Origin of the sequence: Klebsiella sp. JN_Kp127 (assembly GCF_040062505.1) — a bacterium.
GTDB classification, from domain to species: domain Bacteria; phylum Pseudomonadota; class Gammaproteobacteria; order Enterobacterales; family Enterobacteriaceae; genus Klebsiella; species Klebsiella quasipneumoniae.
Window position 1 is genome coordinate 1 of record NZ_JBEAHS010000052.1, and the last position, 115,343, is coordinate 115,343.

Below are 115,343 nucleotides of genomic sequence, written 5' to 3' on the forward strand. Positions count from 1 at the left end.
TCCATGTCACTTTGAGTGCCCACACAGATTGTCTGATAAATTGTTAAAGAGCAGTTGCGACGCGCTTTAGCGCTCTGTCGCGAGGTGGCGTATATTACGCTTTCCTCTTTCAGAGTCAACCCGTTTTTCAGGATTTTTCTCTTCAACCGAACTGGCTGTTTGTGTGAAGTGATTCACATCCGCCGTGTCGATGGAGGCGCATTATAGGGAGCCCGCCGGGAATGACAAGCGGAAAAATACAATTTTATTTCAACCGCTCATCTTTTATACGCAACGCTTATTTTTGCTGCTTTTTAATCGCCGCCGGCAGCTCGGTCAGGCTATTTAGCACCCAATCCGCGGCTTTTTCCGCTTCTTCAGTAACAGGCTTACCGGTACGCACCAGCACTTTAGTACCGACATCAGCGGCCGCTGCAGCCTGCATATCTTCCAGTTTGTCCCCTACCATATAGGAAGCGGCCATATCGATATGCAGATAATCGCGGGCGGAGATCAGCATCCCCGGATGCGGTTTACGGCAATCACAGGTCTGACGGTACTCCTCAACCGCACCCTGCGGGTGATGCGGGCAATAATAGATACCGTCCAGATCGACGCCACGGTCTGCCAGAGACCAGTCCATCCATTCGGTCAGCGTTTCGAACTGGGCTTCGGTAAATTTACCGCGAGCAATACCGGACTGGTTAGTGACCAGCACCAGCGCGTAGCCCATCTCTTTGAGCTCGCGCATTGCGTCAATGACGCCATCGATAAATTCAAAATTGTCGATTTCGTGGACGTAGCCATGATCGACATTAATGGTGCCGTCACGGTCGAGAAAAATTGCGGGTACTGACTTTGCCACCGGTTTGCTCCTGAAAAAGGCTAGTGCCGTTAGTATCGCATGTTTCCGCATGCAAGAAAGTGCTCATTATAAAGAGTCAGATTGATTTAGACGTCTGGATGCCTTAACATCCATTTCATTGCCAGGCATCGCCTGGATACGGCAGAAGAAAATGCCACGGCAAACGGCTAAACGATAATAAATAACTGATGATTAAACTTTCCAATATCACCAAAGTGTTCCAGCAGGGGAATCGCAGCATTCAGGCGCTGAACAATGTCAGCCTGCATGTCCCTGCCGGACAAATTTACGGCGTCATCGGTGCCTCAGGCGCCGGTAAAAGTACGCTGATTCGCTGCGTTAACCTGCTGGAGCGCCCGACCGAGGGCAGCGTACAGGTTGACGGTCAGGAACTGACTGCGCTGTCGGAAAAAGAGCTAACCCGCGCTCGCCGTCAGATTGGCATGATTTTCCAGCATTTTAACCTGCTGGCATCCCGCACCGTTTTCGGCAACGTAGCGTTACCCCTGGAGCTGGATAACACGCCGCAGGCAGAAATCAAACGCCGTGTGACGGAGCTGCTGGATCTTGTCGGCCTGGGCGATAAGCACGACAGCTATCCGGCTAATCTCTCCGGCGGCCAGAAACAGCGTGTCGCCATTGCCCGCGCGCTGGCCAGTAACCCCAAGGTGCTGCTGTGCGATGAAGCCACCAGCGCCCTGGATCCGGCCACCACCCGTTCCATTCTCGAACTGCTGAAAGACATTAACCGTCGTCTGGGGCTGACCATCCTGCTGATCACCCACGAAATGGATGTAGTGAAACGCATCTGCGACTGCGTGGCGGTGATTAGCAACGGCCAGTTGATTGAACAGGACACGGTGAGCGAAGTCTTCTCCCATCCGAAGACGCCGCTGGCCCAGCAGTTTATTCAGTCGACGCTGCACCTGGATATTCCTGATGACTACCAGGCGCGCCTGAAACCTACCGCCACAGCGGATAGCGTACCGATGCTGCGCATGGAATTTACCGGCCACTCCGTCGATGCGCCGCTGCTTTCTGAAACCGCGCGTCGCTTCAACGTGAATAACAACATTATTAGCGCGCAGATGGATTATGCCGGCGGGGTGAAGTTCGGCATCATGCTGACCGAAATGCACGGTACACAGGAAGACACTCAGGCGGCTATCGCCTGGCTGCAGGAACATCATGTAAAAGTAGAGGTATTGGGTTATGTCTGAGGCAATGATGTGGCTGCTGTTGCGCGGCGTATGGGAAACGCTGGCAATGACCTTTGTCTCCGGCTTCTTCGGTTTTGTCCTTGGTCTGCCGGTGGGCGTGCTGCTGTACGTGACCCGTCCGGGGCAAATCGTCGCCAATGCTAAACTGTACCGGACGCTGTCGGCGCTGGTGAACATTTTCCGCTCCATCCCGTTCATTATCCTGCTGGTCTGGATGATCCCGTTTACCCGCGTGATCGTCGGCACCTCAATCGGCCTGCAGGCGGCGATCGTGCCGTTGACGGTGGGCGCCGCGCCGTTTATCGCTCGCATGGTGGAGAACGCCCTGCTGGAGATCCCGACCGGCCTTATCGAAGCCTCCCGGGCGATGGGCGCCACGCCGCTGCAGATCGTGCGTAAGGTTCTGCTGCCTGAAGCGCTGCCGGGTCTGGTCAACGCCGCCACCATCACCCTGATCACCCTGGTGGGCTATTCCGCCATGGGCGGCGCGGTGGGCGCCGGTGGTCTGGGGCAGATTGGTTACCAGTATGGCTATATCGGTTACAACGCCACCGTAATGAATACCGTACTGGTATTGCTGGTTATTCTGGTTTATTTAATTCAATTCTCTGGCGATCGCATCGTCCGGGCTGTGACTCATAAATAACGTTATTGGCAGACAACACTCATTCTTACAGGAAGGAAATAACATGGCCTTTAATTTCAAAACCTTTGCGGCAGTTGGTGCGTTAATCGGTTCTCTGGCGCTGGTGGGTTGCGGTCAGGATGAAAAAGATCCAAATCATATTAAAGTCGGCGTTATCGTCGGGGCGGAGCAGCAGGTCGCTGAAGTCGCGCAGAAAGTGGCAAAAGAGAAGTATGGCCTTGACGTTGAGCTGGTGACCTTCAACGATTACGTTCTGCCGAACGAAGCGCTGAGCAAAGGCGATATCGACGTCAACGCCTTCCAGCATAAACCGTATCTCGACCAGCAGATTAAAGACCGCGGCTACAAGCTGGTGGCTGTCGGCAACACCTTCGTCTACCCGATCGCGGGTTACTCGAAGAAAATCAAATCGCTGGACGAACTGCAGCCGGGCTCGCAGATCGCCGTCCCTAACGATCCGACCAACCTCGGTCGTTCTCTGCTGCTGCTGCAGCAGGTGGGCCTGATCAAACTGAAGGACGGCGTAGGCCTGCTGCCGACCTCGCTGGATATCGTCGAGAACCCGAAAAACCTGAAGATTGTTGAACTGGAAGCGCCGCAGCTGCCGCGTTCTCTTGACGACGCGCAGATTGCGCTGGCCGTTATCAACACCACTTACGCCAGCCAGATTGGCCTGACCCCGGCGAAAGACGGCATCTTTGTCGAAGGGAAAGAGTCGCCGTACGTGAACCTGATCGTGGCGCGTGAAGACAATAAAGATGCTGAGAATGTGAAAAAATTCGTTCAGGCTTACCAGAGCGATGAAGTTTACGAAGCAGCAAACAAGATCTTTAACGGCGGCGCAGTGAAAGGCTGGTAATCTTTTCTCACCGTAATATCATTCAGGACGGGCTTCACGCCCGTCTTGTCATTTATGCAAGCACCTGATTCAATAACGCCCTGTTTTTTATTCATTGAGGAAATACTATGCGTGCTTTACCGGTCTGTTTGTTAGCACTCATGTTAAGCGGTTGTTCCATGCTAAGCAGATCTCCCGTTGAACCTGTTCAAAGCACTGCAACTCCCCCGGTTAAATCGGAGCCGAGCAAACCACGCGCAACCCGTCCGGCGCCGGTACGTATTTATACCGATGCGTCAGAGCTGGTAGGTAAACCATTCCGCGATCTGGGGGAAGTGTCTGGCGAGTCCTGCCAGGCCTCGAATCAGGATTCTCCGCCGAATATCCCTACCGCCCGCAAGCGCCTGCAGATTAATGCCGCACGTATGAAAGCCAATGCTGTCCTGCTGCACCGCTGCGAAGTGACCAGCGGCACCCCAGGCTGCTACCGTCAGGCGGTTTGTCTGGGCTCGGCGCTTAACGTCTCGGCGCAATGAGTGCATTTCAGTTCGCGCAGATAGGCGTGATCCGCTCGCCGTATAAAGAGAAGTTTGCCGTACCTCGCCAGCCGGGTCTGGTCAAGCACGGCGGCGGAGAACTCCATCTGATCGCGCCCTACAACCAGGCTGACGCCGTGCGTGGTCTGGAAAGCTTCAGCCATCTGTGGATCCTGTTTGTGTTTCATCAGACCATGGAAGGCGGCTGGCGTCCGACGGTGCGCCCTCCCCGTCTCGGGGGCAACGCGCGTATGGGCGTCTTCGCCACCCGCTCCACCTTTCGCCCCAATCCCATTGGCATGTCTCTGGTTGAGCTGAAGGGCGTTCGCTGTCAGAAAGAGCAGGTGATACTGGAACTCGGCAGCCTCGATCTCGTCGACGGTACGCCGGTGGTCGACATCAAACCCTATCTGCCGTTTGCCGAAGCGCTGCCCAACGCGCGCGCCAGCTACGCGCAACAGGCGCCGCAGGCGGATCAGGTCGTCAGTTTTACCGCCGACGTCGAAACGCAGCTTTTGCATCTGGAGAAGCGTTATCCGCACCTGAAGGCGTTTATCCGAGAGGTGCTGGCGCAGGATCCGCGTCCGGCCTACCGTAAGGAGGAAGAGGCAGGCAAAAATTACGCCGTCTGGCTGCTGGATTTCAACGTCCGCTGGCGAGTGACTGCCTCCGGTTTTGAAGTCTTTGCCCTCGAAGCGCGCTAATTTTATTTTCCTCTCTTTTGGCATCTTTGCCACACTGGTAAACTAAACCACTTTTTTTGTTTCAGGCTGGGCAACCAGCCTGTTCCGCTCGTTTAACTGGAACCGTTACAACATGCGTACTAGCCAATATCTGCTCTCCACTCTGAAGGAGACACCTGCCGACGCCGAGGTAATCAGCCACCAGCTGATGCTGCGCGCCGGGATGATCCGCAAGCTGGCCTCCGGGTTATACACCTGGCTGCCGACCGGCGTGCGCGTCCTGAAAAAAGTCGAAAACATCGTGCGTGAAGAGATGAACAACGCCGGTGCGATCGAGGTGTTAATGCCGATCGTTCAGCCATCTGAACTGTGGCAGGAGAGCGGTCGCTGGGAGCAGTACGGCCCGGAACTGCTGCGCATTGCCGATCGTGGCGATCGTCCGTTCGTCCTCGGTCCAACCCACGAAGAGGTCATCACCGATCTGATCCGCAACGAGCTGAACTCCTATAAGCAGCTGCCGCTGAACTTCTATCAGATCCAGACCAAATTCCGCGACGAAGTGCGCCCGCGTTTCGGCGTGATGCGCTCCCGCGAATTCCTGATGAAAGATGCGTACTCTTTCCACACTTCGCAGGAATCGCTGCAGGAAACCTACGATGCGATGTACGCCGCTTACAGCAAAATCTTCAGCCGTATGGGGCTGGATTTCCGTGCGGTACAGGCTGATACCGGCTCCATCGGCGGCAGCGCCTCTCATGAATTCCAGGTGCTGGCGCAGAGCGGCGAAGACGATGTGATCTTCTCCGACAGCTCCGACTACGCGGCAAACATCGAGTTTGCGGAAGCCGTTGCGCCGAAAACGCCGCGCGCGGACGCCACCCAGGAGTTGACCCTGGTCGACACGCCGAACGCCAAAACCATCGCCGAGCTGGTGGAGCAGTTCAACCTGCCGATCGAAAAAACCGTGAAAACCCTGCTGGTGAAAGCGGTTGAAGATAGCGCTTCCCCGCTGGTTGCCCTGCTGGTGCGCGGCGATCACGAGCTGAACGAAGTGAAAGCGGAAAAACTGCCGCAGGTCGCCAGCCCGCTGACCTTCGCCACCGAAGAAGAGATCCGCGCCCTGGTGAAAGCCGGTCCGGGCTCCCTGGGCCCGGTGAACCTGCCGGTGCCGGTGATTATCGACCGTACTGTGGCGGTGATGAGCGATTTCGCCGCCGGCGCCAACATCGACGGCAAACACTATTTCGGCATCAACTGGGACCGCGATGTCGCCACGCCGGAAGTCGCTGACATCCGTAACGTCGTTGCCGGCGATCCGAGCCCGGACGGCAAAGGTACCCTGCTTATCAAGCGCGGTATCGAAGTGGGTCATATCTTCCAGCTGGGGACGAAGTACTCCGAGGCGATGAAAGCCGCGGTCCAGGGTGAAGATGGCCGCAACCAGATCCTGACCATGGGTTGCTATGGTATCGGGGTCACTCGCGTAGTGGCGGCGGCGATTGAGCAGAACTTTGACGATCGCGGTATTGTCTGGCCGGATGCGATTGCGCCGTTCCAGGTGGCGATCCTGCCGATGAACATGCATAAATCTTACCGTGTGCAGGAGCTGGCGGAGAAACTGTACGCCGAGCTGAGCGCCCAGGGTATTGAAGTGCTGATGGACGATCGTAAAGAGCGTCCGGGCGTGATGTTCGCCGATATGGAGCTGATCGGTATCCCGCACACCATCGTGCTGGGCGATCGTAACCTCGACAACGACGATATCGAATACAAGTATCGTCGCAACGGTGAGAAGCAGCTGATCAAGACCGGGGATATTGTGGAATATCTGGTTAAAGCGATAAAAGGCTAATCACCCAACTCAGGGCCCTGAACGGATGTCAGGGCCTTTTTTTTACAAGGACTGTACCCATGACTGCACCTCTCCTCAGCAGCTGGCTGCTTACCTCCGCCCTGCTCCTGCTTACCGCCTGCACTGTAGACGTCGGCCGCAGCGTCCCTTCCGCATCCGCTACCGATGGCCGCTCACCGCCATGGGCTGTCACCCTCCAGCGTCAAAGCTCGATTGCCGGCAGCGGACTGCGCGAAATCGCCGAAAGCGACCTTCATTCCGGCGACCTGCTCTTCTCCTCCAGCCTTGGCGTCACTTCGCTTGGGATCCGCGCCTTCAGCGCCTCTTCCGTGAGCCACGTCGCGCTGTATCTCGGCGAGGGTCAAATTGCGGAAGCTACCGGCGCCGGCGTGCAGGTGATATCGCTACAGCAAGCGATGGCGCACAGCGATAAACTCTTTGCCCTCAGGGTGCCCGATCTGACGCCGGACCAGGCGATGGCGATGAGAAGTTTTGCCTGGCAGGTCAAAGACAGCGGGTATAACTATCGCGGCATTATTCAGTTTATCCCTTATATGGTCACCAAACCGCTCTGCTCGCTCAACCCTTTCTCGCGTAACTTTCGCCAGCAGTGCGTAAGCGGCCTGGCCAAAGCGCAACTGGGCGATGGGGCCAGCCCCGACAAGAAAGCGTGGTTTTGCTCGGAGTTTGTCAGCGAGGCCTTTGTCAGAGCCGGGCATCCGCTGACCCTGGCGCAGGCGGCGTGGATCAGCCCTTCCGATCTGCTGCACATGCGGGAAGGAGATGTCGCCACCTTTAAACCCGAGACGCAGCTGCAGTATGTCGGGCATCTGAAACCAGGGGTTTATCTTCAGGCCGGTAAACTGGTGGGGTTGAGCAAACCGAAGGCCGGTGCGGAGTAAAAGAACGATTTGCCCTTTACCCCCCGTCATGAGGCTCATGCTTCGTGCGCTATGGTTAGTGGAAAAGGGGGGACGGTAAAACCACAATGACCCAATTCCGCTGGCCGGCTACCGCTGAGGCGTATCCCCTGCCCGTTTCCCGGGCAGGAGCCGGACAATCAGTGTCCGCAGTCCTTCCCAGGAATAAATTTGCCAGCCTGATCCGTCATCAGCGTTTTCATCATTTCGCCGGTATCCGGGTTCGCCTCGAGGGTAAAGTGCCCCTCCACCACCAGCAGCACCGGACGTGAATCATTGCCGCGGGCAGCGGCATAATCCCGCTCAAGCTGGGCATTATTCGCCACCGCGATGCGTTTACCGGTCGCGCAATCAGTAAAGGTTGCCGCATCGGCCATATAGAAGTACATACCACGCATCGCCATCGGGGTGGTCGGCAGGCTGGCCTTCACCGGCTCCAGGGTATAGTTGAGGGGAGACTGAATGGGGCTCCCGTTGCGGTCGAGCATCTCCAGCTTGTCGCCCTTCGCGCGAAAGTACGATTTTTCGCCCTTGCTGTTGGTCAGTACCAGCTTATCCGCCGTACGCGCCCAGGTGCCGTAAGAGGCAAAGGAGGATGGTTCACGACGCGCGCCCTGGTAGTGCTCATTCATCACCCAGGTGCCGTCTTTTTCCAGGAACAGCGAGGTGTCGATGCCTTCGCAATCCGCGCAAGGCAGCACCCCGCGCCAGCTTTGCTGCATCGGCTTGAGCTCTTCCATCGCCGCCGGCTGGACCGTGTCAGTTTCGGCGCGATGGTTACAACCAAACAGCGCGAACAGCGAACAGGCCGCTATCACGGAGAATATGATTTTCTTCACTCTACTTTCCTTATGATCCATTCCACCCGTTCGCCGACGCCTTCACTGGCGAACTTTCCCACGCAGCGCCTTGACTGAGGACTTTTGCGCCTTGGAAGCAAGGCGTCGCTCTTTGGATGCCCGAGTCGGTCGCGTCTCCCGGCGACTTTTTTGCACTACGGTCAATTCTTTGATAAGGGCCACCAGCCGGGCGATCGCCGCTTCGCGGTTCATCTCCTGACTGCGATATTCCTGAGCCTTAATGATAACCACACCGTCAGCAGAAATTAAGTGGTGGCTGGCGGCGAGCAGGCGCTCTTTGTAAAACGCCGGCAGGCTCGAGGCTTTAATATCGAAGCGCAGATGGATCGCGGTCGACGCTTTGTTCACGTGCTGGCCCCCGGCCCCCTGGGCGCGAATACCTTCCAGCGTGATCTCGTTATCGGCAATGGCCACGCTGCGGCTGATAGTAATCATGCCGGCCCTTGCCAGGCGGTAAGCTGAATTTCCAGATTATTCTGAGCGTCGGACAACCAGATGCTCCCCTCCTGCAAAGTGGCCTGCAGCGTCATCGTGCGGTCGGCAAAAGCGCTAAGCTGCGCCAGCTGGGCATCATCAAGATACCAGATAGTCAGCTTCGGGTATGCCGCAAGCTTGTTCTGATTCTGCTGCCACCAGATTTCAGCCGCCCGGCTGTTATAGGCAAACAACGCCACCGCCTGCGCCCGCGAGCAGGCTTTCTTGAGACGTTTCTCGTCCGGCAGCCCCAGCTCGATCCACAGATCAACCCCGAGATGATCGTTAAGCAGCCACAGCTCCGGCTCGTCGTCTGACGAGAGGCCGCGCGTAAACTGCAGCCGCTCATCGGCATATTTGATCCACGCCAGCAGGCGCAGCATCATGCGCTCCTGGGTTTCCGACGGGTGCTGCGCCAGCGTCAGGTTAGCATCCAGAAACTGGTTGCGATCCAGATCGGCTACATTCACCGCGGCTTTATATATCGTCGCTTTCAGCGCCATGAACAAACTCCTGAAAAAAATGGCGTACATTGTAGCGAAACTGGCGACAAAAGGCTGTCAGCAATCGCAGCAACCTGTTTCATCCTGCTGAAATTGCTTAAATGACTATGATATAGTTCCCTTGCTAAACAGAGTTTATCTTCGTAGGCTTAAACTTGCATCCCACGGTTGAGTCAGAACGCTGACAGGAGGGCATGTGGACCACTATTGTGAGTTAATACGCAAGCGGTATGCGGAAATAGCCAGCGGAGACTTAGGGTATATCCCGGATGCGCTGGGTTGCGTGTTGAAAGTATTGAATGAGATTGCGGCGGATGAGGCCCTTTCGGAGTCAGTCAGGGAAAAGGCCGCTTATGCGGCAGCAAACTTACTGGTGAGCGATTATGTCAATGAATGATACTTATCAACCCATTAACTGCGATGATTACGACAACCTGGAGCTGGCCTGCCAGCATCACCTGGTGCTGACGCTGGCGCTGAAGGATGGCGAACAGCTGCAGGCGAAGGCCAGCGATCTAATCTCGCGTAAAAATATCGAGTATCTTGTGGTCGAACTCGCCGGCAACGTCCGCGAGCTGCGCCTGGATAAAATCGCCAGCTTCAGTCACCCGGAAATCGGCACCGTGGTGGTGAGCGAATCCTGAATCAAAACGGGCTTAACCGCCCGTTTTCCTCCACGCCAGACTGACCCCTTCCCCGTCTTTGACTTCACCTTCGTTGGTCACAAACAGATCGTCCGCTGCGGCAATCGGCGTTTCGCCGTAAAACAGCAGCGGCGTGGTGTCTCGTCGCCACGGAGCAACGCCCAGCTCCTGCCAGATCTTCTTCAGCTTACGGCCGCCATGACGCCCGACGATATGCAGATGGCCGTTGGCGCGAAAGCGGACGGTGACTGGCTCATCCGCCGGGGGCGGGCGCAGCCTGCCGCCCGGCTGCAGCACCAGCTCACCAAGACCGTCCGCCAGCCGCAGCGGTTGGCGCCAGTCTGTCCAGCGCTGGACGCTGTCCGTCTGCCCGGGTACATATCTCACCCAGTACAAGCGCTGCTGAAAACGGCGGACGGTAAATTCCCCCAACCGCAGGCAGGGGCTGGCATCTTCCCGCGCCAGCGCCACCTCGTGCCAGAGGCGCTCAGGCACCTCGCGGGCCGGCATCGGCGCCTGCTGCCCGGCGAGCCAGCGACGCAGCAACGCCGCGCGGCGGGGAGAACTCATCGACGTCAGCGGCGCGATAGCCAGCGACCCGTCTTCGGCCACCAGCGACGCCAGCTCCGCCGCCAGCATCTCGTCCAGCAGCTGCTCCTGCTCGGCGCACAGGCTGGCGCTGCGGGCGACGGCCTCGCTAAAGTGTGGCCAGCGCTCGCGCAGCACCGGGATCACCCGCAGGCGCAGGAAGTTGCGGTCATAGGTATCGTCCTGATTACTCTCATCTTCAATCCACGACAGCTGGTGGGCGAGCGCCCACTGGCGCAGCGATTCCCGGGTTTCATTGAGGAGAGGACGCAGCAGTCGACTGCCGGCAAAGGGAGACGATGGCGCCATCGCCGACAGGCCGGTCGGACCGCTGCCGCGTTTTAACGCCAGCAGCAGCGTTTCACACTGATCGTCCTGGTGCTGAGCGGTCACTAACACTTCACCGGCGCGGAGCGTCTCCTGAAAGGCCTGATAGCGCGCCGCGCGGGCATGGGCCTCGACGCCCAGGCCGCCCCGGGCTAACGTCACGCGATGCACCGCCAGCGGCACCTGCCACTGCTGGCAAATTTGCCGACAATGCGCCACCCAGTCGTCTGCGTGGGCGCTAAGGCCGTGGTGAACATGCACCGCCCGCAGCGTCAGAGAGGGATCCTGTTCCCGCAGCAGCACCAGCTGATGCAGAAGAACCGTCGAGTCCAGACCGCCGCTGAAGGCCACCAGCAGCTGGCGATGGGGATGAAGCGTATGCGCAATGTTAGCCGTCATAATCACAAACATACCGAGAAGTGATGGCCCGGCACGTTACCGGGTCAGGGTCGCGCTGGCAAGGTTTACTGCTGATATATTTCCAGCGGCAGGTCGTCCGGATCGCTAAAGAAGGTAAAGCGTTTACCGGTAAAGGGATCGACGCGAATCGCTTCGCACTCCACGCCATGCGCCGTCAGGTGCGCCACCGCAGCGTCGATATCATCCACGCTAAAGGCCAGATGACGCAGCCCGCAGGCTTCCGGACGACTGGGTCGGGCCGGCGGAAACGGGAACGAGAACAGCTCAATCACATACTCGCCGTTGAGCGCCAGATCGCCCTTCCAGGAGTCACGTTCGGCGCGATAAAACTCGCTTTGCAGCGTAAAGCCCAGAATATCGCAATAGAACGCTTTACTGCGGGCGTAGTCAGTCGCAATGATGGCAATATGGTGAACCCGTTTCAAACCCAGCATGGTCAAACTCCTTCTGTTAAGCCAGCCACGTTACTCGTGCGCGCCGTTAACGCGCAAGCCTTTCGTCATTTTTTAAGACTCGTACCCGATACACGCCGTCCTCATCGCGCTTCGCGCCGTGAATATCGGTCTCAAACCCCGGGTAATGACGTCCTATTGAGCAGAGCATCAGCAGGAAGTCGAGCACCGCCCGGCTCTCCTCCGTGATCATCTCTCCCGGCATCAGCAGCGGTACGCCCGGCGGATAAGGGAGGATCATGTTGGCCGAAATCCGGCCCACCAGGTTCTCCAGTTCAATGGTTTCCACCTCACCCTTGATCTGGCGCTGCCAGGCATGATGCGGCGTCATTTTCATTTCCGGCAGGACGTCAAAGGCGCTGAGCATCAGCTGCGGCAGCTGGTGCTGACGGATCAAGCGGTGGATCCCCTGTGCCAGATCCTGGATCCGCATGTTGCGGTAGAAGTCGGGATCTTCCGCGTACAGATCCGGCAACATATTTTTCACCCGCAGATTGAGATCGTAGGCGCGCTTAAATTCGGTCAGGCCGCGCAGCAGACCCATCGCCCGGGTTTTATCGATACCGATGCTAAAGAGGAACAGCAGGTTGTAGGGGCCCGTTTTCTCCACCACCACGCCCCGCTCGTCGAGGAACTTCGCCACCAGCGCCGCCGGGATCCCCTCTTCATCCATATTCCCCTGCTCGTCCATACCCGGCGTCAGAATGGTGACTTTCACCGGATCGAGGTACATATGATCCGCATCGGCATCTTTGAAACCGTGCCAGTCATCGCCCGGCGCCACCGGCCAGCACTCGGCTTTATCCACCGCTTCCGGCTGCCAGATATCAAAGAACCAGCCGTCCGACTCCTCGCGCAGTCGCTGCACCTCTTTGCGGAAATCCAGCGCCCGCTCAATGGAGCGCTGGATCAGGCGCTTACCGGAGTTACCGCGCAGCATCGCCGCCGCGGTCTCAATCGACGCGACGATGGGATAGCTCGGCGACGTAGAGGTATGCATCATAAAGGCTTCATTAAAGGTCTCTTCATCATAGTTGCCCTTAATGTGGATCAGCGAGGCCTGCGACAGCGCGGCCAGCATCTTATGCGTCGACTGCGTCTCGAAGATGACTTTTCCGGGGATCCGCTCACCGCTCATGCCGCTTTTCCCCTGATATATCGGATGGAAATGGGTATACGGCACCCAGGCGGAATCGAAATGGATCGACGGAACGTCGAGCGTCTCTTTAAGCCAGGTGGTGTTGTAGAGCAGCCCATCGTAGGTGGAGTTGGTGATCACCGCATGCACGGGCCACTGCGCCCCGCCCGTGTCGCGCACTTTCTGCTGAATACTGTCGCGGGTAAACTCGCGCCGGGGGATACCGCCGAGGATCCCTAACGCATTGCGGGTCGGCTTCAGCCACAGGGGAACCACATCGCTCATCATCAGCAGGTGGGCCAGCGATTTGTGACAGTTACGGTCAATCAGCAGGGTACTGCCGGCGGGCGCCGAGTACATACCGACAATTTTATTGGACGTCGAGGTACCGTTGGTCACCATATAGCTTTGCTCGGCGCCAAAGGCGCGAGCGATATACTCCTCCGCCTCCAGATGAGGGCCGGTATGATCCAGCAGGGAGCCCAGCTCGGTGACCGAAATCGAGACATCCGCCTTCAGCGTATTCCCGCCAAAGAAATCATAGAACAGGCAGCCCACCGGGCTTTTCTGATAGGCGCTACCGCCCATATGACCCGGCGTACAGAAGGTATATTTCCCCTCCTGCACATAGTTAAACAGCGCGCGGGTAAATGGCGGGGTGATATTGTCCAGGTACTCGCGGGTATACTGCCCGATGCGGGTGGCGATCTCTTCGGAGAGTCCCAGCGCATATTCGAAGAACCACAGCGTCATGCGCAGATCCTGACTGCTGACGTCCATCGTCGAGTGGGCGTTAATAAAGGCGTACAGAGGCAGATATTCATTGAGCTGGTTAATATCGCTGCACAGATCGACGCTGTACTCATCCCAGTCGAAGATCACGCCGCAGATGCGCGGGTTGTGCTCGATAAACTGCAGCAGGTCGGCGCTATTTTGCGGCCAGATGGTCTGAAAGCCCTGGCGCTGCAGCGCCGCTTCCAGTTCTTTGATCGGCTCGTCTTTGTGGTAGACGCCGTGAGGCCCCATGATGGCGATGATATTCACGCTTTCCTCCTGGTATTCACCTAAGTCCAGCATCATAGCAATCCCCTGGGCGCATCGCACATAAAAAAAGGGCCGGAAAATCCGGCCCTTAGTGTTTTGCGCTAGCGGAAAACTTAGGCGTAACCGTAGCTCATCAGACGTTGATAGCGGCGGTTCAGCAGCTCTTCTTCGCTGAGAAGATCGAGATCGGCCAGGTCCGCCAGCAGCTGCGCTTTCAGGCTTGCCGCCATCGCTTCCGGGTTGCGGTGGGCGCCGCCCAGCGGTTCCGGAACGATAGAATCGATCAGCTTCAGCTCTTTCAGACGCGGGGCGATAATGCCCATCGCTTCCGCAGCCAGCGGCGCTTTATCCGCGCTCTTCCACAGAATGGAGGCGCAGCCTTCCGGCGAAATCACCGAATAGGTGCTGTACTGCAGCATATTGACCTTGTCGCCCACGCCAATCGCCAGCGCGCCGCCGGAGCCGCCTTCGCCGATCACGGTGCAGATAACCGGCACGCTCAGACGCGACATCTCACGCAGGTTGCGGGCAATCGCTTCCGACTGGCCGCGCTCTTCCGCGCCGACGCCCGGGTAGGCGCCCGGGGTGTCGATAAAGGTGATGATCGGCATTTTAAACCGCTCAGCCATCTCCATCAGGCGCAGCGCTTTGCGGTAGCCTTCCGGGGCCGGCATACCAAAGTTGCGACGAATTTTTTCTTTGGTTTCGCGACCTTTCTGGTGGCCGATGATCATCACCGGACGACCGTCAAGACGCGCGATACCGCCGACAATCGCTTTATCGTCAGCGAAGGCGCGGTCACCGGCCAGTTCGTCAAATTCGTCGAACGCCAGGCGGACATAATCCAGGGTGTAAGGACGGCGCGGGTGGCGCGCCAGTTGCGCAACCTGCCATGCACCGAGATCGGCGAAGATTTTGCGCGTCAGCTCTACGCTTTTCTCGCGCAGACGATGCACCTCTTCGTCGATGTTAATATCCAGTTTCTCATCCTGACGGCTTACCGCAGTCAGGGAATCGATTTTCGCTTCCAGCTCTGCAATCGGCTGTTCAAAATCTAGGAAATTCAGACTCATAGTATTCCTGTATTAGTCAAACTCCAGTTCCACCTGCTCCGAGCCGATAAGGCCACGCAGATCGTTGAGTAAACGATCGCTCGGAGAGACGCGCCATGTTGCGCCGAAACGCAACCGCGCGCGTGCATCCGCCCTCTGATAGTAGAGGTGCACTGGAATGGTTCCCGAACGGTGGGGTTCCAGAGACTGACGGAGTCGGTTTAAAAGCTGGTCATCAATTTGCCTGTCCGTCAGCGAGATAGCAAGCCCGCGAGCATATTTTTCCCGGGCTTCGTCAATGTCCATGACTTCACGGGCGGTCATTTTAAGCCCCCCGCTAAAGTCATCAAAGCTGACCTGTCCGCTGACGATAAGTATGCGGTCTTTTTCCAGCAACTGCTGATATTTATCCAGCGCGTCGGTGAATAACATCACCTCCAGCCGCCCGGAACGGTCATCCAGGGTACAGATGCCGATACGATTGCCGCGCTTGGTGACCATTACCCGCGCCGCAATCACCAGCCCCGCCGCCGTGGTCACTTTTCCACGATCGGTCGGATGCATGTCTTTGAGCCTCACGCCGCCGACGTAGCGCTCAATCTCTTTCAGATACTGGTTAATCGGGTGCCCGGTCAGGTACAGCCCCAGGGTCTCCCTTTCACCATCCAGCACCACCTGCTCAGGCCACGGCTGGCAGCTGGCGTAGGACTGTTCAATCTGCTCAGGCTCTTCCGCCAGCACGCCGAACATATCGGCCTGGCCGATGGCCTCGGCTTTGGCGTGCTGATCGGCGGCTTTCAGCGCATCGCCCAGTGAATTCATCAGCGCCGCGCGATGCGGACCGAGACGATCGAACGCCCCGGACATAATCAGTTTTTCCAGCACCCGACGGTTGAGCTTTTTAATATCGGTTCGCGCGCAGAGGTCGAACAGCTCGCGGAAATAACCGCCGTTGTTGCGCGCCTCAATGATCGCTTCGATCGGCCCTTCGCCGACGCCCTTGATGGCGCCGATACCGTAGACGATCTCGCCGTCGTCGTTGACGTGGAAATGGTACAGGCCGGAGTTAATATCCGGGGGCAAAATTTTCAGCCCCATACGCCAGCATTCGTCCACCAGGCCAACGACCTTTTCGGTGTTGTCCATATCGGCGGTCATTACCGCCGCCATAAACTCAGCCGGATAGTGCGCCTTAAGCCACAGCGTCTGGTAAGAAACCAGCGCGTATGCGGCGGAGTGCGATTTGTTAAACCCGTAACCGGCGAATTTCTCCACCAGGTCGAAGATTTTCATCGCCAGCTCGCCATCAACGCCGTTTTTCTTCGCCCCATCCTCAAAGATAGAACGCTGCTTGGCCATCTCCTCCGGCTTTTTCTTACCCATCGCACGACGCAGCATATCCGCGCCGCCGAGGGTATATCCGGACAGCACCTGGGCAATCTGCATGACCTGTTCCTGGTACAGGATGATGCCGTAGGTCGGCTCCAGCACCGGTTTCAGGCTTTCATGCTGCCACTGTACGTCCGGATACGAGATCTCTTCGCGGCCGTGCTTACGGTCGATAAAGTTATCTACCATCCCCGACTGCAGCGGGCCCGGGCGGAACAGGGCCACCAGCGCGATCATATCTTCGAAGCAGTCCGGCTGCAGGCGTTTAATCAGATCTTTCATGCCGCGCGATTCAAGCTGGAAGACCGCGGTGGTTTCCGAGCGCTGCAGCATGTCGAAGCTTTTCTTGTCATCCAGCGGGATGGCGGCGATATCCAGCGGCCCTTCGCCGTTCTTCTCACGGCGCTTGTTAATCATCTCCAGCGCCCAGTTAATGATAGTGAGCGTACGCAGACCGAGGAAGTCGAATTTCACCAGCCCGGCGTATTCCACGTCGTTCTTGTCAAACTGGGTAACCGGATGCAGCCCCTGCTCATCGCAATACAGCGGGGCGAAGTCGGTGATTTTGGTCGGCGCGATAACCACGCCGCCCGCATGCTTACCGGCGTTTCGCGTCACCCCTTCCAGCTTACGCGCCATGTCGATCAGCGCTTTCACTTCTTCGTCCGCCTCGTAGATCTCCGGCAGCTGCGGCTCGGCCTCGAAGGCTTTCGCCAGCGTCATGCCCGGATCGGGCGGCACCAGCTTGGAGATGCGGTCGACAAAGCCGTACGGGTGACCCAGCACGCGACCCACGTCGCGGATGACCGCCTTCGCCGCCATGGTACCGAAGGTGATGATCTGCGATACCGCGTCGCGGCCATACATATCCGCCACGTGCTCGATAACCTGGTCGCGTTTCTCCATGCAGAAGTCGACGTCGAAGTCGGGCATCGAAACACGTTCCGGGTTGAGGAAACGTTCGAACAGCAGGTCGAATTCCAGCGGGTCAAGATCGGTGATCTTCAGCGCGTAGGCCACCAGCGAGCCGGCGCCGGAACCGCGGCCCGGGCCGACCGGCACGCCGTTATCCTTCGACCACTGGATAAACTCCATCACGATCAGGAAGTAGCCGGGGAAACCCATCTGGTTGATCACCTGCAGCTCGATATCCAGACGCTCGTCGTATTCCGGCCGGCGCTTCGCGCGCACTTCCGGATCCGGGAAGAGGAATTCCAGCCGCTCTTCCAGACCCTCTTTCGATTTCATCACCAGGAAATCTTCCGTGGTCATATCGCCGGTCGGGAACTGCGGCAGGAAATATTCGCCAAGCCGCACGGTGACGTTGCAGCGTTTGGCGATCTCGACGCTGTTTGCCAGCGCTTCCGGAATATCGGCGAACAGCTCGCACATCTCCTCCTCGCTGCGCATATATTGCTGTGGCGAGTAGTTGCGCGGCCGTTTCGGGTCGTCGAGGGTGAAGCCGTCGTGAATAGCGACGCGGATTTCATGGGCGTCAAAGTCGCCAGTGTCGAGGAAGCGGACATCGTTGGTCGCCACCACCGGCAGACCACGCGCTTCCGCCAGCGCCACGGCGGCATGGAGATAACTCTCTTCATCCTGACGACCGGTGCGGATCAGCTCCAGAAAATAGCGATCCGGGAAATGCTCTTCATAGAAGGAGACGCACTGCTCAACCAGCGGCATGTTGCCGCGGATCAGGCTGACGCCGACGTCGCCTTTACGGCCGCCGGAGAGCAGAATCAGCCCTTCCTGATGTTCCACCAGCCAGTCGCGATCGATCCACGGCCCCAGGGCGCCGTAGCCGCGCTGATAGGCGCGGGAAATCAGCAGAGTCAGGTTCTGGTAGCCGGTGTTGTTCGCCGCCAGCACGGTCAGCTCGGTAAATTCGTCGCCGAGCAGGTCGCACTGCACGTGGAAATCGGCGCCGACGATCGGCTTAATCCCCGCGCCGTGTCCCGTCCCGTAGAACTTCACCAGCCCGCAGAGGTTGGTGAAATCGGTGATCGCCAGCGCTGGCATGCCAAGCGAGGCCGCCTTCTTGACCAGCGGCCCGGTCTTTGCCAGCCCATCGATCATGGAATAGTCGCTGTGCACCCGCAGGTGTACGAAACGTGGTTCAGCCATCTTTAGATCCCGGTGACTTAGTTGGACGCCAGGCCCAGGGCACGCTTCACCGGGCCGAAACTGCGCCGGTGATGCTCTGTTGCGCCGTGTTCCTGCAGCTTCTGCAGGTGAACAGCGGTGGGATAGCCTTTATGCTGGGCAAATCCGTAGTGGGGAAATGCGAGGTCCAGCGTGGCCATTTCGGCGTCACGAGTGACTTTTGCCAGAATAGACGCTGCGCTGATTTCTGCCACCCGGCTGTCGCCTTTCACCACCGCCAGGGAGGGCATCGGTAGCGACGGACAGCGGTTGCCATCGATCAGAACAAACTCGGGCACAATGCTCAGGCCGGCGACGGCGCGCTGCATCGCCAGCATAGTGGCATGCAGGATATTCAGCTCATCGATCTCATGCGGCTCGGCGCGCCCAAGGCTCCAGCACAGCGCTTTCTCTTTAATCTCATCGAAGAGCGCCAGTCGACGCTTCTCGCTGAGTTTTTTGGAATCATTCAGACCCACAATCGGCTTCGCCGGATCGAGGATCACCGCCGCGGTCACCACCGCGCCAACCAGGGGGCCACGCCCGACCTCATCGACGCCGGCAACCAGATGGGTATGCGGATAGACGAACTCCATCATTGTTTTGCTAACTCCAGTACGGCGTCCGCCGCCTGCTCATCGGCGTTGCAGCGGATCTGCTGATGCAGCGCGCGGAATGTCTCATGCATCTCATGGCTGGTTTTGCCATCGGCCAGCAGCGGCTGCAGGGCGGCAGCCAGCGCCTGCGGCTCGCACTCATCCTGCAGCAGCTCTTTAACCAGCTCGCGCCCGGCCAGCAGGTTCGGCAACGAGACGTAGTCGGTTTTAACCAACCGCTTCGCCAGCCAGAAGGTGAACGGCTTCATGCGATAGCCAACCACCATCGGGCATTTCGCCAGCATACACTCCAGCGCCGCCGTCCCGGAGGCCAGCAGCGCGGCGTCGCTGGCGATCATCGCATCGCGCGCCTGGCCGTCCAGCATATGCACGATCATATCCGGCGCCGTCTCAGCTTTAATTCGCTCAAACTGCTCCCGCCGTTTAGCATTAACCAGCGGCACCACCACCTGCAGATCGGGATAGGTAGCCCGCAGAAGCTGCGCGGTTTTCAGGAAGTCCGCACTGAGCATTTCGACTTCCGCGCCGCGGCTACCGGGCAACAGCGCCAGGCAACGCACGTCGTGCGGGATCCCTAACCGGTCGCGCGCGGCGCCTTTGTCAGGATCCAGCGCCATCGCATCCGCCATGGTATGGCCGATAAAGCGGCAGGGAACGTTAAATTTGTCATAAAACGCTTTTTCGAAAGGCAGAAAGGCCAGCACCAGATCGGTGGATCTGCCGATTTTGAAAACGCGTTTTTGTCGCCAGGCCCAGACCGATGGGCTGACGTAGTGAATGGTTTTGATGCCCTGCTTTTTCAGATTCCCTTCGAGGGTAATATTGAAGTCAGGGGCGTCGATACCGACGAAAACATCAGGACGCAGCTCGCCGAAGCGGCGGGTCAAATCGGCGCGAATATGGAGTAAGCGACGCAGGCGACCGAGCACTTCAACAATACCCATCACCGCCAGCTCTTCCATTTCGTACCAGGCTTCACACCCTTCCGCCTGCATCAGCGGTCCCGCCACGCCGACAAAGCGCGCATTCGGGATGCGTGCTTTGAGGGCGCGGATGAGGCCGGCGCCAAGAATATCGCCGGAGGTTTCTCCGGCGACCAGGGCAATCGTCAGGGGACGCTGTTCAGCCATTAACGAATCAAGCCGCGGGTAGAGCGGGCGAAGAAATCGACAAACGGCTGAACTTCAGGATGCTGAGTCGCCAGTTCGGCGATCTCCGGCTTGGCTTCTTCCAGCGTCTTGCCGCTGCGGTACAGCAGTTTATACGCGTTGCGGATCGCGGTAATCGCTTCCCGGCTGAAGCCGCGGCGTTTCAGGCCTTCGATGTTGACGCCGAACGGAGTCGCGTGGTTGCCCTGGGCAATCACGAACGGCGGAACGTCCTGCGCTACGCCGGAGCAGCCGCCAACCATAACGTGTGAGCCAATGACGCAGAACTGGTGCACCGCAGTCATGCCGCCGATAATGACATAATCATCCAGCGAAACATGGCCCGCGAGCGTCGCGTTATTGGCCAGGATGCAGCGATCGCCAAGCGTACAATCGTGCGCCACGTGGGCGTTGATCATCAGCAGGTTATCGTTGCCCACCTTTGTTAATCCACCGCCCTGTACTGTGCCGCGATGAATGGTGACGCTTTCGCGAATGCGGTTGCGATCGCCAATTTCCACCCGGGTTGGTTCGCCAGCATATTTCAGATCCTGGTTAACTTCGCCGATGGAAGCGAACTGATAGATCTCGTTGTCACGGCCGATTTTGGTGTGGCCGTTAACGACAACGTGAGACTTCAGTACGGTGCCCTCGCCGATTTCGACGTTGGCGCCAACAATACAAAACGGACCAATGTGGACGTTAGCGCCAATCACGGCGCCTTCTTCAACAATGGCGGTAGGATGAACAAAAGCGGTTTTATCAATCACGTATCAGGCCTCCCGGCTACGCGCACACATCATCGTCGCTTCGCAAACCACTTTACCGTCAACCAGCGCAACGCCTTTGAAACGGGTCAGGCCGCGGCGGGTTTTCTCGAAAGTGACTTCCATAATCATCTGATCGCCTGGTACTACCGGGCGTTTGAAACGTGCTTCATCGATACCCGCGAAGTAATACAGCTCGCCTGGTTCCAGTTTTCCAACGCTTTTGAATGCCAGAATCCCGGTGGCCTGCGCCATTGCTTCCAGAATCAGGACGCCCGGCAAAATCGGCTTACCAGGGAAATGCCCCTGGAAAAACGGCTCGTTTACAGAAACATTTTTTACTGCGCGCAGAAAACGACCTTCTTCAAAATCCAGCACGCGGTCTACCAGCAGGAACGGGTAACGGTGAGGCAGAAGTTCCAGAATCTCTTCAATGTGCAGAGTATGAGTGTCAGTAGTCAAAATACTCTTCCTGTCTAAATGTACTAAAAGGCAATAATAACACGGCCTGCGGCAATCTTTTAGCGAATGCAACAGGCCGGAAATGTCATGTGACCAAATGATGAATTAGTCTTGTTGATTAACCTTGCGCTCAATCGCTTTCAGGCGCTTGCTCATCTCGTCAATATTCATCACCAGCGCAGCGGTTTTACGCCACGCCTTGTTCGGCTGCAGCGGAATACCGGAGGAGTATACGCCAGGTTCGCTGATAGGACGCATCACCATCCCCATCCCCGTGACGGTGACCTTATCGCAGATTTCCATATGGCCGTTAATCACGCTGGCGCCGCCAATCATGCAGTAGCGGCCGATTTTCAGGCTGCCTGCCATGATGACACCGCCGGCAACCGCGGTATTGTCGCCAATCACCACGTTATGCGCAATCTGGCACTGGTTATCAATGATAACCCCGTTGCCAATCACGGTATCGTCCAGCGCGCCGCGGTCAATTGTGGTGCAGGCGCCGATCTCCACGCGATCGCCAATAATGACGCGACCCAGCTGCGGGATCTTCACCCAGTTGCCGCGATCGTTGGCGTAGCCGAAGCCATCCGCGCCGATCACCGTGCTGGACTGGATCAGGCAATTCTCGCCGATCTCAATCTCATGGTAAACGGTCACATTGGCCCACAAACGCGAGCCGGCGCCTATTTTCGTATTTTTCCCAACGAAGCAGCCTGCGCCGATGACCACGTTATCGCCCAGCTCTACCCCGGATTCGATAACGGCGTTGGCGCCGATGGCAACGTTGCTACCCAGCTTCGCCGTCGGATCGATAACCGCGCTCGGCGCGATATCCTGTGCCGGCTGCGGCGTGGTATCCAGAATTTGAGCCATGCGCGCGTAGGTCAGGTAGGGATTACGCACTACCAGCGCGGCGCTATGGGCAAAAGGCAAATCATCCTGCGTCATCACAACGGCAGAAGCCTGGCAAGCGGCCAGGTGTTCACGGTACTTAGGGTTGACCATGAAAGTGATTTGGCCCGTTTTCGCGCTCTGCATGGACGCAACGCCGGTGATGACGATATCGCCATCACCGTGTAATTCTGCATCCAACTGCTGCGCAAGATCAGCCAGTCGAATTGAAGGCATTACTTATTTAACCTGTTTCAGCACATCAGCGGTGATGTCTTTTACATCGCTGCTGTTGTATGCAACGGCATTCGCGTCAACCACCAGATCGATGCTCTGATCTTTCGCTACGCTCTGTACGGCAGTCTGGATACGGGTCACCAGTTTGCCACGCTCTTCGTTGGAACGACGAGCGCGATCCTGTTCAAACGCCTGCGCTTTCTGGGAGAAGGTCTGGCGCTGAGCCATCACGTCTTTTTCCAGTTTGGTACGATCGGCGCCCGGCTTCATGGACTGCAGACGCTGCATTTTAGACTGCAGGTCGCCTTCCATACGCTGCAGTTCGCTAGCGCGGCCTTTGAACTCGTTTTCCAGCGTGTTGGAAACGCCAGTTTTCTGGGCAACCTGTTGGAACAGGCTGTTCATGTTCACCAGGGCAATTTTATCTGCCGCCTGAGCGGAAGTTACCATTGCCAAACCCAGACCTGCAGCTAATAACCACTTTTTCACAATAAACTCCTTACCATCCCATGAGTACCCAGGGGTACCGTTATTTGCGTGGCGAGGCGATAAACGCGTTATCGCCTACGGTCAGCGCTATACTGCACTTGCATTCCATTGCCGCCAACAATTACCAGGTTTTACCAATGTTAAACTGGAACTGTTCGGCTTTGTCTCCATCGTACTTTTTGAACGGTTGGGCGTAGGAGAAGACCAACGGCCCCAACGGCGACATCCACTGCACGGCAATACCCGCAGACATACGGATGTTGCTCGGATCGCTGTAATCCGGATAACCGCCATACGCGCTCGAATCCCAGTGAGTATCCCATACGGTACCCATATCCCAGAAGAAGGAAGTCCGGACCGAGTTCGCATATTTGTCACTAATGAACGGCGTCGGGGTAATCAGCTCCAGGCTGGCCACCGCCATCGCGTTACCGCCCACCGCATCATCGGATTTACACGGTGCGGATTCGGTGCTCTTACATTCATTATCGTAGCTGTCATCATCGTCATGACGGCTGCTTGCCGGGAAATACACTGCCTTCGGACCAATGGTGTTCGACTGGAAGCCACGCACGGTGCTGGAGCCACCGGCATAGAAGTTCTCATAGAACGGCATCTCTTTGCCGCCGATACCATCGCCATAGCCAAAGCGGGTACGACCCAGCACCACCCATTCATGATCGTTGTCGATCGGCACATAGGTGGCGGTATCCAACGTCGCTTTGTAGTATTCGTTGTCCGAACCCGGAATGGTCACTTTACCGTTCAGGTTGACGCGCGAACCTTCCGTTGGGAAGAAGCCGCGGTCAAGCTTGTTATAGGTCCAACCGTAGTTGAAGGTGAAGTCATTCGCACTGAACGAGTTCCGGTCGTTGGTGTTGTCCGGATACTGGCCCATCGAGTTCAGGTAACGCCACATCGCCACCTGCGGCTGCATATTGGACAGGGAGTTATGCACATACCCGACGCCGGCGCGCAGCGTATTGTATTCGTTGACCGGGAAGCCCAGCGTGATGTCTGTACCATAGCTTTTGTTGGTATAGTCAGACAGATCCGCATCGTTCGCATCAAAGTCATTATAGAAGACACGGCCGCCGAGGCTTACACCGTCTACGGTGAAGTACGGGTTGGTCACCGACAGCTCGGTATAGGTTTGGTAGTCGTTTTTGGTGCCGTTGATCCCGACAGCATAGCCAGTACCTAACCAGTTATCCTGCTGAACGCCCGCCTGGAAGCTGACGCCGCTCTCGGTACCGTAACCGATACCGAAGTTGAAGCTACCGGTGTTACGCTCTTTCACCTTGTAGACTACGTCGACCTGGTCCGGGCTGCCCGGGACGCGCTGGGTATCGGTATCGACCGTTTCGAAGAAGCCTAAACGGTTGAGACGGTCTTTACCCTGATCGACGAGGTCGCTGCCCAGCCACGCGCCTTCCATCTGGCGCATTTCGCGGCGCAGAACGGCATCTTTGGAGGTGTCGTTGCCTTCGAAGCGAATTTTACGCACGTAATAGCGGTTGCCCGCATCGACGTTGACGTGCAGCTTAACGGTTTTATCGCTGTCGTTGATCTCCGGCTGCGACTGCACGCGCGGGTAGGCGTAACCATAACGACCCAACAGTTTCTTGATGTCGTTTTCCATCTTGGTCACTTTCGCGCCGTTATACAGTTCACCCGGCTCGACTTTGGTCAGCGCTTCGATTTCCGCGGAATGGCCGGCGAGGTTGCCCGTCACCTGCACCCCGGAAAACTTGTACTGATCGCCTTCGGTGATGTTGACGGTGATGTAGATCCCTTTCTTATCCGGCGTCAGGCTGACCTGGGTAGAATCGATGTTGAAACGGGCATAGCCGCGATCCAGGTAGTAGCTGCGCAGGGTTTCAAGGTCGCCCGCCAGCTTCTGCTTCTGGTATTTACGGTCGCCGACCACGTTCCACCACGGCACTTCATCGCGCAGCTGGAAGTGGGAGATCAGCTCATCAGTCGAAAACGCATGGTTGCCGACGATGTTGATCTGCTGAATTTTAGCGGAGACGCCTTCCTGGAAGACCAGTTTCAGGTCGACACGGTTTCGCGGCAGCGGGGTAACCACCGCTTTGACGCTGGCGCTGTATTTACCGACGCTGTAGTAGAAATCCTCGAGACCCTTCTCGATGTCCGCGATGGTCGTGCGGTCAAGCGACTCGCCCACCCGAACGCCAGAGGCCTCAAGGTTCTGCTTGAGCATGTCATCTTTCACCGACTTGTTGCCGGAGAAAGTGATGCTGGCGATCGTCGGACGCTCTTTCACCTGCACCAGCAGGGTATCACCATCGCGCAGGACGCGGACGTCCTCGAAGTTGCCAGTGGCAAACAGCGCGCGAATAGTGTTACTGATATCATCGTCGGTCACCGTATCGCCAGGACGCACTGGCATACTGAGGAGGGCCGCACCAACAGCGACACGCTGCAAGCCTTCGAAATGAATGTCCTTCACCACGAACCCTTCAGCACCGTATACAGTCGCGCTGCTAAACAGCAGCGACGCTATGAGCAACTTTTTCATCGCCATCGTTATTATGCGTTCTTCCTAACAAACTCTCTTATAACCGAGAGAAATCATTGAAAAGTGCAAGCCCCATTAACAGCACCAGCAGTATTGAGCCAATGCGATAACTAAAGTCTTGAACTCGCTCGGATACCGGCCCGCCCTTCAGCTTTTCAATCGCCAAAAACAGCAGATGTCCCCCATCCAGTACGGGTAGTGGGAACAGGTTGATGATTCCGAGGTTCACGCTAATCAGCGCAAGGAACATCAGATAATAAATCAACCCAAACTCCGCTGACATTCCAGCCCCCTGAGCGATAGAGATCGGCCCACTGAGGTTGTTCAGTTTGACATCACCGGTTATCAATTTACCCAGCATCCTGACCGTCAGCGACATCAGCTGCCAGGTTTTATCCGTGGCTTCAGCGATGGCGGCAAACGGTCCGTACTGACGTACTGTCTTGTATTCTTCAGGCAGCGGGATGACCTTTGGCACCACCCCTGCGAACCCTTCTGCCTTACCTTTCACCGTTTTTGCATCCGGCGTCAGGGTTAACGGCAGCGCACTCCCCTGCCGTTCAATCTCCAGCGCCAGCGCTTTGCCCGGATTATCGCGCACCAGATTAACAAACGTCATCCACTGCGTTAACGGTTGTCCATCGACTTTAACGATCCGGTCGCCCGCTTGCAAACCTGCTTTCTGAGCTGCCGAGCCCGCCTGGACTTCCGCCAGCACCGTATCAATCTGCGCGCTGCGCGGCTGGATCCCTAGCGACGTCACGGGATCTTGCTTGTCTGGCTCAAACGCCCAGTGCCGCAGATCGACGATTTTATCCTGGCGCTGATTGGTCCCGAAAGGGGCGACGGTAAGTATTGTTTGCGGGTTGCCGATTTTGGCCACCAGCTGCAGACGCACCGCATCCCAATCAGGCGTTTCGATACCATCTATCGCTTTAAGTTCCGTGCCTTTTGCAATTTGTGCTTGCGCGGCAACCGAATTGGGGGTTATTTCACCCACTACCGGGCGAACTCCAGGAACGCCGATGATGAAGACCAACCAGTAGGCAAAGATAGCGAAAAGGAAGTTAGCGATGGGACCGGCGGCAATCACCGCCGCACGCTGGCCGACGGTTTTATTATTGAAAGCGTAGTGGCGCATCTCCGGCGCCACCGCTTCAACACGCTCATCCAGCATCTTGACATAGCCGCCCAGCGGGATCAGGGCAATGACGAACTCCGTACCCTGCTTATCCATCCGCCGCCATAGCGCTTTGCCGAAGCCGATAGAAAAACGCTCAACCCGGATACCGCAGCGGCGCGCTACCCAAAAATGGCCAAACTCATGCACCGTAATCAGTACGCCAAGCGCAATGATAAAAGCTGCCAGATTCCAGAGCACGCTCAGCATATAACCTTCCGTCAAATCGTCCTGAAGACCAACAGTAGCAGACAGGCGAAGACCGGCACCGCCGCCGTCAGGCTGTCGATACGATCGAGAATACCGCCATGTCCGGGAATCAAGTGCCCGCTATCCTTAATGCCGGCCTCGCGCTTAAACATACTTTCCGTCAGATCGCCCAGCACCGAAGCCAGGGCTGCCACCACCGAACAGACCAGCAGCACCGTTGGCGTAACGTCAAGATGGGCCCACACCCCGTAGGCCCAGGAGATCACCGCCGCGGTCAGCAAACCACCAAAAAAGCCCTGCCAGGTTTTCCCCGGCGAGACCTTCGGCGCCAGCTTGTGCTTGCCAAACATTTTGCCAAACATATAGGCGCCGGAGTCCGCGCCCCAGACCAGAATCATCACATACAGGAGCCACAGCGCGCCGCTGTAATGGTTATCGGTATAGTGCCAGGCGCGCAGCGCCAGCATGCCCCAGAAAAACGGGACGATGGTCAGGATACCGAAGATAAGGCGCAGCACTTTCGAGTGCCGCCAGAATGCCGCCGACGCCGGATAAGAGAGCACCAGCAGCAGCGCGACGATCCACCAGGCGAAAGAGGCCCACAGCGAGCCTTCAACCATCGGTTGATGAACGTCATAATGGTATTCCGGCAGCAAAAACAGCATCGCCGCCAGCAGAAGGCCGCACAACACCGCCAGCCAGACCCGCTGCGACGTCGAGGTGAAACCGCTCAGTTGCCCCCACTCCCACGCGGCGAGCATACAGACCACCAGGGTCACGATAGCAAACCCCATCGGCGGCAATAAAAACAGCGCCGCAATGACGACGGGGATTAAGACGAAAGCAGATATCAGGCGATACTTCAGCAAAAGTGACCCCCATCAGGCATGACTGCCACCCGGCTCAGTGCCGCCGAAACGACGCTCTCGATTAACAAAGGCATGGAGTGCACCTTCAAAGTCCTGTTCAGCAAAATCGGGCCAAAGAACATCCGTAAAGTAAAGTTCGGCATAGGCAATTTGCCAAATCAGAAAATTACTTATTCGGTGCTCTCCCCCGGTCCTAATAACTAAATCTACGGGAGCCAGTTCATGCATGCAGACCTGCTGACTCAGCATGTCTTCCGTGATCTGCTCAGGCAGCAGCGTCCCGTCCTGTACCTGTTTCGCCAGAAAACGAACGCCCTGGGTAATATCCCAGCGACCGCCGTAATTGGCCGCAATATTCAGCGTTAAGCCGGTATTGTTCGCGGTCAGCGCTTCCGCTTTGCGGATACGCTCCTGCAGGCGCGCATTGAAGCGCGTGGTGTCGCCAATAATCCGCAAACGCACATTGTGTCGGTGCAGGCTTTTGACTTCGCTATCCAGCGCCCAGACGAACAGCTCCATCAGCGCACTGACTTCCTGAGCCGGACGGTTCCAGTTTTCGCTGCTGAACGCGTATAACGTTAACGCCTCAATTCCATTATTCGCCGCGAAAGAGACCGCGCGACGCACGGATTTCGCACCGGCCTTGTGCCCGAAAGCGCGAATTTTACCTTGCCGTTTCGCCCAACGGCCGTTGCCATCCATAATAATGGCGACATGACGGCAGCCATGTGTAGGCGATATTTCGCTGACAGTTTGATTAGCAGACAACATCACGCGTTTTAAGTCCATAATAAGGATTAACTAGCCACCAAACAGAGGCCACCGGGCCGCGCTGGATACGCATTTTTATCCGGTGCCGGGGCTGCAGCCAATCGCAGAGAACAACCAAAAGCTTTACGCAAAAAAGCCGTGTTTTGCCACGGCCACCGTAATCTTCAACAACAAAATGCAACGATCGGGTGGCGCAGACTATATCACTGAAGCTTTGCGCCCACAAATATCACCGCGTTACGCCTGGGTGACCAACCGCTTCAGCTGTTGATGAGCAACCGCGCGGGCCTCAGCGTCGATAACCAGAACGTCATCAATGCTTTGCGGCTCCAGCAGGTTCATCTTATCCAGCACCGCCAGGTTAACCGCCGCAATATCGGTAAAGCGGATATCGCCCTGCAGAAACGCGGCAACCGACTCTTCATTGGCCGCATTCAGCGTGGTGGTCGCCGCCTGGCCGACGTCAAACGCCTCCATCGCCAGCTTCAGGCACGGATACCGCGTATAGTCTGGCGCGGAGAAGCTCAGATTGCTCAGCTGACAGAAGTCCAGCGGCTTAGCGCCGGAGTTCAGCCGCTGCGGCCAGCCCATGGTATGGGCGATCGGGGTGCGCATATCCGGTTCCCCAAGCTGCGCCAGCACGCTGCCGTCCTGATAGCGAACCATCGAGTGGATCACCGACTGCGGATGGATAAGGACCTCCATCTGCCGGGCCGAGGCGTTAAACAGCCAGCGCGCTTCAATATATTCCAGACCTTTGTTCATCATCGTGGCGGAGTCGACGGAGATCTTGCGTCCCATCGACCAGTTGGGATGACGGCAGGCCTGATCCGGCGTCATCGCCGCCAGTTCAGCTACCGCTGTCTCGCGGAAAGGCCCGCCCGAGCCGGTCAGCAGAATGGACGAAACGCCATTCTGCGCCAGGTCAGCGTATCCCAGATGCTGCTGAATTGTCTCCGGCATACTCTGAAAAATCGCGTTATGTTCGCTGTCGACCGGCAGCAATCGCGCCCCCGACCGTTGAACCGCCTCCATGAACAAGCGACCGCAGGTCACCAGCGACTCTTTATTTGCTAACAACACCGTTTTTCCGGCGCGGATCGCCGCCAGCGTCGGCACCAGACCCGCCGCGCCGACGATAGCCGCCATCACCTGATCGACCTCCTCCAGCGCCGCGACCTCTGCCGCCGCCTGCTGGCCGCTCAGCACCTCGGTACGGCAGCCATGTTCCTGCAGACGGGTGCGCAACCGCTCAGCGCTTTGCGCATCGTCCATCACGGCGTAACGGGGGGTAAATTCAAGGCATTGTTCAACCATACGGTCAACGTTTTTCCCCGCGACCAGCGCGGCGACGGAAAAGCGACCGGGATTATGGCGTACCACGTCCAGCGTGCTACAGCCAATGGAGCCGGTCGAACCGAGAACGGTTAATTGCTTCATGAGACGTCCAGAAGAGTGGAAACAGAATAAAAAGCAAAACGCCGCCAGCAAGCCCCTACGCAGCAATTATCAGGGATAAGACGGCGGCATCAGGCCTTCAACTTAGCGCTAAAGGCTACAAGGCCAGCGGTCGCAACGCAATCCCGAGAATTGAGCGTACAGTCTTCTGTACGGCGTTTCGGATTTTACTCAGGCCAGACGCTGTCAGGCCCGAGTAAGGGCAGAGCATCAGAACTGCATCAGTTCCGCTTCTTTGTCTGCCAGCGCCGCGTCAACTTTCTTGATGGCGGCGTCAGTCATTTTCTGCACGTCGTCCTGAGAACGGCGATCGTCATCCTCGCTGATCTCTTTCTCTTTCAGCAGCGCTTTGACTTTGTCGTTGGCGTCGCGGCGAACGTTACGTACGGCAACGCGCGCCTGTTCAGCTTCACCACGCACGATCTTGGTCAGATCTTTACGACGCTCTTCGGTCAGCGGCGGCAGCGGAACACGAATATCGCTACCGGCAGAGCTTGGGTTCAGACCGAGGTCGGACGCCATGATCGCTTTTTCAACAGCCGCGGACATAGAACGGTCAAAGACGTTGATTTTCAGGGTACGGGAGTCTTCGACGGTGACGCTGGCCAGCTGGCGCAGCGGGGTCGGCGTACCGTAGTATTCAACAACAATCCCGTCCAGCAGGCTCGGAGAAGCACGACCCGTGCGAATTTTGCTGATTTGGTTTTTGAATGCTTCGACGCATTTTTCCATGCGGATTTCAGCATCTTTTCTGATATCGCTAATCACGTTACGAATCCTTGAAAGCTTGTCTCAGTCAGACCAGACGGGGCACCCGTCGGAAAATGAGCTAAGTATAGTCAGATTTAATGAAAATCACCGGGTAATATCCCCGCGAAAGTAAAGCGGAATCTTACCCGGATTTGGCGCTGACGGGAATTATTCCGTGATCAATGTGCCTTCTTTTTCGCCCATCACCACGCGACGCAGCGCGCCAGGTTTGTTCATATTGAAGACGCGAATCGGTAATTTATGGTCACGCGCCAGGGTGAAGGCCGCCAGATCCATCACTTTCAGCTCTTTTTCCAGCACTTCGCTGTAGGTCAGCTGATCGTACATCGTGGCGGAAGGATCTTTGGCCGGATCGGCGGTGAATACGCCGTCAACCTTGGTGGCTTTCAGCACCACATCGGCTTCAATTTCAATCCCGCGCAGGCAGGCTGCGGAATCGGTGGTAAAGAACGGGTTGCCGGTACCCGCGGAAAGGATCACCACGCGGTTGTTGCGCAGCAAGCTGATCGCCTCTGCCCAGCTGTAGTTGTCGCACACGCCGTTCAGCGGAATGGCGGACATCAAACGAGCGTTCACATAGGCGCGGTGGAGCGCATCGCGCATCGCGAGGCCATTCATAACCGTAGCCAGCATGCCCATGTGGTCGCCCACAACGCGGTTCATACCCGCTTTCGCCAGACCAGCACCACGGAACAGGTTACCGCCACCAATTACTACGCCAACCTGAATACCCAGCTCAACCAGCTCTTTGATCTCTTGAGCCATGCGGTCAAGTATGCTTGCATCAATACCGAAGCCTTCTGAGCCCTGCAGCGCTTCGCCACTTAATTTCAGCAGAATACGTTTGTAGACGGGTTTTGCATTGGTAGCCATGTTTCTTTCCTGAGACTGTCAACGAATGAGATGTGAGAATTCCGGCGACATTGTATGTCGCATTTCAGCGCGGTCACTATAAGCAGTTGGCTGAATTTACAAAATGGGCGCAAAAAGAAGCCGCCCTCAGGCGGCTCCTTGTAAAAATTAAGACTGCTTGGACATCGCAGCAACTTCTGCTGCAAAGTCAGTCTCAACTTTCTCGATGCCTTCGCCCACTTCAAAGCGGATGAAGCCAGTCACGTCAGCGTTGTGCTCTTTCAGCAGCTGACCAACAGATTTGCTCGGCTCCATGACGAAAGGCTGACCAGTCAGAGAAACTTCGCCGGTGAATTTCTTCATGCGGCCTTCAACCATTTTCTCTGCGATTTCTTTCGGCTTACCGGACTGCATCGCGATGTCCAGCTGAACCTGGTACTCTTTCTCTACCACTTCAGCAGACACGTCTTCCGGCTTAACGAATTCCGGCTTGCTTGCGGCAACGTGCATTGCCAGCTGCTTAACCAGCTCTTCGTCAGCGCCTTTAGCGGCAACCAGAACGCCGATGCGCGCACCGTGCTGGTAGCTGCCCAGAACGTCGCCTTCCAGAACAGCGATACGACGGATGTTGATGTTCTCACCGATTTTAGCAACCAGGGCAACACGTTCTTCTTCGAACTGCGCTTTCAGAACTTCAACGTCGGAGATTTTACCCGCAACAGCGGCGTCCAGTACTTTGTCAGCAAATGCCTGGAAACCACCATCTTTAGCAACGAAGTCAGTCTGGCAGTTAACTTCCAGAATGTAACCGTAGTTGCCTTCGATTTTGGTTTTGATCACGCCGTCAGCAGCCACGTTGCCTGCTTTCTTCGCCGCTTTGATCGCGCCGGATTTACGCATGTTTTCGATTGCCAGCTCGATGTCGCCATTCGCTTCAGTCAGCGCTTTTTTGCAATCCATCATGCCTGCGCCAGTACGTTCGCGCAGCTCTTTTACCAGGGAAGCGGTAATTTCAGCCATTCTAAAATCCTCGGGAGATGTGGATACTGCCCGGCCAACGGCCAAACAGCGTAAATTGAAAAAAGGGGCCGATAATGGGCCCCTATTCATACACGGTACTAATAAGGGCTTAAACCTTATTATTCAGCTTCTACGAAGCTTTCTTCCGCCTGAGAAGCCAGGTCCTGAGAGCGACCTTCACGAACGGTAGCAGCAACAGCGCCCAGGTACAGGCTTACTGCGCGGATTGCATCGTCGTTACCCGGGATAACGAAGTCTACGCCGTCCGGATCAGAGTTGGTATCAACGATAGCAAATACCGGGATGCCCAGGTTGTTTGCTTCTTTGATAGCGATGTGCTCGTGGTCAGCGTCGATAACGAACAGTGCGTCCGGCAGGCCGCCCATGTCTTTGATACCGCCCAGGCTGTTTTCCAGCTTGTCCAGCTCACGAGTACGCATCAGCGCTTCTTTTTTGGTCAGCTTGTCGAAAGTACCGTCCTGGGACTGAGTTTCCAGGTCTTTCAGACGTTTGATGGACTGACGAACGGTTTTCCAGTTAGTCAGCATACCGCCCAGCCAGCGATGGTTCACGAAGAACTGGTCGCAGCTCAGAGCAGCGTCTTTTACCGCTTCGCTTGCAGCGCGCTTAGTACCAACGAAAAGGATTTTACCTTTACGAGCAGCGATCTTGTTCAGTTCAGCCAGAGCGTCGTTGAACATCGGTACGGTTTTCTCAAGGTTGATGATGTGAACTTTGTTACGCGCACCGAAGATGAACGGCTTCATTTTCGGGTTCCAGTAACGGGTCTGGTGACCGAAGTGAACACCAGCCTTGAGCATGTCGCGCATGGAAACAGTTGCCATGTTTAAAACCTCTATAGATTAAATTGGGGTTATGCCTCCACGTATCCCATATTACCGACCCCGAAGGGCACCCCGGAATATGTGCCGATACGTGTGTGTTATTACACAAAGTGAGCGATGTCGCTTACGTCCCATCCTTGTGTATCTGAGATGGAACGGAAGTCCGGCGCGCTTTATATCACAAAATCCATCCAGACACCAACTCTTGTTGACGTCACGTGCTGTTAATGATTCTCAGTTTGGCACCAGCCTACCCGGACTGTTACCATTGACAGGACTTACTCTATTATTGTCGAAAATATCGACACTGCTGGACATACTCCATGGCTATCTCTATTAAGACATCTGAAGATATTGAAAAAATGCGCGTTGCCGGTCGCCTGGCCGCTGAAGTGCTGGAAATGATCGAACCCTGGGTTAAGCCGGGCGTCAGCACTGGCGAACTGGACCGTATCTGTAACGACTATATCGTTAACGAGCAGAAGGCCATTTCCGCCTGTCTCGGCTATCACGGCTATCCGAAATCCGTCTGCATTTCGGTCAACGAAGTGGTCTGTCACGGTATCCCTGACGACGGCAAGCTGCTGAAAGATGGCGATATCGTGAATATCGACGTGACCGTCATTAAAGATGATTTCCATGGCGATACCTCCAAAATGTTTATCGTCGGCAAACCGACGATTCTCGGCGAACGCCTGTGCCGCATCACTCAGGAAAGCCTGTACCTGGCGCTGAAGATGGTGAAGCCGGGCATCAACCTGCGCACCATCGGCGCGGCGATCCAGAAATATGTGGAAGCGGAAGGGTTCTCCGTGGTTCGCGAATACTGTGGTCACGGCATCGGCCGCGGCTTCCATGAAGAGCCGCAGGTGCTGCACTACGACTCGCCGGAAACCAACGTCGTGCTCAAACCAGGCATGACCTTCACCATCGAGCCGATGGTCAACGCCGGTAAAAAAGAGATCCGCAGCATGAAAGACGGCTGGACGGTGAAAACCAAAGACCGGAGCTTGTCTGCGCAGTACGAGCATACTATTGTGGTGACAGACAACGGCTGCGAAATTCTGACGCTACGTAAGGATGACACCATCCCGGCGATAATCTCGCACGATGAATGATGAAAAGCCGGCGCCCGCCGGCTTTTTTATTAGATAGTTTTTTCTTATGGTGACGCGATGAGCAACTCATTACCTGACACAGCCTCCCCCCTTCTGCCCATCCCGCCGGAACATCCGGTGAGCTGGCCGCAGGGCGATCTGAACTGTGCTGCAATTAAGGCGCACATCGATACCTTTCAGCACTGGCTGGGCGAGGCGTTTGACGCCGGTATCGCCGCGGAGCAGCTCATTGCGGCGCGCACCGAATTTATCGACCAGCTGCTGCAGCGGTTGTGGATCGCCTGCGGCTTTGAATCCGTCTGCGACCTGGCGCTGGTGGCCGTCGGCGGCTATGGCCGCGGCGAGCTGCATCCGCTCTCTGACGTCGATCTGCTGATCCTCAGCCGCAAAAAGCTGCCGGACGACCAGGCGCAAAAGGTCGGCGAACTGCTGACGCTGCTGTGGGACGTCAAACTGGAGGTAGGCCACAGCGTGCGCACTCTCGAAGAGTGTCTGCTGGAAGGGCTTTCGGATCTCACCGTCGCCACCAACTTAATCGAATCGCGCCTGCTGATCGGCGACGTCGCGCTGTTCCTTGAACTGCAAAAACATATTTTTAGCGACGGCTTCTGGCCATCAGAAAAGTTCTTCGCCGCGAAAGTCGAAGAGCAGAACGTCCGTCATCAACGCTATCACGGCACCAGCTATAACCTCGAGCCGGACGTGAAAAGCAGCCCCGGCGGCCTGCGCGATATCCATACGCTACAGTGGGTGGCTCGCCGCCATTTCGGCGCCACCTCGATGGATGAGATGGTCGGCTTCGGCTTTCTGACCGAGGCCGAGCGCAATGAGCTCAACGAGTGTCTGCACCAGCTGTGGCGTATCCGCTTCGCGCTGCATCTCGAACTCACTCGCTATGACAACCGCCTGCTTTTCGACCGCCAGCTCAGCGTCGCCCGCCGGCTCGGCTATGAAGGCGACGGCAACCAGCCGATTGAGCATATGATGAAGGACTTCTTCCGCGTCACCCGCCGGGTGAGCGAGCTGAACCAGATGCTGCTGCAGCTGTTTGAAGAGGCCATCCTCGCCCTGACCGAGGATGAAAAACCGCGCCCGATCGATGATGACTTCCAGCTGCGCGGCACGCTGATCGATCTGCGTGACGATACGCTGTTTATTCGCGAGCCGCAGGCCATTCTGCGCATGTTTTATATCATGGTGCGCAACAGCACCATCACCGGCATCTACTCCACGACGTTGCGCCATCTGCGCCACGCCCGCCGTCATCTGACCCAGCCGCTGTGCTATATCCCGGAGGCGCGCACGCTCTTTCTCAGCATGCTGCGCCATCAGGGGGCAGTGAGTCGCGGACTGCTGCCGATGCATCGTCACAGCGTGCTGTGGGCCTATATGCCGCAGTGGTCCCATATCGTCGGCCAGATGCAGTTCGACCTGTTTCACGCCTACACCGTCGATGAACACACCATCCGCGTGATGCTCAAGCTGGAGAGCTTTGCTAAAGAAGAGACCCGTAGCCGTCACCCGCTGTGCGTGGAACTGTGGCCGCGCTTAACGCACCCGGAGCTGATTTTAATCGCCGCCCTGTTCCACGACATCGCCAAAGGGCGCGGCGGCGACCACTCGATCCTCGGCGCGCAGGATGTGCTGAAATTTGCCGAACTGCACGGGCTGAACTCCCGTGAAACGCAGCTGGTCGCCTGGCTGGTGCGTCACCACCTGCTGATGTCGGTCACCGCCCAGCGGCGCGATATTCAGGATCCGGAAGTGATTAAGCAGTTCGCCGAGGAGGTGCAAACGGAAAATCGCCTGCGCTATCTGGTGTGCCTGACCGTGGCCGATATCTGCGCCACCAACGAAACCCTGTGGAACAGCTGGAAGCAGAGCCTGCTGCGCGAACTCTATTTCGCCACTGAAAAACAGCTGCGTCGCGGCATGCAAAGCACCCCGGACATGCGCGAACGGGTGCGTCACCATCAGCTGCAGGCGCTGGCCCTGCTGCGGATGGACAATATTAATGAAGAGGCGCTGCATCAAATCTGGAACCGCTGCCGCGCCAACTATTTCGTGCGACATACGCCGACGCAGCTCGCCTGGCACGCCCGCAACCTGCTGCGCCACGATCTGAATAAGCCGATGATCCTCCTGAGCTCGCAGGCCACTCGCGGCGGAACGGAGATTTTTATCTGGAGCCCGGATCGCCCTTACCTGTTCGCCGCGGTGTGCGGCGAACTGGACCGTCGCAACCTCAGCGTCCACGACGCGCAGATCTTCACCACCCGCGACGGCATGGCGATGGATACCTTTATCGTCCTTGAGCCTGACGGCAGTCCGCTGTCCGCCGACCGCCACGAGGCGATCCGCCAGGGTCTGGAACAGACCATCACCCAGCGCAGTTGGGAGCCCCCGGCGCCCCGTCGTCAGGCGGCAAAGCTGCGTCATTTTTCGGTGGACACCGAGGTGAATTTCCTGCCGACCCATACCGATCGCAAATCGTTTCTCGAGCTGATTGCCCTTGACCAGCCCGGGCTGCTCGCCCGCGTCGGTCAGGTGTTCGCCGACCTCGGAATTTCGCTTCACGGGGCGCGAATTACGACAATTGGTGAGCGAGTAGAAGATTTATTTATAATCGCTACCGCCGACCGGCGTGCCCTTAATAATGAGCTGCAACAAGAAGTGCAACAACGGTTGACAGCGGCCCTCAATCCAAACGATAAAGGGTGACGTATTTTTTTTAGTGAATGGAAAGAAACAATGCAGCAGTTACAGAACGTTATTGAGTCCGCCTTCGAGCGTCGCGCCGACATCACGCCGGCCAATGTGGATACCGTGACCCGCGAAGCGGTTAACCAGGCTATTGCCCTTCTGGATTCGGGCGCGCTGCGCGTCGCTGAGAAGATCGACGGTCAGTGGGTGACGCATCAGTGGCTGAAGAAGGCGGTACTGCTCTCTTTCCGTATTAACGATAACCAGGTTATCGATGGTGCGGAAAGCCGCTACTTCGATAAAGTACCGATGAAATTCGCTGACTATGACGAAGCGCGTTTCCAGAAAGAAGGTTTCCGCGTGGTGCCCCCGGCAGCGGTGCGCCAGGGCGCGTTCATCGCCCGCAACACCGTGCTGATGCCGTCCTACGTTAACATCGGCGCCTACGTTGACGAAGGCACCATGGTTGACACCTGGGCCACCGTCGGCTCCTGCGCGCAGATCGGTAAAAACGTTCACCTGTCCGGCGGCGTCGGCATCGGTGGCGTACTGGAGCCGCTGCAGGCGAACCCGACCATCATCGAAGATAACTGCTTCATCGGCGCGCGCTCTGAAGTAGTTGAAGGGGTGATTGTCGAAGAAGGCTCCGTGATCTCCATGGGCGTTTACCTGGGTCAGAGCACCAAAATCTACGATCGTGAAACCGGCGAAGTCTTCTACGGCCGCGTGCCGGCTGGCTCGGTAGTGGTGTCAGGCAACCTGCCGTCGAAAGATGGTAAATACAGTCTGTACTGCGCAGTGATCGTGAAGAAAGTCGATGCTAAAACTCGCGGCAAGGTCGGCATTAACGAACTGCTGCGTACCATCGACTAAAGCAAATAAAAAGCGGGAGATATCCCGCTTTTTTGATATTTGATGCTGGCGAGAATGGATTTTTTCGTTAATTATTCAATGGTTATGATGCTATCAAAGGTACCGTTATGTACGATAATCTGAAAAGTCTTGGCATTACCAACCCTGATGAGATCGATCGCTATAGCCTGCGGCAGGAAGCTAACAACGACATTCTGAAAATCTATTTTCAGAAAGACAAAGGCGAATTCTTCGCCAAGAGCGTGAAGTTCAAATATCCGCGTCAGCGCAAAACCGTCGTCGCCGACGGCGTCGGCCAGGGCTACAAAGAGGTCCAGGAGATCAGCCCCAATCTGCGTTACGTCATCGATGAGCTGGATCAGATCTGCCAGCGCGATCGCACTGAAATCGATCTCAAGCGTAAAATCCTCGACGATTTACGCCATCTGGAAAGCGTGGTCACCAATAAGATCAGCGAAATCGAAGCCGATCTGGAAAAGCTCACCCGTAAGTAAGCGCATCCCCCGGCGGCGCGTCGCCTGACCGGGCTGGCGGTATCAAACCGCTACCGACAGCATGCATCGTCCAGGCCGGGTATGGCGAGTCGCTACCCGGCATTTTTTACCTCCACGCCTTAGCGTTGTTCATCCAGCTGCAGCGCGATATACAGCAGCAGCCGGTCGTCAAAGCTGCCAAGATCCAGCCCCGTCAGCTCCGAGATACGATTCAACCGGTACTCCAGCGTATTGCGATGAATAAACAGGGCCTTCGACGTCGCCAGCGGCTGCACGTTATGGCGAAACCACGCCTGCAGCGTTCGCCGCAGCAGCCCGTTGTTATCCATCGCCTTGAGACGCGCCAGCGGACGAGCCAGCTCATTGGCCTGCCAGCCGCCGCGCAGGCTGTCAAGCAGCACCGGCAGCATCAGATCCTGATAGAAATAGCAGCGGCTCTCCGGCATCCGCTGCTTGCCCACCATCATCGTCGTGCGAGCGGTACGGTAAGAGCGGGCGATACTCCCGGGACCGGTGAAGAAGTTGCCCAACGCCACGCGGAAACGGAGCTGGCCATTCTCTTTCATCCTGGCGATAAGCTGCTCGACGCGCCGGACGTGATCGTCGGCGTCCCAGCGGCCAAAGCTGTTCAGCGCCGGTTTCAGCACCACCATTTCCGTGAGCGAGACAATGGCCACGAGATTATGGCGATCGGGCGTGGTCAGCGCGTTCTGCAGCTGCTGTAGTTCCGCCATCGCGCTGTCTACGCCGAGCTGGCCGCTGTCCACCTCAATCATCGCCACCACGCGCGGCTGATTCAGGTCGATGCCTAATCGCTGAGCCCATTCGTTCAGCGCCGGGGTATGCTCTTCCGCCTGAATCAGGTTCATCACCAGCTCTTCGCGCAGACGGCTGTCCTGCGCCAGGAGATGCATCAGTCGCGACTGCTCCAGCATCATCTCTGCCGTCATGCACACCAGCTCGCCATATTTTCGCAGCGACTCCGGCTCGCCGGTCAGGCCGATCACCCCGACGATCTCCCCCTCCAGGCGCAGCGGCAGGTTAATGCCCTGGCGCACCCCGTGCAGATGGCGAGCCACCGCGTCGTCGATATCCACCACCCGCCCCTGAGAAAGCACCAGCAGCGCGCCTTCGTGCAATTCACCAATCCTTTCCCGATCGCCGCTGCCAATAATCCGCCCGCGGGCATCCATCACGTTGATGTTGGTATCGATGATGCGCATCGTCCGCGCCACAATATCCTGCGCCATTTTGGTATCGAGATGCCAGCCAGCCATGTAATCCTCCCCTTTGCAGGGCACCAGCATAAAAGAGTCGTCGCCCTGCTGCATTGTGCATATGCCCGAAGCCCGGATGAGATATGTGGAGTTGTGGAAGCGGTCACAGAACGAAAAAAAGCCCCTGCCCTCGGCGAGGGAAGGGGCTGGGATCAAGCGCTGACGATTACTGCAGCAGCAGGTAGATAGAGGCGTCGCCGCGCTGAATGTTCAGCGCCAGCACGGACGGTTTGGCGTCGAAGATTTTCCGCAGATCGGCGATGTTTTTCACCGGCTGCTGGTTGGCCCCGACAATGATGTCGCCTTTCTTGAGGCCAATCTGCGCCGCCGGGGTGCCGGCTTTCACATTATTGACCACCACGCCTTTGTCCTGACCCTTGTTGCTCATTTCCGCCCCTTCAATCCCGTTGAAGATGGTGCTGGAGTCAACCTGGGTCTGGTTGCTCTGCTGCAGTTCGACGGTGACGGTCACCGGTTTGCCATCGCGCAGCAGGCCAAGCTCAACCTTGCTGCCGATAGGCATGGTGCCGACCTGAGCACGCAGCGCGGCGAAGCTGCTGATCGCCTTCCCGTTGAGGGAGGTGATCACGTCGCCGGCTTTAATGCCCGCTTTCGCGGCCGCCGATCCCGGCATCACCTGGCTGACGAAGGCGCCGCGCTGGGCGTCGACTTTCATCGCTTTCGCCAGCTCAGAGTTCAGTTCGGTGCCCATGATGCCGAGCTCGCCGCGTTTCACCTGGCCATATTTCACCATCTGCTCGGTCAGGTTTTTCACCATGTTGCTCGGGATAGCAAAACCGATACCGATGTTGCCGCCGTCCGGCGCCAGAATGGCGGTGTTGATGCCGATCAGCTCGCCGTTGAGATTCACCAGCGCGCCGCCGGAGTTCCCGCGGTTAATCGCCGCATCGGTCTGGATAAAGTTTTCGTAGTTTTCCACGTTCAGGCCGCTACGACCCAGCGCGGAAACAATCCCGGAGGTCACGGTTTCGCCCAGACCGAACGGGTTACCGATAGCCACGGTGTAGTCGCCGACGCGCAGCGCGTCAGAGTCGGCAAGCTTAATTGCCGTCAGGTTTTTCGGATCCTGAATCTGAATCAGCGCGATATCAGAGCGCGGGTCTTTACCCACGACTTTGGCATCAAACTTACGACCATCGCTCAGCTGGACCTTAATCGTGGTGGCGTTGTCCACGACGTGGTTGTTGGTCACCACATACCCTTTGGCCGCATCAATAATCACGCCGGAGCCCAGCGCCATGAATTTCTGCTGCTGGCCGCCGTCAGGCTGACCGCCCTGTCCGCCGCCCTGGCAAAACGGCGAACTCTGGAATGGAGAACCATCCTGGCAGAACGGCGAGTTATCGCCAAAGAACTGCTGGAAGTTACGCGGCATCCGTGGGGTATTAACGGTGGTGCTACCTTCAACGTTAATGCTCACCACCGACGGCATCACTTTCTCCAGCATCGGGGCCAGGCTTGGCATCTGCTGCGCGTTAGTGGCCGAAGATGCCGTTTCCGCCGCGCTCGCAGAGAGCGGGGACAATGCCAGACCTAAACTCAGAGCCAGTGCACTCATTGCTAACGTGGTTTTTTTCATCAGTTTCAATCTCAATATCAGAAAACGAAAGTTGCTGTGTACGTGACTATCAGAGTCATTTTATAGCGCTAAGTTCCGGAATTAAGTTTCTGGAAAAAGTAAAAATTTATTGTCCATCTTTACAAAACTCCAGCCTATTCCACCGCCATCAGTCGTCGATATTCATCCCACGCATATAAATCCGTCATCCCGCTGATATAATCCTGAATCAGACGGCAGCGATAATAGTATTCCATCAGCGTAAATTCAGGCGCTGTGCGCGCGAGCTTATTTACCGCTTCCACATAGGCCAGCCGGTGGCGGGTTGAAAGTTTCTGATACAGTCGGGAGGAAATGGGTAAACGCCGTACCCGCTCCTGCGCCACTAATTCGCTGAAATCCTCCAGTGATAATTTCAGCAGCGGCTGATAGATATCCAGCAGGCCGCTGATCACCCGGTAGCCCTGCAATTCCAGCTGCTCGACATCCGGATGGCTAAACACCTGTTTAATCGCTACATTTTTATAAAGCTCCAGCAGCTGACTGCAATCGCTGTCGTCCTCGAGCAGCGCATGATTAAAGTCGCCCGTAAAGATGGCCGGCAGGTTGTCAATAAATCGGCGCGCCGCGTAGGGCACCAGCTTATTCAGCGTGTTCACCCGCAAATACATAAAAAACTGGTCTTCCGCGCTCTGCTTCAGGGAATTGGCTCGTGATTTCTCCCAGGCATTTTCCACCACCTGCGAGAATAACGATCCTTTTTCATGGCTGCCCCAGGCGTCGTAAAGATGCTGATAAAGCTGCTCAGCGCTGAAAATACGTTTTTCCACCGCGTCCTCGAGATCCGCGACGCAATATGAGATGTCATCCGCGGCTTCCATAATCCAGGTTAATGGGAACCGATTGTAAGGCGCCAGATCCAGTTCTTTACGCAGGCGCGCCACATACTCCTCTTCGGCTAAATAGTAGCCAGGCTTCTTCATTAAATAACTGTGGCTGGCTGGCGTCGCCTCGGACCACCACGCCGGACGAGTATATTTCAGAATACAGCCGACCTGCGCCCAGGTCAGATTCATGCGCATCAGCGTATGGACCAGACGAATGCCCTGGGCGTTGCCCTCAAAGCAGCAGAGATCCTGGCGCACTTTGCGGCGCAGCGCGTTAAGCGACGTTTCCCCCTCCTGCAGGCGTAATGCCTGCACTTCACAGCGATCGTCGGTCAGCGGCTGCCCGAGCGCATCGCCGGGCGCCAGACGCTGGCGGAACCAGTCGTTAATCGCCGCCTCGCCAAAATGGCCAAACGGCGGGTTGCCGATATCGTGCATCAGGCATGCCATCTCCACGACGCTCTCGAATGGCCCGGTCAGCTCTTCCAGGCCATACTCTTCCAGCAGCCTCTGCTCTTTCAGCCGGCTCAGTACTTCTTTGGCGATATAACGCCCCACCTGCTGCACCTCCAGCGAGTGGGTCAGACGGGTACGCACCGCTGCGTTGCGCTCCAGCGGGAAGACCTGAGTTTTTTGCTGTAAGCGACGGATGGCCGGCGAGTTGACGATCCGTCCCCGATCGCTTTCGAAGATCCGCAGGATGTCGCGCTCCGTCTCGACACGCGGCGGCGAACGGAAGCGTCGACGCCAGTTTATCTTGTTGCGAAAATCAATCTTTGCCATAGCCTCTCCCGCGCGAGCAATACGCTTCCCCTTAAGCGCATGATAGACTATGCAACTAAACCTGACACATCGCGAGTAAATCTATGAAAATTGGCATTATTGGCGCTATGGAAGAGGAAGTTACCCTTCTGCGCGACAAAATCGAAAACCGCCAGACTATCACTATTGGCGGGAGCGAAATCTATACCGGCCAACTTCACGGCGTTGACGTCGCGCTGCTGAAGTCTGGTATCGGCAAAGTGGCGGCGGCGATGGGCGCGACCCTGCTGCTGGAGCGTTGCCAGCCTGACGTGATCATTAATACCGGCTCAGCCGGCGGCCTGGCGTCGACGCTGAAGGTCGGCGATATCGTCGTCTCCGATGAAGCGCGCTACCACGACGCCGACGTCACCGCCTTCGGTTATGAGTACGGCCAGCTGCCTGGCTGCCCGGCGGGCTTTAAAGCGGACGAAAAACTGGTGGCCGCCGCGGAGAGCTGCATTAACGCGTTAGATCTCAATGCCGTTCGCGGCCTGATCGTCAGCGGCGATGCCTTCATTAACGGCTCTGTCGGTCTGGCGAAGATCCGCCATAATTTCCCGCAGGCGATCGCTGTGGAAATGGAAGCGACCGCTATCGCTCACGTTTGCCATAACTTTAAGGTTCCCTTCGTGGTGGTTCGCGCCATCTCCGATGTGGCCGACCAGCAGTCTCACCTCAGCTTTGAGGAGTTCCTTGCGGTCGCCGCCCGACAGTCCACCCTGATGGTGGAGAATCTGGTCCAGAACCTGGCACGTGGCTAAGTCGCTCTCCTTCGCGCTTGCCGCGCTGCTGTTACTCGCCCCGGCGTGGCTGCTGGCCGCGCCGCGGGTGATCGCCCTCTCCCCCGCCAATACCGAACTGGCCTTTGCCGCCGGAATCACGCCGGTCGGCGTCAGTAGCTATTCCGATTATCCGCCGCAGGCCAAAACGATTGAGCAGGTTGCCAGCTGGCAGGGGATGAACCTGGAGCGCATCGTAGCGTTAAAGCCAGACCTGGTGCTGGCCTGGCGGGGCGGTAATGCCGAACGTCAGGTTAACCAGCTGCAGTCCCTGGGGATCCACGTCCTCTGGGTGCAGACTTCGACCATCGAAGAGATCATCGCCACCCTGCGTCAGCTGGCGCAGTGGAGCCCGCAGCCGGAAAAAGCGCAGCAGGCGGCGCAGGCGATGCAGCAGGAATACGATGCGCTGAAAGCGCGCTATGCCAGCGCGCCGAAGAAACGCGTCTTCCTGCAGTTCGGTTCCGCCCCGCTGTTCACCAGCGGCCCCGGCTCGATTCAGGATCAGGTGCTGAGGCTGTGCGGCGGCGAGAATATCTTTGCCGCCAGCCGTGTTCCCTGGCCGCAGGTGAGCCGCGAACAGGTGCTGGCCCGTCAGCCGCAGGCGATTGTGGTGACCGGCAACGCCAGCCGCATCGCCGAGGCGCAGCGCTTTTGGCAACATCAGCTCACCATTTCGTTGATTGCGTTACACAGCGACTGGTTTGAACGCGCAAGCCCACGTATTATCCTCGCCGCCAAGCAACTTTGTGCGGCGCTCGACCAGGTAAAATAACCATCCGGTAAAGCGGATGTTCAGTGGGAATCAACGATGCTTGTCTATTGGCTGGATATTATTGGCACGGCCGTTTTCGCGATCTCCGGCGTTCTGCTGGCCGGAAAATTACGCATGGACCCGTTTGGCGTGCTGGTGTTAGGCGTGGTGACGGCGGTGGGCGGCGGAACCATCCGCGACATGGCGCTGGCGAATGGCCCGGTATTCTGGGTCAAAGATCCCACCGATCTGGTGGTGGCGATGGTCACCAGCATGCTGACCATCCTGCTGGTCCGCCAGCCGCGCCGGCTGCCGAAATGGATCCTGCCGGTGCTCGACGCCGTCGGTTTAGCGGTGTTTGTCGGCATCGGCGTGAATAAAGCCTTTCTCGCCGGCAGCGGCCCGCTGGTAGCGGTATGCATGGGCGTGGTGACCGGCGTTGGCGGCGGGATAATCCGCGACGTGCTGGCGCGCGAAATTCCTATGATTCTGCGCACCGAGATCTACGCCACCGCCTGTATTGTCGGCGGCATTGTCCACGCCACCGCGCACGACACCTTCCATCTCCCGCTGGAGAATTCGGCAATGATGGGGATGGTGGTGACCCTGGCGATCCGGCTGGCGGCGATCCGCTGGCACCTGAAGCTGCCGACGTTTGCCCTGGACGATAACGGACGGCCATAAAAGCAAAACGGTAACCCTGAGGTTACCGTTTTTAGCGTTGGCGCCCTCTCGCTGCGAGAAAAAGCCCCTGCCGCGCTCGCTTTAAACGCTGAACGAGGACCCGCAGCCGCAGGTGCTTTTCGCGTTCGGGTTGGTCACGATAAAGCGTGAACCTTCCAGCCCTTCGGTATAGTCGACAGAGCCGCCGACCAGGTACTGCAGGCTCATCGGGTCAACCACCAGGCCGACACCCTGTTTCTCAATGGTCATATCCCCTTCGTTCACCTGATCGTCGAAGGTGAAGCCATACTGGAAACCGCTGCAACCGCCGCCGGTGATATACACGCGCAGTTTCAGGTTCGGATTATCTTCATCCGCAATCAGGTGTTTTACTTTATTGGCTGCGGCTTCGGTAAACTCCAGCGGCAACGCTACGTCATCACTCATTTTTTGCTCCCATTGATACTTCCGGCCGGTTAAAGAATAACCGGACCTTTTGAGCCATTATCTAATACCCTGGTAAATCGTTCAAGTATTCTCCCGGGGTGCCTGCTGCGCTTTTGCCGCCTGCTCGGCCTCCTGCTTCGCCAGAGTACGTTGCAGAATGGTCGAATACAAAGGCTTACCGCCGAGGAATTGCGCCAGTAGTGTTGCGCCAAGGCAGGTAATAATCATTGGCAAAATGAGCTGATAGTTATCGGTCATCTCCAGCACCAGCACAATCCCGGTCAGCGGCGCGCGCACCGAGGCGGCGAGCAGCGCCCCCATGCCGGCGATGGCGAAGGTGCCGGCATCGAGATGGTAGGACGGAAACAGCGGAATAGCCGCCATGCCGAACGCCGTGCCCAGCAGCGTGCCGAGCGCCAGCATCGGGGCGAAAATGCCGCCCGGCGCGCCGGAAGAGAAGCAGATCAGCGTGGTCACCACGCGGGCAATAAAGATGAACAGCAGCAAACCGACGGAGAAGTTACCGGCGGCGGCGATGGGGATCAGGTTAAAGCCGCCCCCCACCGCGGAGGGCTGCATCAGCCCCAGCAGGCCGCAAAGCCCGCCGATGACCCCGCCAATTAACACCCATTTTTTGATGTGGCCGCCGTGAATGCGCTGGAACAGATCCTGGGTGCGTAGCACCAGAAAATTAAACAGCGGACCAAAGCAGCCAAACAGCATCCCCAGCACCAGGTACAGCCACAGGGTATTCACCGGGGCATTGCTCAGCTTGCCCACCTCTATAATTGCCGCCTCGCCGTTGAAAATGCGAAACACAATGCTCGACATGATCACGCCGGTAAATACCGCTTTAATGGAGATCAGGTTGTAGCGGAACTGCGGGCGCATCTCTTCGATGATAAACAGGATACCGGCCAGCGGCGCGTTAAAGGCCGCTGAGAGCCCCGACGCCGCACCGGTCGCCAGCAGCGTGTGCCGCGCTTCCGGACTGCGCATGCGGAAAATATCCAGCACCATGCGTCCAATGTTGCCGCCAAGCTGCACCATCGGCCCCTCGCGTCCCAGCACCATTCCGGCGCCCAGGGTCCCCATGCCGCCGATGAATTTCACCGGCAGCACGCGCCACCAGCGCACCGGCCGCAGCTCCTCCAGCGCCCCTTCGATTTCCGGGATCCCCGATCCGCCAGCCTCAGGCGCAAAGCGGCGCACGAGGAAATAGCCGACCATCGCCAGCAGCGCCGACAAGATAAACGCCAGCGGCCAGACCAGATACCAGTGGTCCGCCACCTGCGCCAGCGCGCCGATCCGCTGGTTCTGCACCCAGTTCACGCTCTTTTCAAACGCCACGCCCACCAGCCCGGCCAGCGTGCCGACCACCGCCGCCATAAACAGCACCGCCAGCGGCGTTTTATCGCGCTGAATCAACCGGCGCACCGCATCGCCGCGACGCACCCGCACGAACTGATGTGCTTCAAAAGAGGGAGTTTCTGCTTTCATGCCATTATCAATTATTGGTAATACAAATGAAGAGAGAGGCATTTTAGCCGCCCCGGCGCGCTGCGTCGTCAAAAAAATGCCCTTGCGGCACATTGTTTCAATTGGGCAAAACTTTCATAACCATCCTGGAATAACTTAGAATAGCCGATAAAACATTTTTCACGAACCAGGACCCTGGCCATGAGCAAATCTGAAAATCTGTACCACGCTGCGCGTGAACTGATCCCCGGCGGCGTTAACTCGCCGGTCCGCGCCTTCACCGGCGTCGGCGGCACCCCGCTGTTTATCGAACGCGCGGATGGCGCTTACCTTTATGACGTGGATGGGAAAGCCTATATCGATTATGTCGGCTCCTGGGGTCCGATGGTGCTGGGCCACAACCATCCGGCGATCCGCAACGCGGTGATCGAGGCGGCGTCCCGCGGCCTGAGCTTTGGCGCGCCGACCGAAATGGAAGTAAAAATGGCGGCGCTGGTGACCGAGCTGGTGCCGACCATGGATATGGTGCGCATGGTGAACTCCGGTACCGAAGCCACCATGAGCGCGATTCGCCTGGCGCGCGGTTTCACCGGCCGCGACAAGATCATCAAGTTCGAAGGCTGCTACCACGGCCATGCCGACTGCCTGCTGGTGAAAGCCGGTTCCGGCGCACTGACTCTCGGCCAGCCGAACTCGCCGGGCGTGCCGGCTGATTTCGCCAAACATACCCTGACCTGCACGTATAACGACCTCGCCTCCGTGCGCGCGGCGTTCGAGCAGTATCCGCAGGATATCGCCTGCATCATCGTCGAGCCGGTCGCCGGGAATATGAACTGCATACCGCCGCAGCCGGAGTTCCTGCCGGGCCTGCGCGCGCTGTGCGACGAATTTGGCGCCCTGCTGATCATCGACGAAGTGATGACCGGCTTCCGCGTGGCGCTGGCGGGCGCGCAGGCTTATTACGGCGTGGAGCCGGATCTGACCTGTCTCGGGAAAATCATCGGCGGCGGGATGCCGGTAGGCGCCTTCGGCGGCCGTCGCGAGGTGATGGACGCGCTGGCGCCCACCGGTCCGGTCTACCAGGCCGGAACCCTCTCCGGTAACCCGATCGCCATGGCCGCCGGCTTCGCCTGCTTAAGCGAAGTGGCGCAGCCGGGCGTGCATGAAACCCTCACCGAGCTGACCAACCAGCTGGCGCAAGGCCTGCTGGATGCGGCGCGTGACGCCGGGATCCCGCTGGTGGTCAATAACGTCGGCGGCATGTTCGGCATCTTCTTTACCGATGCCGAAACCGTCACCTGCTATCAGGACGTGGTGAAGTGCGATGTCGAACGCTTCAAGCGCTTCTTCCATCTGATGCTGGAGGAAGGCGTGTACCTGGCGCCGTCAGCGTTTGAGGCTGGCTTTATGTCCGTCGCCCACAGCGAAGAAGATATCGACAATACCATCGACGCCGCGCGTCGGGTATTTGCCAAACTGTAAGGTGCTTGAATGCCTGGTGACGCAGGGATTTTCCCGGATGCGGCGCATTGCGCCTTATCCGGGCTACCAAATCGCACAGCGCTGTAGCCCCGGTAAGCGATAGCGCCACCGGGCAGTTTCCCGGATGCGGCGCATTGCGCCTTATCCGGGCTACCAAATCGCACAGCACTGTAGCCCCGGTAAGCACTAGCGCCACCGGGGATGTTGAGGCCATCCGGGATCGTTAGCGGCTCTGCTTCCTCAGCAAATAGATAAAGTACGGCGCGCCGATAAAGGTCGACAGCAGCCCCGCCGGGATCTGGTACGGGAACATGATCATCCGTCCGCACCAGTCGGCGAAGACCAGCAGCAGCCCGCCAGTCAGTCCGGAGATCACCATATGCGGCAGCGTTCGGCGGAAGCCCATCATGCGCGCAATATGCGGCGCCATCAGCCCGACGAAGCTCAGCGGGCCGATGGTCAGCGTCGCCGCCGCCGTCAGGCAGGCCGCCAGCAGCAGCAGAACAATCCGCGATGACGTCAGCGCCATGCCCACCGCCCGCGCCGCCTCCCCGCCCAGCGGCAGGATGGTTAACCAGCGGCGACAGAGCGGCGCCAGCGCCAGCAGGACCAGCATCACCGCGCCGCTGCGTACCACCCTCTCCGGCGTCGCGCTGTAGGTCGACCCCGAGATCCACGTCAGGATCTGCGCCATGCGCGGATCGCCGCTGGCCTGCAGCATCATCAGCAGCATGGTGAAGGCGGTACTGAGCGCCATCCCCGCCAGCAGCATCCGATGCGGCGAGAAACCGCCCCGCCCGGCGGCCAGCATAATGATCAGCAAAGTGGCCGCCGCGCCAAGGCTCCCGGCCGGCAGCAGCCAGCCAAAGGCGTCGCCAGGCACGAAGAACAGCATCAGCACCACGCCAAAGGCGGCGCCGGAGCTGATGCCCAGCACTTCCGGGCTGGCCATCGGGTTGCCGGTCAGGCGCTGGATAATACAGCCGGCGACAGCCAGCATCACCCCGGCGAACAGCGCCGACAGCACTCGCGGCCAGCGCCAGGGCAGCAGTTGCTCCAGCAGATCGCCGTGAGCCCACAGCCAACCGTGGGCATCGCGACCAAAGGCCAGCGCCACGCTCATCGCCAGCAGCAGCAACGCGACGCCCCCGAGAACAAACCATTGCACGTGATAGCGCTCAGGCTGCACATTATCGCCGCCGTTCATCACCGGGGCGCTGATGCTGCGCAGCCGCGGCAGCAGCCACAGCAGCAGGGGCGCGCCAATCAGGGCGGTGACCGAGCCGGTGGAGACTTCCCGCCATACCCGGCTCAGCCAGAGGATCACCTGATCGGAAAGCCACAGGAGCAGCGCGCCGATCAGCGCCGCCAGCAGCAGCCGGGCCAGCAGTCGACGGGCGCCGAGCATTTTCGCCAGCAGCGGCGCGAACAGGCCGATAAAGCCGATAATCCCGACCGCGTTGACCAGCAGCGCGCTCATCACGATCGCCAGCGTCAGGGCGCCGAGGCGCGCCAGAGACAGCGCCAGCCCCAGGTTGCGCGCCACCCCGTCATCGAGCCCCATCAGAGTCAGCGGACGCAGCAGCAGCAGGGTGAGTATCGCCCCGCCCAGCAGCTGCGGCCACAGGCGCTGCGCCACGCTCCAGTCGGTTTGCGTCAGCGTCCCGGTGCTCCACAGGAACATGCTCTGCAGCTGGTCGTGATGGAAAATCACCATCAGCTGGTTAAGCGCCCCGCAGTAGAGGCTGACCACCAGGCCCGCCAGGATCAGCGTTACCGGCGACAGACGCTTGCCCCAGGAGACGCCAAACACCAGCGCACCCACCAGACAGGCCCCGGCCAGCGCGGCAAACTGCGACGCCAGCACGCCGGGGATGGCCCACAGCGTGGTGACCGTTATCCCCAGCTGCGCGCCGGTGGCGACGCCAAGGGTGGTCGGCTCCGCCAGCGGATTGCGCAGCACCTGCTGGAACAGTACGCCGACCAGTCCCAGCCCGGCCCCCACCAGCAGTGAAACGGCCACCCGCGGCAGCAGGCTGTAATGAAACAGCATCTGGGCAATCTGATCGCTATCCGGCTGCCGCAGCGCCTGCCGCCATTGCGCATAGGGCAAGGCGACATTGAGATTGACGATACTCAACGCGAAGGCGGCAACCAGCAGCGCGGCCAGCAGGATACAGGCTAACGGTGAAATACGCATATTCATGCCGGACTCCCCTGGGCCTCGGCCAGCACGCGGGCAAAATGCATCGCCGACAGCGTCGCGCCATAGAACCATACCGCCGGAACGCGCTGGAAGCGCCCCGCGCGCACGAACGGCATCGCCTGCCACAGCGGGGTCGCCAGCAGCTGGGTCATCTCCCGCTCGTTACCATGATCAAAACAGATCACATCGGCCTCGTTAAACGCCGCCAGCCGGTCGATGCCAACGCTAACGCTGCCCCAGAACGCCGCTTCGCCGCGCCAGGCGTTTTTAATACCAAAGCGGTCAAGCACCTCCTGGAACAGGCAGTTTTCGCCAAACACCAGAACGTGGCGCGGATCGAGCAGGGAGATCATCAGCAGCGGACGGTCGCCGCGCCCGGCAAAACGCGGCTTCAGGCTCGCCATCAGCGCCTCAAACTCCGCCAGGTGGCGCTGAGCCTGCTGCGGTTTGCCCAGCAGGTCAGCCATCTCCAGCAGCGAGCGCTGAGCCATCGCCAGCGGGCGTTTGCCGTCGCTAAAGGTGAATCCGCGGCCGGGGGCGATACGCGCCAGCTTCTCCGGCGACGGGCCGTAGCCTGCTGACCAGACGATAAACGACGGTTTCATCTGCGTCAGCAGCTCAAGATTGGGTTCAGTGCGCAGACCGACATCGATCACCGAGTCGGGCAGCGCGGGCTCGTTCACCCACAGGCGATAGTTAGGGATATCGGCCACGCCGTAAGGCGTGACGCCCAGCGCCAGCAGGAGCTCCGCCGGCAGCCACTCCAGGGCGACCACACGCTGCGGGTCAACGTTCGCCGCCTGCGCGCCGCGCATCTGCCACAGCAGCGGCGAGAGCGCCATCGCGGTCAGCAGGCGACGTCGGGTTATCTGAGTCGGGGTCATCATTAATAGACAAAGCTTACCGGCGCCGCGCCGGCCGGGTGCGGCAGGATCCCCATCGGGATGCCGTAGATTTGTTCCAGGGTGTCGCTGCGCATCAGTTCCGCCGGCGTCCCCTGGGCGATCATTTCCCCGCCGCGCAGGGCCACCAGATAGTCGCAGTAGCGGGCCGCCATATTAACGTCGTGCAGGACGGCAATCACCGTCAGGCCGCGCTGCTGGCTGAGACGATGCACCAGCGCGAGGACATCAACCTGATGGGCGATATCCAGCGCCGAGGTGGGTTCATCGAGCAGCAGACAGCGGCTATCCTGCGCCACCAGCATGGCGATCCACGCCCGCTGGCGTTCGCCGCCGGAGAGGCTGTCCACCAGACGATGGGCGAGCGGCTTCAGCCCTACCAGCGCAATCGCCTCTTCCACTTTCTCGCGGTCCGCCGCGCCAAAGCGACCCAGCGCGCCGTGCCACGGATAGCGGCCGATCGCCACCAGCTCGCGCACCGTCATACCTTCGGCCGGCGGCAGCTGCTGCGGCAGATAGGCCACTTTGCGGGCAAAGGCTTTGCTGCCCCAGCTCTCCAGCGGCTGGCCGTCCAGCAGCACATCGCCTGCGGAAGGCGGCTGATGGCGGCCAAGCATTTTCAGTAACGTCGACTTGCCGGAGCCATTATGGCCGATCAGGCCTGTGACTTTTCCGGCCGGGAAGGTGAGCGAGAGCGGATGGAGCAACGTGCGGCCAGGCACACGGAAAGTGACGCGATCCAGCGCAAAGGTGGTTTCTGCGTGCGGAGTCTGTTCCTGCATAGCGATAACCTGATAAAGGGCGCGGCGAACCGCGCCCGTAGGTGGTTAGAAACGGAAGGTGGCAGTGGCGACGACCTGACGTCCGGCCCCCCAGTAGCAGGCGTATTCGCTGTAGCAACTGGAGACATATTCGCGGTCGAACAGGTTGTTGACGTTGACGCCGACCGACGAGCCCGGCAGGCCAAAGCGCGCCAGATCGTATTTCACCGTCGCATCCATCAGCGCATAACCGGCCACACTAAAGGCATCATTTTTCTTACCGGTGCTGGTGTCATTTTTGTAGTAGCTGACCGTTGAACCGATATAGCGCGCCCCGGCCCCAATCGTCAGACCGCTCAGCGCGGTTTCGTGGAAGGTATAATCCGCCCACAGGGAGGCCATGTTACGCGGCACTTCCGCCGGACGTTTGCCGTTGAACACCGTATCGTGAGTGTACTCCGCATCGGTGTAGCTGTAGGCTGCGGTGACGTTAATATTGGCGTTCACCGCCGCCTTCGCCTCCAGCTCAAGGCCGCGGGAGCGGATTTCGCCGGTCTGGATGCTGAACGCCTGGTTAGCCGGATCCGCCGTCAGGTTCTTGTCTTTGGTCAGCTGATAGACCGCCGCGGTGACCACCACCGGCATATCTTTCGGCACATATTTCACGCCGGCTTCATACTGCTTACCGCGCGACGGATCGAACGGCTTACCGCTGCTGCTGGATCCCGATACCGGTTCAAACGATTCGCTGTAGCTGAAGTACGGAGAGATACCGTTATCGAACAGGTAGTTGATGCCGCCGCGCCAGCTGAACTGCTGGTCGTGGTTCTCCGCCAGGCTGTTGGTGGCGCGGGTTAACGTTGAGGTCGTGGCGTAATCGTAACGGCCGCCCAGGGTCATCACCCATTTATCCCACTCCATCTGATCCTGCGCGTACAGGCCAGTCTGCTCCATCCGGTTGAGCACCGCGTACGGGAAGGTGACCTGAATATTCGGGTCGCCGTACTGCGGATTGTTCATGCTGATGGGATCCGCCGTCCCGTAGTCGGCATCCACATCGTTACGCATCCGCGAGTAGTCCACGCCGGTCAGCAGGGTATGGCTAACCGCGCCGGTGGCGAAATCAGACTGCAGCTGAGTATCGACGGTGAAGGTGTTCAGGTGCTCGTCGGAGCGCACATAGGCGCGATTCATGTAGCCCGGCGCGACATAGCCGTTGCCGTACACCGAACGATAGAGCGTATGCACATCGGCATAGCGCAGGTTCTGCCGCACGGTAAAGGTGTCATCGAACTGATGGGAGAAGCTGTAGCCCACCATCTTCTGGCGGCGGGAGATTTTATTATCCGCCTCGCCTTCGTTGAAATCGGTCGGCAGCTTATGCGCCTTACCGTTGGCGTCGTAATACGGCACCACGGTGCCTTCGCGCGGCAGCCAGCCGTAGTAGCCCGCATCCGGATCATTCTGGAAGTTGCTCAGGAAGGTGAAGTCGGTTTTATCGTCAGGACGCCAGCTAAAGGAGGGCGCCACCGCGTAGCGGGTCGATTTCGCCATCTGCTGCTGGGCATCCTGGCTGCGGCCCAGACCGGTCAGGCGGTAGGACCAGACGCCGGCATCATCAATGGCGTCGCTGAAGTCAAACCCGGTCTGCCACAGATTGTCGGTGCCCATCTTAAACTGCACTTCTTTCAGCGGCTCGGTGGTCGGGCGTTTGCTGACCATGCTGACGATACCGCCCGGGTTGCTGTTGCCGTACAGCACCGAGGTTGGCCCGCGCATCACTTCCACGCGCTCCAGGAAGTAAGGATCCATGGAGACTTCAGAGTAGTTATTCCCCTGCAGCTTCATGCCGTCCAGATACTGGTTGGTGTTGACGGTCGTCGAGGTGGTGAAGCCGCGAATGGTGACCACGTCATAGGTGGTCGAACTGCCGCGAGTGGAGAAGACGCTTGGCGTATAGGAGAGCGCCTCTTTTACCGTCGTCGGCTGGCGCATCTCCATCTCCTGGCGCGTCACCACCGACACAGACTGCGGCGTTTTTTCAATCGGGGTATCGGTTTTCGTCGCCGTGGCGGAACGTTTCGCCGCGATGGTCGGCGCCGGTCCCCAGGCGCTTTCCTGGGCGGTCGGGGCGGCAACGACGGTAATGGTTTCTTCTTGCTTCGGTTGTTCTGCTGCCTGTGCGTAGACAGACATGCCGCTAACCGCCGTGGCTACTACAGCTGCGACTTTACGCAGCGAGTGGTTTGGCTGAGCAGTTTTTGGACGCGCCATGGGTATATCTCTGATGAAAGTGAATGATAACGTAAACGAGAATTATTATTATGACGGGCGATATAATAGGCGAAACGTTGAAGGCAAGGCAAGCGATATGCCTGTCGCTGCGGGTTGAAGGCTGAATTAATAACCAGATAGTTATTATGGAGTTAAAGAGCCGTTAACTTTTTTACAGGCATAAAAAAACCCCTTAATACTTTCGTCTTAAGGGGTCTGGTCTTAGGGCTTAAATCAGTTACTGCCGAACATATCCTTGATCCAGCCCGCGACGCCGTCGCTCTTCTCCTGCTGCTTCGGCGGCTGCTGCTGCTGTTGCTGCTGTTGCTGCTGAGGCTGCTGCTGCCCGGACTGATTGAACGGGTTGTTCGCTTCCTGCTGCTGCAACTGCTGCTGCTGCATCATCTCGCCCTGGCGGCACAGCGCATCCGGCTGCGTCGTCCACACCGGCAGCGAACGCATACCGCCGCTGCAGACGAAGTTGCCGTTGCTGTCCACGCCCATGTCGACCACGTCTTCAGGCGCCGTCAGCACCAGCGGCGTTGGCGTCTGGTTCGCCAGATAACGCTGGTAAATCGACATCGCACCGCTGGCGCCGTACAGTTTGGTTGGCTGGTTATTATCGCGACCCACCCAGGTGATGGTCACCTGGCTACCGTCGATCCCGGCAAACCAGGTATCGACGTTATTGTTGGTGGTCCCTGTTTTCCCCGCCAGATGGAGGCCCGGATACTTCGCGCCCAGCTGACGCCCCGTCCCGCGCTGCACCACCTGCTGCATGGTCCACAGCGTCATGTAGGCCGCCTGGGCAGGCACCGCGCGCTCCGCCTGCGGGTAGCTCTGATACAGCACCGTACCATCTTCCGCAATCACTGACCGCAGGGCGGAGAGTGGCGCACGGTTGCCGCCGCTGGCGATGGTCTGGAAGGCCTGGGCCACTTCAATTGGCGTCAGGTTCAGCGCGCCAAGCAGCATCGCCGGCACGGCGTTGAGCTGATTCTTCGGCGCCCCCAGTTTGGTCCAGGTATCGACCACCGCCGGCAAGCCCAGCGCCATCCCGAGGTTAACCGTCGGCACGTTCATCGAACGGGTCAGGGCATCCACCAGCATCACCTGGCCGCTGAAGCGACGATCGTCGTTCTGCGGCGACCAGGTCTGGCCATTGGACAGGCGAATAGTCACTGGCGCATCGGCGATCCACGTATTCAGGCGATACTGGTTCGGCTGGCTCAGCGCGGTCAGATAGGTCGCCGGCTTGGCCAGAGAACCAATCGACCGGCGGGCCTGCATCGCACGGTTGTAGCCGGCGAACTGCGGCTCCGCGCCGCCGACCATCGCCCGCACTTCACCGGTAAAGCGGTCCACCACCACCATGGCGGTTTCCAGATCTGCCAGCTTGCGCTGTTTCTTCAGTACCGGGATCCCTTCGGTGGCCGCTTTTTCCGCGGCATCCTGCGCCACCGAGTCGAAGGTCGTGAAGATCTTCACGCCGGAGAGATCTTTCACTTTATCGCCCAGCTTCGCCTGCAGCTCCTGACGCACCATCTGCATAAACGCCGGCTGTGGTGAAATCACCCCGCCGCGCGGCTGCACGCCCAGCGGACGCGCGCTCAGCATGTCGTACAGCTCCTGGTCGATGACCTGCTGCTGCTGCAGCAGACGCAGCACCAGATTGCGTCGCTCAAGGGCCAGTTTCGGGTTGCGCCACGGGTTATAGACCGAGGCCCCTTTCACCATTCCCACCAGCAGCGCCTGCTGGTCGAGGCTCAGCTCTTCCACCGGACGGCCAAAGTAGTACAGGCTGGCCAGCGGGAAGCCGCGAATTTCGTTATCGCCGCTCTGACCGAGGTACACCTCGTTCATATACAGCTCAAGGATGCGATCCTTGCTGTAGCGGGCGTCGACGATCAGCGCCATGTACGCTTCGTTGGCTTTACGCCAGTAGGAGCGTTCGCTGGAGAGGAACAGGTTTTTCACCAGCTGCTGGGTCAGGGTACTTGCCCCCTGCACCGTCCGGCCTGCCGTCAGGTTCGCCAGCACCGCACGGCCGATGGAATAGAGGCTGATACCATCGTGCTCGTAGAAGTGGCGGTCTTCGGTCGCCAGCAGCGTATCCACCAGCAGGTCGGGGAAGCCGCTGCGCTTCACGAACAGACGCTGCTCGCCGTTCGGCGACTGCAGCATGGTGATAAGCCGCGGATCGAGGCGGAAGAAACCGAACTGGCGGTTGTTATCCATATTCTCGATGGTTTCCAGATGGTCGCCATCGAAGGTCAGACGCGCGCGCACCTGCCCTTCTTTACTGTCCGGGAAATCGAACGGACGGCGGATCATCTCGATGCTGTTGGCCTGCACCGTATATTCGCCGGGACGCGTCATCGCGCTGACCTGACGATACTGGGTGGCGTTCAGCAGACGCACCATCTCGTTTTTGCTGATCTGCATGTCCGGCTCAAGGTTCACCATTCGGCCATAGACCGCGGCCGGCAGCTCCCAGACTTTACCGTCAATGCGGCTGCGGATTTTCTGGTCGAGGTAGACGCCATAGGCGGCAATCAGCACTGCGAAGACAATCCCCAGCTTGACCAGCAGCCACAGCCAGCTGCGCTTACGACGAGGCTTACCACCTTTGCCTTTGCCTTTTCTCGGCACCGGTTTCTCATCCTCATAATCATCGTCATCATACTCGTCGTCGTAGTCCTCTTCCCGGACCCGGCGACGGGTGACTTTTTGTTTTGTCGGACGTGAGGGTCTTCCCTTACGTCCGATAGGCTCGCGGTCATCTCCCGCCATGCTTTTTCTCCGCAACGTTCAGGCGCAAAGGCCTGATTCTCAATACTTCCCCTGTTCAGAGGAAGAAGAAATCTCTCAAATTAACGTCCTGGCTGCTTACCCTCGGGACGACAACCTGCTGGCGGGCAGAACGCGCCGCCCACCTTTCAAAGGGTTGGTTTGCTTCGTTTCACATGATACTAACAATAAAAATTCACCATAAAATCATTGTGTTAAACGCATCACTGGCAGAATGAGTCAGAACATAGCACGTAATGTTCAGGGCATACAGGATAGCACTAAAATGCGACATTCTTAACCAGCATTTTACCTCGTACTCACGTAACAAGATGGGAAAGAGTATGTTTTTTAATAACATAAAAAATGACGCTCGCCCTGACGCCAAATGCGGCGACATCATCTGCCGCAGAAAATATATTTTCCGGCCGCCAATGTTTATTATTGAAAGAAGTAAAGGGGATTAATCGAGTTTCTGCCAATAAAAATGAGAGCCTGTTAACATTTATGCAGAATCATATTTTATGATGACACCAGGGAAATATTTGTTAAACTAGCGGCCAGTGATTCATTATTTTGATTACTCTACTATGCGCATTCCGCTTATATTTCCGCTTTGCGTGGTGGCCGTGCTCTCTGGCTGCCAACAGAAACCCGCCTCAACGCTCAGTCCGGCCATCAGTAGCCAGGCGCAGCTCGAGCAGCTCTCGTCCGTGGCGGCAGGAACGCGCTATCTCAAGAATAAATGTAATCGTAGCGATCTGCCCGCCGATGAAGCTATTTATCGCGCGGCGGTGAATGTCGGCAAAGCGCGCGGCTGGGGAAATATTGATCCGGCAACGTTAAGCCAAAATAGCGACCGGCTTTACCAACAGCTTTTACAGGACAGCACCCCGGAAGCCGCCCAGTGCAGTCAATTTAATCGCCAGCTTGCACCCTTTATTGCCAGCCTGCGCGGCGACTAAGCAAAATATCTTCAACGCGCATTTTATTGCGCGTGCCCCTTATTCGCCTTTCGGCTCCTCGTCAATTTTCCCGCCGGGCCAGTCCTCCAGCGCCGCGAGGGTAAAGGTCGTGCCGTTGAAGCTAAAGATCGTCACATCCTGCTGGATCTGCTCCACCACCAGATTGGGCAGCGGAGAGTCGCCCTCCGTCCACGCTTTGCCATTTAACACAATGCTGCGCTTTTCCGCTAACGAGGCGTAGACATGCGCGCTATAGCGCAGAGGCGGCAGCGTATCGCTGTCCACCACCGGCGCGGCGGGCGCACTGGGTTTTGTCGCCGGCGGCGGCGTCTTTGGCGCGGCCTCTCCGGCAGCGGTTAACGGCAGAAGCGCCGCATGCGCCACCGGCAAGGGCAGCGTTTGCGGCGGTGCCGGATGACGCCACTGCTCGCCGCCAAACCAGCCGAGCGCGAATAATAATCCGGCGTACAGCGGGATAATCCAGCCTGGGATCTGCACCATCCGGCCGCGGATCACCGGCGCGTCCGCCTGCGCGGAAGGCGGCTGATGCGCCACCAGCGGGGGGATCCCTCTTTCACTGTCATCACGAACAATCACCACGATCTCCTGTTCCCTCACGATAACGAGAAGGCGCCCTTACGGGCGCCCCAAACGGCTGACAAAGCGCAATCTTCAGGGATTGCCCGGCGGCGCTGCGCTTGCGCGGGCCTACAGCTAACTGCATAACGGTTTGATATTGCAGTCCTTCACAGGCCGGGTAAGGCGAAAGCCGCCACCCGGCAGAAAGGCGGCACAATATCAAACCAGGTTTGTCATCAGCCAGAGGCGCCCTTACGGGCGCCCCACGTCACGTTATTTACTGCTCACCGGCAGGCCGGCGCCCTGCGATTCGCCCTGCGGCAATTCGAGAACAGCAACCGACCAGGCCGGCAGCGTGACCGAGCCGTCAGCGGCAATCTGCACGCCGCTGGCCAGCGAACGGTCGCCCGCCGCCTGCTGAATGGCGCTCAGCTGGAGCGATGCGCCGGCGAAATCCTGCAGCGTCCGGCTTTCCGGAGCGGCGTTAATCGCCACCACGATGCCGTCGACGCGGCTGTCCAGACTGGCGCCAGCCTGCATCCCGTCATCGATGGTCATCACCAGCAGACCGGTCTGCTGATCGGCGCCGGTATTGCGGAAGTCCACACGCTGCATCACCGTCGCGCCGTCGCCGAGGGTAAACAGCGGAGATGACTTACGCAGCGCGGTCAGCTCCTGATAAAACGCGGTCATCTGCTTGAGCTCGGCTTCACCCGGGGTGGCCACCCAGTCCTTCACGCGGGCGATGATGTCATAGTTGCTGCCATCATCGCTGCTGCGCGGCATACCGACGTTGTAGTTGTTGTCCTGCAGGGAGTAATCCACGCGGTTAAACCAGTCGCCGGAATCATACGAGTCGCGGGTAAAGGATTTGGAGCGCAGCAGCTCCGAGCCCTGCTGGTCAAAGGCGATCCCCTGGCCGAGCATGACCGTGGCCAGCGACACCGCCTGCATCCGGACGCGGGTGTCGAGATCCGCCTCCTGAGCGGCTTTGTAGCTGATCATGTCCCACAGCGTCTGGTTGTCGTGTTTTGACACATAGTTCACGACTTCCGTCGGATCAGCCGCGTAGCCGCCAGGCGCGCCGTTATAATCAATCTCGCTGCCTCTCTTCACCGCGCCGTCTTTGTCGATCAGCACGAAGTCCGCAAGGTTACCGGCCATGCCGAGACGGGTCAGATCGGCGAGATGGCGCGCCTGATCGTCGGTCAGGGTGGTCAGCTCATTCGGCAGAACGCCGGCCCCGCTGCCCACGCCCTGGTTCTGGCGCAATGCATCGCCGGAGTCGAACGGTCCGCCGCCGCGCACGGCGTCGCGCAGACGATCGGAGAAGGTGCCGATCCCGGTGCCTTTGAGATTGATTTGCGAGGCAATTTCAAAGCGATCGCTCTGGTTGGAATCCCAGCCTTCGCCAAAGAAGTAGATATCCGGGTTCAGCGCTTTAATGCGCTCCCAGGCCGAGAGGATCTGCGCTTTCGGGTGGTAGCCCATCAGGTCGAAGCGGAAGCCATCGATCTTATAATCGGTGGTCCATACCGCCAGTGAATCGGCGATAAGCTTGGCGAACATCCGGTGCTCTGGCGCCGAGTCGGAGCAACAGGTGGCCGATTCCACGCTGCCGGTGGTTTCGTTCAGACGCTGATAGTACCAGGGGACGATCTTATCCAATACCGAGGTGCGGTCGGTCGGGCCGGCGGCGTTGGTGTGGTTGTACACCACGTCCATAATGACGTTCATTCCCAGATCCTGCTTGATCGCCTGAATCATGGTGCGGAACTCTTTAATGCGCGCCGTGCCTTCCGGGTCGGTGGCGTAGGATCCTTCCGGTACTGTGTAGTGGAACGGATCGTAACCCCAGTTATAGGAATCGGTCTGCGCCACCAGCGTATTCAACGCCTGCACCTGCGGGTTATCCTTACTGTCGTTCTGCTTCAGCTGAGTCAGCACCTCTTCAACCGTCGAACCGCTGTCGCAATAGCCCGCGAACTCGCTGCTCTTCACCGCGCTGTTGACCTCGCACAGGCGACTGAACGGCTGCTGAATATCGGCGACTTTGTCGCTGAACTCATTGACCGTCGCCAGATCGAAGACCGGCAGCAGCTCAATATGGGTCACGCCCGAGGCCGACAGCTGCTTCAGATGCTGAACCATATTGCTCTCCTGGGCGGTGAGCGCCAGATACTTACCGCGCAGCTCCGCAGGAACGGTTTGATCCCAGGCGGAGAGATCGCGAATATGCGATTCGTGGATCGTCATCTTCGCCAGGTCAGCTTTGGTTTTCTGCGCGTGCGGCATCGTCAGCCCGTCCCAGCCTTCCGGCTTCAGCGCGCTGTCGTTCAGATCGACCACCTGGCTGTACTCCGAGTTGGTCGACAAACTGTGGGCGTAGGGATCGGTCACTTCGTACTGCTCGACTTTGCGCGACTGCGGGTGGTAGACCGTCATCGCGTAGCGGTAGAACGCGCCTTTCAGGTCGCTCCCTCCCTGCCAGGACCAGGCGCCGGAGGCGCTGTCGTGGGTCATCGGGTGGCTGGCAACCACTTTCTTGTCCGCACTGTAGAGCACCAGCTCGACCTGCTGCGCCGTGGGCGCCCAGACGCGGAAGGTCACGCCGCTATCGGTTAGCTGGGCGCCATAGCTCAGCGCCTCAGCGGCGGCGGCATAGGTATCATCCAGCACGCCGGCGGTCTGCACCTGGGTGGCGGAGCTCAGTATCCCGTCGCTTTCGGCGGATATCGCCACCGTCTCGCCCTGCAGCAATTCCTCGACGTTGACGTCATCCGGCAGCTTAAAGGCAGGATAGCTGGCGAGATGCGGGAAGCGCATGCTCACCTGCTGGCTGACGGTGGTCGGGGTCAGCTTGACATACTTATCGGTAAATTCGCCGTTACTGTCGGCGGCCACCTTACTGCTGTGGCTGTAATAGAGACGCACAATGGGTTTATTTTCCCCGCCCGGCCACAGCAGAGTGGTCTTATCGACCCAGTGCGCATCGGCCAGCGCCACGCCAAAGGCGGCGCGGAAGGCGTCGGCGCGGGAGTCATAGACCGCGCTGTTGCCGGCGATGACCGATACCGTCCGATCGGTGAAATCACTGAAAGAGACGCGCAGGTCGCTGTCGATAAGCTTATTGGTGCCATCGCGGACGATCACGTTGATACACCCGCTCTCTTTAGTCAGCGGGATCACCCAGTAAGGGCCATATTTGTCGCTGCCGGTCGGCGTGGTGCTGACATCATTCCAGTCCGCCACCGGCGCGCTCAGCGCATCACAGGTTTCGTTATTCCACAGATAGAGGTTTTTGCTGGCATAGTCGGCCGGCGTGCTGCTGGTGATGCCGGCGATATCGACGAGGTGAATGACAGCCTGGTTGGCAGAGGCCTGTACCGCTTCGCCAGGGACGGCAACGTCCGGTAAACGGACGACGACATCCTGCGGGTCGGGCGTGCCAGGATTACCGGGTTCGCCAGGTGAGCCAGAGGAAGAGGAGGAAGAGCTGTTATCACAGCCACTCAATAATACTAACGATCCAAGAAATAGGGCATGACAGGTATATCTGAGCATTCGATAGTCCCTAATATGCTTATTAAATTATAAAAGGTAAGAAAGGATGAATATCTTTACAGCGCGCTAATTAGATATTTTTGCTTTCTCAGGCGCAATCATCCCCCACAAATGAGAGGGGGGCGTAGGAAGCCGGGGGAGTAAATGAATAAAGGGAATGACGACCGCAAACCGCAAACTGATTATGATTCGCCACGCTTATCGCCACTCTCCGGCAATAATTCATTCAAAAGCCAATAATCACCTACCTGTTTCGGTAGGGTATTACGCCAGCGTGCAGAAAAATAAATTAGCAAAGGGATTAAAATGCCAGTTTCTGTGATGGGGTTAACAAATATCAATAAAGGGATAATTAAATTATTACCCCGAATTGTGACGCTCATCATATTAATAACCGCCATTCCGCAACTGGCGAAATTAACCTGGCGAGTGGTATTCCCTGTCAGTTCTGAGGATATTTCCGCCCTACCGTTAACTGCGCCTCCGGCAGCGGAACCGGAATTAAAAAACGTGCGGCCCGCGTTTACCCTGTTTGGCCTGGCGACGAAAAATCCCCCCGCGCCAGCGGAGGCCACCAGCCTCGATCAGGTGCCGGTTTCCAGCCTGAAGCTACGCCTGGCCGGGCTGCTCGCCAGCAGCAACCCGGCGCGTTCCATCGCGATTATTGAAAAAGGAAATCAGCAGGTTAGCCTTAGCGTCGGCGATACCACCCCGGGATACGATGCACAGATCGCTGCTATCCTGCCAGACCGGATCATCGTCAACTATCAGGGGCGCCAGGAGGCCATTTTATTATTTAACGATACCCGCGCGTCGTCGTCATCGCCCGCCGCCGCGCCCCGTCCGCCCCTTATGAAGCGACTCCGTGAGCAGCCGCAAAATATCCTCACTTATTTAACGATTTCACCGGTACTCAGCGGCGACAAACTGCAGGGCTACCGACTTAACCCTGGCAAAGACGCCTCGCTGTTTCACCAGGCCGGCCTGCAGGCAAATGATTTGGCGATCGCCTTAAATGGCATCGATTTACGCGATCAGGAACAAGCGCAACAGGCGCTGCAGAATCTGGCCGATATGACCGAAATAACGCTAACCGTTGAACGGGAAGGCCAACGACACGATATTGCTTTCTCCCTGGGGGATGAATAATTGCCAACCATGAAACGCCTGCGAAAAATGCTTCCTGCGCTGCTGATATTAACCCCGCTGCTATTTTCTCCGGCCGCCGCGGAGGAATTTTCCGCCAGTTTTAAAGGCACCGATATCCAGGAATTTATCAATACCGTCAGCAAAAACCTGAATAAAACGGTGATTATCGATCCCAGCGTACGCGGCACTATCACCGTGCGCAGTTACGATATGCTCAATGAAGAGCAATATTATCAATTCTTCCTCAGCGTGCTGGATGTATATGGCTTCGCCGTGATTAATATGAATAACGGCGTGCTGAAGGTGGTCCGCGCCAAAGATGCCAAGACCTCGGCCGTTCCGGTCGCCAGCGAGGCCGCGCCGGGCGAAGGCGATGAGGTCGTCACCCGGGTGGTGCCCCTGACCAACGTCGCCGCTCGCGATCTCGCGCCGCTGCTCCGCCAGCTGAACGATAACGCTGGCGCCGGCAGCGTGGTCCATTATGAACCTTCCAACGTCCTGCTGATGACCGGCCGCGCGGCGGTGATCAAACGCCTGCTGACCATTGTCGAACGCGTCGACAACGCCGGGGATCGCAGCGTGGTGACCGTGCCTCTCTCCTGGGCCTCCGCCGCGGAGGTGGTCAAACTGGTTACCGAACTCAATAAAGACACCAGCAAGTCGGCGCTGCCGGGATCGATGGTGGCGAACGTGGTGGCCGATGAGCGCACCAACTCGGTGCTGGTGAGCGGCGAGCCAAACTCGCGCCAGCGCATTATCGCCATGATCAAACAGCTCGACCGCCAGCAGGCGGTGCAGGGCAACACCAAAGTGATCTACCTGAAGTACGCCAAAGCCGCCGATCTGGTGGAGGTCCTGACCGGGATCAGCAGCTCGCTGCAGAACGATAAGCAAAGCGCCAAGCCGGTGGCCGCGATCGATAAAAATATTATTATCAAAGCCCACGGCCAGACCAACGCCCTGATCGTCACCGCGGCGCCGGACGTGATGAACGATCTGGAGCGGGTGATCGCCCAGCTGGATATCCGCCGCCCGCAGGTGCTGGTGGAGGCGATTATCGCCGAAGTGCAGGATGCCGACGGACTCAACCTCGGTATCCAGTGGGCCAATAAAAACGCCGGCATGACCCAGTTTACCAACAGCGGATTGCCGATCTCCACCGCGATCGCCGGCGCCAACCAGTACAACAAAGACGGTACCATCAGCAGCTCGCTGGCCAGCGCCCTCGGCTCGTTTAACGGTATCGCCGCCGGCTTCTACCAGGGGAACTGGGCGATGCTGCTCACCGCCCTCTCCAGCAGTACCAAGAACGATATTCTGGCCACCCCCAGCATCGTCACCCTCGACAATATGCAAGCCACCTTCAACGTCGGCCAGGAAGTCCCGGTGTTAACCGGCTCGCAAACCACCTCCGGCGACAACATCTTCAATACCGTCGAGCGCAAAACCGTGGGCATTAAGCTGAAGGTGAAACCGCAGATTAACGAAGGCGATGCCGTGCTGCTGGAGATTGAGCAGGAAGTATCGAGCGTCGCCGATTCGGCCTCCAGCACCAGCAGCGATCTCGGGGCGACCTTTAATACCCGGACGGTGAATAACGCCGTGCTGGTGGGTAGCGGCGAAACGGTGGTGGTTGGCGGGCTGCTGGATAAAAGCGTCACCGATAGCGCCGACAAAGTGCCGCTGCTCGGCGACATCCCGGTGATCGGCGCGCTGTTCCGCTCCGACAGCAAGAAAGTGTCGAAACGCAACCTGATGCTGTTTATCCGCCCGACCATTATTCGCGACCGCGATGAGTACCGCCAAGCCTCCTCCGGCCAGTACACCGCCTTCAACGATGCGCAAACCAAACAGCGGGGCAAAGAGAGCAGCGAAGCATCGCTCAGCAACGATCTGCTGCACATCTATCCGCAGCAGGAGACCCAGGCCTTCCGCCAGGTTAGCGCCGCCATTGACGCCTTTAACCTCGGAGGCCGCCCATGACGCCAGCCGCCGAACGCCGTCCGCTGTTGCCCTTCGCGTGGGCCCGCGCGCACCATCTGGTGCTGCTCAGCGACGGCCAACGCTGCGAAGCGCTGTGCCGCGCTGATACCGCCGCCCGGGCGCTGCTGGAAGCGCGCCGCCTGGCGGACGGGCCGATGAACGTCAGCCGTCTGGCGCCGGAAGCGTTCGAGAAAGTGCTGGTGCTCAGCTATCAGCGCGACTCGGCGGAAGCGCACCGGATGATGGCCGACATCGGCAATGAGCTTGACCTCTATACCCTCGCCGAAGAGCTGCCGGATACCGACGATCTGCTCGACAGCGAAGACGATGCGCCGATTATCCGTCTAATCAACGCCATGCTCACCGAGGCCATCAAAGAGAAAGCCTCCGATATCCATATCGAAACCTATGAGCGCCATTTGCAAATTCGCTTTCGCGTCGACGGCGTGCTGCGGGAAATTCTGCGCCCGCAGCGGCGGCTGGCCGCGCTGCTCATTTCGCGCATCAAGGTGATGGCGAGCCTGGACATTGCCGAAAAACGGGTGCCCCAGGATGGCCGCATGGCGCTGCGTATCGGCGGGCGGGCGATAGACGTGCGCGTCTCCACCCTGCCCTCCAGCCACGGCGAACGCGTGGTGCTGCGCCTGCTGGACAAAAACAGCGTCAACCTGGATCTGCAGACGCTGGGCATGCCCCCCGCCCTGCTTGACCAGGTCGACGCGCTGATCGCCCGGCCACACGGCATCATTCTGGTCACCGGACCGACCGGTTCCGGGAAAAGCACAACGCTCTACGCCGCCCTCAGCCGCCTCGACGCCCGGGAGCGCAACATCATGACCATTGAAGATCCGGTGGAGTATGAGCTGGAAGGTATCGGCCAGACCCAGGTCAACGCCAAAGTCGAGATGACCTTCGCCCGCGGCCTGCGCGCCATACTGCGCCAGGATCCGGACGTGGTGCTGGTGGGCGAAATCCGCGATGGCGAAACCGCCCAGATCGCCGTCCAGGCCTCGCTGACCGGCCACCTGGTGCTGTCGACGCTGCACACCAACAGCGCGCTGGGGGCCGTTTCCCGCCTGCAGGATATGGGGGTGGAGCCCTTTTTACTCTCCACTTCGCTGCTGGCGGTGATGTCGCAGCGGCTGGTGCGTCGGCTGTGCCCGCACTGTCGTCAGCCCTGGCAGGCGGATGCTGACGCCGCCCGGCAGATGGCGGTCCCGGCCGGTACGCCGCTGTGGCAGCCAAAAGGCTGCGCCCGGTGTAATTTCACCGGCTATCGCGGACGCACCGGCATTCACGAGCTGCTGCTCATTGACGACCGCGTCCGCGCCGCCATTCACCGCGGCGAAAATGAGATCACCCTGATCCAGCAGCTGGGGCCAGCCTGGCAGACCCTGCGCCATGCCGGGCGTGATAAAGCGCTGGCGGGGATCACCAGCTGGGAGGAGGTGATGCGGGTCACCGAACAGCAAACGGCGGACAGCGTCTGAGATGGCCCTCTTTCGCTATCAGGCGCTGGACGCGCAGGGCAAAACCCGCCGCGGCGTTCAACAGGCCGACTCCGCCCGCCACGCCCGCCAGCTGCTGCGGGACAAGGGCTGGCTGGCGCTGGAAGTGGCCGCCGCCGACCCGGCGAGCCGGCTGTGGCGCGGCGGGCTGATCGCCCGGCGCACCAGCGCCGGTGATTTAGCCCTGCTCACTCGCCAGCTGGCCACCCTGGTCGCCGCCGGCATTCCGCTGGAAAAAGCGCTCGATGCCGTCGCCCAGCAGTGCGAAAAGGCGTCGCTGAGAACGTTAATGGCCGGGGTGCGCAGCAAAGTGCTTGAAGGCCATTCGCTGGCGGAGGCGATGCGCGCCTATCCCGCCTGTTTCGATGGCCTGTTCTGCGCCATGGTGGCGGCCGGCGAAACCTCCGGCCATCTCGACGGCGTGCTGAACCGGCTGGCGGACTATACCGAGCAGCGCCAGCAGCTTCGCGCCCGCCTGCTACAGGCGATGATCTACCCCATCGTGCTGACGCTGGTCGCCATCAGCGTGATCGCCATTCTGCTCTCCACCGTGGTGCCGAAAGTCGTCGAGCAGTTTGTCCATCTAAAACAGGCCCTGCCCTTCTCTACCCGGCTGCTGATGAGCCTGAGCGACATTGTGCGCAGCGCGGGCCCCTGGCTGGTGCTGCTGTCATTCCTGGCGCTGCTGGGGCTGCGCTATCTGCTGCGCCAGCCCGCCCGGCGGCTCGCCTGGGACCGGGCGCTGCTGCGTCTGCCGGTCATCGGCCGCGTGACGCGCAGCGTCAACAGCGCGCGCTACGCCCGCACCTTAAGCATTCTCAACGCCAGCGCGGTGCCGCTGCTGCTGTCGATGCGCATCAGCGCCGGCGTCCTCAGCAATGCCTGGGCGCGCAGCCAGCTGGAGACCGCCAGCGAATCGGTGCGCGAGGGCGTCAGCCTGCATCGCGCGCTGGAGGCCACAGCGCTGTTTCCGCCGATGATGCGCTACATGATCGCCAGCGGCGAGCAGAGCGGTGAGCTGACCGCCATGCTGGAGCGCGCGGCGGAGAACCAGGACCGGGAGCTGAGCGCGCAGATCCAGATGTCCCTCAGCCTGTTTGAACCCCTGCTGGTGGTCACCATGGCCGGCATGGTGCTGTTTATCGTGCTGGCCATCCTGCAGCCGATCCTGCAACTGAATACCCTTATGAGTATGTGACTGTATTAATGGAGAAAACTATGCAACGGCAACGCGGCTTCACGTTACTGGAAATTATGGTGGTGATCGTCATTCTCGGCATCCTCGCCAGCCTGGTGGTACCTAACCTGATGGGCAACAAGGAGAAAGCGGACCGCCAGAAGGTGGTCAGCGATCTGGTGGCGCTCGAGGGGGCGCTGGACATGTATAAGCTGGACAACAGCCGCTACCCGAATACCGAACAGGGACTGCAGGCGCTGGTGACCGCCCCGGCCGCCGAGCCGCATGCCCGCAACTACCCGGAAGGGGGCTATATCCGCCGCCTGCCGCAGGACCCGTGGGGAAATGAGTATCAGCTGTTAAGCCCCGGTCAGCATGGCGCCATTGACGTCTTCAGCGTCGGCCCGGACGGGATGCCCGACACCAATGACGACATCGGCAACTGGACCCTCGGGAAGAAATAGTGTCTCAGCGCGGTTTCACCCTCCTGGAAATGATGCTGGTCCTGCTGCTGATCGGCATCAGCGCCAGCATGGTGCTGCTGGCGTTTCCCTCCGCCCGCACCCAGGAGGCCACGCAGATCCTGGCGCGCTTTCAGGCGCAGCTGGACTTTGTCCGCGAGCGCGGGCAGCAAACCGGCCAGCTCTTCGGGATCGTCATCCACCCTGACCGCTGGCAGTTTATGCGTTTGCAGCCTGCAGAAGAAGGCGCCCCGGCGGCGGCTGACGACCGCTGGGGCAACGCGCAGTGGCTGCCGCTGCAGGCCGGGCGCGCCACCACGGCGGAAACCCTCCCGCAGGCCAGGCTGACGCTGCGCTTTCCCGACGGCCAGGCGTGGACGCCGGGCGAGCAGCCCGACGTGATCATCTTCCCCGGCGGCGAAGTCACGCCGTTTCAGCTGCGGATTGACGCCGCGACGGGCATCAACATCGACGCCCAGGGCGACAGTCAGCCGCTGGCGGCGCGGGAGCAGCCATGAAACGCGAGAGCGGAATGACGCTTATCGAAGTGATGGTCGCGCTGGTGATTTTCGCCCTCGCCGGCCTGGCGGTGATGCAGTCCACCCTGCAGCAGACGCGCCAGCTTGGGCGTATGGAAGAGAAAATCCTCGCCAGCTGGCTGGCGGATAATCAGTTGGTGCAGCTGCGGCTGGAGAAACGCTGGCCCGCCCTCAGCTGGTCCGAAACCACCGTGGAGGCCGCCGGGACGCGCTGGTTCGTCCGTTGGCAGGGGGTGGAAACCGCGCTGCCGCAGCTGCGGGCGCTGGACGTGGAGGTCCGGCGGCAAAAAAGCGATCCCGCGCCGCTGGCGACGCTGCGCACCTGGGTGACGTCGCCATGATAACGAAAATGCGCGGTTTCACCCTGATTGAAACGCTGCTGGCGCTGGCTATCCTCGCCGTCCTCAGCGCCGCCGCCGTGATGGTGCTGCAGAACGTCATCCGCGCCGATGGCCTGACCCGCGAGAAGAGCCAGCAGATCGCTGCCCTCCAGCGCGCCTTTCGCCAGATCGCCGATGATGTCACGCACATCATTCCCCGTCGCGCCAGAAACAGCGACACGCTTTTCTTCGCCGGACGTTTCCAGTTGCAGAGCGACGACTGGGGGCTGGCCTTCAGCCGCAGCGGCTGGCCGAATCCGCTGGGGATCCTCCCGCGCTCGGAGATCCAGAACGTCAGCTACCGCCTGCGCCAGCAGCAGCTTGAACGGCTCAGCTTCGATCAACAGGATCCGCTGACCGGCAGCCAGCCGACGGCCCGGGTGCTGCTGCGCGAGGTGACGGCGTTTCGCCTGCGGTTTTATGCCGACGGGCGCTGGCAGGAGACCTGGGACCGCTCGCAGTCGCTGCCGCAGGGGCTGGAGATCACCCTGACGCTGGCGAACAGCGGGGAGATAACCCGCCTGTTTTTACTCACCCCGGGAGGCGGCCAGTGAAAAATCGGCAACGCGGCGTCGCGCTCCTGATGGTGCTGTTCATCCTCGCCCTGATGATGATCCTCGCCAGCGCCATGACCGAACGCACCTCGGTCATGTATCAACACACCGCCGTGACCCTCGATAATCTGCAGGCCAGATGGTACGCCCTGGCGGCGGAAAACATGGCCGCCGCGCTACTGCAACGCGACGCGCTGGACTCGCCCAGTCAAACAAACCTGGCGCAAACCTGGGCGCAGGAGGGACGCCGCTTTACCCTCGACGATGGCGAAATCCTCGCCACGATCCGCGACGGGCACGCCTGCTTTAATCTCAATGCCATCAACCATCGCGCGGATGAGACCAGCGGCGGTACGCCCTACCCGACCGACGTCTTCGCCCGGCTGCTGGCGCTGCTCGGCGAGTCGCCGCTGCGCGCCAGCCAGATCGCCGCCGCCCTCGGCGACTGGACGGACAGCGACGGCCAGCCGCGGCTGAACGGCGCGGAAGACGAGGTCTATATGGCGCAAACCCCGGGCTATCTCGCCGCCAACCAGCCGATGCAGGATGTCAGCGAGCTGCGCCTGCTGGCCGGAATGGACGCCGCGCTCTATCAGCGCCTGCTCCCCTTCGTCTGCGTCCAGCCGGATGATGCGCTGCAGGTCAATGTCAACACCCTGCGCCCCTCCCAGGCCGCCCTGCTGGCGGCCCTCTTTCCCGGCGATCTGACGCTGCAGGAGGCGCAACAGCTGCTGCACAACCGCCCGCGAACCGGGTGGAGCAGCGTCGCCGCCTTTCTCGCGCAGCCGACGCTGCAGAAAACCGATACCACGCTCGCCCGTCCCTGGCTGACGGTGCACAGCACACGCTTTATCGCCGCCTTCACCGTGGTGACCGGCAACCTTCGCTTTCAGCTGCACAGCGTCCTGCAACAGGAGGGGCGCGCCTTTACCGTCGTCCAGCGGCGATACGGACTTTCTATGGTGGTTGATGAATAAGTTTAACGCTTCCCCCCAGGCCATGCTGATCGTGCGCTTCGCCCCCGGGCAGGCGCCGCTGCACTGGCAACTCTTCGCCCCCGGCGAGCCGCACCACGAAGCCAGCGGCCGGTGGCCGGCTGACGACGCCAGCCCTTTCCCGACACTGGCGGCGCATTACCCGGCCTGGGTGCTGATCCCGGCCAGCGACTGCGCGTTTCACACCCTCACCCTGCCGGCGGGCCTGCGTAAACCGCCGCTGCAGGTGGCCCCCTTCCTGCTGGAAGAGCAGCTGGCCGACGAGGTGGAAGCCACCCATTTTGCCCTGCTCCACCGCCAGCAGGCCCAGTGCGAGATCGTCGCCGTGCAGCGGCAAAAAATGCGCGACTGGCTGGCGCGCTGCGAGTCGCTCTCGCTACGGCCCCTGGCGTTGACGCCCGATGTGCTGGCCCTGCCCTGGCAACCGCCGGCGTGGAGCGCGGTGCAGGCGGACGACCAGTGGCTGATCCGCCACCAGCCATGGGCCGGCATGGCGGCGGAACCCCCCTGGCTGGCGGAGCTGCTGCAGGGCGAGGCGGAAGAGCACGTCATCGACAGCTATTCGCCGCCGCCCGCGGCGCCGGGAGAGTGGCGCGCGCAGCCTGCGCAGACGCTGCTCTCCCTTGCCGCAAGTCATCCGGCGGCGCAGAAGCTCAGTCTGCTGCAGGGGGAGTTCGCCGTCCGCCGTCGGCGGCCTGATCAGACGAGCTGGCGTCCGGCGCGGTATGCCGCGCTGGCCCTGGCGCTGCTGCTGGCGGTGAACAGCGTGCTGGATCATCGCGATCTGGCGCGCCAGGCCGAGGCCGCCCGGCAGGCCAGCCGGGCCTACTATCATCGCTGGTTTCCAACGGAGAAAAAGGTGATTAACCCGCGACTGCAGATGCAGCAGCATCTGCAAACCCTTGCCCGTCAGGCGCAGCATGCTCCCCTCGTCGACCGCCTCAGCGCGTTGCAAAACATCATCAGCGAAACGCCGGGGATCCGCCTGCGGGCGCTGAGCTGGGATGCCGCAGGCAACCGTCTGCAGCTGGATATCGCCGCGGCCTCTTCCCGGGCGCTGGAGCAGTTTACCCAGCGAGCGCAGCCGCGGTTTCGCGTCCGGCCAGGCGACATGACCACCAGGCCGGATGGCATTGAAGGACAGCTGACGCTGGAGGAAAACGATGGCTAATCTGCTCATCTGGTGGCGGCAGCGCACGCTGTCGGAGCAGCGCCTGCTGCTCGGCCTGGCGGGATTGCTGACAGCCTGCGCCCTCTGGTACGGGCTGTGGCAGCCCTGGCGGGCCCGCGAGGCGCAGTGGCGGCAAACCCTGGTGAAAGAGCAGGCCAGCCTGCGCTGGATGACGCAGCAGGGTCCGCGCCTGCAGCAGCTCAGCCAGCAGCCCGCGCCGGCGGCAAAAGAGGCGCTCACCGCGCTGGTGATGCGCGAGGCGGCGAGCCACGGGCTGGAAGTCGTTCGTCTGCAGCCGCAGGGGAAACGTCTGCAGGTCACCCTTCAGCCCTGCGCCTTCCAGGCGCTAATGGACTGGCTGGACGCCCCGGCGATGCGCGGCGTCAACGCGGTCTCGCTGTCCGTAACCGGGCAGCCGTCGCGGCCGGGCTGGGTCACGGTCAACCATCTGCTGCTGGAGCGCGACGATGAAAGCTAACGGGCTCGCAGGTGGGCTACTGCTGGCGCTCTATCTGCTGTGGTTGACCGCCACCGCCCCGGCGCGTCTGTTAGTCCCGATGTTGCCGCCCGAGGTACAGGTGGCCAACCTTAGCGGCAGCATCTGGCGCGGCGCGGCGCAGTCGGTCTCCTGGCGCGGCGTGCGGCTTGAGCGGCTGACGTGGTCGCTCACCCTGGCTGGCTGGCAGATCGCGCTCAGCGATCCCCGCGGCGTGGAGGGCCAGGCCCGGCTGTGGGGCATCCGCGATCTGCGTCTGCAGGAGGGGCGGCTCACCGCCCCCGCCAGCCTGCTCGGTCGCTGGCTAACGCCGACTATGCCCGTCAGCGCCGAGGGAGAGGTCACTTTCAGCCTGGCCGAAGCGCACTTCAGCGAGGGGCGCTGCCGGCAAATCACCGCCGGACGCGCGCAGTGGCGTCAGGCCCGGCTGCACTCTCCGGTCGGTAGCCTGGAGCTGGCCCAGGTCAGTGGCGCCTTAAGCTGTACGGCGAACGGCGCCGTGGCGCTGGCCATCCGCCAGGATTCTCATCAGTTGAGCCTCAGCGGCCAGGGAACCCTGTCGCCCGATGGCCGCTATCTGTTTCGCGGTACGCTACAGCCCCGTCAGGGGATGCCGCCCCTGCTGGCGCTGCTGGTCACCCGCCCGATGGCGAAAAACGCCCCGGGCCCGACGCCGTGGCAGCTGCAGGGAAAATGGTGATTAAAGGAGCAAAAATGACGACATTAGCCGCATTATCGCTGCATTTTCCCCTTGTCTGGTATGGTTTCCTGCTGCTGTTCGGCCTGGCGCTGGGCAGCTTTTACAACGTGGTGATCTACCGTCTGCCGCGCATGCTGACCCAAACCGCGGACGACGAGCCGATAACCCTCAGCACGCCGGGCTCATCCTGCCCGCAGTGTCGCCAGCCGATAGCCTGGCGGGACAATATCCCGCTGCTCAGCTTCCTCTGGCTAGGCCGTCGCGCCCGCTGCTGTCAGGCGCGCATCTCGTGGAGCTATCCGCTGACCGAGCTGGCCACCGGCCTGCTGTTTATCCTCGCCGGGGCGCTGCTCGCGCCGGGCCTGGCGCTGGCGGGCGGCCTGGTGCTGCTCTCCTTCCTGCTGATACTGGCGCGGATTGACGCCCGGACCCAGCTGCTGCCCGATCGCCTGACCCTGCCCCTGCTGTGGGCCGGACTGCTGTTTAATCTTAACGAGGTGTACATTGCGCTGCCGGACGCGGTCGCCGGGGCGATGGCCGGTTATCTGGCGCTGTGGTCGGTCTACTGGCTGTTCCGCCTGCTGACCGGCAAAGAGGCCCTGGGCTATGGCGATTTTAAGCTGCTGGCGGCGCTGGGCGCCTGGTGCGGCTGGCAGGCTCTGCCGCAGGTGCTGTTGCTCGCCTCGGCCAGCGGGCTGGCGTGGACCCTGCTGCAGCGCCTGTGGACCCGGCAGTCGCTGCAGCAGCCGCTGGCCTTCGGCCCCTGGCTGGCGCTGGCGGGAGGGGGCGTTTTTCTCTGGCAGCAGATGGTCTAGCGTGAGTGGTTCGCCGGGCCGGGCAGAATGCCGCCCGGCGCCTGGGGCTACGAATATTTTTTGCTGCGCCGGGTCGGGGCGGCGTTGGCCGGATCGTCCGGCCAGACGTGTTTCGGATAACGTCCCTTCATCTCTTTTTGCACCTCGCGGTAGCTTCCCTGCCAGAAGGCGCTGAGATCGCGAGTGATCTGCAGCGGACGCTGGGCGGGCGACAGCAGCTCCAGCACCAGCGGCACCCGCCCCTCGGCGATAACCGGCGTCGTGGCCTCGCCGAACATCTCCTGCATACGCACCGCCAGCGCCGGCGGGTTCTCCGCATGGTATCGGATCGCCAGACGGCTGCCGGTCGGCACGGTATAGTGCGTCGGCAGCTCGCGATCCAGCTTCTGGCGCAGCGGCCACGGCAGCCAGTCCTGTAGCGCCTGACGCAGATCCAACGCCTTCAGCGCCCGCAGCGAGTGAACGCCGTTCATCTGCGGCAGCAGCCATGCCTCCAGCGAGGCCAGCAGCGAAGCGTCATCCACCGTGGGCCATGCCTCTTCCGGCAGCCACTGCGCCGCACACTGCAGCCGCAGTCGCAGCTGCTCGGCCTCTGGCGTCCAGTTGAGCACCGCAAGGCCTTTCTCACGAATACCGTTGAGCATCGCCTGATGCAGCTCCGCCTCAGATGGCTTCGCCAGCGACTGGGTCTTGATCACCAATTGGCCCGTCACGGTCCGCCGCCAGGCTTTCAGCGTCCCCTGCGCTTCATCCCACTCCACCGTGTCGGAACGCTGCGCCAGCTCGGGACGGGCGGCGATCAGCTCGCCGATATCCACCGGCAGAGCCAGCAGCATGCGGGCATCCGGCGAGGCGCTGCCCTGCAGCAGCAGCGGGGCGATCAGCCACTCATGGCGGCCCAGCGCGTCGTCGGCGTCAAGCATCGCGCCCATGCCGTTCGCCAGCTGATAGCGTCCCTCCTGACCGCGGCGACGGGCGATGCGGTCGGCGAAGGCCGACGCCAGTAGCGCGGCCATTCGTCCGGCGTCGGGCTGTCCGCTGCGGCAGGCCAGACGCTTCATCAGCTGCTGCGCCCGCTGCTGCCAGTTGGCCTGCTGACGGGAAAAGACGGCGGCCAAATCCACCAGCCCGCCGCGCGGCGGCTCCTCGAGGATCGCCGCCAGCCTGGCCGCCGTCGCCACTTCGTCATCGGTCTGCGCAGCGGCCAGCATCGCCGCCAGCCGGGGCTCGTTGCCGAGAGTCGCCATTTTGCGGCCAAACGCCGACAGCCGCTCGCCGTCCAGCGCCGAGAGCGCCTCCAGCAGGCGGCGCGCGGCGGCCAGGTTCACCGCCGGCGGCTGATCCAGCCAGGCCAGCGCGGCCGGATCGTGGCACCCCCACTGCAGCAGCTCCAGCAACAGCGCCGACAGATCGCTGTGCAGGATCTCCGGTTCGCTCTGCGCCGCCGCTCGTTCGGCCTGTTCTTTGCCAAGCAAATGCAGGCAGATCCCCGGGGAGAGACGACCGGCGCGTCCGGCGCGCTGCGTCATCGATGCCTGGCTGATGCGCTGCGTCACCAGCCGGGTCAGGCCGGTGCGCGGGTCAAAGCGGGCAACCCGCTCCTGGGCGCTGTCGACCACCAGGCGGATGCCCTCGATGGTCAAACTGGTCTCGGCAATGTTGGTGGCCAGCACCACTTTGCGTTTTCCGGCCGGCGCCGGGAGGATCGCTTTGCGCTGCTCGCTCAGGGGCAGCGCGCCATACAGCGGACAGAGGATGACATCCTCCGCCACGCGCTCCGTCAGCTGGTCGAGAACGCGCTGGATCTCGCCGACGCCGGGCAGAAACAGCAGCATCGACCCCTGTTCATGCCGCAGGAGCTCCGCCGCCGCTACCGCCACCGCCTCATCAAAACGCTGGTGCGCGGAGAGCGGGCTGAAGCGACGCTCCACCGGATAAGCGCGCCCCTCCGAGACCACCACCGGCGCCTCCGGCAGCAGACGCTGCAGGCGCTCGTTATCGAGGGTCGCCGACATAATCAGCAGTTTGAGATCGTCACGTAACCCCTGCTGGACATCAAGCAGCAGGGCCAGCGCCAGATCCGCCTGCAGGCTGCGCTCGTGAAATTCATCGAGGATCACCAGCCCCACGCCCGTCAGCTCGGGATCGCGCTGGATCATGCGCGTCAGGATCCCCTCCGTGACCACCTCCAGGCGGGTCTGCGGTCCGACGCAGGTTTCGGCGCGCATGCGGTAACCCACGGTCTCCCCGGGCTTTTCGCCGAGCAGTTCAGCCAGCCGCTGCGCGACATTGCGCGCCGCCAGACGCCTCGGCTCCAGCAGGATAATGCGTCCCGTAATGTTGCCCTTGGCAAGGATCTGCAGCGGCAGCCAGGTCGACTTCCCGGCGCCGGTCGGCGCGTTGAGCAAAACCTGCGGCGCATGCTGCAGGGCGGATAACAGTTCTGGGAGGACGGCGGCAACCGGCAATGAGGACACAAAAGGCTCCGGGGGTTAACATTCAGGGGCTCGCATTGTAGCATCCCCCTAATTCATTACCGAGTCTCTATCATGTCTGAGCCGAAAAGGCTGTTTTTTGCGATTGAACTGCCGCCTGCCATCCGCAAACAAATTGTCCAGTGGCGGGCAACGCACTTCCCGGAGGATGCCGGCAGGCCCGTCGCGGCGGATAACCTTCACCTCACGCTGGCGTTTCTCGGCGAGGTGAGCGCGGAAAAACAGCGGGCGCTGACCGCCCTCGCCGGCCGCCTCCAGCTGCCGGGCTTTACCCTGACGCTGGACGATGCCGGACAGTGGCTGCGCTCGCGGGTGGTCTGGCTCGGGCCCCGTCAGCCGCCGCGCGGCCTGCTGCAGCTCGCCAGCATGCTGCGCGCTCAGGCGGCGCGCAGCGGCTGCTATCAGAGTCCGCAGCCGTTTCATCCGCATATTACCCTGTGGCGCGACGCCCGCCAGGCGGTGCCGATCCCGCCGCCCGGCTTTCGCTGGACGTTTCCGGTGAACAAGTTCGTGCTCTATGAATCCAGCTTTAGCCGGGGGCGCACGCGCTACACGGCGCTGGAACATTATCCGTTTGATAAGGAAAGTTGATGCAGTTTGATCCGCCGTTGCAGCCCGCCATTTTGCTTAAACGTTACAAACGATTTCTTGCCGACGTGGTGACCCCCGATGGCCGCGAGCTGACGCTCCACTGCCCGAATACCGGGGCGATGACCGGCTGCGCCGCCCCGGGCGACACCGTCTGGTATTCCACCTCTGACAATGTGAAGCGCAAATATGCCCACACCTGGGAATTAACTGAAACGCAGCAGGGCGCCGTTATTTGCGTCAATACGCTGCGCGCGAATACGCTGGCGAAAGAGGCGATTTCCGCCGGAATAATCCCTGAACTTTCAGGCTATAACCAGCTGAAAAGCGAAGTGAAATACGGCGCAGAGAATAGCCGTATCGATATTATGTTACAGGCAGATGATCGCCAAAACTGCTATATTGAAGTGAAATCGGTTACGTTGGCGGAGAAAGAATACGGTTATTTTCCCGATGCGGTGACCACGCGCGGTCAGAAGCACCTGCGGGAGCTGATGGCCGTCGCGGCAAATGGCGACCGCGCGGTGATTTTATTTGCCGTCCTGCATTCGGCAATTGACCGTTTCTCTCCCGCGCATCATATTGATGCCAGATACGCACAGCTGTTAACAGAAGCCCGCGACAAGGGGGTGGAAATTCTCGCCTGGAAAGCGGAACTTTCTACGACGAGGATGACTCTGAATAAGCCGATCGCCGTGGTGTTAAACCCCGGTAAATAAGTGGCTAAATAGTGTTCGGGTCGCAAGCGCGAATACGCTTTTCTTCACAGGGTTGTCAAGTGTAACGTTTAGATAATTGCTATCCGGAAAAGCATCTGCTATTTATAGCGGCCTGATTTTCCCCCACATGGGGATCGATAGTGCGTGTTAAGGAGAAGCAACATGCAAGAAGGGCAAAACCGTAAAACATCGTCCCTGAGTATTCTCGCCATCGCTGGGGTGGAGCCGTACCAAGAGAAACCGGGCGAAGAGTATATGAACGAAGCCCAGCTGGCGCACTTCAAGCGTATTCTTGAAGCATGGCGTAATCAACTCAGGGATGAAGTGGATCGCACCGTATCGCACATGCAGGATGAAGCTGCTAACTTCCCGGACCCGGTAGACCGTGCCGCCCAGGAAGAAGAGTTCAGCCTGGAGCTGCGTAACCGCGACCGCGAACGTAAACTGATCAAAAAGATCGAGAAAACGCTGAAAAAAGTTGAAGACGAAGACTTCGGCTACTGCGAATCCTGCGGCGTGGAGATCGGCATTCGCCGTCTGGAAGCGCGTCCGACAGCGGATCTGTGCATTGACTGCAAAACCCTGGCGGAAATTCGCGAAAAACAGATGGCGGGCTAATCCCCTGCTGCCTCACTCTCTGGCGGGAGTCTCTCCCGCCTGGTTCTGTTGTCCGTATCATGACTGACTCACGCTATATAGGGCGCTTTGCTCCCTCCCCCTCCGGCGAACTCCACTTCGGCTCTCTGATCGCCGCGCTCGGCAGCTACCTGCAAGCCCGCGCGAACCAGGGTATCTGGCGCGTTCGTATTGAAGATATCGACCCGCCGCGCGAAGTCCCCGGGGCCGCCGACACCATCCTGCGCCAGCTCGACCACTACGGTCTGCACTGGGACGGCGAGGTGCTCTGGCAGTCGCAACGGCACGAAGCCTACCGCGAGGCGCTGGCCTGGCTGGGTGAGCAAGGGCTGAGCTATTACTGCACCTGCACCCGCGCGCGGATCCACGCCGTAGGCGGGATCTACGATGGTCACTGCCGCGACCTTGGCCTGGGGGCGGAAAACGCCGCGCTGCGTCTGCGCCAGACCCGGCCGGTTCTGCAGTTCACCGACCGCCTGCGCGGCACGCTGGTCGCCAACGAGCCGCTGGCGCGTGAAGATTTTATTATCCACCGTCGCGACGGGCTGTTTGCCTACAACCTGGCGGTGGTGGTCGATGATCACTTTCAGGGGATCACCGAGATCGTCCGCGGCGCCGATCTGATTGAGCCGACGGTGCGGCAGATTTCGCTGTATCAGCATTTTGGCTGGCAGGCGCCGGACTACCTCCATCTGCCGCTGGCCCTCAATGCCGACGGCAATAAGCTCTCTAAACAAAACCACGCGCCGGCGCTGCCGGAAGGCGATCCGCGCCCCGAAATCGTCCGCGCGCTCCGCTTTCTGAATCAGGAGATCGCCGGGGAGTGGCAGGCCCTGAGCGTCGCTGATTTACTCGCCCAGGCCGTCGCCAACTGGCAGCCCGCGAAAATCGAGCATTCTCAAATGGCTCCCGCTGAGCTATGATTAGCCGCTATTTTTACACTGTACAGTTGATCTGAAGTCCGTCTGACACTACGAGGTGCACCATTTTTACCCGAGTCGCTAATTTTTGCCGTAAGGTGCTAAGCCGTGAGGAGCGCGAGGCAGAAGCCGCCGTCGAACCAACGCCTATGACGGTGATCCCGCGTGAGCAGCATGCTATTTCCCGCAAAGATATCAGTGAAAACGCCCTCAAGGTCATGTACCGCCTCAACAAGGCGGGCTACGAGTCCTGGCTGGTCGGCGGCGGCGTCCGCGACCTGCTGCTTGGCAAAAAGCCAAAAGATTTTGACGTCACGACCAACGCCACGCCGGATCAGGTGCGTAAGCTGTTCCGCAACTGCCGTCTGGTCGGGCGCCGTTTCCGCCTCGCGCACGTGATGTTCGGGCCGGAAATCATTGAGGTCGCTACCTTCCGTGGCCATCACGAAGGACACACTACCGATCGCGTCACCTCCCAGCGGGGCCAGAACGGCATGCTGCTGCGCGATAACATCTTCGGCTCGATCGAAGAGGACGCCCAGCGTCGCGACTTCACCATTAACAGCCTCTATTACAGCGTGGCGGACTTTACCGTGCGCGACTACGTCGGCGGCATGAAGGATCTGCAGGACGGCGTGATCCGCCTGATCGGCAATCCGGAAACCCGCTATCGCGAGGATCCGGTACGCATGCTGCGCGCGGTGCGCTTCGCCGCCAAGCTGGATATGACCATCAGCCCGGAAACGGCCGAACCGCTGCCGCGGCTGGCCGCCCTGCTCCACGACGTGCCGCCGGCGCGCCTGTTCGAAGAAGTGCTCAAGCTGCTGCAGGCCGGGCATGGCTATCAGACCTACCTGCTGCTGCGGGAATACAACCTGTTCCAGCCGCTGTTCCCGACCATCACCCGCTACTTTACCGAGCGCGGCGATAGCCCGATGGAGCGGATCATCAACCAGGTGCTGAAGAACACCGACACCCGCATTCATAACGACATGCGCGTTAATCCGGCCTTCCTCTTCTCGGTGATGTTCTGGTATCCGCTGCTGGAAACTGCGCAAAAAATCGCTCAGGAGAGCGGTCTGGCGTACTATGACGCCTTCGCGCTGGCGATGAACGACGTACTGGACGAAGCCTGCCGTACGCTGGCGATCCCTAAGCGCATCACCACCCTGATCCGCGATATCTGGCAGCTGCAGCTGCGCATGTCCCGTCGCCAGGGCAAACGCGCCTGGAAGCTGATGGAGCATCCGAAATTCCGCGCCGCCTACGATCTGCTGGAGCTACGCGCCGGCGCTGAAAACAACGGCGAACTGCAGCGTCTGACCAAATGGTGGGGCGAATTCCAGGTCGCCGCGCCGCCGGCGCAAAAAGATATGCTCAACGACCTCGGGGACGATCCGGCGCCGCGCCGTCGCCACCGCCGTCCGCGCAAGCGCGCGTCGCGCCAGGGTAACGCATGACCCTGGTCTATATCGCCCTCGGCAGTAACCTCGCTTCGCCACTGGCGCAGGTGCAGGCGGCCATCCGCGCCCTGGGCGAAATACCTTACAGCCGCGTGGTGAACGTCTCTTCGTTCTACCGCACGCCGCCGCTGGGCCCGCAGGATCAGCCGGACTATCTCAACGCCGCCGTCGCGCTGGAAACCACGCTGGCCCCCGAGGCGCTGCTCGATCACACCCAGCGCATTGAGCTGCAGCAGGGTCGGGTGCGCAAAGCCGAACGCTGGGGGCCGCGCACCCTCGATCTCGATATTATGCTGTTTGGCGATGCGGTCATTAACAGCGAGCGTCTGACCGTTCCGCACTACGATATGAAAAACCGCGGCTTTATGCTCTGGCCGCTGTTCGAGATCGCCCCGGACCTCCGCTTTCCTGACGGCCCTGCGCTGCGTACCGTACTGGATGATCTCGGCGCGACAAAGCCCGCTATCTGGTAATTCCCTCTCCTTTTTTAGCATTTACGGCGATCGTCGTAATCGGTTGCCCAAAATCATTGCCCCTCTAAATGCTGCTGTTAGAATGCCGGTTAATATGACTTTCATCATCAGGAAATGTTATGAAACCGACCACCATTGCCCTGCTGCAGAAATGCAAACAGGAAAAGAAGCGCTTTGCCACCATTACCGCCTACGACCATAGCTTCGCGAAGCTGTTCGCCGATGAAGGCATTAATGTGCTGCTGGTGGGCGACTCGCTGGGAATGACGGTGCAGGGTCACGACTCCACCCTGCCGGTCACCGTGGAAGATATCGCCTATCACACCCGCGCCGTCCGCCGCGGCGCGCCGAACAGCCTGCTGCTCGCCGACCTGCCGTTTATGGCCTACGCCACGCCGGAGCAGACCTTTGAAAATGCCGCCATCGTGATGCGCGCCGGCGCCAATATGGTCAAACTCGAAGGCGGCGCCTGGCTGGCCGAGACCGTGAGGATGCTGGCGGAACGCGCGGTGCCGGTTTGCGGCCACCTCGGCCTGACGCCGCAGTCGGTGAACGTATTCGGTGGCTATAAAGTGCAGGGCCGCGGCGATGCGGCGCAGACCCTGTTTGAAGACGCGTTAGCGCTGGAAGCGGCAGGCGCGCAGCTGCTGGTGCTGGAGTGCGTCCCGGTCGCCCTGGCGAAACGCATCACCGAAGCCCTGACCATTCCGGTGATCGGCATCGGCGCGGGCAACGTCACCGATGGGCAGATCCTGGTGATGCATGACGCTTTCGGCATTACCGGCGGCCACATTCCGAAATTTGCCAAGAATTTCCTTGCCGAGGCGGGCGACATCCGCGCCGCGGTGCGGCAGTATATTGCCGAAGTCGAATCCGGGGTCTATCCGGGAGAAGAACACAGTTTCCATTAAGGAGTCTTGTTGTGCTGATTATAGAATCCGTGCTGCTGCTGCGTCAGCATATCCGCCGTCTGCGTCAGGAAGGCAAGCGTATCGCGCTGGTCCCGACGATGGGCAACCTGCATGATGGTCATATGAAGCTGGTTGATGAAGCCAAAGCCAGCGCGGACGTGGTGGTGGTCAGTATTTTCGTCAATCCGATGCAGTTTGACCGCGCCGATGACCTGGCGCGCTACCCGCGCACCCTGCAGGATGATTGCGAAAAGCTGAACAAGCGTCATGTCGACTTTGTCTTCGCGCCGACGCCGGCGGAAGTCTACCCGCAGGGCACCGAAGGCCAGACCTACGTCGACGTCCCCGGCCTGTCCACTATGCTGGAAGGCGCCAGCCGTCCGGGCCATTTTCGCGGCGTGTCGACCATCGTCAGTAAGCTGTTCAACCTGGTTCAGCCAGACGTCGCCTGCTTTGGCGAGAAAGACTTCCAGCAGCTGGCGCTGATCCGCAAGATGGTTGCCGACATGGGCTACGATATCGATATTATCGGCGTGCCGATCGTCCGCGCGAAGGATGGCCTGGCGCTGAGCTCGCGTAACGGCTATCTGACCGCCGACCAGCGCAAAATCGCCCCCGGTCTGTATAAAGTGCTGAGCGCGGTGGCGGAAAAACTGGCCGCCGGCGACCGTCAGCTCGACGAGATCATCGCTATCGCCGAGCAGGAGCTGAACGAGAAAGGTTTCCGCGCCGACGACATTCAGATCCGCGATGCCGACACCCTGCTTGAGCTGACCGACGCCAGCCAGCGCGCGGTGATCCTGATGGCCGCCTGGCTCGGTCAGGCCCGCCTGATCGACAACCAGATCGTCACGCTCGGTCAGTAGACAGCGGGTAAAAATCGGGCAATACTTGCCCGGGCTTTTCTCAGGGCGGACGTCGTGTCCGCTCTGCTACATTAAGGTTGAAGGGTAGAAGTTATGATGCGTAATATGCTGCAGGGCAAGCTCCACCGCGTAAAAGTGACGCAGGCTGACCTGCACTATGAAGGTTCCTGCGCCATTGACCAGGATTTCCTGGATGCGGCCGGTATTCTGGAGAATGAGACCATTCACCTCTGGAACGTCACCAACGGTAACCGTTTCTCCACCTACGCCATTGCCGCCGAGCGGGGTTCCAGAATCATCTCCGTTAACGGCGCCGCCGCGCACTGCGCCAGCGTCGGCGATATCCTGATCATCGCCAGCTTCGTCACCATGTCTGACGAAGAGGCGCGCCGCTGGCAGCCCAACATCGCCTACTTCGAAGGCGACAACGAAATGAAGCGCCAGGCGAAAGCGATTCCGGTGCAGGTCGCCTGATGACCACGGCGCTGCGCTCAGGCGCAGCGCCGAAGTTTACCCCTGAGGCTGGTTACTGATCAGCCGCGACATCGTCTCCAGCGAATCCGTGCGTAAGATATATAACCGCTTTAGCAGAAACGGATTGTCCCCCGGCTTCACCTTCCCACGCACCGTCGTCACCGCCATATGAAACCCGGCGTCATTCGCCGCCTGCACCGCCGTGGCGTTATAGCCGCCGAAGGGATAGGAAAGGTAGAGCACATGTGGATTAAACTGGCTCAGCGCCCGGCGCGAACGGGCAAAATCAAACAGAATATTATGGTAATTGCGGCTGAATAAGATCGGCCGCCGGCCGGCGTCCACCCGGTGCAGGAAGTGGGTATGCGACTGAATGTCAAAGACGTCCTGGATCTGCCGGAGCTCAGAAATGCTCATGAACTGCAGCGATTTCGGATCCCATTGCTGCGGATGACGCTTGATGCGCGAAGAGATAATAAAGGCGGTGGCGTGGAAGCCATACTGTTTCAACACCGGATAGGCGTAGCGGTTTACCGATTTCAAACCGTCATCGAAGGTAATGGCGACTGCCCGCGCCGGAAGGTTAATTTTATTGCGCACGTAGCCTTCCAGCTGATACAGGGTCAGCGTGGTATACCCCTGATCCCGCAGCCAGGTCATCTGGTTATTGAAGGCGCGTACCGAGGTGGTGGTCGAGGTATGGCGGAAACGGGTATTCTCTTCGTCACGCAGAATATGGTGATAGGTCAGCACGGGGATCCCGTTATCCTCCTGCGCATCCAGACTGCTGACCCACGCCAGCCGATCGCCAATGCGGATCTGAAACCAGGTCTGATTGAGGCGGTCTTTCAGCTTGCTGAGGATCGGATAGCGCAGATTATTGGCCAGCGTGCCGAACGGCGCGCTGCTCACTGAGGGAGCGTCATAGAGCGGTGTATCTTTCCAGGTGAGTAAATTCTGGTTACTCAGCGGCTTATTGAGATCCCCCAGACGGTCCTCCACCCGCTGCTTACCCTGCACTGGCTCCAGATGGCCCTTGTCAATAAACCCGGTGCCGAAGCCGAAGCGAAACTCATAGTAATCAGCCGCCGTCGGGACAACCGCGAGGATCTGCCCGGCACGCACATTGCCCACGCTGACCACATGGTTCCCCACCTGCGCCCAGATCACCGCGTCTTCGGTGGTTTGCATATAGCGCACAGGTTTGCCCTGCTGGCTAAGCAGACTGGCGGAGGCGCTGAGTGAGGTCAGTAAAAGAAGCAGAGTAAAAAATCGGACAAGCATGCGCATCGAACCGGTAAACCATCAACGGCGGTTATTGTAACAAAAGCGGCATCTGTCCCGCTGCTTAATTTCCAAAGGTATCATGACGCAACCGGAACGGGGGGTTCTTCTGCTGCTGATGCCACAGGCTGCTCACCATCGGCCCGCCCGCGCTGACGATAGCCTGGCGAAACGCCTCGCTGCTTAACGTATCCCGCAGCAGATACATTCGCTCAAGTAATGAATAGCTGACGCCGGAGATCACTTCGCAGTGGGTATGTTTGTGACTCATCAGCGCCGCGGCCCGATAAGGCGCCGCGCCGGTTCTGTCGGTTAGGAAAATGACCCCGTCCCCGGAGTCGGTGGCATGCAGCGCATCGCACATCATCCGGCTCAACATATTGCTGCTGAGATTGCGCCAGTAATTAACCGCCCGGCACTGGGCCAGCGGACCAAATTTTTGTTCAAGACGATCCAGCATCTCCTGCGCCAGCTCATCGTGGCAGGTAATGACCCAACCAAGCATGCTTCCCTCCTTAGCCAGCCAACAATGTAGCAAGGGGAAGATGGCGTATCGGTGATGGGGGTCAAAGATAAGCGGTTAGCGCTTCGCGTATTGGCGTCCGGAAGCGCTAACCGTGATGAGTATCAGCTACGCAGGCCGCGACCGCGCTGGATTAACGACCAGCAGAGAAGATAGAAGGCGACGATGAAGACCACCAGCACCGCAAAGGTGGTCACCAGCGGCACATCGTTGATACCGAGGAAGCCGAAGCGGAAGCCGCTGATCATGTAGACGATGGGGTTCAGATGCGACAGCCCCTGCCAGAACGGCGGCAGCAGGGTCAGCGAGTAGAACACCCCGCCGAGATAGGTCAGCGGCGTCAACACAAAGGTCGGGATCAGGCTGATGTCATCGAAGGTCTTGGCAAACACCGCGTTCAGCAGTCCGGCCAGCGAGAACAGCACCGCGGTGAGGAGCAGCGTCAGGGCGACAAACAGCCAGGAGTGAACCTGGAACGGCACAAAGAACAGCGACACCGCGGTCACCAGGATACCCACGCACAGCCCGCGCGCCACCCCGCCGCCCACGTAGCCGGCGATAATCACGTGCGTCGGCACCGGCGCCACCAGCAGCTCCTCAATGTTGCGCTGAAACTTGGCGCTGAAGAACGACGAGGCGACGTTGGCGTAAGCGTTGGTGATCACCGCCATCATGATCAGGCCCGGCACGATAAACTGCATGTAGGTAAAGCCATGCATCTCGCCGATGCGCGACCCGATCAGGTTACCGAAAATCACGAAGTACAGGGTCATGGTGATCACCGGCGGCACCAGCGTCTGCACCCAGATGCGCATAAAACGGTGGATCTCTTTGGTCCAGATGCTTTTCAGCGCGACCCAATAAAGCTGCATCATGCTGACTCTCCTTTTCGCTCATGCACCAGGGTGACAAACAGCTCTTCCAGACGGTTGGCTTTGTTACGCATACTCAATACCTGCACCCCCTGGGCGCTCAGCTGCGCAAAGACGCTGTTAATCCCCTGCTCGCGCAGGACCTCCACTTCCAGCGTCGAGGTATCGACCAGCTGATACTGGTAGCCCTCGAGCTTCGGCACCGGGCTTTTTGGCGCGAGGTCGAGAATAAAGGTCTCTGATTTCAGCTTCGACAGCAGCGCTTTCATCGAGGTGTTTTCCACCAGCGTACCGTGCTGGATGATGCCGATGTTGCGGCACAGCATTTCGGCCTCTTCCAGATAGTGGGTGGTCAGAATAATGGTGGTTCCGCGATCGTTGAGATCCTTGAGGAAGCCCCACATCGAGCGGCGTAGTTCAATATCGACGCCGGCGGTCGGCTCGTCGAGGATCAGCAGCTTCGGCTCATGCATCAACGCGCGAGCGATCATCAGGCGGCGCTTCATCCCGCCGGAGAGCATCCGCGCGCGTTCGCTGCGTTTTTCCCACAGATCGAGCTGTTTTAAGTACTTTTCGCTGCGGGCGATGGCTTCTTTACGCTCAACGCCGTAGTAGCCCGCCTGGTTAACGACGATCTGCTGCACGGTCTCGAACGGGTTAAAGTTAAACTCCTGCGGCACCAGGCCAAGCTGGCGCTTGGCGTTGACGACGTCTTTCTCCAGATCGTAGCCAAAGACATTGACCTGACCGGAGGTTTTGTTCACCAGCGAGCTGATGATGCCGATCGTCGTGGATTTTCCCGCCCCGTTCGGGCCCAGCAGGGCATAGAAATCCCCCGCTTCAACCTGCAGATCAATTCCCCGCAGCGCCTGAACCCCGCCGGGGTAGGTTTTTTTGAGCTGTTTTAATTCCAGAGCAATGGTCATTAAATATCTCTTCTCGTGTCATGACACGTCATTAACCCGCCTGACTGACGTTTGCGCTGTAGTGGCGCGGCCAGCGCATCTGCAGCCGGAAGTATCACGGGTTAAGATGGTTTTAAAAAAGGTGAGCTTACCCTATATTAGCGCAACGCACTTACTTGGTTACAGGCCGATAACGTCCATGAATGATATAGATACACTCATCAGCAACAATGCACTATGGTCAAAAATGCTGGTGGAAGAGGACCCCGGCTTTTTTGAGAAACTGTCGCAAACGCAGAAACCGCGCTTCCTGTGGATTGGCTGTTCTGACAGCCGCGTACCCGCTGAGCGACTCACCGGCCTGGAGCCAGGCGAACTGTTTGTGCATCGTAACGTGGCGAATCTGGTGATCCACACCGACCTCAACTGCCTGTCGGTGGTGCAGTATGCCGTCGATGTTCTCGAAGTCGAGCACATTATTATCTGCGGCCACTACGGCTGCGGCGGCGTACAGGCGGCGGTGGAGAACCCGGAGCTGGGGCTCATCGACAACTGGCTGCTGCATATCCGCGATATCTGGTTTAAACACAGCTCGCTGCTGGGGGAAATGCCGGAGGAGCGCCGGCTGGATACCCTTTGTGAACTGAACGTAATGGAGCAGGTGTACAACCTGGGACATTCGACGATTATGCAATCGGCGTGGAAGCGCGGACAGAAGGTGACCATCCACGGCTGGGCATATGGCATTCACGACGGACTGCTGCGCGATCTGGATGTGACCGCCGTGAGCCGGGAAACCCTTGAACAGCGCTATCGCCACGGGATCTCCAACCTCAAGATCAAGCACATCAACCACAAATAGCCTTCAGACTTAGCCACTCTGGCGCGCGCGCCAGAGTGGGATATCCCCTTACTCGTCCAGCAGGGTGACTTTGCCGATATACGGCAGATGGCGGTAGCGCTGAGCGTAGTCGATACCGTAGCCCACCACGAACTCGTCCGGAATGGTGAAACCGACGAACTCAACCGGAACATTCACTTCACGGCGGCTTGGTTTATCCAGCAGCGTACAAATGGCCAGCGACTTCGGCTCGCGCAAGCTGAGGATCTCACGCACTTTAGACAGGGTATTGCCGGAGTCGATGATATCTTCCACGATCAGAACGTCTTTACCACGGATGTCTTCGTCCAGATCTTTGAGGATTTTCACATCACGGGTAGTGGACATGCCGCTGCCGTAGCTCGAGGCGGTCATAAAATCGACTTCATGCGGCACCTGCACTTCACGGCACAGGTCGGCCATGAACATAAACGAGCCGCGCAGCAGCCCCACCAGCACCATTTCGCTGCCGCTGTCCTGATAATGTTCGTTGATTTGACGACCCAGTTCCGCGATGCGCGCTTTGATCTCGGATTCCGGGATCATCACTTCTACAGTATGTTTCATAAGACTAACCATTTGATTCTAAATATAAATCATCAAAGCCGCTGCTTTCGCCCCGACGATGACCGGCAAGCCATCCAGTATACCAGCAAAAAGAAATCTGCGGTGCAGGGATTAATAAAGCCATATTTGTGATTCCGATCACACTTGTTAAATCCTATAATTAATTGCAGTTAAAAAATTAACAAACACATGAGTAACTTTCTATGGCTGAAACAAAGTCTCAACAATCAAGGCTCCTGGTGACGCTGACTGCGCTATTTGCAGCGTTCTGCGGCCTCTATCTTTTAATCGGCGGAGCATGGCTGGTCGTGCTTGGCGGCTCCTGGTACTACCCCGTCGCCGGTCTGGTGATGCTGGGCGTGACCGTGATGCTGTTCCGCGGCAAGCGCGCTGCGCTGTGGCTGTACGCCGCGCTGCTGCTGGCGACCATGATCTGGGGCGTCTGGGAAGTCGGCTTCGACTTCTGGGCGCTGACGCCGCGTAGCGACATCCTCGTCTTCTTTGGTATCTGGCTGATCCTGCCCTTTGTCTGGCGTCGTCTGCCGGTGCCTTCCGCTGGCGCCGTAGGCGCGCTGGTCGTCGCCTTGCTGATCAGCGGCGGCATGCTGACCTGGGCCGGTTTTAACGACCCGCAGGAGATCAACGGCACTCTGAGCGCCGACGCCACCCCGGCGGCGCCGATCTCCAACGTTGCCGACGGCGACTGGCCGGCCTATGGCCGCAACCAGGAAGGCCAGCGCTTCTCCCCGCTGAAGCAGATTAACGCCGACAACGTGAAGAACCTGAAGGAAGCCTGGGTGTTCCGCACCGGCGACCTGAAACAGCCGAACGATCCGGGTGAAATCACTAACGAAGTGACGCCGATTAAAGTCGGCGACACGCTCTTCCTGTGTACCGCCCACCAGCGTCTGTTCGCGCTTGACGCCGCCTCCGGTAAAGAGAAGTGGCATTTTGACCCGCAGCTGAACGCCGACCCGTCGTTCCAGCACGTCACCTGCCGCGGTGTCTCGTATCACGAAGCGAAAGCGGATAACGCCCCTGCCGACGTCGTGGCCGACTGTCCGCGCCGCATTATCCTGCCGGTGAACGATGGTCGCCTGTTCGCAGTGAACGCCGACAACGGTAAGCTGTGCGAAACCTTTGCCAACAAAGGTATTCTCAACCTGCAGACCAACATGCCGGTGACCACGCCGGGCATGTATGAACCCACTTCCCCGCCGATTATCACCGATAAGACCATCGTGATTGCCGGCGCAGTTACCGATAACTTCTCTACCCGCGAGCCGTCAGGCGTGATCCGCGGCTTTGATGTGAATACTGGTAAACTGCTGTGGGCCTTCGATCCGGGCGCGAAAGATCCGAACGCCATCCCAAGCGATGAGCATCACTTCACGCTCAACTCACCCAACTCCTGGGCGCCTGCCGCCTACGACGCCAAACTGGATCTGGTCTATCTGCCGATGGGCGTGACCACTCCGGATATCTGGGGCGGTAACCGCACGCCGGAGCAAGAGCGCTATGCCAGCTCGATTGTCGCGCTGAACGCCACCACCGGTAAGCTGGCCTGGAGCTACCAGACCGTCCACCACGATCTGTGGGATATGGACATGCCTTCCCAGCCGACGCTGGCTGACATTGAAGTCAACGGCAAAACCGTGCCGGTCGTCTATGCTCCGGCGAAAACCGGCAACATCTTCGTGCTGGATCGCCGTAACGGCGAGCTGGTGGTCCCGGCCCCGGAAAAACCGGTTCCGCAGGGCGCCGCCAAAGGCGATTACGTCGCCAAAACCCAGCCGTTCTCCGATCTGAGCTTCCGTCCGAAGAAAGATCTGACCGGGGCGGACATGTGGGGCGCCACCATGTTCGACCAGCTGGTGTGCCGCGTGATTTTCCATCAGATGCGCTATGAGGGTATCTTCACCCCGCCATCTGAGCAGGGCACCCTCGTCTTCCCGGGTAACCTGGGGATGTTTGAATGGGGCGGTATCTCCGTCGATCCGAACCGTCAGGTGGCTATCGCCAACCCGATGGCGCTGCCGTTCGTCTCTAAACTGATCCCACGCGGCCCGGGCAACCCAATGGAGCCACCGAAAGATGCGAAAGGCTCAGGCACCGAGTCCGGCGTGCAGCCGCAGTACGGCGTCCCGTACGGCGTCACCCTGAACCCGTTCCTGTCACCGTTCGGTCTGCCGTGCAAACAGCCGGCCTGGGGCTATATCTCCGCGCTGGATCTGAAAACTAACGAAGTGGTATGGAAAAAACGTATCGGTACCCCGCAGGACAGCCTGCCGTTCCCGATGCCGGTTAAACTCCCATTCACCATGGGTATGCCGATGCTGGGCGGTCCGATCTCCACGGCGGGCAACGTTCTGTTCATCGGCGCGACCGCGGATAACTACCTGCGCGCGTACAATATGAGCAACGGCGAGAAGCTGTGGGAAGCCCGTCTGCCAGCCGGCGGTCAGGCCACCCCGATGACCTACGAAGTGAATGGCAAACAGTATGTTGTCATCTCTGCCGGCGGTCACGGCTCGTTCGGGACCAAAATGGGCGATTATATCGTCGCCTATGCGCTCCCGGATGAGGCGAAATAAAACGCAAAACGGCAACGAAAGTTGCCGTTTTTTTTTGTCTTTATCCCCTCTCCCACGCGCCATGGCTATACCGCCCTAAACCGTGAACCCCAACATCATCCCGGTGTCTTCATGTTCCAGCAGGTGGCAGTGGGCCATATAGGCAAACTCCTTCGGCGCCGGATGATCAAACTTCACTAATACTTCACTCACGTCCCCTTCCACACGCACGGTGTCTTTCCAGCCGCGACGATGCGCCGCTGGCGGCTTGCCGTTTTCGCTCAGTATGCGGAACTGGGTGCCGTGGATATGGAACGGATGCAGCATCATGTCGCCCTTACCCGAAATCACCCAGCGCTCATACTGGCCTCTGGCGGCGGCAAACATCGGCACATTCATGTCGAAGGCTTTGCCGTTGATGCGGTTGGCGTTATGGAAATCAAATCCCTTGCCCGACGACATGCCATGATCCATGCCGGACCCGTGGTTCATGTTGCTCATGTCGCCGTGGTGCATATTCCCCATGTCGCCCATCCCGCCATGCCCCATCATGCCGTGATCCATTCCTGCCATCGCCTGATCGCCATATTTCTCCATCAGCGCCTGCATGCCCATCCTGTCGAGCATCGGATCCATCGACAGCTGGAACTGACGCTGCGTCAGCCCCGTCAGAGAAGGTAGCGCCGGCATAGCGGCCAGGGTATCCAGCAGCTTGCCGGAGGCAGGAATGACCAGCGGCTGGACGCGCAGTACCGGCTGTGGTTTATCAAAAGGCGCAATGGCCATGCCCATCTGACCCACCGGCAGGGTCACCAGATCAAAAGGTTTGCCGTCGCTGGTGTCCACCAGCACCTCAAAACGCTCCCCCATCAAGACCGGCAACTCATTGACCTTCACCGGCTCTGCCAGCAGACCGCCGTCGCTGGCCACCACGTACAGCGGGCGCTTATCGCTGGTCGCAAAATTGAGGGAACGGGCATTACAGCCGTTCAGCAAGCGCAGACGTAGCCAGCCGCGCGGGGCGGCATGTTCAGGATAGAGAGCGCCATTGGTCAGCAGCGTATCGCCAAACCAGCCGACGGCAGCGCTCATCACATCCAGCTGATAATCAATTTCGCCAGCGGCGGTAAACTTCTTGTCCTGCACAATCACCGGTACATCATCGATTCCCCACTGCTTCGGCAATAGCAGGCGTCCGCTCTCTTCATCCTCGATCAGCACCAGCCCCGCCAGCCCCATCGCCACCTGCCGACCGGTGGTCCCGTGCTGATGCGGGTGAAACCAGCAGGTGGCGGCCCGCTGCGTTGGCGTGAAGCTCACCGTCCGAGTGGCGCCCGGGGCGATGACCCCCTGCGGTCCTCCGTCGACCTCGCCGGGTACCTCCAGACCATGCCAGTGCAGCGTCGTCTCCTCTGCCAGCTGGTTGGTAATGTCCACCGTGATAGCCTTCCCCTGCGTCAGCTGCAGCGCGGGACCCAGTAGCGAGCCGTTATACCCCCAGGTGGTGGCGTTCAAAGCGCCAAACTGCGTTTTGCCCGCCTGGATGGTCAGCGCGATACGGTTGCGCGCATCAGCCGTCAACAGCGGCGGTACCGGCAGGGCCGGGCGACTAGCCGCAAATACCGCACGGCTCCAAAGCGGTAACGCGCTGGCCATGCTGACCGCGGCGGTCAGTTTGAGGAAGTCTCGACGTTGCATATTCACATCCTTTTATTCTGCGGGCGAATATTTGAGCTTAAACCCTACCGTAACGGGAAGGTCAAGCAGAAGAGTAAGAATAAAGATCGGCGCTGTGTAAAGAAGTATGCTAATTTGAAGCGTCGGTGATCTAACGGTAGAAAAAATGAAGACGCTTTTCAGAACAATGGTACTCGGCAGCCTGCTTACTCTCTCCGCCAACAGCTACGCGCTCAGCGAATCAGAAGCGGAAGACATGGCTGATTTAACCGCGGTTTTTGTGTTTCTGAAAAACGACTGTGGCTACCAGAACCTGCCCAACACGCAGATCCGTCGCGCCCTGGTGTTCTTTGCCCAGCAGAACCAATGGGACCTGAGCAACTACGACAGCTACAACATGAAAGCGCTTGGCGAAGACAGCTATCGCGATCTCAGCGGCATTAACCTTCCGACGGCGAAAAAATGTAAAGCGCTGGCCCGCGATTCACTTAGCCTGCTGGCTTACGTCAAATAATTTCCCGCGCGGGCGGCAACGCGCCGCGCTTTTCCCCGACTCACCCGCCTTTAATATTTACCATTATTATTTTATACAAAATAAATTTTATCTACCTCGCAATATATCAAGCCAATAAATAAATTAAACCCGTACTAACAGCCCTGGCAGATAAAAACAATAAAATATCCCTAACGATATATTGCAAAATAAAAAGCAGCCTTTTAGAATCCGTTGAAAATATATCTACTTCATGGACTGAAATTGTGAATATCTCGCTGACTCTTCGTATTATTCCACTTGCCGCTATGTTATTAGCCGGCTGTAGCAATACCGCCCCTCGCCAGCAGGTAAAACCGCTCACCACCCCGCTAACGTCGCAGCAGCAAGCAGAGCAGGAGCGAGCGGCCAGCGAACAAGCGCGCATTGAATCCTGCCGACAGGCGCTGGACTCGCTAAAAGAGGTTAACCCACAGCAGGCAACCAAACTCAGCAATGACTTCAATGCCTTAGTGCGTGCGGCGTCACAATACAACAGCGTGCGCGAGAAAGTGGCGGATCCCACCCGGCTTGGCATTGACTCTATGTATCAGTTTAAATCCATCAAATTGTGCGCCGATATTCAGAAAACGCTAATCGATAGCCTGGTACAGCGGGGTGAAAGCAAGCAGCCATGAACAGAGCCGCCACGCTGACCCTCAACGCGCCCCTGCTGATGCTCGTCGCGGCGCTGGCGCTTTCAACACCTTTCTTCGCCGGCGCCGCGCCGGCGTTTCTTGACTACGCCCAGCAGCAAACCCAGGCGAATGAAAAAAGCGATGCTGCAACCGCAAAGCAAACGTCAGGCGATCGTCAACCTGCGGATAATAAAAAAAAGACGCCCAATACCGCACAATTGCAAAAAAGAATCGTCAGCCAGCAGGCGACGATTGAGCAAAAAGATAAAACTATTCAGCAATTAAAAAAACAGCTTGCTAACACTCCGGCCACAGAAACCTCCATCGCGAATGAGCAAGCGGCCTTAAATAACAAAATAAAAGAATTACAGATCGCCTTAACCGCCGCCACCGCGAAAAATGAGGCGTTAATTAAAAAAGAAGGCGCAGTCCAGAATACGACTCTGCAGCAAAGTCAGGCCGCCGCGCTGAAGCAGATCCAACAATTAACGTCACAGCTTCAGCAAGCCGCAGCTGAAAATAAACGGCTCAGCGCCAGCCTCACCGCTCTGAATACAGATAAGCAGACGCTGGCTAACCGGCTCGCCGCGGCAGAGAAGGCGCAGCAGACCACCCTCGACCAGGTCAAAACCCTTAACGCCGACAAACAGCCGTTGGTCAACCGGCTGGCGGCAGCGGAAAAAGAGAAGCAGACCGCCCTCGACCAGCTCAAAGCCCTTAACGCCGACAAACAGCCGTTGGTCAACCGGCTGGCGGCGGCGGAAAAAGAGAAGCAGACCGCCCTCGATCAGATCAAAGCCCTTAACGCCGATAAGCAGTCGCTGGCTAACCGGCTCGCCGCGGCGGAGAAAGCGCCATCGAGCCGCGCCGATGCCGCCGTGGCGGCAAAAGATGAGCCCCCCGAGATGGCGGCCATAGTGGCGGCCTATCGCCTGCAGGCGGACAAAGATAACGCCCAGCTGCGGATGAAAGAGGATGAAATCCAGCTGCTGCGGACGCAGCTGACGGTCCCGCCGAGAAATACCACCGGCAAAACCGCCGCCAAACTCAGCGCGCCAGGTGAACAGCAGGCTTACGCCATCGGCGCCTCGATGGGTACAGAGGCGCTTAATGTCCTCACGACTCGTCGCACTCAGGGAGTTAACGTCGACGCTGGCCTGGTGCTGCAGGGCATCGAAGATGCTTTCAGCGGCCAGCTTCGCCTCGGCGAACAGGAGCGTAACAAAGCGCTGTTTGACATTTCACAGCAGGTTTTCCAGAACCTGAATAAAATCGAGCAGAAAAACATCAGCGCCGGTCAGAAATACCAGCAGGCGTTTGCGCGCAAAAAAGGTGTGGTCTTCAAAGAGGGCGTCTACAGCCGTATCGATTACCCGGGTAAAGGAAAAATTAGCGGCAACGATCTGGTGACCGTGGTGATCAAAGAGATGCTGACGGACGGAACGGTGATCAATGATATGGAGACGAAAGATCAGGCGCTTACCCAGAAACTGGATGCCTATCCCCCGGTATTTCGCGGGCCGCTGAAGCGCCTGCAGAACCACGGCTCCGTGACGCTGGTCGTCCCGCCCGACAAAGCCTATGGCAGTAAAGGGTTGCCACCGAAGATCCCCCCAGGCGCCACCATGGTCTATTCCGTGCGGATAGTGGATAGCCAACCCGCGCCGGCAAAATAGCCCTGTCTCCCCACCGCCCTCTCCGGGCGGTGCTGTTATTCCTGCCGCATTGCTGCAATAACCGCCGTGCATCCTCATCTATAGTTGTCTATGATGTTGCACTCGTTTTACGGGTGTAACAGATGTTAACGAAGGAGGAGCCTCACCGTGGCCGATAATCCACTGTGGCATGAAACGCTGCATGACCATTTTGGTCAGTACTTTAGCGTTGATAACGTGCTGTACCACGAAAAAACCGATCATCAGGATCTGATCATCTTTGACAACCGCGCCTTTGGCCGGGTGATGGCGCTGGATGGCGTCGTGCAAACCACCGAACGCGATGAGTTTATCTATCACGAAATGATGACCCACGTGCCGCTGCTGGCTCACGGCAACGCCAAGCATGTCCTGATCATCGGCGGCGGCGATGGCGCGATGCTGCGCGAAGTCTCTCGTCATCGCAGCATCGAAAGCATCACCATGGTGGAAATCGACGCCGGGGTGGTCTCATTCTGCCGCCAGTACCTGCCCAACCATAGCGCCGGCGCCTATGACGATCCGCGCTTTACGCTGGTGATTGATGATGGCGTCAATTTTGTTAACCAGACGACGCAAACGTTCGATGTGATCATTTCGGACTGTACCGACCCTATTGGCCCGGGGGAAAGCCTCTTCACCTCGGCTTTTTATGAAGGCTGCAAACGCTGCCTGAATCCGGGAGGGATTTTCGTTGCGCAGAACGGCGTCTGCTTCCTGCAGCAGGATGAAGCGGTCGGTAGCCATCGCAAACTGAGCCACTATTTTCGCGACGTCAGCTTCTACCAGGCGGCGATTCCGACCTATTACGGCGGGATAATGACCTTTGCCTGGGCGAGCGACAACGAGGCGCTGCGCCATCTTTCCAGCGAAATCATTCAAGCGCGCTTTCACAAAGCCAACCTGACCTGCCGTTACTACAATCCGGCAATCCATACGGCGGCCTTCGCCTTACCACAATATCTGCATGATGCTCTGTCCGCACCGTGAAGCGAAATAAGGGGGTGAACTAAATTGAAAAAATTGAAGCTGCACGGCTTTAACAACCTGACCAAAAGCCTGAGTTTTTGTATCTACGATATCTGTTACGCCAAAACGGCAGAAGAGCGCGACGGCTACATCGCCTATATCGACGAACTTTATAATGCCAATCGCCTGACAGAGATCCTGAGCGAAACCTGCTCTATTATTGGCGCTAATATCCTGAATATCGCCCGCCAGGATTATGAACCCCAGGGCGCCAGCGTGACCATTCTGGTAAGCGAAGAGCCCGTCGACCCGCGGCTTATCGACCAGACCGAACACCCCGGCCCGCTGCCTGAAACCGTGGTCGCCCATCTCGATAAAAGCCATATCTGCGTGCATACCTATCCGGAGAGCCACCCGGAAGGCGGCCTGTGCACCTTCCGCGCCGATATCGAAGTCTCTACCTGCGGGGTTATTTCACCGCTCAAAGCGCTGAACTATCTGATCCACCAGCTGGAATCGGACATTGTGACCATTGACTACCGCGTGCGCGGCTTTACCCGCGACATCAATGGGATGAAGCATTTTATCGATCATGAAATCAACTCAATTCAGAACTTTATGTCTGACGATATGAAGTCGCTGTATGACATGGTCGACGTCAACGTTTATCAGGAAAATATCTTCCATACCAAAATGTTGCTTAAGGAGTTCGACCTTAAGCATTACATGTTCCATACCCGACCGGAAGAGTTGACCGCTGAAGAGCGCAAGGTCATTACCGACCTGCTGTGGAAAGAGATGCGCGAGATTTACTACGGCCGCAATATTCCTGCCGTGTAATGCCTCAATGCCCGGCGGCGATTTTGCGCGCCGGGCCTGGGTTCTGCGCCGGCTGGTAGCGGGGGAAAGGTACTCGTCGCGACCGGAGATGTGCCCTGCGCACACGACGCTTAGCCGGGCTACGGTTTTCCGCAGCCCGGCGCAAAACGAGTCATCAACGCTGCTGCATAAACTCACGATAGGCGGCAACCACCTGCAGGAAATCCTCAACACCACACAGAGAGAGGCTTTCTTCGTCGTAGTAGCTCATCCCCTCCTCGATTTCGTCGCCGGAAAATTCCAGCTGATTGGCGCGGATCATCACCTCTTCGCCATCCAGCCACAGCGTATATTCATGTCCGGCACGCTGCCAGGAACGTTCACTGCCTTTCACGGTGCGCGCAGCCTGCTCCACTTCGTCAAGCAGAGCAAGATTGTCTTTCACCTCCTCGTTGAACCAGTGGCCAATCGCCTCGTGATCCATCGACATTCGCACCTTTACCACTCCGGTAATATCGCGCAGAAATTCGTAGTCCATCGTCTTTTCCTCTGCAAGGGCAATGCGTCACCGCTGCACTGTACCCATGGGGTAATTATCGCAGCAGACCGAAAGAAAAAAAGCGTAACAGGCAGGAGGTTTGGAAATAAAAATGCCCGGTGATGCAATGTTCACCGGGCATTGGGGAGTTTGTAGCCAAACGGTCAGCCAGGCTGACCGACTGGTTTTACACCGCGGTCTGGAAGATCACGCCGTCAGCTTTTTCAGTGTACTGATCCAGCTGGTTGAAGTTCAGATAGCGATAGGTATCTTCCGCTGTCTTATCCACCTGCGCCACGAAGGTCTGGTACTCTTCCGGCGTCGGCAGTTTACCGAGCAGAGAAGCCACCGCTGCCAGCTCGGCAGAGGCCAGATAGACGTTAGCGCCGGTACCTAAACGGTTCGGGAAGTTACGGGTAGAGGTGGAAACCACCGTCGCACCGTCGGCGACGCGCGCCTGGTTACCCATACACAGGGAACAGCCAGGGATTTCGATACGCGCCCCGCTCTTACCAAATACGCTGTAGTAACCTTCTTCGGTCAGCTGCGCGGCGTCCATACGGGTTGGCGGCGCCACCCACAGGCGAGTCGGCAACTGGCCTTTGTGGCTGTCCAGCAGCTTACCGGCGGCACGGAAGTGGCCGATGTTGGTCATGCAGGAGCCGATGAACACTTCGTCGATTTTCTCGCCCTGTACGTCAGACAGCAGGCGGGCATCGTCCGGATCGTTCGGCGCGCACAGAATCGGCTCTTTGATATCCGCCAGATCGATGTCGATCACTGCCGCGTATTCCGCGTCAGCATCGGCTTCCAGCAGCTGCGGATCCGCCAGCCATTTCTCCATGCCCTGGATACGACGCTCCAGGGTACGGCGGTCGCCGTAGCCTTCGGCGATCATCCACTTCAGCAGGACGATGTTGGAGTTCAGATACTCAACGATCGGCTCTTTGTTCAGCTTGATGGTGCAACCTGCAGCAGAACGTTCAGCGGAGGCATCGGTCAGCTCGAACGCCTGCTCCACTTTCAGATCCGGCAGACCTTCAATCTCAAGGATGCGGCCAGAGAAGATGTTTTTCTTACCTTTCTTCTCAACGGTCAGCAGGCCCTGCTTGATGGCGTACAGCGGGATCGCGTGGACCAGGTCGCGCAGCGTAATGCCCGGCTGCATTTTACCTTTGAAACGCACCAGCACCGATTCCGGCATATCCAGCGGCATCACGCCGGTCGCGGCGGCGAAGGCCACCAGACCAGAGCCCGCCGGGAAGGAGATACCGATGGGGAAACGGGTGTGGGAGTCGCCGCCGGTGCCCACGGTATCCGGCAGCAGCATGCGGTTCAGCCAGGAGTGGATCACGCCATCGCCCGGACGCAGCGAGACGCCGCCGCGGTTCATAATGAAGTCCGGCAGAGTATGATGCGTGGTGACGTCAACCGGCTTCGGATAGGCCGCAGTGTGGCAGAAGGACTGCATCACCAGGTCAGCGGAGAAGCCCAGGCACGCCAGGTCTTTCAGTTCATCACGGGTCATTGGACCGGTGGTGTCCTGAGAACCGACGGAGGTCATTTTCGGCTCGCAGTAGGCGCCCGGGCGGATACCGGCAACGCCGCAGGCGCGGCCAACCATTTTCTGCGCCAGAGAGAAGCCGCGGGTGCTTTCCGCCACGTCTTTCGCCTGACGGAAGACATCGCTGTGCGGCAGACCCAGCGCTTCACGGGCTTTGGTGGTCAGGCCGCGACCGATGATCAGCGGGATACGGCCGCCGGCACGGACTTCGTCGATCAGCACATCGGTTTTCAGCTCGAAGCTGGCCAGCAGTTCGTTGGTCTCGTGATTACGCACTTCGCCTTTGAACGGGTAAACGTCGATGACGTCGCCCATGTTCAGGTTTGACACATCCACTTCGATAGGCAGCGCGCCCGCATCTTCCATGGTGTTGAAGAAGATTGGCGCGATTTTGCCGCCCAGGCACAGGCCGCCGCCGCGCTTGTTCGGCACGTTCGGGATATCGTCGCCCATAAACCACAGCACCGAGTTGGTGGCCGATTTACGTGAAGAGCCGGTCCCGACCACATCGCCGACGTAGGCCAGCGGGTAGCCTTTCTGCTGCAGGGCTTCGATCTGTTTGATCGGGCCAACCACGCCCGGTTGATCCGGTTCAATGCCTTCGCGGGCGTTTTTCAGCATCGCCAGGGCGTGCAGCGGGATATCCGGACGCGACCAGGCATCCGGCGCCGGAGACAGGTCATCGGTGTTCGTTTCGCCAGTGACCTTGAAAACGGTAACGGTGATTTTCTCTGCCAGCTGCGGGCGGTTCAGGAACCACTCAGCGTCGGCCCAGGATTGCATAACCTGTTTAGCGTGCTCGTTACCCGCTTTCGCTTTCTCTTCCACGTCGTAGAAGTTATCGAACATCAGCAGAGTATGGGACAGCGCTTTCGCGGCAATCGGCGCTAGTTTCGCGTCGTCCAGGGCATCGATCAGCGGGTGGATATTATAACCGCCCTGCATGGTGCCCAGCAGTTCAACGGCTTTTTCAGGGGTAACCAGGGGGGAGGTCGTTTCGCCTTTGGCGATCGCGGCAAGGAATCCAGCTTTAACATAGGCGGCTTCGTCGACGCCCGGCGGTACACGGTTAATCAGCAGGTCTAACAGGAATTCTTCTTCGCCCGCAGGCGGGTTTTTCAGCAGTTCTACCAGCGCGGCCATTTGGGTTGCATCTAAGGGTTTGGCAACAATCCCCATGGCGGCACGCTCAGCTACGTGCTTACGGTATTCTTCTAGCACGACGGTTCTCCTCGCTTCTCATTGTCATAATGCGGCCTACACCTCTTCAATCAATCTGCTTCGGTATTGGCAGTTTGCCGCCTTGACGCATCTTGAAGGATTTAGTGGCTGGGCGATTTTCTTCACGCTCCTGTGAGACAGCAGTTTGTAGGGTAAATGCCCGATACCGCGTCGGCAGCATAGCAGGATTTTTGAAAGGTGTTAATCTGTTTACAAAAAAGCAACATTAAAATTTAGCTGAATCGTTAAGGGCAGGATATTGCAGGCTTTCTGTTCAAATCCCGCGACAAAAATTCCTTTCCGCGTACAACGCCATGGGCCGATCCCAACAATCATCAATAAAAATCCATACCGCTTACTTATACTCAGCAAACGCGCCGTTTTCGCCGATACTTTAGCGAGATGGGTTACTTTTTGGGTCAGGAGCTTCTATGTCACTGCCGTTCAAACCCCATATTATCGCCCTGCTCTGTAGCGCTGGCTTACTCGCGGCGGCGGGAACACTCTATGTGCAAAGCCGTACTCCAGAGATGGTCACTCAGCCGACGGCGCAGCCTGCGCCAGCGCCAGCGCCAACGCCAGCCGCACCCGCCGCCGCGCAGCCGGTGGCCGCCACCTACCCCCAGGCGCAGATTGACCAGTGGGTTGCCCCCATCGCGCTCTACCCGGACAGTCTGCTGTCGCAGGTGCTGATGGCTTCCACCTACCCGGACAACGTCATGCAGGCGGTGCAGTGGTCCCAGGATAACCCCACCATGAAAGGGGATCCCGCCGTTCAGGCTGTTGCCAGCCAGCCGTGGGATCCCAGCGTCAAATCGCTTGTCGCTTTCCCTGCCCTGCTGGCGATGATGGGCGAGAATCCGCCCTGGGTGGAAAATCTGGGTAATGCGTTTTTGGCCCAGCCGCATGATGTGATGGACTCGGTGCAGCGCCTGCGTGCCATCGCCCAGGAGACAGGGACGCTGAAATCCACGCCGCAGCAAAAAGTGATTGTCGCCGCAGCGGCGCCTGTGCCGGCCACCACTTCGAAAAGCAGCACCGTATCAACGTCAAGCACTACCGCGGCGGCGCCTGCGCCGACGCAGGTCATAAAAATAGAACCGACCGACCCGCAGGTGGTCTATGTTCCCAACTACAACCCCTCCACCGTCTATGGTACCTGGCCGAACAGCGCCTATCCTCCGGTCTATCTGCCGCCCCCTCCCGGGGAGCAGTTTACCGATAGCTTCGTGAAAGGATTCGGTTACAGCCTGGGCGTGGCGACCACCTGGGCGCTGTTCAGCAGCATCGACTGGGATGATGATGATGACTACCACCATCACGATGACGACTACCACCGCGGGGATTACTCGCATAATGGCGATAACATCAATATCAATGTGAATAATTTTAACCGCATTACCGGACAAAACCTGCCGGGCGACCACGTAAACTGGCAGCACAATCCCGCCTATCGCGGTCACGTGCCATACCCCGATAATACCGTCGCCCAGCGCTTTCATCAGACCAACGTATCCGGCGGACTGAGCGCGACCCAGCATGCGCCGGTCGATCGTGAGGCGCAGCGCCAGGCGGCAATGACCCAGCTTCAGCAGCGCAGCGCGTCGACCGCCACGGCAGGCAACCTGGCGACAAACACCCCCTCGCGCGATGCCCAGCGTCAGGCGGCCTCGGCGCAGTTGAAACAAGCCACCCAGCGCAGCAACTACCGCGGTTACGACAGCGCGCCGACATCAACCCAGCAGCGTCGAGACGCGGCGAAAGCGCAGTTGAAAAACCCGACGCCGCAGCAACAGCAGCGTAGGGAAACCATTAAGCACCACGAGCAGAATGCTACACCGAAGCAGCAACAGCGCCGGCAGCAGATCCAGTCCGCCACGCCCGCCCAGCGTCAGCAGACGGTCAATCATCTGCGCGCCAGCGCCCTTAGCGGCAACGAAAGCCGCGCCCCCTCCTGGCAAGCGCAGCAGGAACGGGGACGACAGAGTCGTCAGTTTTCCAGCGTAAACCGCGAGCAGCGCGACGGCGCCAGAGAGCGTCTTTCTGAACACCATGAACTACGCCGCCGCTGAGGATGAGCAGAATGAGAAACCCATTACCTATTGCCCTGTTCACGTTAATGCTGTCACCGCTTGCCGCCTTCGCCCAGCAGCAATATGCCACCCCCGAGCAGGCCGCAAGCGCGCTGGCCGAGGCGATCGGCCAGCAAAATGACGCGGCGCTGAGCGAGGTGCTTGGCGATAACTGGCAGCATTTTTTACCCCCCGACGGGATCGACCCCACTGCCGTCGACCGCTTCCAGCGCGACTGGCAGGTGAAACATGTGATTGTGCAGCAGGGTGATAACGCCTGGCTCGACGTTGGTAGCGAAGCATGGCGTCTGCCCGTCCCCATCGTCAAATCATCCCAGGGCTGGCGCTTTGATATGGCCGCTGGCGAAGAGGAGATCCTCACCCGCGCTATTGGCCGTAATGAACTGTCGGCGATAGCCGCCATGCACGCCTACGTTGACGCCCAGCAGGATTACTATCAACTGAACCACCGCTGGGCGCAGAAAATCATCAGTAGCGAAGGCAAAAAAGATGGTCTGTACTGGCCCACCTCGCCGGGCGAAGCGCCAAGTCCGCTTGGGCCCGCCTTTAGCCCGACGGTACCCGGCAGCGGCTACCATGGCTACCGCTTCCGCATTATCACCGGTAGAGATGAGCAGAGCGTCGCCTTGCTGGCGTGGCCGGTGGCGTGGGGGGAAACCGGCGTGATGAGCTTTATGATCGATCAGCACGATACGGTTTATCAGGCCAATCTCGGTGAAGAGAGCGCGGCAAAGGCCCAGGCGATAACGCGCTTTGCCCCCGACGCTGACGCCGGCTGGCAGGTGGTCAATCCATAAAAAAACGCCCGGTTACGAATACGCAACCGGGCGTTTTCATTCACTTAGCCCTGATGGGGCATCAGAGACGGATCGCCGGCAAAGGCTGGTTTCGTACTGGACAATGCCGCTTCGTCAGCGCTGATGCTGCCGGAATTCGCCGCCCATACCCCTTCACTGGTCTTCGTCACCTGCTGATGCTGGGCATTCAGATCCTGGCCCATCGCCGCGATATGGGTCGTTTCCGTGCCGCCGCTGTTATCCGCCCACGGAATCGTGGCGTCAGCCGCGCAGGCTACACCGGATAAGCACGTTGCTGCGACCAGCGCAGTGGTTAAAAAGCGTTTCATCACACACCTCATCGATATCGTTAACTGTCTATAAGTTTACCGAGTGACTATTTACAAAGTATGTATGAGGTGTAGCGGTTTATGAATAGCGACATAGTTCTAAACATCAGGCATAAAAAAAGCGGCTCCGGGAGCCGCTTATGCTTTTTGCCTGAAAGAAAAAGTTACTTTTTCTTCGCTTTGGCGTTCGGCAGGTCGGTGATGCTGCCTTCGAAGACTTCTGCCGCCAGGCCAACAGACTCGTGCAGAGTCGGGTGAGCGTGGATAGTCAGCGCGATGTCTTCAGCGTCACAGCCCATTTCGATAGCCAGGCCGATCTCACCCAGCAGCTCGCCGCCGTTGGTGCCGACAATCGCGCCGCCGATAACACGGTGGGTCTCTTTGTCGAAGATCAGTTTGGTCATACCGTCTGCGCAGTCGGAAGCGATAGCACGGCCGGAAGCCGCCCACGGGAAGGTGGCGGTTTCGTAGCTGATGCCTTTCTCTTTCGCTTCTTTCTCCGTCAGGCCGACCCATGCCACTTCTGGCTCGGTGTAGGCGATGGACGGGATCACTTTCGGATCGAAGTAGTGTTTCAGGCCGGAGATAACTTCTGCGGCAACGTGACCTTCATGTACGCCTTTGTGCGCCAGCATCGGCTGACCGACGATATCGCCGATAGCAAAGATGTGCGGCACGTTGGTGCGCATTTGTTTGTCAACGCGGATGAAGCCACGATCGTCCACTTCCACGCCCGCTTTGCCTGCGTCGAGGTTTTTGCCGTTCGGTACGCGACCGATAGCCACCAGTACGGCGTCGTAACGCTGTGCTTCCGCCGGCGCTTTTTTGCCTTCCATGGAAACGTAAATACCGTCTTCTTTCGCTTCAACGGCAGTCACTTTGGTTTCCAGCATCAGGTTGAATTTCTTGCTGATGCGTTTAGTGAAGACTTTCACCACGTCTTTATCGGCCGCCGGGATAACCTGGTCGAACATTTCAACCACGTCAATCTCTGAACCCAGCGCATGGTATACGGTACCCATTTCCAGACCGATGATACCGCCGCCCATGACCAGCATGCGTTTCGGTACGGATTTCAGCTCCAGGGCGTCGGTGGAGTCCCATACGCGCGGATCTTCATGCGGGATAAATGGCAGTTGAATCGGACGGGAACCCGCCGCGATGATGGCGTTGTCGAAGTTGATCACGGTTTTGCCGTTTTCGCCTTCCACTTCCAGGGTGTTAGCGCCGGTGAATTTACCCAGACCGTTAACCACCTTCACTTTACGCCCTTTGGCCATGCCAGCCAGACCACCGGTCAGCTGAGTGATGACTTTTTCTTTCCAGGTGCGGATCTTGTCAATATCAGTTTTCGGTTCGCCGAAAACGATGCCGTGTTCGGCCAGCGCTTTCGCTTCTTCGATAACTTTTGCCACGTGCAGCAGCGCTTTAGAAGGGATACAACCCACGTTCAGGCACACCCCACCGAGGGTGCTGTAACGTTCTACGATGACGGTTTCCAGACCTAAATCAGCGCAACGGAAAGCTGCAGAGTAGCCTGCAGGACCTGCCCCAAGTACCACGACCTGAGTTTTGATTTCAGTACTCATCATGACCTCTGTAATTTATATCCGGCGGGTCTGACGCTATTATTCTTACGCCCAAGTCCACCGGGACGTTCTATCCGCGTGTATTTTACAAAATTGTTAACAATTTTTAAACAACAAACGGCAAACGATTTTGTCCTTTGTTGCTGATAATCCCAAACAGCCTGAGGTTATCAGAAAAAAGCCGGCCGTCAGGCCGGCTTTTTCGATTACATCACCAGGCGGCGAATGTCGCTCAGGGTGTTGTTGATGATGGTAATGAAGCGGGCACCATCAGCACCGTCGATCACGCGGTGGTCGAAGGACAGAGAGATCGGCAGCATCAGACGCGGCACGAACTCTTTACCATTCCATACCGGCTCCATCGCGGACTTAGACACGCCGAGGATGGCCACTTCCGGCGCGTTAACAATCGGCGCGAAGTGGGTCGTACCCAGGCCGCCGATGCTGGAGATGGTGAAGCAACCGCCCTGCATTTCGCCCGCCGTCAGTTTGCCATCGCGCGCTTTCTTCGAGATGGTGGTCAGTTCGCGAGACAGCTCGGTGATGCTCTTCTTGTTCACGTCTTTAAAGACCGGAACCACCAGACCGTTCGGGGTATCAACCGCCACACCGATGTTGATGTATTTCTTCAGCGTCAGGCGCTGACCATCTTCGGAGAGCGAGCTGTTGAAGCGCGGCATCTGCTCAAGCGCAGCGGCCACGGCTTTCATGATGAAGACAACCGGGGTGAATTTCACGTCCAGTTTACGCTTCTCAGCTTCGGCGTTCTGCTGCTTACGGAACGCTTCCAGATCGGTGATATCGGTTTTATCGAAGTGTGTAACGTGCGGGATCATGACCCAGTTACGGCTCAGGTTAGCACCAGAGATTTTCTGGATACGGCCCAGCTCCACTTCTTCGATTTCGCCGAACTTGCTGAAGTCAACCTTCGGCCATGGCAGCATGCCCGGGATACCGCCGCCAGCGGCAGCCGCCGGTGCGGATTCAGCGCGTTTAACGGCTTCTTTCACGTAGGCCTGAACGTCTTCGCGCAGGATACGACCTTTACGGCCGGTGCCTTTCACTTTCGCCAGGTTAACGCCGAACTCGCGCGCCAGGCGGCGAATCAGCGGAGTCGCGTGAACGTAAGCATCGTTTTCAGCGAATTCGGTTTTGCCTTCTGCTTTCGCAGCCGGTGCGGCGGCAGGCTTAGCAGCCTGAGCCGGTGCAGCAGCCGGTGCCGGTGCAGCAGCCTGAGCCGGAGCGGCGGCAGGCGCAGCGCCTTCCACTTCGAAGACCATGATCAGGGAGCCGGTTTTGACTTTATCGCCGGTGCTGATTTTGATCTCTTTGACGGTGCCCGCGAACGGCGCCGGCACTTCCATAGACGCTTTGTCGCCTTCGACGGTGATCAGGGACTGCTCAGCAGCCACTTTATCGCCGACTTTCACCATCACTTCGGTGACTTCAACTTCGTCGCCGCCGATGTCCGGGACGTTAACGTCTTTCGCGCCGGCAGCAGCAGCCGGTGCCGCGGCAGCCGGAGCGGCAGCCTGTGCCGGAGCGGCCGCAGGCGCAGCGCCCGCGACTTCGAAGATCATGATCAGGGAGCCGGTGGATACTTTATCGCCGGTGTTGATTTTGATCTCTTTCACGGTACCCGCGAACGGCGCCGGTACTTCCATAGAGGCCTTATCGCCTTCTACGGTGATCAGGGATTGCTCAGCGGCGATGGTGTCGCCCACTTTAACCATGATCTCGGTAACTTCAACTTCATCGCCGCCGATATCCGGGACGTGCACTTCTTTCGCTGCCGCGGCGGCGGCTGGCGCAGCAGCGGCCGGAGCGGCTTCTTTCTTCTCTTCCTGCGCAGGTGCAGCGGCTGCTGCACCCTCGGCGGAATCGAAAATCATAATCAGTTTGCCAGTCTCGGTTTTGTCGCCGACGGAGACTTTAATCTCTTTCACGACGCCAGCCTGCGGAGACGGGACTTCCATAGAGGCTTTATCGCCTTCTACGGTGATCAGCGACTGTTCAGCTTCTACTTTGTCGCCAACTTTGACCAAGATCTCGGTGATTTCAACTTCATCAGCCCCGATGTCCGGTACTTTGATTTCGATAGCCATTATTCTTTTACCTCTTACGCCAGACGCGGGTTAACTTTTTCTGCATCGATGTCGAATTTCGCGATCGCGTCAGCGACCACTTTCTTATCGATTTCACCACGTTTAGCCAGTTCGCCCAGCGCTGCAACGACCACATAGGAAGCATCAACTTCGAAGTGGTGACGCAGGTTTTCACGGCTGTCGGAACGACCGAAGCCATCGGTACCCAGTACGCGGTAATCGTCAGCCGGTACGTAAGTACGAACCTGCTCGGCGAACAGTTTCATATAGTCAGTGGATGCCACAGCCGGAGCGTCGTTCATCACCTGAGCGATGTACGGCACGCGCGGGGTTTCCAGCGGGTGCAGCATGTTCCAGCGTTCGCAATCCTGGCCATCACGCGCCAGCTCGGTGAAGGAGGTGACGCTGTACACGTCAGAGCCCACGCCGTAGTCTTTCGCCAGGATCTGCGCTGCTTCACGGACGTGACGCAGGATAGAACCGGAGCCCAGCAGCTGAACTTTACCTTTGCTACCTTCGATGGTTTCGAGTTTGTAGATACCTTTACGGATACCTTCCTCGGCGCCTTCCGGCATCGCCGGCATGTGGTAGTTTTCGTTCAGGGTCGTGATGTAGTAGTAAACGTTCTCTTGTTTCTCACCGTACATACGCTCCAGGCCGTCATGCATGATGACCGCCACTTCGTAGGCGTAGGACGGATCGTAAGAGATACAGTTCGGGATAGTCAGAGACTGAATATGGCTGTGGCCATCTTCGTGCTGCAGACCTTCGCCGTTCAGCGTCGTACGACCGGAAGTACCACCGATCAGGAAGCCGCGAGCCTGCTGGTCGCCTGCCTGCCAGCACAGGTCGCCGATACGCTGGAACCCGAACATCGAGTAGTAGATGTAGAACGGGATCATCGGCAGGTTGTTGGTGCTGTAAGAGGTCGCCGCAGCCAGCCAGGATGCGCCTGCGCCCAGCTCGTTGATCCCTTCCTGCAGGATCTGGCCTTTTTCGTCTTCTTTGTAGTAAGCAACCTGCTCACGGTCCTGCGGGGTGTACTGCTGACCGTTCGGGCTGTAGATACCGATCTGACGGAACAGACCTTCCATACCGAAAGTACGCGCTTCGTCGGCGATGATCGGCACGAGGCGGTCTTTGATGGATTTGTTCTTCAGCATCACGTTCAGGGCACGAACGAACGCGATAGTGGTAGAGATCTCTTTATTCTGCTCTTCCAGCAGCGGGCGGAAATCTTCCAGCGTCGGCAGCTCCAGCTTCTCAGTGAAGTTCGGCTGACGGCTCGGCAGATAGCCGTGCAGTTTCTGACGCTGAGCGTGCAGATAGGTGTGCTCTTCGGAACCTTCCGGGAAGGTTACGTACGGCAGTTTTTCCAGATCGGCATCGGCAACCGGCACGTTGAAACGATCGCGGACGTAGCGAACGCCGTCCATGTTCATTTTCTTAACCTGGTGAGCGATGTTCTTACCTTCAGCAGTATCACCCATGCCGTAACCTTTGATGGTATGGGCGAGGATGACGGTCGCTTTGCCTTTGGTTTCCTGCGCTTTTTTCAGTGCAGCGTAAACTTTCTTCGGATCGTGGCCGCCGCGGTTCAGAGCCCAAATCTGCTCGTCAGTCCAGTCGGCAACCAGCGCGGCGGTCTCCGGATATTTACCGAAGAAGTGCTCGCGCACATAAGCGCCGTCTTTGGATTTGAAGGTCTGGTAGTCACCGTCAACGGTTTCTTCCATCAGCTGAATCAGCTTACCGCTGGTGTCTTTACGCAGCAGCTCATCCCAACGACCGCCCCAGATAACCTTGATAACGTTCCAGCCAGCGCCCGCGAAGATGCCTTCCAGTTCGTTAATGATTTTGCCGTTACCGGTGACCGGGCCATCAAGACGCTGCAGGTTACAGTTGATAACGAAGACCAGGTTGTCCAGCTTCTCACGGGTCGCGATGGTGATCGCGCCTTTAGATTCCGGCTCGTCCATCTCACCGTCGCCCAGGAATGCGTAAACGGTTTGTTTGGAGGTGTCTTTCAGACCACGGTGTTCCAGATATTTCAGGAATTTAGCCTGATAAATCGCCCCGATTGGGCCCAGGCCCATAGAAACGGTCGGGAACTGCCAGAATTCCGGCATCAGTTTCGGGTGCGGATAAGAGGACAGACCTTTACCGTGAACTTCCTGACGGAAGTTGTTCATCTGCTCTTCAGTCAGACGACCTTCCAGGAAAGCACGCGCATAAACGCCCGGAGAGATGTGACCCTGGAAGTACACCAGGTCGCCGCCATCCTGCTCATTGCGTGCGCGGAAGAAGTGGTTGAAGCACACTTCGTAGAAGGTTGCGGAAGACTGGAAAGAAGCCATGTGGCCGCCCAGTTCGAGATCTTTTTTCGATGCGCGCAGAACGGTCATGATGGCGTTCCAGCGGATCGCAGAACGGATACGACGTTCCAGATCCAGATTACCCGGATATTCCGGTTCATCTTCAACGGCAATAGTGTTTACGTAACCGCCGGTCGATGCGCCAGCAGCCACTTTCACCCCGCCTTTGCGGGCTTCAGAAAGGAGTTGGTCAATAAGATACTGAGCGCGCTCAACACCTTCTTCACGGATGACCGATTCGATCGCCTGTAGCCAGTCGCGAGTTTCGATCGGATCCACGTCATTTGGTAAACGTTCTGACATGGGGGGTATTCCTTATCTATCTAATCGTTGATTAATCTGGAACCTGTCCCATTGAACTCTTCGTTCTTCACCTTTGAACAACCAAAAATTCAATAAGACAGGTTCTGCGTTTAGTTGCCGCGCTCTAAAAATGGCGCTTAAGAACCGGAGTTCTCGTCCTTTCGTTGCTGTAAACGACGCAGCGAGCGTTCTCTACGACTCTGCTCACGGCTACGGTCCAGCAAAATTTCCTCAATGAACGCCAGGTGACGGTGCGACGCCTCACGCGCCTGCTCCGGCTCCCCGGCCATTATCGCCTCGAAAATGCGAGTGCGATGGTTGCTGACCAACGGGAGCATTTCCCGGCGGGCATACAGCAATTCAAAGTTCTGACGCACGTTTTGCGCCAGCATCGGCTCCATACACCTTAGCAGATGGAGCAAAACCACATTGTGTGCCGCCTCGGTGACGGCGATTTGGTACTGGACGACGGCGCCGGACTCGGCGTCCAGATCGCCCGACTGCTGAGCCCGCTCAATAGCCTGATGCAGCTCGCGGATACGGTCGCGATCTTCATCATTGCTGCGCAGCGCCGCGTAATAAGCCGCAATGCCTTCCAGCGCGTGACGGGTCTCAAGCAGATCGAATTGGGATTCAGGGTGATCGGACAGCAGCTCGACCAGCGGATCGCTGAAGCTCTGCCACAGGCGGCTCTGTACAAACGTTCCACCTCCCTGACGACGAAGCAACAGGCCCTTGGCTTCGAGGCGTTGAATCGCCTCACGCAGCGAGGGGCGGGAAACGTCGAACTGTTTAGCCAGTTCGCGTTCAGGCGGGAGTTTTTCACCGGGGCGCAAGGTCCCCTCAAGGATCAGAAACTCCAGCTGCTGCTCTATCACATCGGATAATTTTGGTTGGCGGATTTTGCTGTAGGCCATATTCCCTGTCTCTGCCATTAGCCCGGAGTCAATTGGTCTTACCAATTTAAAGTTCGTAGCGCTAAAGTAACAAAGTATTCACCTTCTGTCCATACAGGTTTTGATTGAAATCAGTAAACCACGGACATTTTAACAACCTTACAGAAATAACATTTCAGAAATGTAACCTTGCACAAATGTTACGTTTACTCATAAAGAGGTAGCATTAACTTAATGGAAACGAAAAATTACGCTATCTGAACCGATTCAACGGCCTGATAAGTGAATATCAAGGCAGTAAATACGAATAAATAACCAAATGAGAACAATGCGTCGGAATAATACTGAATGTGTCTATTGATGTCTTTTTAAACACATGGTCGTCATCCCTTAATAAAGCAGGTGCATTCAAACGCGCTTACCACTATTCTCCCTGAGACGAAAGGCCTTTTTCTGAATTACTGCACCGCCTTCCGTAAACAAAACAATACAGAAACGGAAGTCGAAAAATACACAAACACAACAATATGTGCGCGCCATCACTCAGGTAAAAAGTGGGCCACTTCGCCCAAATTTTCGCTGGCTATGCTTTCTGGCAGGGACAGCAGTGAAGCAGCAACCTGACGGATGACGTACACAAAAAATAACCACACACGAGGTTTCATATGGAAGGTCAACAGCACGGCGATCGGCTGAAGCGCGGCCTCAAAAACCGCCATATCCAGCTCATCGCGCTGGGCGGGGCTATCGGCACCGGCCTGTTTCTGGGGAGCGCGTCCGTCATTCAGTCCGCCGGCCCGGGTATCATTCTTGGTTATGCGATTGCCGGTTTTATCGCCTTTCTGATCATGCGTCAGCTGGGCGAAATGGTGGTGGAAGAGCCGGTAGCCGGTTCGTTTAGCCACTTTGCTTATAAATACTGGGGCGGCTTTGCCGGCTTCGCCTCCGGCTGGAACTACTGGGTGCTGTATGTCCTGGTAGCCATGGCGGAACTGACCGCCGTCGGCAAATATATCCAGTTCTGGTGGCCGGAAATCCCGACCTGGGCCTCAGCGGCGGTTTTCTTCATCGCCATCAACGCCATTAACCTGACCAACGTGAAAGTGTTCGGTGAAATGGAGTTCTGGTTTGCCATTATCAAAGTGGTCGCCGTCGTGGCGATGATTTTGTTCGGTGGCTGGCTGCTGTTCAGCGGCAACGGCGGCCCGCAGGCGACGGTACGTAACCTGTGGGATCAAGGCGGGTTCCTGCCGCACGGCTTTACCGGGCTGGTGATGATGATGGCGATCATCATGTTCTCCTTCGGCGGTCTCGAGCTGGTGGGTATCACCGCGGCGGAAGCGGATAACCCGGAGCAAAGCATTCCGAAAGCCACCAACCAGGTTATCTACCGTATTCTGATCTTCTATGTTGGTTCGCTGGCGGTCCTGCTCTCGCTGCTGCCGTGGACGCGCGTGACCGCGGACACCAGTCCGTTCGTCCTGATTTTCCATGAGCTTGGCGATACGCTGGTGGCAAACGCCCTCAACGTGGTGGTGCTGACGGCGGCCCTGTCGGTATATAACAGCTGCGTCTACTGCAACAGCCGTATGCTGTTCGGCCTTGCCCAGCAGGGGAACGCGCCGAAAGCGCTGCTCAGCGTCGACAAACGCGGCGTGCCGGTCAATACCATTCTCGTCTCCGCCGTGGTCACCGCCCTGTGTGTGCTGATCAACTACCTGGCGCCGGAATCCGCATTTGGCCTGCTGATGGCGCTGGTGGTCTCCGCCCTGGTGATCAACTGGGCGATGATCAGCCTCGCGCATATCAAATTCCGTCGCGCCAAACAGCAGCAGGGCGTCACCACCCGCTTCCCCGCCCTCTTCTACCCGCTGGGTAACTGGGTGTGCCTGCTGTTTATGGCCGCGGTGCTGATCATTATGCTGATGACCCCGGGGATGGCGATTTCCGTTTGGCTGATCCCGGTATGGATCGCAGTGCTGGGCGTGGGTTATCTGTTTAAACAGAAAGCCGCCGCCACCGTAAAAGCACAATAATACATCTCATCAATAATTCTCTTTGCTCTGCGCCCTCCCTTAATAACGGGCGCAGAGCATTGTTATCTGCTTCACACTTTCCCTTCCATAGCTTATTTATCCATATCGTCAACGCGTTCCTGCAACGTAATTCTCTCGATAGCAGCCAATAATTCTCTCCATACTGCAACGGAGAGACCGCACATGGCAGACAATAGACTTTCAATAAAAGAAAAGATTGGTTATGGGATGGGGGATGCCGGATGCAATATCATCTTTGGCGCCATCATGCTGTTTGTTAACTATTTTTATACCGATATCTTCGGCCTGGCGCCGGCGCTGGTGGGCGTACTGCTGCTGTCGGTGCGCGTCATCGATGCGGTGACCGACCCGATCATGGGCGCCCTCGCCGACCGCACCCGCAGTAAATATGGCCGCTTTCGTCCATGGCTGCTGTGGATTGCCTTCCCCTACGCCCTGTTCAGCGTGCTGATGTTCACCACTCCTGAGTGGACCTATAACAGCAAAGTCATCTATGCGTTTGTCACCTACTTTCTGCTGTCGATTACCTATACCGCGATTAATATACCCTACTGCTCGCTGGGAACGGTGATGACCGCCGACCCGAAAGAACGTGTTGCCTGCCAGTCCTATCGTTTCGTGATGGTGGGTATCGCCACGCTGCTGCTGTCATTGACGCTGTTGCCCATGGCCGACTGGTTCGGCGGCGCCGATAAAGCGAAAGGCTATCAGATGGCGATGACCGTGCTGGCCTTTATCGGCATGTGTATGTTCCTGTTCTGCTTTGCCACCGTGCGCGAACGCATCCACCCGGCGGTGCAGACCAATGATGAACTGAAAAAAGATCTCAAAGACGTGTGGAAAAATGACCAGTGGGTACGCATCCTGCTGCTCACGCTATGCAACGTCTGTCCGGGCTTTATCCGCATGGCCGCCACCATGTACTACGTTACCTGGGTGATGGGGCAAAGCACCCATTTTGCCACGCTGTTTATCAGCCT

General features: G+C 58.7%; 103 protein-coding genes and 1 pseudogene (1 of these 104 running past the window's edge). 53 read left to right on the top strand and 51 right to left on the bottom strand.

From position 1 onward, the window contains the following. Positions 1 to 277: 277 nt before the first annotated feature. Complete coding sequence (gene gmhB, locus ABLV04_RS20790) at positions 278 to 844, bottom strand: D-glycero-beta-D-manno-heptose 1,7-bisphosphate 7-phosphatase (protein ID WP_004204479.1); 567 nt, start codon at positions 842 to 844, stop codon at positions 278 to 280. 188 nt (positions 845 to 1,032) lie between these two features. On the opposite strand from gmhB, the gene metN reads away from it, so the two are divergent. The 7 genes from metN (at position 1,033) to ABLV04_RS20825 (ending at position 7,521) form a co-directional block, all read left to right on the top strand. Then, complete coding sequence (metN, locus tag ABLV04_RS20795) at positions 1,033 to 2,064, top strand: methionine ABC transporter ATP-binding protein MetN (protein ID WP_002889450.1); 1,032 nt, start codon at positions 1,033 to 1,035, stop codon at positions 2,062 to 2,064. Next, entirely contained in the window at positions 2,057 to 2,710 is a 654-nt protein-coding gene (locus ABLV04_RS20800; protein ID WP_004204478.1) for a methionine ABC transporter permease MetI, read from the top strand. Before metN ends, ABLV04_RS20800 begins: the two co-directional genes overlap by 8 nt. A gap of 43 nt (positions 2,711 to 2,753) precedes the next feature. Continuing rightward, on the top strand, positions 2,754 to 3,569 hold the full coding sequence (gene metQ / locus ABLV04_RS20805) for a methionine ABC transporter substrate-binding lipoprotein MetQ (RefSeq protein WP_002889445.1): 816 nt from the start codon (positions 2,754 to 2,756) through the stop codon (positions 3,567 to 3,569). 107 nt (positions 3,570 to 3,676) lie between these two features. Then, positions 3,677 to 4,084 (top strand): Rcs stress response system protein RcsF, encoded by a 408-nt coding sequence (rcsF, locus tag ABLV04_RS20810; RefSeq protein WP_023292059.1) that lies wholly within the window; start codon positions 3,677 to 3,679, stop codon positions 4,082 to 4,084. Further along, positions 4,081 to 4,788, top strand: a complete 708-nt coding sequence (tsaA, locus tag ABLV04_RS20815) for a tRNA (N6-threonylcarbamoyladenosine(37)-N6)-methyltransferase TrmO (protein ID WP_147733741.1) — start codon at positions 4,081 to 4,083, stop codon at positions 4,786 to 4,788. Before rcsF ends, tsaA begins: the two co-directional genes overlap by 4 nt. 112 nt (positions 4,789 to 4,900) lie before the next feature. Then, on the top strand, positions 4,901 to 6,619 hold the full coding sequence (gene proS, locus ABLV04_RS20820) for a proline--tRNA ligase (protein ID WP_104467238.1): 1,719 nt from the start codon (positions 4,901 to 4,903) through the stop codon (positions 6,617 to 6,619). A gap of 59 nt (positions 6,620 to 6,678) precedes the next feature. Then, complete coding sequence (locus tag ABLV04_RS20825) at positions 6,679 to 7,521, top strand: YaeF family permuted papain-like enzyme (RefSeq protein ID WP_048296748.1); 843 nt, start codon at positions 6,679 to 6,681, stop codon at positions 7,519 to 7,521. A 158-nt stretch (positions 7,522 to 7,679) separates the two neighbouring features. Here the strand turns inward: ABLV04_RS20825 and nlpE are convergent, their stop codons facing one another. The 3 genes from nlpE to ABLV04_RS20840 are packed head-to-tail and all read right to left on the bottom strand — an operon-like array spanning position 7,680 to position 9,376. Next, the gene (gene nlpE / locus ABLV04_RS20830) at positions 7,680 to 8,378 is read right to left on the bottom strand and encodes an envelope stress response activation lipoprotein NlpE (protein ID WP_086075002.1); all 699 of its coding nucleotides are present in this window, start codon (positions 8,376 to 8,378) and stop codon (positions 7,680 to 7,682) included. Between the two features lie 42 nt (positions 8,379 to 8,420). Next, the gene (arfB, locus tag ABLV04_RS20835) at positions 8,421 to 8,834 is read right to left on the bottom strand and encodes an alternative ribosome rescue aminoacyl-tRNA hydrolase ArfB (RefSeq protein ID WP_180265991.1); all 414 of its coding nucleotides are present in this window, start codon (positions 8,832 to 8,834) and stop codon (positions 8,421 to 8,423) included. Continuing rightward, on the bottom strand, positions 8,831 to 9,376 hold the full coding sequence (locus tag ABLV04_RS20840; RefSeq protein ID WP_023292054.1) for a YaeQ family protein: 546 nt from the start codon (positions 9,374 to 9,376) through the stop codon (positions 8,831 to 8,833). Before ABLV04_RS20840 ends, arfB begins: the two co-directional genes overlap by 4 nt. Positions 9,377 to 9,572: 196 nt before the next feature. Between ABLV04_RS20840 and ABLV04_RS20845 the strand changes: the two genes are divergently transcribed. Together ABLV04_RS20845 and rof are read left to right on the top strand one after the other, a co-directional pair. After that, on the top strand, positions 9,573 to 9,773 hold the full coding sequence (locus ABLV04_RS20845; RefSeq protein ID WP_002889429.1) for a YaeP family protein: 201 nt from the start codon (positions 9,573 to 9,575) through the stop codon (positions 9,771 to 9,773). Beyond that, positions 9,760 to 10,020 (top strand): Rho-binding antiterminator, encoded by a 261-nt coding sequence (rof, locus tag ABLV04_RS20850; protein ID WP_002889424.1) that lies wholly within the window; start codon positions 9,760 to 9,762, stop codon positions 10,018 to 10,020. Before ABLV04_RS20845 ends, rof begins: the two co-directional genes overlap by 14 nt. Positions 10,021 to 10,032: 12 nt before the next feature. Here rof and tilS read toward each other — a convergent pair whose 3' ends face one another. From tilS to rpsB, 20 genes are all read right to left on the bottom strand, one after another. Further along, complete coding sequence (gene tilS / locus ABLV04_RS20855; RefSeq protein WP_147733740.1) at positions 10,033 to 11,346, bottom strand: tRNA lysidine(34) synthetase TilS; 1,314 nt, start codon at positions 11,344 to 11,346, stop codon at positions 10,033 to 10,035. Positions 11,347 to 11,399: 53 nt separating this feature from the next. Further along, the gene (locus ABLV04_RS20860) at positions 11,400 to 11,789 is read right to left on the bottom strand and encodes a VOC family protein (RefSeq protein WP_002889387.1); all 390 of its coding nucleotides are present in this window, start codon (positions 11,787 to 11,789) and stop codon (positions 11,400 to 11,402) included. A 46-nt stretch (positions 11,790 to 11,835) separates the two neighbouring features. Next, positions 11,836 to 13,989 (bottom strand): lysine decarboxylase LdcC, encoded by a 2,154-nt coding sequence (locus tag ABLV04_RS20865; protein WP_032429283.1) that lies wholly within the window; start codon positions 13,987 to 13,989, stop codon positions 11,836 to 11,838. Between the two features lie 113 nt (positions 13,990 to 14,102). Then, positions 14,103 to 15,062, bottom strand: a complete 960-nt coding sequence (gene accA, locus ABLV04_RS20870) for an acetyl-CoA carboxylase carboxyl transferase subunit alpha (protein ID WP_004145855.1) — start codon at positions 15,060 to 15,062, stop codon at positions 14,103 to 14,105. A gap of 12 nt (positions 15,063 to 15,074) precedes the next feature. Continuing rightward, positions 15,075 to 18,557 (bottom strand): DNA polymerase III subunit alpha, encoded by a 3,483-nt coding sequence (gene dnaE / locus ABLV04_RS20875; RefSeq protein WP_023292051.1) that lies wholly within the window; start codon positions 18,555 to 18,557, stop codon positions 15,075 to 15,077. A gap of 17 nt (positions 18,558 to 18,574) precedes the next feature. Further along, positions 18,575 to 19,174: a ribonuclease HII gene (gene rnhB / locus ABLV04_RS20880; protein ID WP_004204458.1), complete on the bottom strand. Its 600-nt coding sequence runs from the start codon at positions 19,172 to 19,174 to the stop codon at positions 18,575 to 18,577. Continuing rightward, entirely contained in the window at positions 19,171 to 20,322 is a 1,152-nt protein-coding gene (lpxB, locus tag ABLV04_RS20885; RefSeq protein ID WP_135732862.1) for a lipid-A-disaccharide synthase, read from the bottom strand. Before lpxB ends, rnhB begins: the two co-directional genes overlap by 4 nt. Further along, on the bottom strand, positions 20,322 to 21,110 hold the full coding sequence (lpxA, locus tag ABLV04_RS20890; protein WP_004204455.1) for an acyl-ACP--UDP-N-acetylglucosamine O-acyltransferase: 789 nt from the start codon (positions 21,108 to 21,110) through the stop codon (positions 20,322 to 20,324). The genes lpxB and lpxA overlap by 1 nt, the downstream gene beginning before the upstream one ends. Positions 21,111 to 21,113: 3 nt before the next feature. Then, positions 21,114 to 21,569: a 3-hydroxyacyl-ACP dehydratase FabZ gene (fabZ, locus tag ABLV04_RS20895; protein ID WP_004145858.1), complete on the bottom strand. Its 456-nt coding sequence runs from the start codon at positions 21,567 to 21,569 to the stop codon at positions 21,114 to 21,116. Positions 21,570 to 21,674: 105 nt separating this feature from the next. After that, positions 21,675 to 22,700, bottom strand: a complete 1,026-nt coding sequence (gene lpxD / locus ABLV04_RS20900) for a UDP-3-O-(3-hydroxymyristoyl)glucosamine N-acyltransferase (RefSeq protein ID WP_032452898.1) — start codon at positions 22,698 to 22,700, stop codon at positions 21,675 to 21,677. A gap of 3 nt (positions 22,701 to 22,703) precedes the next feature. Next, positions 22,704 to 23,189, bottom strand: a complete 486-nt coding sequence (gene skp, locus ABLV04_RS20905; protein WP_002889325.1) for a molecular chaperone Skp — start codon at positions 23,187 to 23,189, stop codon at positions 22,704 to 22,706. Between the two features lie 121 nt (positions 23,190 to 23,310). Beyond that, on the bottom strand, positions 23,311 to 25,740 hold the full coding sequence (bamA, locus tag ABLV04_RS20910) for an outer membrane protein assembly factor BamA (RefSeq protein WP_023292048.1): 2,430 nt from the start codon (positions 25,738 to 25,740) through the stop codon (positions 23,311 to 23,313). 31 nt (positions 25,741 to 25,771) lie between these two features. After that, complete coding sequence (gene rseP, locus ABLV04_RS20915) at positions 25,772 to 27,124, bottom strand: sigma E protease regulator RseP (protein ID WP_004204451.1); 1,353 nt, start codon at positions 27,122 to 27,124, stop codon at positions 25,772 to 25,774. 11 nt (positions 27,125 to 27,135) lie between these two features. Continuing rightward, positions 27,136 to 27,993, bottom strand: a complete 858-nt coding sequence (gene cdsA, locus ABLV04_RS20920) for a phosphatidate cytidylyltransferase (protein WP_023292047.1) — start codon at positions 27,991 to 27,993, stop codon at positions 27,136 to 27,138. 12 nt (positions 27,994 to 28,005) lie between these two features. After that, positions 28,006 to 28,764, bottom strand: a complete 759-nt coding sequence (gene ispU, locus ABLV04_RS20925; protein WP_032429282.1) for a (2E,6E)-farnesyl-diphosphate-specific ditrans,polycis-undecaprenyl-diphosphate synthase — start codon at positions 28,762 to 28,764, stop codon at positions 28,006 to 28,008. A 237-nt stretch (positions 28,765 to 29,001) separates the two neighbouring features. Next, positions 29,002 to 30,204, bottom strand: a complete 1,203-nt coding sequence (gene ispC / locus ABLV04_RS20930) for a 1-deoxy-D-xylulose-5-phosphate reductoisomerase (RefSeq protein ID WP_044521082.1) — start codon at positions 30,202 to 30,204, stop codon at positions 29,002 to 29,004. Positions 30,205 to 30,432: 228 nt separating this feature from the next. After that, a complete protein-coding gene (gene frr / locus ABLV04_RS20935) occupies positions 30,433 to 30,990 on the bottom strand; it encodes a ribosome recycling factor (protein WP_002889308.1) in 558 nt (185 codons plus the stop codon). A gap of 150 nt (positions 30,991 to 31,140) precedes the next feature. Further along, the gene (gene pyrH / locus ABLV04_RS20940) at positions 31,141 to 31,866 is read right to left on the bottom strand and encodes a UMP kinase (protein WP_002889306.1); all 726 of its coding nucleotides are present in this window, start codon (positions 31,864 to 31,866) and stop codon (positions 31,141 to 31,143) included. A gap of 147 nt (positions 31,867 to 32,013) precedes the next feature. After that, positions 32,014 to 32,865 (bottom strand): translation elongation factor Ts, encoded by an 852-nt coding sequence (gene tsf / locus ABLV04_RS20945; protein ID WP_004151930.1) that lies wholly within the window; start codon positions 32,863 to 32,865, stop codon positions 32,014 to 32,016. Between the two features lie 119 nt (positions 32,866 to 32,984). Continuing rightward, positions 32,985 to 33,710, bottom strand: a complete 726-nt coding sequence (rpsB, locus tag ABLV04_RS20950) for a 30S ribosomal protein S2 (RefSeq protein WP_004204447.1) — start codon at positions 33,708 to 33,710, stop codon at positions 32,985 to 32,987. Positions 33,711 to 34,033: 323 nt separating this feature from the next. Here rpsB and map point away from each other — a divergent pair, with 323 nt between their 5' ends. From map to ABLV04_RS20970, 4 genes are all read left to right on the top strand, one after another. Next, the gene (gene map, locus ABLV04_RS20955; RefSeq protein ID WP_004204446.1) at positions 34,034 to 34,828 is read left to right on the top strand and encodes a type I methionyl aminopeptidase; all 795 of its coding nucleotides are present in this window, start codon (positions 34,034 to 34,036) and stop codon (positions 34,826 to 34,828) included. 57 nt (positions 34,829 to 34,885) lie between these two features. Then, complete coding sequence (gene glnD / locus ABLV04_RS20960; RefSeq protein WP_023292044.1) at positions 34,886 to 37,549, top strand: bifunctional uridylyltransferase/uridylyl-removing protein GlnD; 2,664 nt, start codon at positions 34,886 to 34,888, stop codon at positions 37,547 to 37,549. Positions 37,550 to 37,579: 30 nt separating this feature from the next. Beyond that, positions 37,580 to 38,404 (top strand): 2,3,4,5-tetrahydropyridine-2,6-dicarboxylate N-succinyltransferase, encoded by an 825-nt coding sequence (gene dapD / locus ABLV04_RS20965; protein WP_180265992.1) that lies wholly within the window; start codon positions 37,580 to 37,582, stop codon positions 38,402 to 38,404. A 107-nt stretch (positions 38,405 to 38,511) separates the two neighbouring features. Beyond that, entirely contained in the window at positions 38,512 to 38,898 is a 387-nt protein-coding gene (locus ABLV04_RS20970) for a DUF3461 family protein (protein WP_002889292.1), read from the top strand. Positions 38,899 to 39,017: 119 nt separating this feature from the next. Here the strand turns inward: ABLV04_RS20970 and cdaR are convergent, their stop codons facing one another. The 3 genes from cdaR to dgt form a co-directional block, all read right to left on the bottom strand. Beyond that, on the bottom strand, positions 39,018 to 40,175 hold the full coding sequence (gene cdaR / locus ABLV04_RS20975; protein WP_023292043.1) for a DNA-binding transcriptional regulator CdaR: 1,158 nt from the start codon (positions 40,173 to 40,175) through the stop codon (positions 39,018 to 39,020). 166 nt (positions 40,176 to 40,341) lie between these two features. Continuing rightward, entirely contained in the window at positions 40,342 to 41,775 is a 1,434-nt protein-coding gene (gene degP / locus ABLV04_RS20980; RefSeq protein WP_023292042.1) for a serine endoprotease DegP, read from the bottom strand. Positions 41,776 to 41,909: 134 nt separating this feature from the next. Beyond that, positions 41,910 to 43,424: a dGTPase gene (gene dgt, locus ABLV04_RS20985; RefSeq protein ID WP_180265993.1), complete on the bottom strand. Its 1,515-nt coding sequence runs from the start codon at positions 43,422 to 43,424 to the stop codon at positions 41,910 to 41,912. Positions 43,425 to 43,507: 83 nt separating this feature from the next. Here dgt and mtnN point away from each other — a divergent pair, with 83 nt between their 5' ends. From mtnN to ABLV04_RS21000, 3 genes are read left to right on the top strand one after another with little or no spacing between them, the layout of a single operon-like run. After that, on the top strand, positions 43,508 to 44,206 hold the full coding sequence (mtnN, locus tag ABLV04_RS20990; RefSeq protein ID WP_023292040.1) for a 5'-methylthioadenosine/S-adenosylhomocysteine nucleosidase: 699 nt from the start codon (positions 43,508 to 43,510) through the stop codon (positions 44,204 to 44,206). Further along, positions 44,199 to 44,999 carry a vitamin B12 ABC transporter substrate-binding protein BtuF gene (gene btuF, locus ABLV04_RS20995; RefSeq protein WP_180265994.1) on the top strand — a complete coding sequence of 267 codons (801 nt, stop codon included), beginning with the start codon at positions 44,199 to 44,201 and terminating at the stop codon, positions 44,997 to 44,999. The genes mtnN and btuF overlap by 8 nt, the downstream gene beginning before the upstream one ends. A 36-nt stretch (positions 45,000 to 45,035) precedes the next feature. Continuing rightward, positions 45,036 to 45,662 (top strand): TRIC cation channel family protein, encoded by a 627-nt coding sequence (locus tag ABLV04_RS21000; RefSeq protein ID WP_087776508.1) that lies wholly within the window; start codon positions 45,036 to 45,038, stop codon positions 45,660 to 45,662. 81 nt (positions 45,663 to 45,743) lie between these two features. Here ABLV04_RS21000 and erpA read toward each other — a convergent pair whose 3' ends face one another. Both erpA and clcA read right to left on the bottom strand, forming a co-directional pair. Continuing rightward, positions 45,744 to 46,088, bottom strand: a complete 345-nt coding sequence (gene erpA / locus ABLV04_RS21005) for an iron-sulfur cluster insertion protein ErpA (protein ID WP_002889275.1) — start codon at positions 46,086 to 46,088, stop codon at positions 45,744 to 45,746. A gap of 81 nt (positions 46,089 to 46,169) precedes the next feature. After that, positions 46,170 to 47,588 carry a H(+)/Cl(-) exchange transporter ClcA gene (clcA, locus tag ABLV04_RS21010; protein WP_032452788.1) on the bottom strand — a complete coding sequence of 473 codons (1,419 nt, stop codon included), beginning with the start codon at positions 47,586 to 47,588 and terminating at the stop codon, positions 46,170 to 46,172. 180 nt (positions 47,589 to 47,768) lie between these two features. Here clcA and hemL point away from each other — a divergent pair, with 180 nt between their 5' ends. After that, entirely contained in the window at positions 47,769 to 49,049 is a 1,281-nt protein-coding gene (gene hemL, locus ABLV04_RS21015; RefSeq protein WP_017900647.1) for a glutamate-1-semialdehyde 2,1-aminomutase, read from the top strand. A 223-nt stretch (positions 49,050 to 49,272) separates the two neighbouring features. Here hemL and fhuB read toward each other — a convergent pair whose 3' ends face one another. From fhuB to mrcB, 5 genes are all read right to left on the bottom strand, one after another. Beyond that, a complete protein-coding gene (gene fhuB / locus ABLV04_RS21020; protein ID WP_180265995.1) occupies positions 49,273 to 51,255 on the bottom strand; it encodes a Fe(3+)-hydroxamate ABC transporter permease FhuB in 1,983 nt (660 codons plus the stop codon). Continuing rightward, positions 51,252 to 52,142, bottom strand: coding sequence for a Fe(3+)-hydroxamate ABC transporter substrate-binding protein FhuD (gene fhuD, locus ABLV04_RS21025; RefSeq protein ID WP_032452786.1), 891 nt, complete (start codon positions 52,140 to 52,142; stop codon positions 51,252 to 51,254). Before fhuD ends, fhuB begins: the two co-directional genes overlap by 4 nt. Next, a complete protein-coding gene (gene fhuC, locus ABLV04_RS21030; protein ID WP_032452785.1) occupies positions 52,142 to 52,939 on the bottom strand; it encodes a Fe3+-hydroxamate ABC transporter ATP-binding protein FhuC in 798 nt (265 codons plus the stop codon). Before fhuC ends, fhuD begins: the two co-directional genes overlap by 1 nt. A 45-nt stretch (positions 52,940 to 52,984) precedes the next feature. After that, entirely contained in the window at positions 52,985 to 55,192 is a 2,208-nt protein-coding gene (fhuA, locus tag ABLV04_RS21035) for a ferrichrome porin FhuA (RefSeq protein WP_180265996.1), read from the bottom strand. 234 nt (positions 55,193 to 55,426) lie between these two features. Then, positions 55,427 to 57,985 carry a bifunctional glycosyl transferase/transpeptidase gene (gene mrcB / locus ABLV04_RS21040; protein WP_023292032.1) on the bottom strand — a complete coding sequence of 853 codons (2,559 nt, stop codon included), beginning with the start codon at positions 57,983 to 57,985 and terminating at the stop codon, positions 55,427 to 55,429. 363 nt (positions 57,986 to 58,348) lie between these two features. Between mrcB and ABLV04_RS21045 the strand changes: the two genes are divergently transcribed. Next, on the top strand, positions 58,349 to 58,510 hold the full coding sequence (locus ABLV04_RS21045) for a hypothetical protein (RefSeq protein ID WP_048336420.1): 162 nt from the start codon (positions 58,349 to 58,351) through the stop codon (positions 58,508 to 58,510). A gap of 62 nt (positions 58,511 to 58,572) precedes the next feature. Beyond that, the gene (gspS, locus tag ABLV04_RS21050) at positions 58,573 to 58,947 is read left to right on the top strand and encodes a type II secretion system pilot lipoprotein GspS (protein ID WP_023292031.1); all 375 of its coding nucleotides are present in this window, start codon (positions 58,573 to 58,575) and stop codon (positions 58,945 to 58,947) included. A 39-nt stretch (positions 58,948 to 58,986) separates the two neighbouring features. On the opposite strand, the gene gspB is transcribed toward gspS, so the two are convergent. Together gspB and pulA are read right to left on the bottom strand one after the other, a co-directional pair. Then, positions 58,987 to 59,544, bottom strand: a complete 558-nt coding sequence (gene gspB / locus ABLV04_RS21055; protein ID WP_044521071.1) for a type II secretion system assembly factor GspB — start codon at positions 59,542 to 59,544, stop codon at positions 58,987 to 58,989. Between the two features lie 255 nt (positions 59,545 to 59,799). After that, complete coding sequence (pulA, locus tag ABLV04_RS21060) at positions 59,800 to 63,090, bottom strand: pullulanase-type alpha-1,6-glucosidase (protein ID WP_180265997.1); 3,291 nt, start codon at positions 63,088 to 63,090, stop codon at positions 59,800 to 59,802. A 184-nt stretch (positions 63,091 to 63,274) separates the two neighbouring features. Between pulA and ABLV04_RS21065 the strand changes: the two genes are divergently transcribed. The 14 genes from ABLV04_RS21065 to ABLV04_RS21130 are packed head-to-tail and all read left to right on the top strand — an operon-like array spanning position 63,275 to position 75,018. Further along, a complete protein-coding gene (locus ABLV04_RS21065; protein ID WP_032429281.1) occupies positions 63,275 to 63,412 on the top strand; it encodes a hypothetical protein in 138 nt (45 codons plus the stop codon). After that, positions 63,397 to 64,239 (top strand): type II secretion system protein GspC, encoded by an 843-nt coding sequence (gene gspC, locus ABLV04_RS21070; RefSeq protein ID WP_180265998.1) that lies wholly within the window; start codon positions 63,397 to 63,399, stop codon positions 64,237 to 64,239. Before ABLV04_RS21065 ends, gspC begins: the two co-directional genes overlap by 16 nt. A 9-nt stretch (positions 64,240 to 64,248) precedes the next feature. Then, the gene (pulD, locus tag ABLV04_RS21075) at positions 64,249 to 66,222 is read left to right on the top strand and encodes a GspD family T2SS secretin variant PulD (protein ID WP_101977669.1); all 1,974 of its coding nucleotides are present in this window, start codon (positions 64,249 to 64,251) and stop codon (positions 66,220 to 66,222) included. Next, positions 66,219 to 67,712, top strand: a complete 1,494-nt coding sequence (gene gspE, locus ABLV04_RS21080) for a type II secretion system ATPase GspE (RefSeq protein ID WP_101977668.1) — start codon at positions 66,219 to 66,221, stop codon at positions 67,710 to 67,712. Before pulD ends, gspE begins: the two co-directional genes overlap by 4 nt. Before the next feature lies 1 nt (position 67,713). After that, positions 67,714 to 68,928 carry a type II secretion system inner membrane protein GspF gene (gspF, locus tag ABLV04_RS21085; RefSeq protein ID WP_023292025.1) on the top strand — a complete coding sequence of 405 codons (1,215 nt, stop codon included), beginning with the start codon at positions 67,714 to 67,716 and terminating at the stop codon, positions 68,926 to 68,928. Positions 68,929 to 68,948: 20 nt separating this feature from the next. Further along, a complete protein-coding gene (gspG, locus tag ABLV04_RS21090; protein WP_002889054.1) occupies positions 68,949 to 69,371 on the top strand; it encodes a type II secretion system major pseudopilin GspG in 423 nt (140 codons plus the stop codon). Continuing rightward, the gene (gspH, locus tag ABLV04_RS21095; protein WP_048336417.1) at positions 69,371 to 69,886 is read left to right on the top strand and encodes a type II secretion system minor pseudopilin GspH; all 516 of its coding nucleotides are present in this window, start codon (positions 69,371 to 69,373) and stop codon (positions 69,884 to 69,886) included. The genes gspG and gspH overlap by 1 nt, the downstream gene beginning before the upstream one ends. After that, positions 69,883 to 70,248, top strand: a complete 366-nt coding sequence (gspI, locus tag ABLV04_RS21100) for a type II secretion system minor pseudopilin GspI (protein ID WP_032452553.1) — start codon at positions 69,883 to 69,885, stop codon at positions 70,246 to 70,248. Before gspH ends, gspI begins: the two co-directional genes overlap by 4 nt. Beyond that, complete coding sequence (gene gspJ / locus ABLV04_RS21105) at positions 70,245 to 70,841, top strand: type II secretion system minor pseudopilin GspJ (protein ID WP_080820703.1); 597 nt, start codon at positions 70,245 to 70,247, stop codon at positions 70,839 to 70,841. The genes gspI and gspJ overlap by 4 nt, the downstream gene beginning before the upstream one ends. After that, entirely contained in the window at positions 70,838 to 71,818 is a 981-nt protein-coding gene (gspK, locus tag ABLV04_RS21110; RefSeq protein ID WP_077259115.1) for a type II secretion system minor pseudopilin GspK, read from the top strand. The genes gspJ and gspK overlap by 4 nt, the downstream gene beginning before the upstream one ends. Beyond that, entirely contained in the window at positions 71,811 to 73,007 is a 1,197-nt protein-coding gene (gene gspL / locus ABLV04_RS21115) for a type II secretion system protein GspL (RefSeq protein WP_101989312.1), read from the top strand. The genes gspK and gspL overlap by 8 nt, the downstream gene beginning before the upstream one ends. Then, the gene (locus ABLV04_RS21120) at positions 73,000 to 73,485 is read left to right on the top strand and encodes a type II secretion system protein M (RefSeq protein ID WP_023292019.1); all 486 of its coding nucleotides are present in this window, start codon (positions 73,000 to 73,002) and stop codon (positions 73,483 to 73,485) included. Before gspL ends, ABLV04_RS21120 begins: the two co-directional genes overlap by 8 nt. Next, positions 73,475 to 74,203, top strand: a complete 729-nt coding sequence (locus tag ABLV04_RS21125; protein WP_023292018.1) for a type II secretion system protein N — start codon at positions 73,475 to 73,477, stop codon at positions 74,201 to 74,203. The genes ABLV04_RS21120 and ABLV04_RS21125 overlap by 11 nt, the downstream gene beginning before the upstream one ends. Positions 74,204 to 74,217: 14 nt before the next feature. After that, positions 74,218 to 75,018: an A24 family peptidase gene (locus ABLV04_RS21130; protein WP_023292017.1), complete on the top strand. Its 801-nt coding sequence runs from the start codon at positions 74,218 to 74,220 to the stop codon at positions 75,016 to 75,018. A 47-nt stretch (positions 75,019 to 75,065) separates the two neighbouring features. Here the strand turns inward: ABLV04_RS21130 and hrpB are convergent, their stop codons facing one another. Then, the gene (gene hrpB / locus ABLV04_RS21135; protein WP_180265999.1) at positions 75,066 to 77,495 is read right to left on the bottom strand and encodes an ATP-dependent helicase HrpB; all 2,430 of its coding nucleotides are present in this window, start codon (positions 77,493 to 77,495) and stop codon (positions 75,066 to 75,068) included. 72 nt (positions 77,496 to 77,567) lie between these two features. Between hrpB and thpR the strand changes: the two genes are divergently transcribed. The 9 genes from thpR (at position 77,568) to panD (ending at position 84,563) form a co-directional block, all read left to right on the top strand. Further along, positions 77,568 to 78,104, top strand: coding sequence for an RNA 2',3'-cyclic phosphodiesterase (gene thpR, locus ABLV04_RS21140; RefSeq protein ID WP_180266000.1), 537 nt, complete (start codon positions 77,568 to 77,570; stop codon positions 78,102 to 78,104). Then, a complete protein-coding gene (gene sfsA, locus ABLV04_RS21145) occupies positions 78,104 to 78,820 on the top strand; it encodes a DNA/RNA nuclease SfsA (RefSeq protein ID WP_023292014.1) in 717 nt (238 codons plus the stop codon). Before thpR ends, sfsA begins: the two co-directional genes overlap by 1 nt. Before the next feature lie 162 nt (positions 78,821 to 78,982). Next, a complete protein-coding gene (gene dksA / locus ABLV04_RS21150; RefSeq protein ID WP_002888845.1) occupies positions 78,983 to 79,438 on the top strand; it encodes an RNA polymerase-binding protein DksA in 456 nt (151 codons plus the stop codon). A 59-nt stretch (positions 79,439 to 79,497) separates the two neighbouring features. Further along, a complete protein-coding gene (gene gluQRS / locus ABLV04_RS21155; RefSeq protein ID WP_048296709.1) occupies positions 79,498 to 80,379 on the top strand; it encodes a tRNA glutamyl-Q(34) synthetase GluQRS in 882 nt (293 codons plus the stop codon). 62 nt (positions 80,380 to 80,441) lie between these two features. Then, positions 80,442 to 81,836: a polynucleotide adenylyltransferase PcnB gene (gene pcnB / locus ABLV04_RS21160; RefSeq protein ID WP_180266045.1), complete on the top strand. Its 1,395-nt coding sequence runs from the start codon at positions 80,442 to 80,444 to the stop codon at positions 81,834 to 81,836. Then, complete coding sequence (gene folK, locus ABLV04_RS21165; protein WP_048296707.1) at positions 81,833 to 82,312, top strand: 2-amino-4-hydroxy-6-hydroxymethyldihydropteridine diphosphokinase; 480 nt, start codon at positions 81,833 to 81,835, stop codon at positions 82,310 to 82,312. The genes pcnB and folK overlap by 4 nt, the downstream gene beginning before the upstream one ends. 119 nt (positions 82,313 to 82,431) lie before the next feature. Then, positions 82,432 to 83,223, top strand: a complete 792-nt coding sequence (gene panB, locus ABLV04_RS21170) for a 3-methyl-2-oxobutanoate hydroxymethyltransferase (protein WP_023292010.1) — start codon at positions 82,432 to 82,434, stop codon at positions 83,221 to 83,223. 11 nt (positions 83,224 to 83,234) lie between these two features. Continuing rightward, a complete protein-coding gene (panC, locus tag ABLV04_RS21175) occupies positions 83,235 to 84,089 on the top strand; it encodes a pantoate--beta-alanine ligase (RefSeq protein ID WP_004204399.1) in 855 nt (284 codons plus the stop codon). 93 nt (positions 84,090 to 84,182) lie between these two features. After that, positions 84,183 to 84,563 (top strand): aspartate 1-decarboxylase, encoded by a 381-nt coding sequence (panD, locus tag ABLV04_RS21180; RefSeq protein ID WP_004204397.1) that lies wholly within the window; start codon positions 84,183 to 84,185, stop codon positions 84,561 to 84,563. A 36-nt stretch (positions 84,564 to 84,599) separates the two neighbouring features. On the opposite strand, the gene ABLV04_RS21185 is transcribed toward panD, so the two are convergent. The 4 genes from ABLV04_RS21185 to ABLV04_RS21200 form a co-directional block, all read right to left on the bottom strand. Next, a complete protein-coding gene (locus ABLV04_RS21185; RefSeq protein WP_023292008.1) occupies positions 84,600 to 85,853 on the bottom strand; it encodes a polysaccharide deacetylase family protein in 1,254 nt (417 codons plus the stop codon). Between the two features lie 58 nt (positions 85,854 to 85,911). Then, positions 85,912 to 86,352: a PTS sugar transporter subunit IIA gene (locus ABLV04_RS21190; protein WP_023292007.1), complete on the bottom strand. Its 441-nt coding sequence runs from the start codon at positions 86,350 to 86,352 to the stop codon at positions 85,912 to 85,914. A 122-nt stretch (positions 86,353 to 86,474) separates the two neighbouring features. After that, positions 86,475 to 87,245: an ABC transporter permease gene (locus ABLV04_RS21195; RefSeq protein ID WP_004204389.1), complete on the bottom strand. Its 771-nt coding sequence runs from the start codon at positions 87,243 to 87,245 to the stop codon at positions 86,475 to 86,477. Then, a complete protein-coding gene (locus ABLV04_RS21200) occupies positions 87,242 to 88,168 on the bottom strand; it encodes an ABC transporter ATP-binding protein (protein ID WP_004204387.1) in 927 nt (308 codons plus the stop codon). Before ABLV04_RS21200 ends, ABLV04_RS21195 begins: the two co-directional genes overlap by 4 nt. A 178-nt stretch (positions 88,169 to 88,346) precedes the next feature. Here ABLV04_RS21200 and can point away from each other — a divergent pair, with 178 nt between their 5' ends. Further along, positions 88,347 to 89,009 carry a carbonate dehydratase gene (gene can, locus ABLV04_RS21205; RefSeq protein WP_004204385.1) on the top strand — a complete coding sequence of 221 codons (663 nt, stop codon included), beginning with the start codon at positions 88,347 to 88,349 and terminating at the stop codon, positions 89,007 to 89,009. Between the two features lie 48 nt (positions 89,010 to 89,057). On the opposite strand, the gene hpt is transcribed toward can, so the two are convergent. Further along, positions 89,058 to 89,594: a hypoxanthine phosphoribosyltransferase gene (hpt, locus tag ABLV04_RS21210; protein ID WP_180266001.1), complete on the bottom strand. Its 537-nt coding sequence runs from the start codon at positions 89,592 to 89,594 to the stop codon at positions 89,058 to 89,060. Positions 89,595 to 89,598: 4 nt separating this feature from the next. Beyond that, positions 89,599 to 89,718: a hypothetical protein gene (locus ABLV04_RS21215; protein ID WP_032426021.1), complete on the bottom strand. Its 120-nt coding sequence runs from the start codon at positions 89,716 to 89,718 to the stop codon at positions 89,599 to 89,601. A 79-nt stretch (positions 89,719 to 89,797) separates the two neighbouring features. Here ABLV04_RS21215 and ABLV04_RS21220 point away from each other — a divergent pair, with 79 nt between their 5' ends. Beyond that, on the top strand, positions 89,798 to 92,188 hold the full coding sequence (locus ABLV04_RS21220; RefSeq protein WP_032455031.1) for a glucose/quinate/shikimate family membrane-bound PQQ-dependent dehydrogenase: 2,391 nt from the start codon (positions 89,798 to 89,800) through the stop codon (positions 92,186 to 92,188). A gap of 75 nt (positions 92,189 to 92,263) precedes the next feature. Here ABLV04_RS21220 and cueO read toward each other — a convergent pair whose 3' ends face one another. Continuing rightward, the gene (cueO, locus tag ABLV04_RS21225; protein ID WP_180266002.1) at positions 92,264 to 93,865 is read right to left on the bottom strand and encodes a multicopper oxidase CueO; all 1,602 of its coding nucleotides are present in this window, start codon (positions 93,863 to 93,865) and stop codon (positions 92,264 to 92,266) included. Between the two features lie 145 nt (positions 93,866 to 94,010). Here cueO and ABLV04_RS21230 point away from each other — a divergent pair, with 145 nt between their 5' ends. The 5 genes and pseudogenes from ABLV04_RS21230 to speD all read left to right on the top strand — a co-directional run bounded on the left by ABLV04_RS21230 (position 94,011) and on the right by speD (position 98,517). Continuing rightward, positions 94,011 to 94,358 (top strand): YacC family pilotin-like protein, encoded by a 348-nt coding sequence (locus ABLV04_RS21230; protein ID WP_004204381.1) that lies wholly within the window; start codon positions 94,011 to 94,013, stop codon positions 94,356 to 94,358. 245 nt (positions 94,359 to 94,603) lie between these two features. Continuing rightward, positions 94,604 to 95,014 carry a hypothetical protein gene (locus tag ABLV04_RS21235; protein WP_023292003.1) on the top strand — a complete coding sequence of 137 codons (411 nt, stop codon included), beginning with the start codon at positions 94,604 to 94,606 and terminating at the stop codon, positions 95,012 to 95,014. Positions 95,015 to 95,553: 539 nt separating this feature from the next. Next, positions 95,554 to 96,690 (top strand): annotated as a pseudogene (locus ABLV04_RS21240) (FKBP-type peptidyl-prolyl cis-trans isomerase N-terminal domain-containing protein); the annotation flags it as partial. A 147-nt stretch (positions 96,691 to 96,837) separates the two neighbouring features. Further along, entirely contained in the window at positions 96,838 to 97,698 is an 861-nt protein-coding gene (speE, locus tag ABLV04_RS21245) for a polyamine aminopropyltransferase (protein ID WP_004204376.1), read from the top strand. Between the two features lie 24 nt (positions 97,699 to 97,722). Next, positions 97,723 to 98,517 (top strand): adenosylmethionine decarboxylase, encoded by a 795-nt coding sequence (gene speD, locus ABLV04_RS21250; RefSeq protein WP_004204375.1) that lies wholly within the window; start codon positions 97,723 to 97,725, stop codon positions 98,515 to 98,517. Positions 98,518 to 98,671: 154 nt separating this feature from the next. On the opposite strand, the gene yacL is transcribed toward speD, so the two are convergent. Together yacL and acnB are read right to left on the bottom strand one after the other, a co-directional pair. Next, positions 98,672 to 99,034, bottom strand: coding sequence for a protein YacL (gene yacL, locus ABLV04_RS21255; RefSeq protein ID WP_004204373.1), 363 nt, complete (start codon positions 99,032 to 99,034; stop codon positions 98,672 to 98,674). Positions 99,035 to 99,221: 187 nt separating this feature from the next. Next, complete coding sequence (acnB, locus tag ABLV04_RS21260; protein WP_004204372.1) at positions 99,222 to 101,819, bottom strand: bifunctional aconitate hydratase 2/2-methylisocitrate dehydratase; 2,598 nt, start codon at positions 101,817 to 101,819, stop codon at positions 99,222 to 99,224. A 431-nt stretch (positions 101,820 to 102,250) separates the two neighbouring features. Here acnB and ABLV04_RS21265 point away from each other — a divergent pair, with 431 nt between their 5' ends. After that, positions 102,251 to 103,891 (top strand): DUF3300 domain-containing protein, encoded by a 1,641-nt coding sequence (locus ABLV04_RS21265; protein ID WP_180266004.1) that lies wholly within the window; start codon positions 102,251 to 102,253, stop codon positions 103,889 to 103,891. 11 nt (positions 103,892 to 103,902) lie between these two features. Next, complete coding sequence (locus ABLV04_RS21270) at positions 103,903 to 104,709, top strand: DUF2950 family protein (protein WP_032453849.1); 807 nt, start codon at positions 103,903 to 103,905, stop codon at positions 104,707 to 104,709. Positions 104,710 to 104,753: 44 nt separating this feature from the next. Here ABLV04_RS21270 and ABLV04_RS21275 read toward each other — a convergent pair whose 3' ends face one another. The 5 genes from ABLV04_RS21275 to pdhR form a co-directional block, all read right to left on the bottom strand. Further along, positions 104,754 to 105,038, bottom strand: a complete 285-nt coding sequence (locus tag ABLV04_RS21275; protein WP_023291998.1) for a hypothetical protein — start codon at positions 105,036 to 105,038, stop codon at positions 104,754 to 104,756. A 164-nt stretch (positions 105,039 to 105,202) separates the two neighbouring features. Further along, positions 105,203 to 106,627 (bottom strand): dihydrolipoyl dehydrogenase, encoded by a 1,425-nt coding sequence (gene lpdA, locus ABLV04_RS21280; protein WP_002888731.1) that lies wholly within the window; start codon positions 106,625 to 106,627, stop codon positions 105,203 to 105,205. A 206-nt stretch (positions 106,628 to 106,833) separates the two neighbouring features. Next, positions 106,834 to 108,732 carry a pyruvate dehydrogenase complex dihydrolipoyllysine-residue acetyltransferase gene (gene aceF, locus ABLV04_RS21285; RefSeq protein ID WP_023291997.1) on the bottom strand — a complete coding sequence of 633 codons (1,899 nt, stop codon included), beginning with the start codon at positions 108,730 to 108,732 and terminating at the stop codon, positions 106,834 to 106,836. 14 nt (positions 108,733 to 108,746) lie between these two features. Beyond that, positions 108,747 to 111,410, bottom strand: coding sequence for a pyruvate dehydrogenase (acetyl-transferring), homodimeric type (gene aceE, locus ABLV04_RS21290; RefSeq protein ID WP_023291996.1), 2,664 nt, complete (start codon positions 111,408 to 111,410; stop codon positions 108,747 to 108,749). Positions 111,411 to 111,547: 137 nt separating this feature from the next. Continuing rightward, complete coding sequence (gene pdhR, locus ABLV04_RS21295) at positions 111,548 to 112,327, bottom strand: pyruvate dehydrogenase complex transcriptional repressor PdhR (RefSeq protein ID WP_002888699.1); 780 nt, start codon at positions 112,325 to 112,327, stop codon at positions 111,548 to 111,550. Between the two features lie 644 nt (positions 112,328 to 112,971). On the opposite strand from pdhR, the gene aroP reads away from it, so the two are divergent. Both aroP and ABLV04_RS21305 read left to right on the top strand, forming a co-directional pair. Continuing rightward, entirely contained in the window at positions 112,972 to 114,342 is a 1,371-nt protein-coding gene (aroP, locus tag ABLV04_RS21300) for an aromatic amino acid transporter AroP (RefSeq protein WP_023291995.1), read from the top strand. 183 nt (positions 114,343 to 114,525) lie between these two features. Continuing rightward, on the top strand, positions 114,526 to 115,343 hold the 5' portion of the coding sequence (locus ABLV04_RS21305) for an MFS transporter (RefSeq protein WP_017901173.1). Its footprint extends 589 nt past the window's final position; only the first 818 of its 1,407 coding nucleotides appear in the window; the start codon lies at positions 114,526 to 114,528; its stop codon lies off the right edge, out of view.

Bases quoted from the DNA above. Each gene is read 5' to 3' on its own strand.
- metN (WP_002889450.1), top strand. From the start codon at position 1,033: ATGATTAAACTTTCCAATATCACCAAAGTGTTCCAGCAGGGGAATCGC.
- ABLV04_RS20800 (WP_004204478.1), top strand. From the start codon at position 2,057: ATGTCTGAGGCAATGATGTGGCTGCTGTTGCGCGGCGTATGGGAAACG.
- metQ (WP_002889445.1), top strand. From the start codon at position 2,754: ATGGCCTTTAATTTCAAAACCTTTGCGGCAGTTGGTGCGTTAATCGGT.
- rcsF (WP_023292059.1), top strand. From the start codon at position 3,677: ATGCGTGCTTTACCGGTCTGTTTGTTAGCACTCATGTTAAGCGGTTGT.
- tsaA (WP_147733741.1), top strand. From the start codon at position 4,081: ATGAGTGCATTTCAGTTCGCGCAGATAGGCGTGATCCGCTCGCCGTAT.
- proS (WP_104467238.1), top strand. From the start codon at position 4,901: ATGCGTACTAGCCAATATCTGCTCTCCACTCTGAAGGAGACACCTGCC.
- ABLV04_RS20825 (WP_048296748.1), top strand. From the start codon at position 6,679: ATGACTGCACCTCTCCTCAGCAGCTGGCTGCTTACCTCCGCCCTGCTC.
- arfB (WP_180265991.1), bottom strand. From the start codon at position 8,834: ATGATTACTATCAGCCGCAGCGTGGCCATTGCCGATAACGAGATCACG.
- ABLV04_RS20840 (WP_023292054.1), bottom strand. From the start codon at position 9,376: ATGGCGCTGAAAGCGACGATATATAAAGCCGCGGTGAATGTAGCCGAT.
- rof (WP_002889424.1), top strand. From the start codon at position 9,760: ATGTCAATGAATGATACTTATCAACCCATTAACTGCGATGATTACGAC.
- tilS (WP_147733740.1), bottom strand. From the start codon at position 11,346: ATGTTTGTGATTATGACGGCTAACATTGCGCATACGCTTCATCCCCAT.
- ABLV04_RS20860 (WP_002889387.1), bottom strand. From the start codon at position 11,789: ATGCTGGGTTTGAAACGGGTTCACCATATTGCCATCATTGCGACTGAC.
- accA (WP_004145855.1), bottom strand. From the start codon at position 15,062: ATGAGTCTGAATTTCCTAGATTTTGAACAGCCGATTGCAGAGCTGGAA.
- dnaE (WP_023292051.1), bottom strand. From the start codon at position 18,557: ATGGCTGAACCACGTTTCGTACACCTGCGGGTGCACAGCGACTATTCC.
- rnhB (WP_004204458.1), bottom strand. From the start codon at position 19,174: ATGATGGAGTTCGTCTATCCGCATACCCATCTGGTTGCCGGCGTCGAT.
- lpxB (WP_135732862.1), bottom strand. From the start codon at position 20,322: ATGGCTGAACAGCGTCCCCTGACGATTGCCCTGGTCGCCGGAGAAACC.
- lpxD (WP_032452898.1), bottom strand. From the start codon at position 22,700: ATGCCTTCAATTCGACTGGCTGATCTTGCGCAGCAGTTGGATGCAGAA.
- bamA (WP_023292048.1), bottom strand. From the start codon at position 25,740: ATGGCGATGAAAAAGTTGCTCATAGCGTCGCTGCTGTTTAGCAGCGCG.
- rseP (WP_004204451.1), bottom strand. From the start codon at position 27,124: ATGCTGAGCGTGCTCTGGAATCTGGCAGCTTTTATCATTGCGCTTGGC.
- ispU (WP_032429282.1), bottom strand. From the start codon at position 28,764: ATGTTGTCTGCTAATCAAACTGTCAGCGAAATATCGCCTACACATGGC.
- ispC (WP_044521082.1), bottom strand. From the start codon at position 30,204: ATGAAGCAATTAACCGTTCTCGGTTCGACCGGCTCCATTGGCTGTAGC.
- pyrH (WP_002889306.1), bottom strand. From the start codon at position 31,866: ATGGCTACCAATGCAAAACCCGTCTACAAACGTATTCTGCTGAAATTA.
- tsf (WP_004151930.1), bottom strand. From the start codon at position 32,865: ATGGCTGAAATTACCGCTTCCCTGGTAAAAGAGCTGCGCGAACGTACT.
- rpsB (WP_004204447.1), bottom strand. From the start codon at position 33,710: ATGGCAACTGTTTCCATGCGCGACATGCTCAAGGCTGGTGTTCACTTC.
- map (WP_004204446.1), top strand. From the start codon at position 34,034: ATGGCTATCTCTATTAAGACATCTGAAGATATTGAAAAAATGCGCGTT.
- glnD (WP_023292044.1), top strand. From the start codon at position 34,886: ATGAGCAACTCATTACCTGACACAGCCTCCCCCCTTCTGCCCATCCCG.
- dapD (WP_180265992.1), top strand. From the start codon at position 37,580: ATGCAGCAGTTACAGAACGTTATTGAGTCCGCCTTCGAGCGTCGCGCC.
- ABLV04_RS20970 (WP_002889292.1), top strand. From the start codon at position 38,512: ATGTACGATAATCTGAAAAGTCTTGGCATTACCAACCCTGATGAGATC.
- cdaR (WP_023292043.1), bottom strand. From the start codon at position 40,175: ATGGCTGGCTGGCATCTCGATACCAAAATGGCGCAGGATATTGTGGCG.
- degP (WP_023292042.1), bottom strand. From the start codon at position 41,775: ATGAAAAAAACCACGTTAGCAATGAGTGCACTGGCTCTGAGTTTAGGT.
- dgt (WP_180265993.1), bottom strand. From the start codon at position 43,424: ATGGCAAAGATTGATTTTCGCAACAAGATAAACTGGCGTCGACGCTTC.
- mtnN (WP_023292040.1), top strand. From the start codon at position 43,508: ATGAAAATTGGCATTATTGGCGCTATGGAAGAGGAAGTTACCCTTCTG.
- ABLV04_RS21000 (WP_087776508.1), top strand. From the start codon at position 45,036: ATGCTTGTCTATTGGCTGGATATTATTGGCACGGCCGTTTTCGCGATC.
- erpA (WP_002889275.1), bottom strand. From the start codon at position 46,088: ATGAGTGATGACGTAGCGTTGCCGCTGGAGTTTACCGAAGCCGCAGCC.
- clcA (WP_032452788.1), bottom strand. From the start codon at position 47,588: ATGAAAGCAGAAACTCCCTCTTTTGAAGCACATCAGTTCGTGCGGGTG.
- hemL (WP_017900647.1), top strand. From the start codon at position 47,769: ATGAGCAAATCTGAAAATCTGTACCACGCTGCGCGTGAACTGATCCCC.
- fhuB (WP_180265995.1), bottom strand. From the start codon at position 51,255: ATGAATATGCGTATTTCACCGTTAGCCTGTATCCTGCTGGCCGCGCTG.
- fhuD (WP_032452786.1), bottom strand. From the start codon at position 52,142: ATGATGACCCCGACTCAGATAACCCGACGTCGCCTGCTGACCGCGATG.
- fhuC (WP_032452785.1), bottom strand. From the start codon at position 52,939: ATGCAGGAACAGACTCCGCACGCAGAAACCACCTTTGCGCTGGATCGC.
- fhuA (WP_180265996.1), bottom strand. From the start codon at position 55,192: ATGGCGCGTCCAAAAACTGCTCAGCCAAACCACTCGCTGCGTAAAGTC.
- mrcB (WP_023292032.1), bottom strand. From the start codon at position 57,985: ATGGCGGGAGATGACCGCGAGCCTATCGGACGTAAGGGAAGACCCTCA.
- ABLV04_RS21045 (WP_048336420.1), top strand. From the start codon at position 58,349: ATGACGCTCGCCCTGACGCCAAATGCGGCGACATCATCTGCCGCAGAA.
- gspS (WP_023292031.1), top strand. From the start codon at position 58,573: ATGCGCATTCCGCTTATATTTCCGCTTTGCGTGGTGGCCGTGCTCTCT.
- pulA (WP_180265997.1), bottom strand. From the start codon at position 63,090: ATGCTCAGATATACCTGTCATGCCCTATTTCTTGGATCGTTAGTATTA.
- ABLV04_RS21065 (WP_032429281.1), top strand. From the start codon at position 63,275: ATGATTCGCCACGCTTATCGCCACTCTCCGGCAATAATTCATTCAAAA.
- gspC (WP_180265998.1), top strand. From the start codon at position 63,397: ATGCCAGTTTCTGTGATGGGGTTAACAAATATCAATAAAGGGATAATT.
- pulD (WP_101977669.1), top strand. From the start codon at position 64,249: ATGAAACGCCTGCGAAAAATGCTTCCTGCGCTGCTGATATTAACCCCG.
- gspE (WP_101977668.1), top strand. From the start codon at position 66,219: ATGACGCCAGCCGCCGAACGCCGTCCGCTGTTGCCCTTCGCGTGGGCC.
- gspF (WP_023292025.1), top strand. From the start codon at position 67,714: ATGGCCCTCTTTCGCTATCAGGCGCTGGACGCGCAGGGCAAAACCCGC.
- gspG (WP_002889054.1), top strand. From the start codon at position 68,949: ATGCAACGGCAACGCGGCTTCACGTTACTGGAAATTATGGTGGTGATC.
- gspI (WP_032452553.1), top strand. From the start codon at position 69,883: ATGAAACGCGAGAGCGGAATGACGCTTATCGAAGTGATGGTCGCGCTG.
- gspJ (WP_080820703.1), top strand. From the start codon at position 70,245: ATGATAACGAAAATGCGCGGTTTCACCCTGATTGAAACGCTGCTGGCG.
- gspL (WP_101989312.1), top strand. From the start codon at position 71,811: ATGAATAAGTTTAACGCTTCCCCCCAGGCCATGCTGATCGTGCGCTTC.
- ABLV04_RS21120 (WP_023292019.1), top strand. From the start codon at position 73,000: ATGGCTAATCTGCTCATCTGGTGGCGGCAGCGCACGCTGTCGGAGCAG.
- ABLV04_RS21125 (WP_023292018.1), top strand. From the start codon at position 73,475: ATGAAAGCTAACGGGCTCGCAGGTGGGCTACTGCTGGCGCTCTATCTG.
- ABLV04_RS21130 (WP_023292017.1), top strand. From the start codon at position 74,218: ATGACGACATTAGCCGCATTATCGCTGCATTTTCCCCTTGTCTGGTAT.
- thpR (WP_180266000.1), top strand. From the start codon at position 77,568: ATGTCTGAGCCGAAAAGGCTGTTTTTTGCGATTGAACTGCCGCCTGCC.
- sfsA (WP_023292014.1), top strand. From the start codon at position 78,104: ATGCAGTTTGATCCGCCGTTGCAGCCCGCCATTTTGCTTAAACGTTAC.
- dksA (WP_002888845.1), top strand. From the start codon at position 78,983: ATGCAAGAAGGGCAAAACCGTAAAACATCGTCCCTGAGTATTCTCGCC.
- gluQRS (WP_048296709.1), top strand. From the start codon at position 79,498: ATGACTGACTCACGCTATATAGGGCGCTTTGCTCCCTCCCCCTCCGGC.
- folK (WP_048296707.1), top strand. From the start codon at position 81,833: ATGACCCTGGTCTATATCGCCCTCGGCAGTAACCTCGCTTCGCCACTG.
- panB (WP_023292010.1), top strand. From the start codon at position 82,432: ATGAAACCGACCACCATTGCCCTGCTGCAGAAATGCAAACAGGAAAAG.
- panD (WP_004204397.1), top strand. From the start codon at position 84,183: ATGATGCGTAATATGCTGCAGGGCAAGCTCCACCGCGTAAAAGTGACG.
- ABLV04_RS21185 (WP_023292008.1), bottom strand. From the start codon at position 85,853: ATGCGCATGCTTGTCCGATTTTTTACTCTGCTTCTTTTACTGACCTCA.
- ABLV04_RS21190 (WP_023292007.1), bottom strand. From the start codon at position 86,352: ATGCTTGGTTGGGTCATTACCTGCCACGATGAGCTGGCGCAGGAGATG.
- ABLV04_RS21195 (WP_004204389.1), bottom strand. From the start codon at position 87,245: ATGATGCAGCTTTATTGGGTCGCGCTGAAAAGCATCTGGACCAAAGAG.
- ABLV04_RS21200 (WP_004204387.1), bottom strand. From the start codon at position 88,168: ATGACCATTGCTCTGGAATTAAAACAGCTCAAAAAAACCTACCCCGGC.
- can (WP_004204385.1), top strand. From the start codon at position 88,347: ATGAATGATATAGATACACTCATCAGCAACAATGCACTATGGTCAAAA.
- hpt (WP_180266001.1), bottom strand. From the start codon at position 89,594: ATGAAACATACTGTAGAAGTGATGATCCCGGAATCCGAGATCAAAGCG.
- ABLV04_RS21215 (WP_032426021.1), bottom strand. From the start codon at position 89,718: ATGGCTTTATTAATCCCTGCACCGCAGATTTCTTTTTGCTGGTATACT.
- ABLV04_RS21220 (WP_032455031.1), top strand. From the start codon at position 89,798: ATGGCTGAAACAAAGTCTCAACAATCAAGGCTCCTGGTGACGCTGACT.
- cueO (WP_180266002.1), bottom strand. From the start codon at position 93,865: ATGCAACGTCGAGACTTCCTCAAACTGACCGCCGCGGTCAGCATGGCC.
- ABLV04_RS21230 (WP_004204381.1), top strand. From the start codon at position 94,011: ATGAAGACGCTTTTCAGAACAATGGTACTCGGCAGCCTGCTTACTCTC.
- yacL (WP_004204373.1), bottom strand. From the start codon at position 99,034: ATGGACTACGAATTTCTGCGCGATATTACCGGAGTGGTAAAGGTGCGA.
- ABLV04_RS21265 (WP_180266004.1), top strand. From the start codon at position 102,251: ATGTCACTGCCGTTCAAACCCCATATTATCGCCCTGCTCTGTAGCGCT.
- ABLV04_RS21270 (WP_032453849.1), top strand. From the start codon at position 103,903: ATGAGAAACCCATTACCTATTGCCCTGTTCACGTTAATGCTGTCACCG.
- ABLV04_RS21275 (WP_023291998.1), bottom strand. From the start codon at position 105,038: ATGAAACGCTTTTTAACCACTGCGCTGGTCGCAGCAACGTGCTTATCC.
- lpdA (WP_002888731.1), bottom strand. From the start codon at position 106,627: ATGAGTACTGAAATCAAAACTCAGGTCGTGGTACTTGGGGCAGGTCCT.
- aceF (WP_023291997.1), bottom strand. From the start codon at position 108,732: ATGGCTATCGAAATCAAAGTACCGGACATCGGGGCTGATGAAGTTGAA.
- aceE (WP_023291996.1), bottom strand. From the start codon at position 111,410: ATGTCAGAACGTTTACCAAATGACGTGGATCCGATCGAAACTCGCGAC.
- pdhR (WP_002888699.1), bottom strand. From the start codon at position 112,327: ATGGCCTACAGCAAAATCCGCCAACCAAAATTATCCGATGTGATAGAG.
- aroP (WP_023291995.1), top strand. From the start codon at position 112,972: ATGGAAGGTCAACAGCACGGCGATCGGCTGAAGCGCGGCCTCAAAAAC.